Annotated in this window: 90 protein-coding genes and 2 riboswitches (1 of these 92 cut by a window edge); of the genes, 67 read left to right on the top strand and 23 right to left on the bottom strand. The window is 71.5% G+C overall.

Going from position 1 to position 115,343, the window contains the following annotated elements; all coding sequences use genetic code 11:
• Positions 1-145 precede the first annotated feature (145 nt).
• The 4 genes from ACWFR4_RS21670 to ACWFR4_RS21685 all read right to left on the bottom strand — a co-directional run bounded on the left by ACWFR4_RS21670 (position 146) and on the right by ACWFR4_RS21685 (position 8,163).
• Positions 146-1,729 carry a M4 family metallopeptidase gene (locus ACWFR4_RS21670; RefSeq protein ID WP_453654049.1) on the bottom strand — a complete coding sequence of 528 codons (1,584 nt, stop codon included), beginning with the start codon at positions 1,727-1,729 and terminating at the stop codon, positions 146-148.
• A gap of 292 nt (positions 1,730-2,021) precedes the next feature.
• Complete coding sequence (locus tag ACWFR4_RS21675) at positions 2,022-4,079, bottom strand: M4 family metallopeptidase (RefSeq protein ID WP_453462088.1); 2,058 nt, start codon at positions 4,077-4,079, stop codon at positions 2,022-2,024.
• 365 nt (positions 4,080-4,444) lie between these two features.
• Positions 4,445-6,319, bottom strand: coding sequence for an ABC transporter ATP-binding protein (locus ACWFR4_RS21680; RefSeq protein WP_453462091.1), 1,875 nt, complete (start codon positions 6,317-6,319; stop codon positions 4,445-4,447).
• Positions 6,316-8,163: an ABC transporter ATP-binding protein gene (locus ACWFR4_RS21685; RefSeq protein WP_453654051.1), complete on the bottom strand. Its 1,848-nt coding sequence runs from the start codon at positions 8,161-8,163 to the stop codon at positions 6,316-6,318. The genes ACWFR4_RS21680 and ACWFR4_RS21685 overlap by 4 nt, the downstream gene beginning before the upstream one ends.
• 174 nt (positions 8,164-8,337) lie before the next feature.
• Here ACWFR4_RS21685 and ACWFR4_RS21690 point away from each other — a divergent pair, with 174 nt between their 5' ends.
• From ACWFR4_RS21690 to ACWFR4_RS21705, 4 genes are read left to right on the top strand one after another with little or no spacing between them, the layout of a single operon-like run.
• Positions 8,338-9,276 (top strand): ABC transporter ATP-binding protein, encoded by a 939-nt coding sequence (locus tag ACWFR4_RS21690; RefSeq protein ID WP_453462097.1) that lies wholly within the window; start codon positions 8,338-8,340, stop codon positions 9,274-9,276.
• The gene (locus ACWFR4_RS21695; RefSeq protein WP_453654053.1) at positions 9,273-10,037 is read left to right on the top strand and encodes an ABC transporter permease; all 765 of its coding nucleotides are present in this window, start codon (positions 9,273-9,275) and stop codon (positions 10,035-10,037) included. The genes ACWFR4_RS21690 and ACWFR4_RS21695 overlap by 4 nt, the downstream gene beginning before the upstream one ends.
• Before the next feature lie 37 nt (positions 10,038-10,074).
• Positions 10,075-11,361, top strand: coding sequence for a sensor histidine kinase (locus ACWFR4_RS21700; protein ID WP_453462103.1), 1,287 nt, complete (start codon positions 10,075-10,077; stop codon positions 11,359-11,361).
• Positions 11,351-11,995, top strand: coding sequence for a response regulator (locus ACWFR4_RS21705; protein ID WP_453462106.1), 645 nt, complete (start codon positions 11,351-11,353; stop codon positions 11,993-11,995). The genes ACWFR4_RS21700 and ACWFR4_RS21705 overlap by 11 nt, the downstream gene beginning before the upstream one ends.
• Before the next feature lie 4 nt (positions 11,996-11,999).
• On the opposite strand, the gene glgX is transcribed toward ACWFR4_RS21705, so the two are convergent.
• Complete coding sequence (gene glgX, locus ACWFR4_RS21710; RefSeq protein WP_453654055.1) at positions 12,000-14,297, bottom strand: glycogen debranching protein GlgX; 2,298 nt, start codon at positions 14,295-14,297, stop codon at positions 12,000-12,002.
• Between the two features lie 175 nt (positions 14,298-14,472).
• Between glgX and ACWFR4_RS21715 the strand changes: the two genes are divergently transcribed.
• The 6 genes from ACWFR4_RS21715 (at position 14,473) to ACWFR4_RS21740 (ending at position 21,046) form a co-directional block, all read left to right on the top strand.
• Positions 14,473-15,666, top strand: a complete 1,194-nt coding sequence (locus ACWFR4_RS21715) for an Ig-like domain-containing protein (protein ID WP_453462112.1) — start codon at positions 14,473-14,475, stop codon at positions 15,664-15,666.
• 186 nt (positions 15,667-15,852) lie between these two features.
• Entirely contained in the window at positions 15,853-17,055 is a 1,203-nt protein-coding gene (locus ACWFR4_RS21720) for a L,D-transpeptidase (RefSeq protein ID WP_326711089.1), read from the top strand.
• Between the two features lie 88 nt (positions 17,056-17,143).
• The gene (locus ACWFR4_RS21725; protein WP_116509701.1) at positions 17,144-17,911 is read left to right on the top strand and encodes an enoyl-CoA hydratase/isomerase family protein; all 768 of its coding nucleotides are present in this window, start codon (positions 17,144-17,146) and stop codon (positions 17,909-17,911) included.
• Positions 17,912-18,248: 337 nt separating this feature from the next.
• A complete protein-coding gene (locus ACWFR4_RS21730; protein WP_362904523.1) occupies positions 18,249-18,752 on the top strand; it encodes an ATP-binding protein in 504 nt (167 codons plus the stop codon).
• Positions 18,753-19,082: 330 nt separating this feature from the next.
• Complete coding sequence (locus ACWFR4_RS21735) at positions 19,083-19,859, top strand: polysaccharide deacetylase family protein (RefSeq protein WP_453462118.1); 777 nt, start codon at positions 19,083-19,085, stop codon at positions 19,857-19,859.
• Complete coding sequence (locus ACWFR4_RS21740; protein ID WP_453462120.1) at positions 19,856-21,046, top strand: YVTN family beta-propeller repeat protein; 1,191 nt, start codon at positions 19,856-19,858, stop codon at positions 21,044-21,046. The genes ACWFR4_RS21735 and ACWFR4_RS21740 overlap by 4 nt, the downstream gene beginning before the upstream one ends.
• Positions 21,047-21,056: 10 nt before the next feature.
• Here the strand turns inward: ACWFR4_RS21740 and ACWFR4_RS21745 are convergent, their stop codons facing one another.
• Entirely contained in the window at positions 21,057-21,701 is a 645-nt protein-coding gene (locus ACWFR4_RS21745; protein WP_453462123.1) for a GNAT family N-acetyltransferase, read from the bottom strand.
• Between the two features lie 57 nt (positions 21,702-21,758).
• Here ACWFR4_RS21745 and ACWFR4_RS21750 point away from each other — a divergent pair, with 57 nt between their 5' ends.
• The 5 genes from ACWFR4_RS21750 (at position 21,759) to ACWFR4_RS21770 (ending at position 27,717) form a co-directional block, all read left to right on the top strand.
• Entirely contained in the window at positions 21,759-22,676 is a 918-nt protein-coding gene (locus tag ACWFR4_RS21750) for a helix-turn-helix domain-containing protein (RefSeq protein WP_453654057.1), read from the top strand.
• Positions 22,677-22,717: 41 nt separating this feature from the next.
• Complete coding sequence (locus ACWFR4_RS21755; RefSeq protein WP_127831077.1) at positions 22,718-22,933, top strand: EF-hand domain-containing protein; 216 nt, start codon at positions 22,718-22,720, stop codon at positions 22,931-22,933.
• A gap of 60 nt (positions 22,934-22,993) precedes the next feature.
• Positions 22,994-24,019: a hypothetical protein gene (locus ACWFR4_RS21760; protein ID WP_453462129.1), complete on the top strand. Its 1,026-nt coding sequence runs from the start codon at positions 22,994-22,996 to the stop codon at positions 24,017-24,019.
• 134 nt (positions 24,020-24,153) lie between these two features.
• Complete coding sequence (locus ACWFR4_RS21765) at positions 24,154-26,862, top strand: M4 family metallopeptidase (RefSeq protein ID WP_453654059.1); 2,709 nt, start codon at positions 24,154-24,156, stop codon at positions 26,860-26,862.
• A gap of 195 nt (positions 26,863-27,057) precedes the next feature.
• Complete coding sequence (locus tag ACWFR4_RS21770) at positions 27,058-27,717, top strand: NADPH-dependent F420 reductase (RefSeq protein ID WP_453465456.1); 660 nt, start codon at positions 27,058-27,060, stop codon at positions 27,715-27,717.
• Between the two features lie 21 nt (positions 27,718-27,738).
• Here ACWFR4_RS21770 and ACWFR4_RS21775 read toward each other — a convergent pair whose 3' ends face one another.
• Entirely contained in the window at positions 27,739-28,290 is a 552-nt protein-coding gene (locus ACWFR4_RS21775) for a glycoside hydrolase family 25 protein (RefSeq protein WP_266559857.1), read from the bottom strand.
• A 233-nt stretch (positions 28,291-28,523) separates the two neighbouring features.
• Here ACWFR4_RS21775 and ACWFR4_RS21780 point away from each other — a divergent pair, with 233 nt between their 5' ends.
• A complete protein-coding gene (locus tag ACWFR4_RS21780) occupies positions 28,524-29,525 on the top strand; it encodes a L,D-transpeptidase (protein WP_453654061.1) in 1,002 nt (333 codons plus the stop codon).
• 29 nt (positions 29,526-29,554) lie between these two features.
• Here ACWFR4_RS21780 and ACWFR4_RS21785 read toward each other — a convergent pair whose 3' ends face one another.
• From ACWFR4_RS21785 to gcvT, 4 genes are all read right to left on the bottom strand, one after another.
• Positions 29,555-30,940: an L-serine ammonia-lyase gene (locus tag ACWFR4_RS21785; protein ID WP_453465452.1), complete on the bottom strand. Its 1,386-nt coding sequence runs from the start codon at positions 30,938-30,940 to the stop codon at positions 29,555-29,557.
• A gap of 152 nt (positions 30,941-31,092) precedes the next feature.
• Positions 31,093-32,367: a serine hydroxymethyltransferase gene (gene glyA, locus ACWFR4_RS21790; protein ID WP_453465450.1), complete on the bottom strand. Its 1,275-nt coding sequence runs from the start codon at positions 32,365-32,367 to the stop codon at positions 31,093-31,095.
• Between the two features lie 13 nt (positions 32,368-32,380).
• Positions 32,381-32,764: a glycine cleavage system protein GcvH gene (gcvH, locus tag ACWFR4_RS21795; RefSeq protein WP_453465448.1), complete on the bottom strand. Its 384-nt coding sequence runs from the start codon at positions 32,762-32,764 to the stop codon at positions 32,381-32,383.
• 92 nt (positions 32,765-32,856) lie between these two features.
• Positions 32,857-33,996 (bottom strand): glycine cleavage system aminomethyltransferase GcvT, encoded by a 1,140-nt coding sequence (gene gcvT / locus ACWFR4_RS21800; RefSeq protein ID WP_453465446.1) that lies wholly within the window; start codon positions 33,994-33,996, stop codon positions 32,857-32,859.
• A gap of 47 nt (positions 33,997-34,043) precedes the next feature.
• Positions 34,044-34,155: riboswitch (glycine riboswitch) on the bottom strand.
• Positions 34,156-34,259: riboswitch (glycine riboswitch) on the bottom strand. It lies immediately after the preceding riboswitch.
• Between the two features lie 197 nt (positions 34,260-34,456).
• On the opposite strand from gcvT, the gene ACWFR4_RS21805 reads away from it, so the two are divergent.
• The 4 genes from ACWFR4_RS21805 to ACWFR4_RS21820 all read left to right on the top strand — a co-directional run bounded on the left by ACWFR4_RS21805 (position 34,457) and on the right by ACWFR4_RS21820 (position 40,158).
• Positions 34,457-35,074, top strand: coding sequence for an AAA family ATPase (locus ACWFR4_RS21805; RefSeq protein WP_453654199.1), 618 nt, complete (start codon positions 34,457-34,459; stop codon positions 35,072-35,074).
• Between the two features lie 106 nt (positions 35,075-35,180).
• On the top strand, positions 35,181-35,948 hold the full coding sequence (locus ACWFR4_RS21810) for an enhanced serine sensitivity protein SseB (RefSeq protein WP_453465444.1): 768 nt from the start codon (positions 35,181-35,183) through the stop codon (positions 35,946-35,948).
• Between the two features lie 169 nt (positions 35,949-36,117).
• Positions 36,118-36,918 carry an enhanced serine sensitivity protein SseB C-terminal domain-containing protein gene (locus ACWFR4_RS21815; RefSeq protein WP_453465442.1) on the top strand — a complete coding sequence of 267 codons (801 nt, stop codon included), beginning with the start codon at positions 36,118-36,120 and terminating at the stop codon, positions 36,916-36,918.
• Between the two features lie 234 nt (positions 36,919-37,152).
• Positions 37,153-40,158: an AfsR/SARP family transcriptional regulator gene (locus ACWFR4_RS21820; protein WP_453654063.1), complete on the top strand. Its 3,006-nt coding sequence runs from the start codon at positions 37,153-37,155 to the stop codon at positions 40,156-40,158.
• Between the two features lie 13 nt (positions 40,159-40,171).
• Here the strand turns inward: ACWFR4_RS21820 and ACWFR4_RS21825 are convergent, their stop codons facing one another.
• A complete protein-coding gene (locus ACWFR4_RS21825; RefSeq protein WP_375987069.1) occupies positions 40,172-40,375 on the bottom strand; it encodes a hypothetical protein in 204 nt (67 codons plus the stop codon).
• Positions 40,376-40,660: 285 nt separating this feature from the next.
• On the opposite strand from ACWFR4_RS21825, the gene ACWFR4_RS21830 reads away from it, so the two are divergent.
• The 23 genes from ACWFR4_RS21830 (at position 40,661) to ACWFR4_RS21940 (ending at position 73,431) form a co-directional block, all read left to right on the top strand.
• Positions 40,661-42,433 carry an amino acid adenylation domain-containing protein gene (locus ACWFR4_RS21830; RefSeq protein WP_453654065.1) on the top strand — a complete coding sequence of 591 codons (1,773 nt, stop codon included), beginning with the start codon at positions 40,661-40,663 and terminating at the stop codon, positions 42,431-42,433.
• Complete coding sequence (locus ACWFR4_RS21835) at positions 42,430-43,674, top strand: cytochrome P450 (RefSeq protein WP_453654067.1); 1,245 nt, start codon at positions 42,430-42,432, stop codon at positions 43,672-43,674. The genes ACWFR4_RS21830 and ACWFR4_RS21835 overlap by 4 nt, the downstream gene beginning before the upstream one ends.
• Before the next feature lie 55 nt (positions 43,675-43,729).
• Positions 43,730-44,494 (top strand): thioesterase II family protein, encoded by a 765-nt coding sequence (locus ACWFR4_RS21840; protein ID WP_453465435.1) that lies wholly within the window; start codon positions 43,730-43,732, stop codon positions 44,492-44,494.
• Positions 44,478-45,713 (top strand): MFS transporter, encoded by a 1,236-nt coding sequence (locus tag ACWFR4_RS21845; protein ID WP_453465433.1) that lies wholly within the window; start codon positions 44,478-44,480, stop codon positions 45,711-45,713. Before ACWFR4_RS21840 ends, ACWFR4_RS21845 begins: the two co-directional genes overlap by 17 nt.
• A gap of 47 nt (positions 45,714-45,760) precedes the next feature.
• Entirely contained in the window at positions 45,761-51,265 is a 5,505-nt protein-coding gene (locus ACWFR4_RS21850) for a condensation domain-containing protein (RefSeq protein WP_453654069.1), read from the top strand.
• Between the two features lie 74 nt (positions 51,266-51,339).
• Complete coding sequence (locus ACWFR4_RS21855; RefSeq protein WP_453468231.1) at positions 51,340-52,830, top strand: M28 family peptidase; 1,491 nt, start codon at positions 51,340-51,342, stop codon at positions 52,828-52,830.
• A gap of 101 nt (positions 52,831-52,931) precedes the next feature.
• Positions 52,932-53,948: a 3-oxoacyl-ACP synthase III family protein gene (locus ACWFR4_RS21860; protein ID WP_453468230.1), complete on the top strand. Its 1,017-nt coding sequence runs from the start codon at positions 52,932-52,934 to the stop codon at positions 53,946-53,948.
• A 76-nt stretch (positions 53,949-54,024) separates the two neighbouring features.
• Positions 54,025-55,917, top strand: a complete 1,893-nt coding sequence (locus ACWFR4_RS21865; RefSeq protein WP_453654071.1) for an HAD-IIIC family phosphatase — start codon at positions 54,025-54,027, stop codon at positions 55,915-55,917.
• Positions 55,918-55,925: 8 nt separating this feature from the next.
• Complete coding sequence (locus ACWFR4_RS21870) at positions 55,926-56,219, top strand: acyl carrier protein (protein WP_453654073.1); 294 nt, start codon at positions 55,926-55,928, stop codon at positions 56,217-56,219.
• On the top strand, positions 56,216-58,069 hold the full coding sequence (locus tag ACWFR4_RS21875; protein ID WP_453654075.1) for a non-ribosomal peptide synthetase: 1,854 nt from the start codon (positions 56,216-56,218) through the stop codon (positions 58,067-58,069). The genes ACWFR4_RS21870 and ACWFR4_RS21875 overlap by 4 nt, the downstream gene beginning before the upstream one ends.
• A 114-nt stretch (positions 58,070-58,183) precedes the next feature.
• Positions 58,184-58,987, top strand: a complete 804-nt coding sequence (locus ACWFR4_RS21880) for a thioesterase II family protein (protein ID WP_453460921.1) — start codon at positions 58,184-58,186, stop codon at positions 58,985-58,987.
• Positions 58,984-60,288, top strand: coding sequence for an ATP-grasp domain-containing protein (locus ACWFR4_RS21885; RefSeq protein WP_453654077.1), 1,305 nt, complete (start codon positions 58,984-58,986; stop codon positions 60,286-60,288). Before ACWFR4_RS21880 ends, ACWFR4_RS21885 begins: the two co-directional genes overlap by 4 nt.
• A 31-nt stretch (positions 60,289-60,319) precedes the next feature.
• The gene (locus ACWFR4_RS21890) at positions 60,320-61,897 is read left to right on the top strand and encodes a condensation domain-containing protein (RefSeq protein WP_453460926.1); all 1,578 of its coding nucleotides are present in this window, start codon (positions 60,320-60,322) and stop codon (positions 61,895-61,897) included.
• On the top strand, positions 61,894-62,685 hold the full coding sequence (locus ACWFR4_RS21895; RefSeq protein WP_453460929.1) for a 4'-phosphopantetheinyl transferase family protein: 792 nt from the start codon (positions 61,894-61,896) through the stop codon (positions 62,683-62,685). Before ACWFR4_RS21890 ends, ACWFR4_RS21895 begins: the two co-directional genes overlap by 4 nt.
• A 186-nt stretch (positions 62,686-62,871) precedes the next feature.
• Positions 62,872-63,870, top strand: a complete 999-nt coding sequence (locus ACWFR4_RS21900; RefSeq protein ID WP_453460932.1) for an ABC transporter permease — start codon at positions 62,872-62,874, stop codon at positions 63,868-63,870.
• A gap of 58 nt (positions 63,871-63,928) precedes the next feature.
• Positions 63,929-65,680: an ABC transporter substrate-binding protein gene (locus ACWFR4_RS21905; RefSeq protein WP_453460934.1), complete on the top strand. Its 1,752-nt coding sequence runs from the start codon at positions 63,929-63,931 to the stop codon at positions 65,678-65,680.
• 75 nt (positions 65,681-65,755) lie between these two features.
• Complete coding sequence (locus tag ACWFR4_RS21910) at positions 65,756-66,763, top strand: ABC transporter permease (protein ID WP_453460937.1); 1,008 nt, start codon at positions 65,756-65,758, stop codon at positions 66,761-66,763.
• Positions 66,760-67,860, top strand: a complete 1,101-nt coding sequence (locus tag ACWFR4_RS21915) for an ABC transporter ATP-binding protein (RefSeq protein WP_453460940.1) — start codon at positions 66,760-66,762, stop codon at positions 67,858-67,860. The genes ACWFR4_RS21910 and ACWFR4_RS21915 overlap by 4 nt, the downstream gene beginning before the upstream one ends.
• Positions 67,857-69,227, top strand: a complete 1,371-nt coding sequence (locus ACWFR4_RS21920) for an ABC transporter ATP-binding protein (RefSeq protein ID WP_453654079.1) — start codon at positions 67,857-67,859, stop codon at positions 69,225-69,227. The genes ACWFR4_RS21915 and ACWFR4_RS21920 overlap by 4 nt, the downstream gene beginning before the upstream one ends.
• A 95-nt stretch (positions 69,228-69,322) precedes the next feature.
• Positions 69,323-70,717, top strand: coding sequence for a M1 family metallopeptidase (locus ACWFR4_RS21925; protein WP_453460946.1), 1,395 nt, complete (start codon positions 69,323-69,325; stop codon positions 70,715-70,717).
• Positions 70,718-70,771: 54 nt separating this feature from the next.
• The gene (locus ACWFR4_RS21930) at positions 70,772-71,443 is read left to right on the top strand and encodes a trimeric intracellular cation channel family protein (protein ID WP_453460949.1); all 672 of its coding nucleotides are present in this window, start codon (positions 70,772-70,774) and stop codon (positions 71,441-71,443) included.
• A 68-nt stretch (positions 71,444-71,511) separates the two neighbouring features.
• Complete coding sequence (locus tag ACWFR4_RS21935; protein ID WP_405478439.1) at positions 71,512-72,366, top strand: thioesterase family protein; 855 nt, start codon at positions 71,512-71,514, stop codon at positions 72,364-72,366.
• Positions 72,367-72,456: 90 nt separating this feature from the next.
• Entirely contained in the window at positions 72,457-73,431 is a 975-nt protein-coding gene (locus ACWFR4_RS21940; RefSeq protein WP_453460951.1) for a helix-turn-helix transcriptional regulator, read from the top strand.
• On the opposite strand, the gene ACWFR4_RS21945 is transcribed toward ACWFR4_RS21940, so the two are convergent.
• A complete protein-coding gene (locus tag ACWFR4_RS21945; RefSeq protein WP_453654081.1) occupies positions 73,394-74,251 on the bottom strand; it encodes an alpha/beta fold hydrolase in 858 nt (285 codons plus the stop codon). The genes ACWFR4_RS21940 and ACWFR4_RS21945 overlap by 38 nt on opposite strands.
• An 80-nt stretch (positions 74,252-74,331) precedes the next feature.
• The gene (locus ACWFR4_RS21950) at positions 74,332-74,949 is read right to left on the bottom strand and encodes a TetR family transcriptional regulator (RefSeq protein WP_453460956.1); all 618 of its coding nucleotides are present in this window, start codon (positions 74,947-74,949) and stop codon (positions 74,332-74,334) included.
• A 114-nt stretch (positions 74,950-75,063) separates the two neighbouring features.
• On the opposite strand from ACWFR4_RS21950, the gene ACWFR4_RS21955 reads away from it, so the two are divergent.
• The 3 genes from ACWFR4_RS21955 (at position 75,064) to ACWFR4_RS21965 (ending at position 76,895) form a co-directional block, all read left to right on the top strand.
• Positions 75,064-75,225 carry a hypothetical protein gene (locus ACWFR4_RS21955; protein WP_165914619.1) on the top strand — a complete coding sequence of 54 codons (162 nt, stop codon included), beginning with the start codon at positions 75,064-75,066 and terminating at the stop codon, positions 75,223-75,225.
• Between the two features lie 202 nt (positions 75,226-75,427).
• Positions 75,428-75,646 carry a DUF4190 domain-containing protein gene (locus ACWFR4_RS21960; RefSeq protein ID WP_453654200.1) on the top strand — a complete coding sequence of 73 codons (219 nt, stop codon included), beginning with the start codon at positions 75,428-75,430 and terminating at the stop codon, positions 75,644-75,646.
• 79 nt (positions 75,647-75,725) lie between these two features.
• Entirely contained in the window at positions 75,726-76,895 is a 1,170-nt protein-coding gene (locus ACWFR4_RS21965) for a cysteine desulfurase family protein (protein WP_453654083.1), read from the top strand.
• Between the two features lie 43 nt (positions 76,896-76,938).
• Here ACWFR4_RS21965 and ACWFR4_RS21970 read toward each other — a convergent pair whose 3' ends face one another.
• On the bottom strand, positions 76,939-77,643 hold the full coding sequence (locus tag ACWFR4_RS21970) for an N-acetylmuramoyl-L-alanine amidase (protein ID WP_453654085.1): 705 nt from the start codon (positions 77,641-77,643) through the stop codon (positions 76,939-76,941).
• Between the two features lie 84 nt (positions 77,644-77,727).
• Here ACWFR4_RS21970 and mnmA point away from each other — a divergent pair, with 84 nt between their 5' ends.
• Positions 77,728-78,858: a tRNA 2-thiouridine(34) synthase MnmA gene (gene mnmA / locus ACWFR4_RS21975; protein ID WP_453654087.1), complete on the top strand. Its 1,131-nt coding sequence runs from the start codon at positions 77,728-77,730 to the stop codon at positions 78,856-78,858.
• A 39-nt stretch (positions 78,859-78,897) separates the two neighbouring features.
• Here the strand turns inward: mnmA and ACWFR4_RS21980 are convergent, their stop codons facing one another.
• Both ACWFR4_RS21980 and ACWFR4_RS21985 read right to left on the bottom strand, forming a co-directional pair.
• A complete protein-coding gene (locus tag ACWFR4_RS21980) occupies positions 78,898-79,677 on the bottom strand; it encodes an alpha/beta fold hydrolase (RefSeq protein ID WP_453654089.1) in 780 nt (259 codons plus the stop codon).
• Positions 79,678-79,718: 41 nt separating this feature from the next.
• The gene (locus ACWFR4_RS21985; protein WP_453654091.1) at positions 79,719-80,042 is read right to left on the bottom strand and encodes a DUF427 domain-containing protein; all 324 of its coding nucleotides are present in this window, start codon (positions 80,040-80,042) and stop codon (positions 79,719-79,721) included.
• A gap of 52 nt (positions 80,043-80,094) precedes the next feature.
• Here ACWFR4_RS21985 and ACWFR4_RS21990 point away from each other — a divergent pair, with 52 nt between their 5' ends.
• The 12 genes from ACWFR4_RS21990 to ACWFR4_RS22045 all read left to right on the top strand — a co-directional run bounded on the left by ACWFR4_RS21990 (position 80,095) and on the right by ACWFR4_RS22045 (position 95,917).
• On the top strand, positions 80,095-80,658 hold the full coding sequence (locus ACWFR4_RS21990) for an LOG family protein (RefSeq protein ID WP_453654093.1): 564 nt from the start codon (positions 80,095-80,097) through the stop codon (positions 80,656-80,658).
• 7 nt (positions 80,659-80,665) lie between these two features.
• Positions 80,666-81,364 carry an SDR family oxidoreductase gene (locus ACWFR4_RS21995; RefSeq protein ID WP_453461003.1) on the top strand — a complete coding sequence of 233 codons (699 nt, stop codon included), beginning with the start codon at positions 80,666-80,668 and terminating at the stop codon, positions 81,362-81,364.
• Positions 81,365-81,425: 61 nt separating this feature from the next.
• Positions 81,426-82,430 (top strand): methionine synthase, encoded by a 1,005-nt coding sequence (locus tag ACWFR4_RS22000; RefSeq protein WP_453654094.1) that lies wholly within the window; start codon positions 81,426-81,428, stop codon positions 82,428-82,430.
• Positions 82,431-82,471: 41 nt separating this feature from the next.
• Positions 82,472-84,679: an NAD-dependent DNA ligase LigA gene (gene ligA, locus ACWFR4_RS22005; protein WP_453654096.1), complete on the top strand. Its 2,208-nt coding sequence runs from the start codon at positions 82,472-82,474 to the stop codon at positions 84,677-84,679.
• Positions 84,680-85,431: 752 nt separating this feature from the next.
• A complete protein-coding gene (locus ACWFR4_RS22010) occupies positions 85,432-87,687 on the top strand; it encodes a putative bifunctional diguanylate cyclase/phosphodiesterase (RefSeq protein ID WP_453468779.1) in 2,256 nt (751 codons plus the stop codon).
• A 295-nt stretch (positions 87,688-87,982) separates the two neighbouring features.
• The gene (gene gatC, locus ACWFR4_RS22015; RefSeq protein ID WP_016642027.1) at positions 87,983-88,279 is read left to right on the top strand and encodes an Asp-tRNA(Asn)/Glu-tRNA(Gln) amidotransferase subunit GatC; all 297 of its coding nucleotides are present in this window, start codon (positions 87,983-87,985) and stop codon (positions 88,277-88,279) included.
• Positions 88,279-89,784: an Asp-tRNA(Asn)/Glu-tRNA(Gln) amidotransferase subunit GatA gene (gatA, locus tag ACWFR4_RS22020; protein WP_453468780.1), complete on the top strand. Its 1,506-nt coding sequence runs from the start codon at positions 88,279-88,281 to the stop codon at positions 89,782-89,784. The genes gatC and gatA overlap by 1 nt, the downstream gene beginning before the upstream one ends.
• Positions 89,785-89,789: 5 nt before the next feature.
• On the top strand, positions 89,790-90,023 hold the full coding sequence (locus ACWFR4_RS22025; RefSeq protein ID WP_100598271.1) for a hypothetical protein: 234 nt from the start codon (positions 89,790-89,792) through the stop codon (positions 90,021-90,023).
• A gap of 16 nt (positions 90,024-90,039) precedes the next feature.
• The gene (gene gatB, locus ACWFR4_RS22030; RefSeq protein ID WP_453468778.1) at positions 90,040-91,551 is read left to right on the top strand and encodes an Asp-tRNA(Asn)/Glu-tRNA(Gln) amidotransferase subunit GatB; all 1,512 of its coding nucleotides are present in this window, start codon (positions 90,040-90,042) and stop codon (positions 91,549-91,551) included.
• Positions 91,552-91,681: 130 nt separating this feature from the next.
• Positions 91,682-92,935 carry an SLC13 family permease gene (locus ACWFR4_RS22035; protein ID WP_453654098.1) on the top strand — a complete coding sequence of 418 codons (1,254 nt, stop codon included), beginning with the start codon at positions 91,682-91,684 and terminating at the stop codon, positions 92,933-92,935.
• Positions 92,936-93,117: 182 nt separating this feature from the next.
• Positions 93,118-95,391: an MMPL family transporter gene (locus ACWFR4_RS22040; protein WP_453654100.1), complete on the top strand. Its 2,274-nt coding sequence runs from the start codon at positions 93,118-93,120 to the stop codon at positions 95,389-95,391.
• Positions 95,369-95,917, top strand: coding sequence for a GNAT family N-acetyltransferase (locus ACWFR4_RS22045; RefSeq protein WP_453463862.1), 549 nt, complete (start codon positions 95,369-95,371; stop codon positions 95,915-95,917). The genes ACWFR4_RS22040 and ACWFR4_RS22045 overlap by 23 nt, the downstream gene beginning before the upstream one ends.
• 101 nt (positions 95,918-96,018) lie before the next feature.
• Here ACWFR4_RS22045 and ACWFR4_RS22050 read toward each other — a convergent pair whose 3' ends face one another.
• The gene (locus ACWFR4_RS22050) at positions 96,019-97,227 is read right to left on the bottom strand and encodes a DUF6777 domain-containing protein (RefSeq protein ID WP_453654102.1); all 1,209 of its coding nucleotides are present in this window, start codon (positions 97,225-97,227) and stop codon (positions 96,019-96,021) included.
• A 207-nt stretch (positions 97,228-97,434) separates the two neighbouring features.
• Here ACWFR4_RS22050 and ACWFR4_RS22055 point away from each other — a divergent pair, with 207 nt between their 5' ends.
• Entirely contained in the window at positions 97,435-98,730 is a 1,296-nt protein-coding gene (locus tag ACWFR4_RS22055; RefSeq protein ID WP_453654104.1) for a streptophobe family protein, read from the top strand.
• Between the two features lie 34 nt (positions 98,731-98,764).
• On the opposite strand, the gene ACWFR4_RS22060 is transcribed toward ACWFR4_RS22055, so the two are convergent.
• From ACWFR4_RS22060 to ACWFR4_RS22070, 3 genes are read right to left on the bottom strand one after another with little or no spacing between them, the layout of a single operon-like run.
• Positions 98,765-99,766, bottom strand: a complete 1,002-nt coding sequence (locus ACWFR4_RS22060; RefSeq protein ID WP_453463870.1) for a serine/threonine-protein kinase — start codon at positions 99,764-99,766, stop codon at positions 98,765-98,767.
• Complete coding sequence (locus tag ACWFR4_RS22065; protein WP_453654105.1) at positions 99,766-100,452, bottom strand: hypothetical protein; 687 nt, start codon at positions 100,450-100,452, stop codon at positions 99,766-99,768. Before ACWFR4_RS22065 ends, ACWFR4_RS22060 begins: the two co-directional genes overlap by 1 nt.
• Before the next feature lie 13 nt (positions 100,453-100,465).
• Entirely contained in the window at positions 100,466-102,901 is a 2,436-nt protein-coding gene (locus tag ACWFR4_RS22070; protein ID WP_453654107.1) for an FHA domain-containing protein, read from the bottom strand.
• Positions 102,902-103,041: 140 nt separating this feature from the next.
• Here ACWFR4_RS22070 and ACWFR4_RS22075 point away from each other — a divergent pair, with 140 nt between their 5' ends.
• The 4 genes from ACWFR4_RS22075 to ACWFR4_RS22090 all read left to right on the top strand — a co-directional run bounded on the left by ACWFR4_RS22075 (position 103,042) and on the right by ACWFR4_RS22090 (position 107,603).
• Positions 103,042-103,638, top strand: a complete 597-nt coding sequence (locus tag ACWFR4_RS22075; protein ID WP_453463879.1) for a hypothetical protein — start codon at positions 103,042-103,044, stop codon at positions 103,636-103,638.
• Positions 103,639-103,846: 208 nt separating this feature from the next.
• On the top strand, positions 103,847-104,035 hold the full coding sequence (locus ACWFR4_RS22080; protein ID WP_453463882.1) for a hypothetical protein: 189 nt from the start codon (positions 103,847-103,849) through the stop codon (positions 104,033-104,035).
• Positions 104,036-104,193: 158 nt separating this feature from the next.
• Positions 104,194-107,253: a helix-turn-helix transcriptional regulator gene (locus ACWFR4_RS22085; protein ID WP_453463885.1), complete on the top strand. Its 3,060-nt coding sequence runs from the start codon at positions 104,194-104,196 to the stop codon at positions 107,251-107,253.
• Between the two features lie 95 nt (positions 107,254-107,348).
• Complete coding sequence (locus ACWFR4_RS22090) at positions 107,349-107,603, top strand: DUF6191 domain-containing protein (RefSeq protein WP_453654202.1); 255 nt, start codon at positions 107,349-107,351, stop codon at positions 107,601-107,603.
• Between the two features lie 50 nt (positions 107,604-107,653).
• On the opposite strand, the gene ACWFR4_RS22095 is transcribed toward ACWFR4_RS22090, so the two are convergent.
• Both ACWFR4_RS22095 and ACWFR4_RS22100 read right to left on the bottom strand, forming a co-directional pair.
• Positions 107,654-108,829 (bottom strand): PQQ-dependent sugar dehydrogenase, encoded by a 1,176-nt coding sequence (locus ACWFR4_RS22095; protein WP_453654109.1) that lies wholly within the window; start codon positions 108,827-108,829, stop codon positions 107,654-107,656.
• A gap of 266 nt (positions 108,830-109,095) precedes the next feature.
• The gene (locus tag ACWFR4_RS22100) at positions 109,096-110,094 is read right to left on the bottom strand and encodes an aldo/keto reductase (RefSeq protein WP_453654204.1); all 999 of its coding nucleotides are present in this window, start codon (positions 110,092-110,094) and stop codon (positions 109,096-109,098) included.
• A 98-nt stretch (positions 110,095-110,192) separates the two neighbouring features.
• Between ACWFR4_RS22100 and ACWFR4_RS22105 the strand changes: the two genes are divergently transcribed.
• The 3 genes from ACWFR4_RS22105 to ACWFR4_RS22115 all read left to right on the top strand — a co-directional run.
• Complete coding sequence (locus ACWFR4_RS22105) at positions 110,193-111,143, top strand: 2-hydroxyacid dehydrogenase (RefSeq protein WP_453463891.1); 951 nt, start codon at positions 110,193-110,195, stop codon at positions 111,141-111,143.
• A gap of 431 nt (positions 111,144-111,574) precedes the next feature.
• Complete coding sequence (locus tag ACWFR4_RS22110) at positions 111,575-114,403, top strand: putative bifunctional diguanylate cyclase/phosphodiesterase (protein WP_453654111.1); 2,829 nt, start codon at positions 111,575-111,577, stop codon at positions 114,401-114,403.
• A gap of 243 nt (positions 114,404-114,646) precedes the next feature.
• Positions 114,647-115,343 carry the beginning of an acetolactate synthase large subunit gene (locus ACWFR4_RS22115; protein ID WP_453463897.1) on the top strand. Its footprint extends 1,145 nt past the window's final position, so 697 of the gene's 1,842 nt are visible here — the first part of the coding sequence; it begins with the start codon at positions 114,647-114,649; the stop codon falls past the right edge of the window.

Consider the following 115,343-nt stretch of genomic DNA (forward strand, 5'->3'; position numbering starts at 1 on the left):
ATGCCGGCGCCGACGGCACTCATCTTGTGGCGGCTTCGGGACCTTGCCGCGGTGTGCGGGGGGGCTTTTATGGGCGTACTTATCGTTAACTGACATGGGGGGCGGCACCCGACGGCGCCCCCCCACAACTACGGTGCTTCAGGCGTCACTTGACGTTGACCGCGGCCCACGCCCGGTCGACCGCCTTGTACTCCGCCGAGTCGGCGCCGTACAGGTCGGACGCCGCGCTCAGCGTGCCCTTGCGCGCGTTGGCGTAGTCCGTGTTCGTCGTGAAGTACGACGTCAGGGCCTTGAACCAGATCTGCTCGGCCTTGGCGCGGCCGATGCCCGCGGCCGGCTGGCCGTCCGCGGTCGGGGAGTCGTACGAGACCCCGTTGATCTCCTTCTTCCCGCTGCCCTCCGACAGCAGGTAGAAGAAGTGGTTCGCGATGCCCGACGAGTAGTGCACGTCGACGTTGCCCGCGCCGCTCTTCCAGTTGTCCAGGGACGCGCCGTCCTTGCTCGGCTTGTCCATGTAGCGCAGCGGGGAGCCGTCGCCGTTGATGTCGATCTTCTCGCCGATGAGGTAGTCACCGACGTCCTTGGCGTTGTTCGCGTGGAACTCGACCGCGGTGCCGAAGATGTCGGACGTGGCCTCGTTCAGACCGCCGGACTCACCGCTGTAGATGAGGCCAGCGGTCGCCGCGGTGACGCCGTGCGACATCTCGTGGCCCGCCACGTCGATCGACGTCAGGGGCTTCTTGTTGCCCTCGCCGTCGCCGTACGTCATGCAGAAGCAGCTGTCGTCCCAGAACGCGTTGACGTACGCGTTGCCGTAGTGGACCCGCGAGTACGCGCCCTTGCCGTCGCCGTTGATGCCGCTGCGGCCTTGGACGTCCTTGTAGTAGTCCCACGTCACCTGCGCGCCGTAGGCGGCGTCGACCCCGGCCGTGGCCGCGTCGTTGGTGGTGCCGTCGCCCCACTTGTCGTCCGCGTCGGTGAACAGCGTGCCCTTGCCGGACGACCCGTGCTTGAGGTCGTACGTGCTGTGGCCGCCGCGCTCCGCGTCCGTGAGGGCGTACGAGGAGCCGGACTTGGTGGATCCGACCGTCACGCTGCCGCTGTACTGGCTCTCGCCGGCACCGGTGTGGATCGCGTCCCACTCGAAGATCTTCTTGCCGGTCGCGGCGTCCGTGACGACGTGCAGCTTGCGCGGCGTGCCGTCCTTCTGCGTGCCGGTGACGACCTTCTCGTAGGCGAGGCGCGGGGTGCCCGACGCTGCCCAGACCACCTTGCGGGCGCCCTCGGGGGCGGCCTTGAGGGAGGCGGAGGCCGTCGTCACTGCGATTCTCTTCGAGGTCGCGCGGGTGACGCCCTCGGACTTGCCGGCCTTGGACTCGTGGACGACCAGGTCGCCGCCGAGGACCGGGAGTCCGTCGTAGGTGCGCTCGTAGCGGGTGTGCGTCGTGCCGTCGCGGTCCTTGACCACGTCACGGACCGCGAGCTTCTCCTTGGAGCCGAGCTTCAGCTCCTTCGCCGTCTCCGCCTTCTTCGCGTCGGCGTCCTGGAGGAGGCCGGCGCGGGCGGCGCCCGAGAGCTTCATGGGCGCGCCGCCCGGCGTCGCGTCGGCCACGGGCTGCGCGGACGCGCCGGTGGTCATTCCGGCGGTCAGCAGGGCTCCGGCGGCAACGGCGGTGGCTATGGCCAGAGTCGAACGCTTCTTGGCGAAGCGCGATATGTGGGGGGTCACGCAAGCTCCTTGTGTGTGGGGTAAGAGAGCTGTGTGGTGCTGAACTGAATGGTGCTTAGCTGTGTGGTGCGTGTGGTGCGTGGGGGAAGCGTGCCAGTTGAGGCTTGTACATGTCAGGAGGGCGATCACAGGTTGGCCGGAAATCGTCCGTTGAGCGATGTCTCTTGTACGTATTGCGAACGGAACATGAACGGGCGCGCCGTCCCGGGGAGTTCACTCACCCGGGGCGACGCGCCCAGACCGTGCGGGCCGAACAGCTCTCGATCGGCCTTGGGTTACCGCTGCGTGCGGTTTACGGGAAGGTGAGCTTCCAGCTGTTGATGTAGCCGGTGTCCTGCGCGGCCACGTCCTGGACCTTCAGCTTCCAGGTGCCGTTGGCCACCTCGGAGGACGCGTTGACCGTGTAGGTCGCGTTGACGTTGTCCGCCGAGTCGCTGCCGCTGGAGTTCTTCAGGCGGTACGTGGACCCGTCCGGGGCCACCAGGTCGACGACCAGGTCACCGCGCCAGGTGTGCACGATGTCCACGGCGACCGAGAGGTTGCTCGGCGCGTTGCCCGTACGGCCGGTCACGGCGATCGACGAGGTGACCGCAGCGCCGGCGTCCGGTATCGCGACGTCGGTCGTGTTCTCGAACGACGTACCGCCACCGCCGCCACCGGAGCGCGAGCCGACGGCTATGCCGGCCCAGGCGTCCTGCACGGCCTTGTACTCGGTGCTCGTGGTGCCGTAGAGCTCACCGGCGACCGCGAGCGTGCCGGTGCGCGCGGCCGCGTAGTTCGTGGTCGAGGTGAACTTCGTGGTGAGCGCCTTGAACCAGATCAGCTCGGCCTTGGCGCGGCCTATGCCGGTGACTGGAAGACCGTCCGCCGTCGGCGAGTTGTAGCTGACGCCGTTGATGACCTTGGCGCCGCTGCCCTCGCTGAGCAGGTAGAAGAAGTGGTTGGCCGGACCTGACGAGTAGTGCACGTCGAGGCCGCCGAGACCGGAGTACCAGTTGTCCGCGGACCCGCCGTCCTTGCTCGGCTTGTCCATGTAGCGCAGCGGGGTGCCGTCGCCGTTGATGTCGATCTTCTCGCCGATGAGGTAGTCGCCGACGTCGGAGGAGTTGTTGGCGTAGAACTCGACCGCGGTACCGAAGATGTCGGAGGTGGCCTCGTTGAGACCGCCCGACTCGCCGCTGTAGTTGAGACCGGCCGTCGCGGCGGTGACGCCGTGCGTCATCTCGTGGCCCGCCACGTCGATCGACGTCAGCGGGTGCAGGTTGCTGCTGCCGTCGCCGTACGTCATGCAGAAGCAGCTGTCGTCCCAGAACGCGTTGACGTACGCGTTGCCGTAGTGGACCCGCGAGTACGCGGCGACACCGTCGCCGTTGATGCCGGTGCGGCCCTGCACGTTCTTGTAGTAGTCCCAGGTCTCCGCCGCGCCGTAGTGCGCGTCCGCGGCCGCGGTCTCGGTGTTCGAGGCGCTGCCGTTGCCCCACACGTCGTCCGCGCCCGAGTAGAGCGTCCCGGTGCCGGACGAGCCGTGGTTCAGGTTGTACGTCTTGTGCCCGCCGCGCCCGGTGTCGTTGAGCGTGTACGACGATCCGGACAGGGCCGTGCCGAGCGTCACGCTGCCGCTGTACTGCGTGTTGCCCGTGCCGTTCTCGATGCCCTGCCACTCGTACAGCTTCTTGCCGGTCGCAGCGTCGGTGACGACGTGCAGCTGGTTCGGCGTGCCGTCTTCCTGAAGACCGCCGACCACGGTCTCGTACGCGAGGGTCGGCTTGCCCTGCGCCATCCACACGACCTTGCGCGGCGCGCGGTCCGCCCCGGTCTTCTTCGACCCGTCGGCCGCCGCGGCCTTGACCGCCTGCCGCTCCGCGGTGGCCGGCTTGACCGCCGCGGTGGTGGCGACGCCCTTGAGGGCCGACTTCGCGGCGCGCGTCACGCCCTCGGTCTTCCCGGACTTGGCGGTGTCGACGACCATGTCGCCGCCGAGGACGGGCAGTCCGTCGTAGGTGCGCTCGTAGCGGGTGTGCGTCGTGCCGTCACGGTCCTGGAGGACGTCCCGTACGACGAGCTTCTCCTTGGCGCCGAGGCCGAGGTCCTTGGCGGTGTCCGCCTTGGTGGAGTTGGCCTCGCGCAGCAGCTCCGCGCGCTTGGCGGGGGAGAGCTTCACGGGGAGGGCGCCGGGGTCGGCGCCCTTCGCGACGGCCTTGGCGGCCGCCGCGGCCGGCTGGACGTCCGCCGAGGCCGTGGCGCCCGCCTGGACGGCGCCGGCGAGCAGGGCGGTGGCTGCCGCGAGCGCGCCGTAGGCGGTCGCTCGCTTGCGGGAGGCGGATCTGTGGGAGGTGTCGGACGATCTCAAGGCTGACTCCTTCTGCGGGCCGCGGATCGCACGGCCGGGGAAGACCGGACGGCGAATGACCGTCCGGGCAGAACAAGGCAGAACAAGGCAGAGCAGCGCTGTGCAGGGCGGTGCGAGGTGGAACTGCGAAGCCGGGCACAACTGGGCACATCTGGGCACAACAGGTCGTGCTGCAGTTCACGAACGGGACTCGCCAGTTCGGCTGTGGGACAGCTGAGCGAGGCCGAGGGAAGAGTGGCAGCAGAGAGCGTTGTCTGTCAGGAGCGCGTCATTATGTTGGCCGGAAATGGTTCGTTGCCCGGATGTTCACGTTCGATATACGGAGCTGTCGCCCGGGCGCGGAGGGGTCGCGTCCGGGCCGCGGCTCAGCCGACCACGCTCTCCCGCCAGGCACGATGCAGATCGGCGAACGCTCCTGTACCGCAGATCAGTTGGTCCGGTGTGCCGTCCTCGGCGATCCGCCCGTGTTCCATGACCAGAACGCGGTCGGCGATCTCCACCGTCGACAGCCGGTGCGCGATGACGACCGCGGTACGGCCGCGCAGCACCGTGTGCATCGCGCGCTGCACCGCCCGCTCGCCGGGGATGTCCAGAGAGCTCGTCGCCTCGTCGAGGATCAGGACCGCCGGGTCGGCGAGCAGCGCGCGTGCGAACGCGACCAGCTGTCGTTGCCCGGCCGAAATTCGACCCCCGCGTTTGCGCACATCCGTGTCGTAGCCGTCGGGGAGTGCCGTGATGAAGTCATGCGCGCCGATCGCCTTCGCCGCGCGCTCGATCTCCTCGCGGCTCGCCTCGGGCCGGCCGATCGCGATGTTCTCGGCGACCGTGCCGGAGAACAGGAACGCCTCCTGCGTCACCATCACCACACCCCGCCGCAGCTCGGCCGTGCCCAGGTCGCGCAGGTCGACGCCGTCGAGCAGGACCCGGCCCGCCGAGGGGTCGTAGAAGCGGGCCAGGAGCTTGGCCAGCGTCGACTTCCCGGCGCCCGTGGAGCCGACCACGGCGACCGTCTGTCCCGCGGGCAGCGTGAGGTCGAAGCGGGGGAGCACCTCGCCGCCTGTGCGGTAGCCGAAGGAGACCTGGTCGAAGACGACCTCGCGGCCGGGACGGTCGTCGGCGAGCTCGGGCAGATCGCGCGGCGACGACGGCTCCGGCACGGTCGGCGTCTGGTGCAGCAGCCCCGCGATCTTCCGTAGTGAAGCAGCCGCGGACTCATAGGAGTTGAGGAACATCGCGAGCCGGTCGATGGGGTCGTACAGACGGCGGATGAACAGCACGGCGGCCGCCAGGACGCCCAGTTCGAGTGTGCCGTCGGCGACACGGTAGGCGCCCCACAGGACCATTCCGGCCACCGCGGTGTTCGCGAGGAGGCGGGAGCCGACGACGTAGCGCGCCATCTCGAGCATCGCGTCACCGTTGACCCGCTCGTGACGGTGGTTCAGCCCGGCGAAGTCCGCGTCGTTGGCGCGCTCGCGGCGGAAGGCGCGCACCGGCCTGATCCCGTTCATCGTCTCGGCGAACTTCACGATGACGCGCGCGATCGCCGACGACCGCTCCGCGTACACCCGGGCCGCGCGCCGCCGGTACAGCTGGATGAGGACGGCGAGCGGCAGGAACGACAGGGCGGCCACGGCGCCGATGCCGACGTCGAGCCAGAGCAGCATCGCCGTGATGTACACGGAGGCCAGGATGATGTTGATGAGTTCCTGGAGCCCCTCGGCGAGCAGCTCGCGCAGGGACTCGACGTCCGTCGTCGCGCGGGAGATGAGCCGCCCGGACGTGTAACGGTCGTGGAAGTCGACGCTGAGTGCCTGCGCGTGCCGGAAGATCCGGCCGCGCAGATCGAGCAGCACGTTCTGGTTCACCCGCGCCGACACCTGCACGAACGCGAACTGGAAGAGGCTGGAGCAGGACGCCGCCAGGAGATAGCCGACCGCCACCGCGATCAGCGGACCGTGGTCACTCGCGCGGAAGGCGGGCACCGCGCTGTCGATGGCGTACGCGACGAGCAGCGGCCCCGCCTGCACGGCGGCCTGCTGGAGCAGCAGACACAGCACGGCCAGCCACACCGTGCGCCGGCTCGGCGCGAGCAGGGAGCGCAGCAACGCGCCGGTCGCGCCCTTGGGGGTGGGCAGGTCGTCCTGGTCGAAGGGGTCGCCGGGGGAGGGGGGCCGCAGTTCCTCGCCGTCCTCGGCGGCCGGATCCTGCGGCGTACGGTCCGGCTTGGTCGTCGTGGTCATCGCGTGCCCTTCCCCTCCGGCCCGTGTGGCCCGTCGTCTTCCTTCTCCAGGTCCGCACCGGACATGAGATGCCGGTACTCGGCGTTCGCGCGCAGCAGTTCCTGGTGCGTGCCCACGGCGGTGATCCGCCCGCCCGACAGGAGGGCGACGCGGTCGGCGAGCAGCACCGTCGACGGCCGGTGCGCGACGACGAGCGCCGTGCTCGCGGCGAGCACCTCCCGCAGGGCCGCCTCCACCAGGGCCTCCGTGTGCACGTCGAGCGCGGACAGCGGATCGTCGAGCACGAGGAAGCGCGGGCTCCCCACGACCGCGCGGGCGAGCGCGAGCCGCTGCCGCTGCCCGCCGGAGAGACTGAGCCCCTGCTCGCCGACCTGCGTACCGGCCGCGTCCGGCAGCGCCTTCACGAACCCGGCCTGCGCGACGCCGAGCGCCCGGTCGAGCTGCGCGGCGTCCGCTTCGACCGCACCCATCAGCACGTTCTCCGCGACGGAGGCCGAGAACAGCGTCGGCTCCTCGAAGGCCACGGAGACGAGGGTGCGCAACTCCTCGCGCTCCATGGATCCGATGTCCCGCCCGTCGAGCGTGATCCGCCCGCCGGTGAGCTCGTGCAGCCGGGGCACGAGCGCGGTCAGGGTCGTCTTGCCGCTGCCGGTCGCCCCGACGAGCGCCATGGTCTCCCCGGACCGCACATGCAGATCGATCCGCTCCAGGACGGGCTCGGACGCGTCGGGTGCGTCCGGGTACCGGAAGCGGACCCCTTCGAACCGCAGCCCGCCCGCACCGTCTTCCGCCGCGGGGGCGCCTGCTGCCGGGACCCCCTCGCTCTCCTCCGGCTCGTCCATGACCTCGAAGAACCGCCGGGTCGCCGTCGCCGCCTCCTGGCTCATGGCGAGCAGGAACCCGATCGAGTCGATCGGCCAGCGCAGGGCGAGGGCCGTGGACAGGAAGGCCACCAGCGTCCCCGCGGACAGCTTCCCGTCCGCGACCTGCACGGACCCGAGCACCAGCGCGGCCCCGAGCGCCATCTCCGGCAGCAACGTGATGACGCCGAGGATCCCCGCGAGCAGCCGGGCCTTGGTGAGCTCGGTCCCGCGCAGCGTGCCCGACAGGTCGCGGAAGGCCCGCGCCTGGCTGCGGTGCCGCCCGAACCCCTTGATGATCCGGATCCCGAGCACGGACTCCTCGACCACCGTGGTCAGATCCCCGACCTGGTCCTGGGCGCGGCGCGCGGCCGACGCGTACCTCGACTCGAAGCGGTAGCAGAGCACCATCAGCGGCAGCGCGGGCGCCAGCAGGACAAGGCCGAGCCCCCAGTCCTGCGCGATGAGCAGCACGAACCCGGCGACGATCGTCACGCCGTTGACGATCAGGAACGTCAGCGGAAAGGCCAGGAACATGCGTACGACCATGAGGTCGGTCGTCCCGCGTGACAGCAACTGGCCCGAGGCCCACCGGTCGTGGAACGCGACGGGCAGCCGCTGGAGATGCCGGTACAGATCCCCCCGCATGGCCGCCTCGACGCTCGCCAGCGGCCGCGCCACCAGCCACCGTCTCAGCCCGAAGAGCAGCGCCTCGGTGACCCCGAGCGCCAGCAGCATGCCCGCGCCCAGCCACACCCCGCCCGGGTCGTGGTCCGTGACCGGCCCGTCCACGAGCCACTTCAGGACGATGGGGAAGACGAGTGACAGACAGGAGGCGAGCACGGCGACCGTCGCCGCCCCGGCCCAGCGCGCCCGCACCGGCCTTACGTACGGCCACAGGCGCAGCAGCGTGCGCACGGCGGACCGGTCTGCCGCCGGGACGAGTCGGTCGGGGTCCGTGGCCGGTGCATGTGTAGTGGGCATCAGGAGTGAGACTACGGATCGGCACTGACAACGCCCACCGGGTTTCCGGCGAATCCGCCCCCGCGCCATGGCCCGCCCCGCAGGGGCCGTAGCGCCGTATCAACCGATCGGCTGATGCCCTTTCGAGCGCGATGGGCGATGCCGCCAAGGGGCCCGCGCGGGGATTCTCGGAGCATGACGACGACACACAGCGCAGCACGGGGCGGCAGGCCCCTGATCGAGGTCGCCGGGCTCCGCAAGGTCTACGCCGGGCGGGCCGTCGTCGACGACCTCTCGTTCACCGTCGGGGAGGGCGAGATCTTCGGCATCCTCGGCCCGAACGGTGCAGGCAAGACGACCGCGGTCGAATGCGTCGAGGGGCTGCGCGTCCCCGACGCCGGCCGCGTCCGCGTCGCGGGCCTCGACCCCGTCGCCGACCACGACCGCGTCACCGAAATCCTCGGCGCCCAGCTCCAGGAGAGCGAACTCCAGCCGAAACTCACCGTCCGCGAGGCGCTCGAACTGTACGCGGCGTTCTACCCGAACCCGGCCGACTGGCGGCCCCTGGCCGAGCGCCTGCGCCTCACGGACAAGCTCGGCACCCGGTTCGCGAAGCTCAGCGGCGGCCAGAAGCAGCGCCTGTTCATCGCGCTCGCGCTGATCGGGAACCCGCGGGTCGTCGTCCTCGACGAGCTGACCACCGGCCTCGACCCGCGCGCGCGCCGCGACACCTGGCAACTCATCGAGGACGTCCGCGACAGTGGCGTCACCGTCCTGCTCGTCACGCACTTCATGGAGGAGGCACAGCGCCTCTGCGACCGGATCGCCGTGATCGACAAGGGCCGGATCGCCGCGCTCGACACCCCGGCGGGCCTCATCAGCAGGTCCTCGGCGTCCACCGTCATGTCGTTCACCCCGTCCGCGCCCCTCGACGAAGAGGCGCTGCGGGGCCTGCCCGCGCTCGTGTCCGTGGAACACCGGGACGGCCGCGTCACCCTGGGCGGCACCGACGAGACGGTCAACGCCGTCATCACGCTGCTCGCCCGCCACCACATCACGGCCCACCAACTCCGCGTGTCCGACGCCACGTTGGACGACGCGTTCCTGGACCTGACGGGAGCCACCCAGTCATGAGCACCGCGACCCCGACCCGTACGTCGCCCAACCGCGCCGTCCTGCGCACCGAGGCCCGGCTCTTCGGACGCGAGCCCGCCGGCCTCTTCTGGATCGTCGTCTTCCCGACGATCCTGCTCGTCATCCTCGGCTCCATCCCCTCCTTCCGCGAGGCCGACAAGTCCCTCGGCGGCATCCGCCTCGTCGACGCGTACGTCCCCGTGACCGTGCTGCTCTCCATGATCATGTCGGGCCTGCAGTCCATGCCTCCCGTCATCACCGGCTACCGCGAGCGCGGAATCCTGCGCCGCATGTCGACGACGCCGGTACGCCCCGCGGCGCTGCTCGGCGCGCAGATGGGCATTCACGGCGTCGCCGCGCTCTGCTCGGCGGTCCTCTCGCTCGCGGTGGGCCGCATCGCCTACGACGTACCGCTGCCGAGGCAGGCCGCCGGCTATCTGCTGGCCCTCGTGCTCGCGGTCCTCGTCGCGCTGGCGCTCGGCGCGCTCGTGTCGGCCCTGTCGCGCACGACGAAGATCTCCAACGCGATCGGCTCGGTCGTCTTCTTCCCGATGATGTTCTGCGCGGGCGTCTGGCTGCCGGTGCAGGCGATGCCCGACGCGCTCGCGCACATCGTCGAGTACACGCCCTTCGGCGCCGCCGCCCAGGCGCTCGGCCAGGCCGCGGCGGGCGACTGGCCGGCCTGGTCCCACCTGGGTGTCCTCGCCCTGTGGACCGTGCTCCTGTCGGCGGGCGCGTCCCGCTGGTTCCGCTGGGAGTGACGCGATGAGTGTGGCGGCAGCCGTGCAGACTGGGTGCATGACGACGGAGACGGACCGCAGCAGCGCCGCGGCGGAGGCGGCCCTGACGGTCGAGGAGCGCTGGGCGAACTTCCACCGCTACGGCCCCTTCGGCCTGCTCGGTATCGGCCTCGTGATGTCCGTCGCCACATCCGACGTCGTCGGCATGGACCGGTCCGACTGGTACGTGGTCGGATCGCTGTCCTTCGCCGCGTTCCTCCTTCAGCTGTGGTGGGTCCGGGCGATGCGCACCCGGCCGGGCCCCTCCGGCGCCGGCATCTTCAACTACTGGGTCCGCTGGGCGATCAGCTTCGTCGTCGCCTGGATCAATCCGTTCTTCGCGTTCTACGGGGCCTGCGGCTACTTCGACGTCGAGCGGCTCCTGCCGCGCCGCATGGTCAGGCCGGGAGTGTTCGCGGCGGTCGTCGTCGTGGCGGGTTCCCAGTCAGGCGGCCTGCCGCCGAAGGGCCCGCTCGGCTGGATCGTGTTCGGCGGGCTCCTGGCCGTCAACGTGGTCCTGGCCGGGATCATGGGCCACCTGAACGCCAAGGAGAACGAGCGGGCCCGCGTCCAGGCCGCGACCATCGCCGAACTGGAGAACACGAACAAGGCCCTCCAGGACGCCATGGACGAGAACGCCGCCCTGCACACCCAACTCCTCCTCCAGGCAAGGGAAGCCGGTGTCGCCGACGAGCGCCGCCGCCTCGCCGCCGAGATCCACGACACCATCGCGCAGGGCCTGACCGGGATCATCGCCCAGCTCCAGGTCGTCGCGGGCACCGCCGACCCGGCGCAGGCCCGCCAGCACCTCGACCGGGCCGCCGACCTCGCCCGGCACAGCCTCGGCGAGGCCCGCCGCTCCGTGCACAACCTCTCCCCGGCGGCCCTGGAGAACGCCTCCCTGTCCGAGGCGCTGAAGAAGACCGTCACCGAGTGGTCCCGGCGCACCGGCGTACGCGCCGAGTTCACCGTCACCGGCACCACCGAGCAGCTGCACGACGAGATCGAGGCGACCCTCCTGCGCATCGCCGAGGAGGCGCTGTCGAACGCGGCCCGGCACGCCCACGCCGGACGGCTCGGCGTCACGCTCTCCTACATGGCGGGCGAGGTCACCCTCGACGTACGCGACGACGGCCGCGGCTTCGACCCTCTGGAGCTGCCCGCCCGCACCGGCACCGGCGGGTTCGGCCTCGACGGGATGCGGGCCAGGGCCGAACGCATCGCGGGCGCACTGACGGTGGAGTCGGAGCCCGGCGGCGGCACGGCCGTCTCGGCTCGCGTACCGTTGGTCCGCCATGACCAGTGACTCCCTCATCTCCCTGCTGATCGTCGACGACCACCCCGTCGTACGGGACGGCCTGCGCGGCATGTTCGAGTCGGCCGGTGACTTCACGGTCCTCGGCGAGGCGTCGAACGGCGTCGAGGCCGTCGAACTGGCCGCCCGCCTCGACCCGGACGTCGTCCTCATGGACCTGCGCATGCCGGGCGGGAACGGCGTCGACGCCATCAAGGAACTCACCCGCCGAGGCGCCCGCTCCCGCGTCCTCGTCCTGACCACGTACGACACGGACTCGGACACGCTGCCCGCGATCGAGGCGGGCGCCACCGGCTACCTCCTCAAGGACGCCCCGCGCGAGGAGCTGTTCACGGCCGTACGCGCCGCCGCCGACGGCCGCACCGTGCTGTCCCCGGCGGTCGCCTCCCGCCTGGTCACCGCGGTCCGCACCCCGGCCGCCCCCGCCGACGAACCCCTCTCGGCCCGGGAGCGCGAGGTCCTCGCCCTGGTCGCCAAGGGCACGTCGAACAAGGAGATCGCCCGCGTCCTGTTCATCAGCGAGGCGACGGTGAAGACCCATCTCACCCATGTCTACGGCAAGTTGGGCGTGAAGGATCGCGCGGCGGCGGTCGCCGTGGCGTACGACCGGAAGATCCTCGGCTAGAGGTTCAGCCCTCCCTGTTGTCCGAGGGGAGCACCCGCAGCAGCAGGACCGTCCGGCCCGGCACGGTGATGACCGCCCCCGCCGCGTGCGTCACCGCCGGTGCGTCCTGCTGCTCCTCCAGCGATGTGTCCACCACGACCTCGTACGCCCGTGCCCACGGTCCGCCGGGCAGGACACAGCTCTCCGGCCGGTCCCCCGCGTGCAGGACCGCGAGGAAGCTGTCGTCCGTCACGGGCGCGCCCAGGGCGTCGCGGCCCGGGATGTCGCGCCCGGAGAGGTACATCCCGAGCGTGGCCGCGGGCGCGTACCAGTCCCGCTCCGTCATCTCCGTGCCGCCGGCCGTGAACCACGCCAGGTCCCGCAGCCCGTCCGCCGAGTGCGCGCGCCCCGAGAAGAACGCGCGCCGCCGCAGCACCGGATGTGCGTGCCGCAGTGCGATCAGCCGCGACGTGAGGTCGAACAGGGCCCGCCAGCCCGGCTCTTCGAGGAGCGACCAGTCCACCCAGCTGATCTCGTTGTCCTGGCAGTACGCGTTGTTGTTGCCGCGCTGCGTGCGCCCCAGCTCGTCACCGGCGACGAGCATGGGCACCCCGGTGGACAGCAGCAGCGTCGTCACCAGATTTCTCAACTGCCGCCTGCGCAGGGCGAGTACGCCCTCGTCCGCCGTCTCGCCCTCCGCGCCGCAGTTCCAGGCCCGGTTGTCGTCGGTGCCGTCGCGGTTGCCCTCGCCGTTGGCCTCGTTGTGCTTGCGGCCGTACGACACCAGGTCGCGCAGCGTGAACCCGTCGTGGGCGGTGACGAAGTTGACCGACGCGTACGGGCGGCGCCCGCCCCACGCGTACAGGTCACTCGACCCGGACAGGCGGTAGCCCAGGTCCCGTACATCGGGCAGGGCGCCGCGCCAGAAGTCCCGTACGGCATTGCGGTAGCGGTCGTTCCACTCGGTCCACAGGGGCGGGAAGGCGCCGACCTGATAGCCGCCCGAGCCCACGTCCCAGGGCTCCGCGATCAGCTTCACCCGCCGCAGGACCGGGTCCTGCGCTATCACCGCGAGGAACGGCGACAGCATGTCCACGTCGTGCATCGAGCGGGCGAGCGCCGCCGCCAGGTCGAAGCGGAAGCCGTCCACTCCCATCTCCGTCACCCAGTAGCGCAGGGAGTCGGTGAGCAGACGCAGCACGTGCGGCTGCACGACATGCAGGGTGTTGCCGCAGCCCGTGTAGTCCGCGTACCGGCGCGCGTCGTCCTGGAGGCGGTAGTAGCCGCGGTTGTCGATGCCCTTCAGGGACAGCGTCGGGCCGAACTCGCCCGCCTCCGCCGTGTGGTTGTAGACCACGTCGAGGATGACCTCGATGCCGGCCTCGTGCAGCGCCCGCACCATCCGCTTGAACTCGCCGACCTGGTGCCCGCCCGTCCCCGACGCCGCGTACGCCGCGTGCGGGGCGAAGTAGCCGATGGAGTTGTAACCCCAGTAGTTGCGCAGGCCCCGCCTGAGCAGGTGGTCCTCGTGGGCGAACTGGTGCACGGGAAGCAGCTCGACCGCCGTCACGCCCAGCTTCACCAGATGCTCCACGGCCGCGGGATGCGCGAGCCCCGCGTACGTCCCCCGCAGTTCCTCGGGGATCCCCGGGTGCCGCTGGGTGAACCCCTTCACATGCAGTTCGTAGATCACCGAGTCCGCCCACGGCGTCTTCGGCCGCCGGTCGTCCGCCCACTCGTCGTCGGGTGCGTCGTCGTGCACGACCACCCCCTTGGGGACGTACGGGGCCGAGTCCCGGTCGTCGCGCACGGTGTCGGCCACATGCTGCTCGGGCCAGTCGCGCACATGGCCGTAGACCTCGGGCGGCAGCACGAAGTCCCCGTCCACGGCCCGCGCGTACGGATCGAGGAGCAGCTTCGCCGGGTTCCAGCGTGCGCCCGTCCACGGGTCCCAGCGGCCGTGCACCCGGAACCCGTACCGCTGCCCCGGCAGCACATCCGGTACGAAGCCGTGCCAGATCTCGTGCGTCAGCTCGGTCAGCGGGGCGCGCCGCTCACGGCCCGCGTCGTCGAAGAGGCAGAGGTCGACCGACTCCGCGCCGCCCGCCCAGAGCGCGAAGTTGGTGCCCGCCGTGCCGTCCGGCCCGACCCGGAAGCGCGCGCCCAGCGGGGTCGGCGCGCCCGGCCACACCGGCTCGACGGGCGGCGGCCTCTCTCTCGTTCGGCGGCCCTTCCGTCCGGTCGCGGAGCGCGCCTGCGGAAGCCCCGCGGGCCGTTCCACCAGGGCATCCTGTGGTGCCTCCTGCTCGGGTGCGCTCGCCACCTGTCATGCCTCCCGCGGCTCGGTCGGGCCGGCGCCACCGGCAGGGGAAGGGCGTGCGGCGTCCCGGCCGCGGCTCCCCGTCGCGTCGTCCTCCCCAGTGTTCTGCCCAGAGCTTGGGTCGCACTCACGTTTCCCCGGCGGGGTGACGGTCGTTGATCAGGGTGTGAGAACACCTGTGAGAAACGCAGGGGCCACGCTGGCCGCCGTACTGACCTGGGCGGTGGTGCTGACCGGAGTCACCGGATGCACCGCCGCGGAAGATCTGTTCGGCAAGCCGCGATCCCCCGAGGAAGCGATCAAGGTCGTCCCGGCCGACGGGACCAAGAACGTACCGGCCGACCGGCCGATCGAGGTGAAGGTGCCGGACGGGCGCCTGCAATCGGTCAAGGTCGTGAAGCTCCAGGACGGACAGGAGGTCCCGGTCCGCGGCCGGATCGACGACGACGGCACGCGATGGCGGCCGACCGGCGAACGGCGGCTCTCCCTCGCCGCCAAGTACACCGTGGACGTGATCGCGCGCGACGGGGACGGTCACCGCTCCGCCCGCCACACCACCTTCACGACGTCCGTCCCCCCAAAGCGGTTCGTCGGCTACGTCACGCCGGAGGACCGGTCCACCGTCGGCACCGGAATGATCGTTTCACTCCAGTTCAACAGGAACATCGAGAACCGGGCCGGCGTCGAACGCGCCATCCACATCACGACGAAGCCCGCCGTGGACGTCGCCCCGCACTGGTTCGGCAAGACCCGCCTCGACTTCCGGCCGCGCGAGTACTGGAAGCCGGGCACGGAGGTCACCGTCGACCTGGGGCTGCGCGACGTGCAGTCGACCCCCGGTGTGTACGGCGTGCAGAACAAGAAGATCGCCTTCACCATCGGTCGCAGCCAGGTCAGCCTGGTGGACGCGGCCGAACACACCATGGAGGTACGCCGCGACGGCGAACTCGTCGACACCATCCCCATCACCGCCGGGGCGGCCAAGACCCCCACGTACAACGGGAAGATGGTCGTCAGCGAGATGCTCGAGATGACCCGGATGGACAGCCGCACCGTCGGGTTCGGCGGTGAGTACAACGTCCCCGACGTGCCGCACGCCATCCGGCTGACGTCGTCCGGAACGTTCCTGCACGGCAACTACTGGACATCGGACGCCTTCGGAGACCGCAACATCAGCCACGGCTGCATCGGGCTGGCCGATGCCAGGGGCGGCAGCTCGGATTCGCCCGCGGGTTGGTTCTTCGACCGCACCCTCGTCGGCGACGTCATCGATGTGGTCAACAGCAAGGACAAGGTAGTCGCACCCGACAACGGCCTCAGCGGCTGGAACATGACCTGGAAGGACTGGAAGGCGGGCGCTGCCAAGCACTGACCCCCGCGGCCGGCCGGCCCGGCCCATGCCTCACCCCACGCCCCGTCAAAGCCGGACCAGTTGGGACTGAACGGTGACATACCTGGGGATCCATAACCGCAGGTCGTGTGGTTATCTGTCGCAGTGCGCGCTAGGACAGCGCTGGGGTGCGGGCCTGACCGGCCTTGCGCGAGGGGAGACAAGATCGTGAACGGGCGACGACCGATATCGGGGGCTCTGCTGGGGGCCGCTCTGCTGCTGGCCACGGCTTGCGGCGGAGGGGGCGGCGGCTCCGGTGCGGGGAGTGACGGCAAGGGCGGCGACTCGGGGAAGGCGGACACCAACAAGCCGTCCCAGGCCGTCGTCACCATCGCCCCGAAGGACGGCGCGGACGGCGTGGCCACCAGCGGAGACCTCCGGATCACCGCCGACAAGGGCAAGTTGACCGAGGTGAAGGTCGCCGACACCAAGGGCAACCCGGTCGAGGGAAAGATCGTGGACGGCGGTGCCGGCTGGACGCCCGCTCACCACCTGGCCGCCTCCACCAAGTACAAGGTGCACGCGGTCGCCAAGGACTCCGAGGGCCGCGCGTCCGCGAAGGACGTCGCGTTCACGACGCTGGTCCCGAAGAACACGTTCGTCGGCCAGTTCACGCCGGAGGACGGCTCGAAGGTCGGCGTCGGCATGCCGTTCTCGGTCCACTTCACGCGGGGCATCACGCACCCGGAGGACGTGGAAAAGGCCATCGAGATCAAGACGGAGCCGTCCGTGCCGGTCGAGGGCCACTGGTTCGGCAACGACCGCCTCGACTTCCGCCCCGAGAAGTACTGGGCCGCGGGCACCAAGGTGACCGTCAAGCTCAACCTCGACGGCGTCGAGGGCCGGCCCGGCGTCTACGGCAAGCAGGCCAAGACCGTGAAGTTCACGATCGGCCGCAGCCAGGTCTCCACGGTCGACGCCAAGACGCACATGATGACCGTGAAGCGCGACGGCAAGACCATCAAGAAGGTCCCGATCACCACGGGCAAGCCGGGCTACTCCACGTGGAACGGCCAGATGGTCATCAGCGAGAAGCTCACCGTGACCCGTATGAACGGCGAAACGGTGGGCTACGGCGGCGAGTACGACATCAAGGACGTGCCGCACGCGATGCGCCTGACGACGTCCGGCACGTTCATCCACGGCAACTACTGGGGCGGCGGCGCCTTCGGCAACTACAACGCCAGCCACGGCTGCGTGGGCCTGCGCGACGTGCGCGGCGGCTACGACAGCAAGGTGCCCGCGGCCTGGTTCTTCAACAGCTCGATGATCGGTGACGTCGTCGAGGTGAAGAACTCGCAGGACCGGACGGTGGCCCCGGACAACGGCTTCAACGGCTGGAACATGTCCTGGGAGAAGTGGAAGGCCTGACCCCCTTCCGTCCCTGAGCGAAGAGGCCCGGCGCACTGTGACCAAGTGCACCGGGCCTCTCCCGTTAACGCGCACTAACCTGCTGTCCATGACTGCCTACCTCGAAGTCGCCGAAGGCGTCGGCACGATCCGGCTCGACCGGCCGCCGATGAACGCTCTGGACATCGCCACCCAGGACCGCATCAAGGAGCTCGCCGAGGAGGCCTCGCGCCGCGACGACGTGCGCGCCGTGGTCGTCCGCGGCAGCGACAAGGCGTTCGCCGCGGGCGCGGACATCAAAGAGATGCAGGCCATGGACCACGCGGCCATGATCGTGCGCTCCCGCGCCCTGCAGGACTCGTTCACGGCCGTCGCGCGCATCCCCAAGCCGGTCGTCGCCGCGGTCACCGGCTACGCGCTCGGTGGCGGCTGCGAGCTCGCGCTGTGCGCCGACTTCCGCATCGCCGCCGACGACGCCCGGCTCGGCCAGCCCGAGATCCTGCTCGGCCTGATCCCCGGCGCGGGCGGCACGCAGCGCCTCGCGCGCCTGGTCGGCCCCTCCAAGGCGAAGGACCTCATCTTCACCGGCCGCCATGTGAAGGCCGAAGAGGCCCTCGCCATCGGCCTGGTGGACCGGGTCGTGCCCGCCGCAGAGGTCTACGAGCAGGCGCACGCCTGGGCCGCGAAGCTGGCGCAGGGGCCGGCGCTCGCGCTGCGCGCCGCGAAGGAGTCCATCGACGTGGGCCTGGAGACGGACATCGACACCGGTCTCGCGGTCGAGCGGAACTGGTTCGCGGGCCTGTTCGCCACCGAGGACCGCGAGCGCGGCATGCGGAGCTTCGTCGAAGAGGGCCCGGGCAAGGCCAAGTTCCTCTAGCCGGTTCGCCGGTGCGCCCGGCGCCGGCACGCGAGCTTGCGGACCGCGCGAGGAGCCCGTATCAACTTCCCCTGATCCGCTTGCAGTTGACGGGATGTCTCACCGCTGTCCCTCGTTGGGGCGGTTTATCGCAGCCTTAAGAGAACCTTAAGGCCGTTCGGGTCGCCGAGGTCGGTGATCGGGTCGAATCGCGCGATCGTCGCAGCTCAGCAGGTACGCGGCAAGGGTCTAACTGCCAGCGTCATATGCCAAACCAGCCCCCCGGAACGGAAGGTTCCGGGGGGCTTATTCGGCAGGAACGGCCCCGGAGCATGCTCTGGGCAGCCATGATGGGGGCATGGCGGGGCTGGAGGGTATCGAACAGCCGCGGAGGCACGGGAGTGCGACCGCGGCGCGCTGGTCGCCTGCGGTCGAGGACGAACGGGCTCTGAAAGCACTGGAGTTGTTCGGGAATCCGGCCGAGGCGGAGGTGCCGCTGCCGTCGCGGCCCGAGTCGGCGGCGACCGCGCGCAGGCTCGCCCAGGTGGTCGTCCTGCGGCACTGGGGGCTCTCCCCGAAGGTGACCGAGGATGTCGTACTGCTCGTCTCCGAGCTCGTCGGCAACGCGGTGCGGCACACGGGGGCCAGGATCTTCGGGTTACGGATGGTCCGCAGGCGTGGCTGGATCAGGGTCGAGGTGCGGGATCCCTCGCGCGGCCTCCCCTGTCTGATGCCCGTCCATGAGCTCGACATCAGCGGGCGCGGACTCTGTCTGGTCGACAAGCTCTCCGACCGTTGGGGCGTGGATCTGCTGCCGCGCGGCAAGACCACCTGGTTCGAGATGCGGGTCGCCGACCGCTGAGTGCGGGACCCGGCGGCAGCGGAGGTGTCGGGGGCGCTCGGGGGTACACGAAAGCCCCCGTTTTCGCCTTGTGGGGCGCCGCGGGGGCTTTCGTGGAGCGCCGTGGATGGTGGGGGTGTTATCCACGGCCGCTGTCGACGACCGAGCCCGGGTCAATGGGGGTCGTGCTTCCGACTATGACAGACCCCGGCCCGTGAGATCAAATGAATCCTCGGTGACATGGGCCACGAGCCTGGCAAATGAAGATTTATTAATGACCCCGTCCAGTATTTGTTAAGACCCTCGGGTCGGTAAGTCCCTTTTGTGCCATATTGGCCTTTAATGTGACGGGTGACCACGACCGACCGCCGCGGGGCCCTCCGCTTCGGCGCCGGACTCACCGCCGCCGCCCTCACCACCGGCTGCTCCACCACGGCCCGCGACCCGGTGGCCGCCGGGCACTCCGCGAGCCCGGCCCACCCCGCGCGCGCCGCCCCGGCGGCCCCGGGCCCCCGCCGCTTCCCCGGGCAGCCCGCCCAGATCGACCACGGCCCCCGCAACCGCCCCCGCGTCGCCCTCACCTTTCACGGCCAGGGCGACCCGGCCATCGCGTACGCGCTCCTCAAGGAGGCCGAGCGTGCGCACGCCAGGGTGACCGTCCTGGCCGTGGGAACCTGGCTCGACGAGCACCCCGCCGTGGCCCGGCGCATCCTCGACGGCGGCCACGACCTGGGCAACCACACCCTCAACCACCGTGACATCAACGCGATGTCCGAGGCCGAGGCACGCGCGGAGATCACCGGCTGCGCCGACCGCATCCGCCGGCTCACCGGCTCCATCGGCACCTGGTTCCGGCCCTCGCGCACCCAGCGGGCGACCCCGCTCGTCGAGAGCCTGGCCGCCGCCGTCGGTTACCCGCACGTCCTGTCGTACGACGTCGACTCCCTCGACTTCACCTCGCCGGGCGCCGCCGAGGTGACCCGCAAGGTCACCTCGGAGATCCGCGAAGGCTCGGTGGTGAGCCTGCACTTCGGATACGCGGACACGGTCGCCGCGCTGCCCGCCCTTCTGGAAGACCTCGACCGCCGCGGCCTGGCCGCGGTGACCACCACGGAGCTGTTGACATGACACCGCGCCGCACCCGCACCACCGCAGTACTGATCGCCGCCGCCACCGTCCTCGCGGCCCTCGCGGGCTGCAGCGGCGAGCCCAAGGCGCACCGGGCCACCGAGGCGCTCGGTACACACGGCGTGAAGGTCGAGCCGAAGCCGAAGCCGGTCGAACAGGGCCTGCCCGGCATGCCGCCCGTCCTCGACCCCAAGGACCTCTACGCCGCCGACCGCCCGAACAAGCTGTCGCCGGTCGTCAAGGACTTCCCGTCCCGCGTCTACGTGCCCAACACCGAGTCCGACACCGTCTCCGTCATCGACCCCAAGACGTACAAGGTCATCGAGACGATCGACGTCGGCAACCAGCCGCAGCACGTCGTGCCGTCCTGGGACATGAAGACGCTGTGGGTCAACAACGACAAGGGCAACACGCTCACGCCCATCGACCCGAAGACCGGCAAGGCCGGCAAGACGGTGGACGTGCACGACCCGTACAACCTCTACTTCACGCCCGACGGCAAGTACTCCATCGTGATGGCCTCGCTCGACCGTGAACTCGTCTTCCGCGACGCGCACACCATGAAGCAGGTCAAGACCGTGCCCGTCAGCTGCTACGGCGTCAACCACGCCGACTTCTCGGCCGACGGCCGGTACTTCATCGTCTCCTGCGAGTTCAGCGGCGAACTCCTCAAGGTCGACACCGCGAAGATGAAGGTCGTCGGCCAGGAGCGGCTGCCGTTCGCGGGTGCGATGCCGCAGGACGTCAAGATCTCCCCGGACGGCAAGACGTTCTACATCGCCGACATGGTGGCCAACGGCATGTGGGTCCTGGACGGCAAGAAGTTCACCACCCCCAAGCTCCTGCCCACCGGCAAGGGCGCCCACGGGCTCTACGTCAGCCGGGACTCCCGCGAGATGTACATCTCCAACCGCGGCGAGGGCACCATCTCCATCTTCGACTTCGCGAAGAACAAGCTGACCAAGAAGTGGACGCTGCCCGGCGGCGGCAGCCCCGACATGGGCGGCGTCTCCTCCGACGGCAAGATCCTCTGGCTGTCCGGCCGTTACGACTCCGAGGTGTACGCCATCGACACGCGTACGGGGAAGCAGATCGCCCGCATCCCCGTCGGGGACGGCCCGCACGGCCTGGCCGTGTACCCGCAGCCCGGCCGCTACTCGCTCGGCCACACCGGCATCTTCCGCTAGGGCCTCTCCGCTACCGGGGCGCGGTGAACAGCGCCTCCGCGCCGACGGGACGGTAACCGGCCGCCTGGAACGCCCGCACACTGCGGGCGTTCCCGGGGGACTGCTGGGACCACACCGGCCCGCCGTCCGGGACCAGATGCCGGGCGGACACCGCGAGGAGGCGGCCGAGGCCCCGGTGGCGCGCCTCCTCGTCGACCTCGATCGCCGTCTCCCAGCGGCCCGCGACGCCGCGCCCGAGGACCAGCACCCCGCCGTCCGCCGCCCACATCCGCACGTCGTCGCGGCGCAGCCGCGCCCGCACCACCCGCGGATGGTCCGGGTCCGCGATCTCTCTCAGGGCCACCGGCGGTCCGCCCGGCAGTGCCGGAGCCACCGTGAGCAGGTCCGTCGTGTCATGACGGCGCCCGGTCCGCTCCATGAGCGCGCCGAGGAACCGCGGATTCATCGTCGCGGCCAGCGGATCGCAGTCCAGGCCGCGCAACGTCTCGTGCACCCACCCCGGGTCCTCGTCCGTGAACACCACCGAGTGGGCGGTGAAGGACAGCACGCCCGCGTCCCGGTGATCCGCCTGCGGCACCACCGTCGTGCCCCCGTCCGGCGGGGGGAAGACCCCTCGCGCCGCGGCGTCCAGAATGTTCCGCACAGTGCCCGGCATGGCGTTCCCCTCGGCTCGCTTGAGTCTCCACCCACTGGAAGGCCCAGACTCCTCAACATGATCGACGACGGCTCGCGGCTGCTCACCATCGGGCAGCTGTCCCGGCGCACCGGCCTGTCGGTGCGCACCATCCGCTACTGGTCCGACGTGGGCGCCCTGCCGCCCGTCGGACGCAGCTCGGGCGGCTACCGCCTGTACGACGCGCGGTCCCTCGCCCGGCTCGAACTCATCCGCACCCTGCGGGAGTTGGGCCTTGGCCTGGACGACGTACGCAGCGTGGTGGACGGGGAGTCGGACATCGCGTCCGTGGCCGCCGCGCACGTGGCGGCACTGGATGCGCAGATCCGCTCGCTGCGGCTGAACCGGGCCGTCCTTTCGACCGTCGCGAAGAGGAACTCGAGCGCAGAGGAGATGGCCCTGATGAACAAGCTGGCGCGGCTGAGCGCCGCCGAGCGCAAGCACATCATCGACGACTTCATGGAGCAGACCTTCGGCGGCCTGGACGCCGCCGACCCGGACATCCGCACCCGGATGCGGGTCATGGTTCCCGACCTGCCGGAGGACCCGACGACCGAGCAGGTCGATGCGTGGGTGGAGCTGGCCGAGCTGATGCAGGACCCGGACTTCCGGGCGCACATGCGCAGCATGATCGAGTTCAACGCCGCCGACCGGGGGCCCGACGTGCCGCCGGGCAGCTCGCTGTGGTTCATGAGCCGCCTGGTGCAGCTCGCCGGGGAGGCACGGGAGCGCGGCGTCGCGCCCGAGTCGCCCGAGGCGGAGGAGGTGCTGCGGGGGCTGCTCGGCGCCGGCGCCGACCTGGCCGCCGTACTGGAGCGCATGGAGGCCGCGGCCAACGACGACGTGGCCCGCTTCCGTGACCTGGTGTCCCTGGTGCGGGGCCTGGAGACGCTGCCCCGGCACAACGAGGAGTTCGCGTGGGTGGTCGCCGCACTGCGCGCTCGTACAGCCGGTTAATCTGACCTCCGTCAGTGTTACAGCAAGAAGGGGTGGACCCGGTGGCGGACATCGAGGAAGCACGCAAGGCGTTCCAGCGGTTCGACGCGGACGGCGACGGCTTCATCACGGCGGCCGAGTACAAGAGCGCGATGGCTCAGATGGGCGACTTCAACGTCACCGAGTCGGTCGCCGAGGCGCTCATCGCCCGGCAGGACGCCAACGGGGACAAGGTCCTCTCGTTCGACGAGTTCTGGGCGAACCTGAACAAGGCCTGAGCGCTGAGACCCCAGCCACGTCCGCGAGGCCCGGCGCCCGAGGTGCCGGGCCTCGCTGACGTGTCGCTGCTCACCCTCCTCGGACTCGGCCCCGAGGAGGACGCCGTCTACCGGCTTCTCGTGGACCGGCCCGACAGCGACCCGGCCGCACTGGCCGGCCCGGGGGCCGCGCCGGACGACATCGTCCGCGCCCTCGGTCTCCTCGTGGAACGGGGACTCGCCAGCGCCGAACACCGCGACGGCACCGTCCGCTACCGCGCCGCCCCACCCGTCCTCGCCCTCGGGCCGCTCCTCGAATCCCGCCGTGCCGCGCTGCACCGGGTCGAGTCGCTCGTCGGCGACCTGGCGGAACGGCACCGCTCCGCCCAGTCGTACGTGCCGGTGGAGGTGCTCTCCGGCACGGTCGCGATCCGGCGCAGGCTCCTCGCCATGCAGCGCCAGGCGCGCCACGAGGTGTGCTCCTTCGTGCCGGCGATGCCGGTACCCCAGGTGCTCACTTTCCAGGACAACCTCGAAGAGGCCGAGCGCGAGGCGATGGATCGCGGCGTCACCCTGCGCGCCGTCGTGGAGCGGGGCTGCCTCGAACAGCCGGACACCGCGCGCACCCTGGCCGACGTCGTCGCGCACGGCCAGCAGATCTCCGTCGTCGAGGACCTGCCGATCAAGATGGTTCTCGTGGATCGAAGGGCTGCCCTGCTGCCGCTCGACCCCGAGCGTGACGAGGTCGAACCCGTCGCTCTCGTCGTGCACCGCAGCGGCCTGCTCACCGGCCTGCAGTCGCTCTTCGAACAGCACTTCGCCAAGGGCCGGCGGCTGGGCGCGCACGGCGCCGAGGGGCCGGGTGACGGCGGCGGACGTGAACTCGACGCCACCGACCGGCAGATCGTCGGGCTGCTGCACACCGGCCTCACCGACGCGGCCATCGCCCGCCAGCTCGGCATGGGCCACCGCACCGTGCAGCGGCGGCTGCACGCCCTCATGGACGAGGTCGGCGCCGTGACCCGCTTCCAGCTCGGCTGGCACGCGGCGCGCGCGGGCTGGCTCGACGAGGAGAACGCCAACTCCGTCCCACCGCAAGCCTCCTGAGGCGCATTTGCGCCACGGCACGTTCACGCCAGCACCATCCCCTGTTCGCGGCACCCGCCATACCGAAGCATCGACCCCGTCAACCGCGTGGGGCGCAGGCGCCCCACTTACAGGTGTGTGATGGGGAGGGCTCTGTGAGACGAACGAGGATCCGGCGGATGCTGGCGACCGGTGTGGTCGTCGCCGCCACGGGATCGGCGCTGCTGGCCGCGCCGGCGTGGGCGGACGACGACACCACCGCGCCCCCGGCCACCACGGCGGCGGACCCGGTGCCGGTCGCCCCCGCGATGACACAGGGCCTGGACGACGCGGTGCGCGGGGGCACGCCCGCCGAGGCCGCCCGCGCCCATCTGAAGGCCCACAGGGGTACGTACAAGGTTCCGGTCTCCGATCTGAAGACGCTCGGGACCACCAAGTCCGGCAAACAGTCCTCCGTCCGCTTCCGCCAGCAGCACGACGGCGTACCGGTGTTCGGCGCCGAGTACGCGGTGCAGAGCGAGGCGGCCGACGGCGGCCGGCGCGTCACCTCCGCGACCGGCACGCTCTACACCCACCTCACGGTCTCCACCACGCCGACGGTGTCGCAGGCGGCCGCCGAGCGGCGGATGTTCACGCTCGACGGTGACCTGTCCCGCGTCGAGGGCGCGAAGACCGCCCAGCACGGTCTGACGGTCCTGCCCGACGCCGCCGGCGGCAAGCTGGCCTGGCACTTCACCGTCACCGGCGCCCGGTCCGACGGCAGCCCCGTGCGCCAGGAGGTGTACGTCGACGCGCGCGTGGGCGGCATCGCGCTCTCGTACAACAACATCGACGCCGCCGACGCGTCGCCCGCGGAAGGGACGGGCATACGCGTCGACGGCAGCGAGGCGAAGCTCGACATCAACAAGGAGGCCGACGGCTCGTACACGCTCGTCGACTCGACGCGCGCCATGTACGCGCGGACCGGCGGGCAGATCCGCACCTACGACGCGCAGCGCAAGAGCTACACGGACGTCGCGGGAGGCCCCGTCACGGACGACATCCCGCTGGTGAAGTCCGCCGGTGACCGCTTCGACGGTGCCAACACGTCGTCGGGCGCGGTCGACGCCCACCTCAACGCCGCCAAGGTCTACGAGTACTACAAGGACAAGCTCGGCCGTGACGGCATCGACGGCAAGGGCGGCAGCGTCTACTCCGTCGTCAACGTCGCCTCCAACGGCAAGGACTACGCCAACGCGTTCTGGGACGGCGACAAGATGGTCTACGGCCACATGGGCGGCGTGCCGCTCTCCGTGGGTCTCGACGTCGTCGGACACGAGATGACGCACGGCGTCACCGAACACTCCGCCGGGCTCGTCTACCTCAACCAGTCGGGTGCCCTCAACGAGGCGATATCCGACTACTTCGGCAACGCCATGGAGACCGCCGACAAGGGCGTCGCGATGAGCGACCCGACGTCCGGCCTCATCGGCGAGTACCTCTGCAACGGCACCAAGCCGCTCGACGAGTGCGCCCTGCGCGACCTCAACGACGGGCGCAACGCGCAGAGCGACTACGACCCCATGACGCTCGACTTCGACAACGGCGGTGTGCACTCCAACTCCACCATCGTCGGTGGCGCGCTGTGGGACATGCGCAAGAGCCTCGGTGCCGACCTCGCCGACCGGATCACCTACCGGGCGGCCCAGAACTACCTCACCCCGCTCTCGGGCTTCACCGACATGCGCAACGCGGTCACCCTCGCTGCGAAGTCCCTGAAGGTCTCCAGGGGCGACCTCGCCGTCATCGCCAAGGCCTTCGACGACCACGGCATCGAGCAGGGCTGGGAGCAGAAGGCCGGCACCCACGACGGCACCACCATCGGCGCCGACGTCCTGCCCGCCTACGAGGTCTACGCCGGCATCGACGAGCAGGCCGCACAGATCAGCGGCGACGTCTACGCCATCGGCCATGGCGACGCGATCGCCTGGGGCGAGGGCGGCGCCGACTTCGGCATCACGGTGGGCCGCTTCGGCAAGCATCACCAGCACGAGCTGGCGCAGCGGGACGCCTACCTGATGGACCCGTCCCTCGACGACGAGCGCGTCGTCTTCACCCGGATCTCCGCCGACGGCATCGGCATCTACCAGTCCGGTGACAAGGGCCAGGGCGCGATCAGGAAGCTGGTCGACACCCCCGACGCCGACGAGACCGAGCCGGTCACCGAGAACGGCGCGCTCGCCTACATCCGCACCACCGCCGACGGCGAGCAGGACGTCATGCTCCGCAAGGCCGACGGCACCACGGTCAACGTGACGCCCGAGGCCGGCACCAAGGCGGGCCGACTGGCGATGAAGCACGGGCAGATCGCGTGGGCCGGCGGCGCCGACCACACCTACGTACGCCTCTACGACATCGCCACCGGCACCACCCAGAGCAAGCGGATCGGCGGCTTCATCTTCAACTCCATCGGTGATGTCCAGCTCACCGCGGACCGCATCTTCTGGCGGGAGAACAGCAGCCTGTTCGGAAGCACCGGCTTCCAGTCCGCGCCCGTCGACGACCTGACCAAGGCGGCGAAGCTGCGCCTGCCGACGGGCACCTACTTCGCCCAGTTCTCCGTCACCGACGACTACTTCGCGTACTCCACGTACGACGCCTGGAGCGGCCTCGGTGGCTGGAGCGGCCCGGAGAAGGTGAAGGTCCTGGCCGCCGGCACGGCCGACGTGGTCGCGGGGACCGGCGCCTTCAGCCGGGTCTCCTGCTCCTCCGGCGCCCAGCTGGCCCCGTCCCTCGGTGACGGCCGGCGCGCCGTGTGGCTGGACACGAGCGCCGCGGCGACCGATGTCGTGACCCGGGAGACGTTCGCGGGCACCTGCGAGTAGCCCGGCCCGACCGTCCTCGCGGGGGCGCCCACCGGAAGTCCCGGTGGGCGCCCCCTATTTCCTAGCGCGCCACCACCGCCCGGTTCGGCAGGTGCGCCCCCGTTCGTGTGGCACCCGCGCGAGACCGGCATAGCCCGGCCGGCCCGGAGGTACGTGACCACGCGCGTACCGCACGCTCCTCCAGAAGGGCTCCACATGAAGATCGGCATCATCGGCGCCGGCAACATCGGCGGCAATCTCACCCGCCGTTTCACCGCGGCCGGCCACGACGTGTCCGTGGCCAACTCGCGCGGCCCCGAGACCCTGCGCGACCTCGCCGGGGAGACGGGTGCCACGCCGGTGACCGTCGCCGAGGCGGCCCGCGGCGCCGACGTCGTCGTGGTCACCGTCCCCATGAAGGCCGTCCCGGGTCTGCCCGGTGACCTTCTCGACGACGCGCCGGAAGGCGTCACCGTCATCGACACCGGCAACTACTACCCGCAGCAGCGCGACGGCCGGATCGCCGCCATCGAGGAGGGCATGCCCGAGAGTCGCTGGACCGAGCTCCAGCTCGGCCACCCGGTCGTCAAGGTCTTCAACGGCACCTACGCCCACGAACTCCTCGACAAGCCGCGCCCCAAGGGCGACCCCGAGCGCATCGCCCTGCCCGTCGCCGGCGACGACGACGCGGCCAAGACGGTCGTACGCGACCTGCTCGACGGGATCGGCTTCGACTCCGTGGACACGGGCGGCCTCGACGAGTCCTGGCGCCAGCAGCCCGGCACCCCCGTCTACGGCCTCGCGGCGGACGCGGACACCGTCCGCAAGGCCCTCGCGGAGGCGTCCCCGGAACGCACGGCGGAGTGGCGCGCCTGAGTCACCCGGTGCGAGGGCGCGTCACGGGGTGGCCCAGTCCCGCAGCGCGCCCTTGCTGGTGAACTGGGCGACGTCCTTGTCGAGCGGACTGTCCGTGTACTGATGGAACTTCCAGGCCGCCTTGATGCGCGGTTTGCCGGCCGTCGTGTAGTCGGCGATCCAGAGCCCGTCACCGGCGTAGGACGTCGTGTCGACGGTCAGCCAGAAGTTGCGGTTCGTGTAGAGCAGCACCCGGTGATGGGGGCGCAGGCGCTTCACCTCGCGGATGAAGCGGTCCTTCTCCGCGTTGCTCGCGCGGGTGCCCTCCCCGGTCGTCTCCCAGTCCACGGCGAGCAAGTCCCCCGCCTTCTCCGGGGCCTTGCTCACGAAGTACTCGGCCTGGGCCGTGAGGTTGCCCGGCCACAGGAAGTGGTAGAAGCCGACGACGCAGCCGCCGTCGCGGGCCAGTTTCGTCTGCGCCGTGAGCCGCGGATTGACGTACGAACGCCCCTCCGTCGCCTTGATGAAGACGAACGACTGACCCTCCGTGTCGAAGGTGGACTGGTACGAGCTGACGTCGATACCGCGCAGCATGCTGGCCTCCCGGTCGGTGGGGCGACGAGGTCGAACATCCATCGTCCCCGATCCGGTCCCGTCGGGGTACCTCTTTCCGCACGTTGATCCGCTGGACGGTGCGGCGCCGCACCAGGACGTTTCGATGGCCGCAGTCTTGGAACACGCTTTACACGGCTTCGTGCAACTGCCGGAGCCGTGTCGATGTCTGACAGGGAGTTGGGCCCGTTGGGGGGCATGGGGTGACTCGGAGAGTGGGGCAGGTCGTGGGACGGCGCAAGGGCGGAATAGGGATCGCGCTCGTGACGGTCGCGGTGCTGGTGGGCGCGAGCGCCTGCGGCGGCGGCAGTGGCGACAAGAAAGCGGGCGGGGACGACGGGAAGGCGGCGGGGAAGCCGGGCGCGAGCGCCTCGCCCACACCGGCGAAGCCCAAGGGTCCGCCGATGCTCCTGGAGACGATCACTCCGCTGAACGACGCCAAGGTCGGTGTGGCGATGCCGATTTCGGTGGTCTTCACCAATCCGGTGGCCGCCAAGGCGCGCGCCTCCGTCGAGAAGCACCTGAAGGTCAGCACCTCGCAGCCGGTGGCCGGTGCCTGGCACTGGTTCGGCGACAAGCGCGCGGACTGGCGCCCGAAGACGTACTGGCCCTCCGGTACGAAGGTGAAGATCGACGCCGACATGAAGGGCGTCAGCAACGGCAACGGCCGCTACGGCGTGCACGGTTACACGCACACCTTCACGGTGGGCGACGACGTCCGGGCCGACGTCTCCGTCACCGGTCACACCATGAAGGTCAGCAAGAACGGCCAGGCCGTGCGCACGCTGTCGATCAACGCGGGCAGCGCCGAGTACCCGACCTGGAACGGCACGATGGCCGTCATCGACAAGCAGGAGAAGGTCCACATGACCTCCTGCAGCGTCGGCATCAGCTGCAACAAGGGCAGCGCCAACTACTACGACCTGACGCTGCCCTGGGACGTCCACCTCACCCAGTCCGGCACGTACGTCCACTACTCGACCGGTGACCCGAACCCGGGCAGCGGCTCCGCCCGTGGCTCGCACGGCTGCGTCCACCTGTCGCTGGCCGACGCCAAGTGGTTCTACGGTCAGGTCAAGCAGGGCGACCCCGTCACGATCACGGGCTCGCCGCGCGCCAAGGCTCCGGCCGACAACGGCTACGCGGCCTTCAACCTGAGCTGGGACCAGTGGCTCGCGGGGAGCGGGGCGGGGGAGGGCGCGACGGCGACCCTGTGACCGCCGCCGCCCTCAGCGCCTGCTGATCATCAGCACTCGATGATGTTCACCGCGAGCCCGCCGCGGGCCGTCTCCTTGTACTTGACGGACATGTCGGCGCCGGTCTCCTTCATGGTCTTGATGACCTTGTCGAGGGAGACCTTGTGGCTGCCGTCGCCGCGCATGGCCATGCGGGCCGCGGTGACGGCCTTCACGGCGGCCATGCCGTTGCGCTCGATGCAGGGGATCTGGACGAGGCCACCGACGGGGTCGCAGGTCAGGCCGAGGTTGTGCTCCATGCCGATCTCGGCGGCGTTCTCGACCTGCTCGGGGGTTCCGCCGAGGACCTCGGCGAGGGCACCCGCGGCCATCGAGCAGGCGGAGCCGACCTCGCCCTGGCAGCCGACCTCGGCGCCGGAGATGGAGGCGTTCTCCTTGAAGAGCATGCCGATGGCGCCCGCGGAGAGCATGAAGCGGACGACGCCTTCCTCATCGGCGCCGGGCACGAAGTTGATGTAGTAGTGCAGGACCGCGGGGATGATGCCCGCGGCGCCGTTGGTGGGCGCGGTCACGACGCGGCCGCCCGCGGCGTTCTCCTCGTTGACGGCCATCGCGTAGAGGGTGATCCACTCCATGGCGCGGGCCATCGGGTCGCCCTCGGCGCGCAGCTGGCGGGCCGAGTTCGCGGCGCGGCGGCGGACCTTGAGGCCGCCGGGCAGGATGCCCTCGCGGGACATGCCGCGCGAGACGCAGGCCTGCATGACGCGCCAGATGTCGAGGAGGCCGGAGCGGATCTCGTCCTCGGTGCGCCAGGCCTTCTCGTTCTCCAGCATCAGCGCGGAGATGGACAGGCCGGTCTCCTGGGCGAGGCGGAGCAGGTCGTCGCCGGTGCGGAAGGGGTACTTGAGGACCGTGTCGTCGGGCACGATCGGGTTCTCGCCGGCCGCCCCCTCCTGCGCGAGCACGGACTCGTCGACGACGAAGCCGCCGCCCACCGAGTAGTACGTCTTCTCCAGGACGAGCGCGCCCTCGTGGTCGTAGGCGAAGATCGTCATGCCGTTGGCGTGGTACGGCAGTGCCTTGCGGCGGTGCAGGACCAGATCGTCGTCGAAGCTGAACGGGATCTCGTGGACGCCGAGCAGGCTGATCTTCCCGGAGGTCTTGATCGCCTCTACGCGGTCGTCGGCCTTCTCCACGTCGACCGTGCGGGGGGAGTCGCCCTCCAGACCCAGCAGGACCGCCTTGGGGGTGCCGTGGCCGTGTCCGGTGGCGCCGAGGGAGCCGTAGAGCTCCGCCCGTATCGAGGCGGTGTGGGCGAGCAGGCCCTCGTTCTTCAGGCGGCGAGCGAACATGCGGGCCGCCCGCATCGGGCCGACCGTGTGGGAGCTGGACGGGCCGATGCCGATCGAGAACAGGTCGAAGACCGAGATGGCCACGGGGGAACTCCTAGGTGGGGTTTCGGCGGACGCCGTTGTCCGCCGGGTGGTGCGCAAGCTGATACGGAGGGCGGTGCATGGGGCGGGGCACCGCTCTCACTGTCCAGTGTGCGCGGTGCCCCGAAATTTCATACGTACAAATGCGTACGAAACTACTTCAGGCCGGGGTACAGGGGGTACTTGCCGGCGAGGGCGGTGACGCGGGCCTTGAGGGACGCCGCGTCAGTGCCCCCGAAGGGAGCGGGCGCCTTCAGCGCTTCGGCGATGATGTCGGCGACCTCGGTGAAGTCCTCGGCCTGGAAGCCGCGGGTGGCCAGCGCCGGGGTGCCGATCCGCAGGCCCGAGGTGACCATCGGCGGGCGCGGGTCGTTCGGGACCGCATTGCGGTTGACGGTGATGCCGACCTCGTGGAGACGGTCCTCGGCCTGCTGACCGTCGAGCTCGGACTCGCGCAGGTCGACCAGGACCAGGTGCACATCCGTGCCGCCGGACAGCACGTTCACGCCCGCGGCGCGCGCGTCGTCCGAGGTCAGACGGGCGGCGAGGATCTGGGCGCCCTCGATGGTGCGCTGCTGGCGCTCCTTGAAGTCCTCGCTCGCGGCGACCTTGAAGGAGACGGCCTTGGCGGCGATCACGTGCTCCAGGGGGCCGCCCTGGAAGCCGGGGAAGACGGAGGAGTTCAGCTTCTTCGCGAAGTCCTTCTTCGCGAGGATGATCCCGCCGCGCGGCCCGCCGAGGGTCTTGTGCGTGGTGGAGGTGACCACGTCGGCGTACTCGACCGGGTTGGGGTGCAGCCCGGCCGCGACGAGGCCGGCGAAGTGGGCCATGTCGACCCACAGGAAGGCGCCGGTCTCGTCCGCGATGCGGCGGAACGCGGCGAAGTCCAGCTGACGCGGGTAGGCGGACCAGCCCGCGATGATGACCTTGGGGCGGTGCTCCTTGGCGAGGCGCTCGACCTCGGCCATGTCCACCAGGCCGGCCTCGTCGACGTGGTAGGCCACGACGTCGAACTGCTTGCCGGAGAAGTTCAGGCGCATGCCGTGGGTGAGGTGGCCGCCGTGGGCGAGGTCCAGGCCCAGGATGGTGTCGCCGGGCTTGGCGAGCGCGAAGAGGGCGGCCTGGTTGGCGGAGGCGCCGGAGTGGGGCTGGACGTTGGCGTACTCGGCGCCGAAGAGGTCCTTGACCCGGTCGATGGCGATCTGCTCGGTGACGTCGACGTGCTCGCAGCCGCCGTAGTAGCGCCGGCCGGGGTAGCCCTCGGCGTACTTGTTGGTCAGGACCGAGCCCTGCGCCTCCATGACCGCGACCGGAGCGAAGTTCTCCGACGCGATCATCTCGAGGGTGGACTGCTGACGGTGCAGCTCGGCGTCGACCGCGGCGGCGACGTCCGGGTCGAGCTCGTGCAGGGGGGTGTTCATGAGCGACATGGTCGTGGTGTCCCTAGTTGCCGGAGCCGGAGAACGCGTCGTACTCGTCCGCGGAGAGCAGGTCCTTCGGCTCATCCGAGATGCGGACCTTGAACAGCCAGCCGCCCTCGAACGGGGCGGAGTTCACCAGCGCCGGGTCCTCCACGACGTCCTGGTTCGCCTCGACGACCTCGCCGGTGACCGGGGAGTACAGGTCGCTGACGGACTTGGTCGACTCGAGTTCGCCGCAGGTCTCGCCCGCGGTCACCGTGTCACCGACCTCGGGGAGCTGGGCGTAGACGACATCGCCGAGCGCGTTGGCCGCGAACTCGGTGATGCCGACCGTCGAGACGCCGTCCTCGGCGCCCGACAGCCACTCGTGCTCCTTGCTGTAGCGCAGCTGCTGGGGGTTGCTCATGATCTGAATTCTCCTGTACGCGAATGGGTGCTGCGGAACGAGAGGGGTGTGCGCTGGGTTACTTCCGGCGGCCCCCGTGAGGACTGGTCGGGCTACTTCTGGCGCTTGTAGAACGGCAGCGCCACGACCTCGTACGGCTCGTGGGCGCCACGGATGTCCACGCCGACGCCCTCGGTGCCGGGGGCGGCGTGCGCCGCGTCCACGTAGGCGATGGCGATCGGCTTGCCGAGCGTGGGGGAGGGGGCGCCCGAGGTGACCTCGCCGATCACCTGGCCGCCGACGACCACGGACATCCCGGCGCGCGGCACGCGGCGGCCCTCGGCGATCAGGCCGACGAGCTTGCGCGGCGGGGCGGTCTCGGCGCGCTCGGCGGCGGCCTCGAGCGCCTCGCGGCCCACGAAGCGGCCCTCGTTGCCCGTCTTCTCGAACTTCACGACGCGGCCGAGACCGGCGTCGAACGGCGTCAGCGCCGTCGTCAGCTCGTGCCCGTACAGCGGCATGCCGGCCTCCAGGCGGAGCGTGTCGCGGCAGGAGAGACCGGCGGGGACGAGCCCGACCGGCGCGCCCGCGTCGGTCAGCGCCTGCCACAGCTTCTCGGCGTGCTCCGGGGCGACGAACAGCTCGAAGCCGTCCTCGCCGGTGTAGCCGGTGCGGGCGATGAGGGCCGGGACGCCGGCGACGGTGCCGGGCAGACCCGCGTAGTACTTGAGGCCGTCCAGGTCGGCGTCCGTGAGGGACTTCAGGATGCCGGGGGACTCGGGGCCCTGGACGGCGATCAGCGCGTAGGCGTCGCGGTCGTCGCGGACCTCGGCGTCGAAGCCCTCGGCGCGCTCGGTGAGCGCGTCGAGGACGATCTGCGCGTTGCCCGCGTTGGCGACGACCAGGTACTGAGGAAGACCGGCCTCCTGCTCGCCCAGGCGGTAGACGATCAGGTCGTCGACGATCCCACCGTCCTCCCGGCAGATCATCGTGTAGCGGGCGCGGCCGGGGCCGATCGTGGACATGTTGCCGACGAGGGCGTAGTCGAGGAGGTCGACGGCCTGCGGCCCGGTGACGGTGATCTCGCCCATGTGCGACAGGTCGAAGAGGCCCGCCTTGGTGCGGACCGCGATGTGCTCGTCGCGCTCGCTGCCGTACCGAAGCGGCATGTCCCAGCCCGCGAAGTCGGTCATCGTCGCGCCCAGCGAGCGGTGCAGGGCGTCGAGGGCGGTCTTACGGGGGGTGTTGCTCATGAGTGGTGCTCCAGGATCCCAGGCATGACAGACGAGGGCGATGGTCTTCCTCCCCATCTGTCATCGGAACCTGAGAGGTTCGCCGGCGCCACACGTACAGGTGGTCGCGGCTTGCACCTTGGGTGGAGCGGCCGAGGGCCGCCCGCTTTTCAGATATGCCTCGCCCGCGCGGTACGGGGCCTGAGAGATTCAAGGGAGGAACTTGCTCCTTCGGCGCTCCCTGGGACACGTAGGCGTCCGGGGAGCTCTCCCGCGCGGATTCAAGCGGCCGGTATGCAGTTGGTTGTGCTCTTGGCGCGCACATCATTGCATGCCGACCGTACGGGGAAACCACTTGTACGGCATTACCGTCTCTTTACACTTGACGGGCAAGGGTGGCGTGACCGGAACGGGGAGGACGATCACGGTGCACAAGGCAGCGGCGGGCGCGTACGTGGCGGCAGGGGTCGGACAGCGTGCGATGCCCCGCCCGAGGTCGGTGACGGGGCGCGGTCCGGTCGTCAGGGACCTGCGCGGCAGAGGCGGCCGCACGCCGAGGCGCCTCGGCTTCGCGCGGGGTGACCTGATCGTGGTCTCGGGGCTCCCGGGCAGCGGCAAGTCCACGCTGATGCGTCGCGCGGTCGGCGCCGGGGGAGCCGTGCGCATCGACTCGCAGGACGCCCGTGACCGCTGGGCGGCCCGGCTGCCCCGGCTCCTCCCGTACGGCGTGTACCGCCCGCTCGTGCGGCTCGCGCACTTCGCCGGGCTGCGGCGGGCCCTGCGCTCGGGAGGCAGCGTCGTCCTGCACGACTGCGGCACGCAGGCCTGGGTGCGGCGCTGGCTGGCCAGGGAGGCCGGGCGGCGCGGCGCGGACCTGCATCTGATGCTGCTCGACGTCGACGCGGACACGGCGCTGGCGGGCCAGCGGGACCGTGGTCGCGGGGTCTCGCGCTACGCGTTCGCCCGGCACCGCCGCGCGGTCACGGGTCTCGTGGAGTCGGCCGAGCGCGGTGACCTGCCGTGGGGCTGCGCGTCCGCGGTGCTGCTCGACCGGGACGCGACGGATGTGCTGAACGGGATCGCGTTCGAGGGCGGCTGACGTCCCGCGACCGCCTGTGAGTGTGCCGATACGGAGGGTGTCGTGTCACCCGTACGCGCTAGGGTTCGGCCGCAGACAGAGCGGTTCCAGAGCGGGTGGTAGGCACATGGACATTCCGGCGCAGGCACATGCACATCCGTACGGCGGGTGGCCGGCCAACGAGCTGGAGGAGGTGCTCGCCGCCTCCCTCGGGGTCGACTCGGCGGGCGGCCGGATCGTCGAGGTCCTCGGACGCAGTCAGGTGTGGATACCGCTGCCCCAGGGCGGCGGGCCCGGCAGCCCGAACCTCGACCTGCCGACGCTGGAGATCGAGGGCCAGGCCTATGTGCCCGTCTTCAGCTCGGAGGAGCAGTTCCTCGCGGTCGTCGGCGACCGGATGGGCTGCACGGTCGCGCCGGCCGTCGAGTTCGCGCGCGGGCTGCCCCCGCAGGTCGGCATCGCGGTGAACCCCGACGGCGCCGTCGGCGTCCCGCTGCCCCCGCCCGCCGTCGCCGAGCTGTGCAGGTCCGGCCGTACGCCGCTGGACGGGCCCGCCTCGGGCGGCCGGGTCAGCCTCTACGAGCCCGACTGGCAGAACGACCCGGTCGACTTCCTGGCCGCCGTGCGCGAGGAGTTCGAGGCGTCCGGCGTCGTCCTCACCGCCCGCCGCTGCCTCGCCAGCGTCGAGGGCGGCGACCCCGTCCTCTTCGTCGGTGTCGAGCTGTCGCAGTGGGAGGGCCCCGCGCGCAACCTGCCCATGGACGCCCTGGGCCGCGCTCTGGGCCGGGTCCAGGCGCCCTGGCCGGTGAACCTCGTCCTGCTCGACATCACCCAGGACCCGGTCGGTGACTGGATGCGCGCCACGCTGCGGCCGTTCTACACGCAGGGTCACTGAAAGCCCGGCGCCGGTCCCCGTTCGGGAGGACACGGGAAAGCGGTCGACCGCGCGTACGTCAAGTCGGTGTCAGGATCGCCGCTTAAGCTGGTTTCATGACCTGTCTGGGCGGTCCCGCCGCGGGGAGCGGGTCGAAATCGTCGGGTACGTCGCGAAGGGGCGGTTACGGGTGAGTGCGTCGGGCACGGCCGCGGCCGGTCAGGTCGAGCACATGCTGCGCCAGGTGACGCCGGGGCGTTACGACGCCTACGAGGCGCTGCTCAACGCGCTCGCGGACCCCGGCGCCGGCCAGGTGTGGATGCTGCTCTGGCACGGCCAGGCCGGATCCCCCGACGCGCAGTACGGGAACATGGACGTCGACGGCACCGCGTACGCCCCCTGCGTCACCTCGGCCCAGGAGTTGTCCGCCTCCGGCTGGAGCCGTGCGTACGAGGTCGTCAGCGGGGTCGACGCGGCCCGCACGCTCTACCCCGACCACTACGGCCTCTGGCTCAACCCGCACGCGCCCGGCGGCGGCGTCGGCATCCCGTGGCTCGACCTGCGCCGGATCGCGGGCGGCCTCGACCGCCAGCCCGCCGGGCCCCTGCGGCTGAGCGACCCCGCCATCGAAATCCCCCAGTTCTACGCCCTGCTGACGCAGAACGCGCACCGCACCACCGCGATCCGCTCGCTGCGCCGCGCCTGGGTCCAGCCGACGCTCGGCGCGCCCTATCTGGCGATCGGCCTCGATGTGTACGACACGTCGCCGGTGTCCGTGGACGCGGTGCGCGCGATGATGCAGCAGTCGGTCGTCGCCGTGCCCGACGGGCTGCCCGTCTCCACGGTCGCGATGTCCGACGAGCACGACCCCGTCGCCATGTGGCTGCGCGCCAACGCCCGCCCGTTCTACGACCGCGAGGCCCACGCGGCCCCGCCCGCGCCCGCCCCCGTCGCGGGGTACGGGTATCCGCCGCCGCACGGGACGTACTGAACTGTTCGGTCTTCAAGTGACATTACGGAACGGTTGGTTGAACGTAATTGAACCGCCCTGCCAAAGTTCACGTGAGGACCAGGTGAGGGTGCTCAAGTAATGGCCTGACCAGGTGTCGAGCGCACTGGTGGAGACTCGCAACTCGAGATCATCGCTGTATAGTCACATCGATTCGGTGGCCGGCGGGGGCGGATGGGACGCCCGTGTCCGGTCCACTCCTCAGGGGGAGCCGTCGTGACAGCAGAAACAACAGCGAGTTACCGAATTCTCGGCCCACTCGAAGTCATCGGCGGCGATCTGCGGGAATGCCGCATCGCGCGTGGCAGGCAGCAGGTGATCCTGGGCATGCTGCTCCTGGAGGCCAACCGTGTCGTGAGCGCGGAGAGCCTGATCACGGCCGTGTGGGGCGATTTTCCGCCATCCACGGCGCGTACCCAGATACAGGCCTGCATCTCTTCGCTGCGCAGCGCTCTCGGGGAAATCGGTGAAGGCGACGCGATCGTGACCAGGGATCCCGGATATGTGATCCAGGTCGGCGATCAGCAGATCGACAGTCAAGTTTTCGCTAAGAAAGTCTCCGAGGCCAACTCCCTGATTGCCGAAGGGGCCTCGGGTGCCGCCGAATTGCTCGACGAAGCGCTCGGCCTGTGGCGCGGACGTGCCCTGAGTGGAGTTGTCAGCAGCAAATTGCTGTCGAAGGCGTCCGAGCTCGACGAAAACCGGCTGGTCGCCCTGGAGACATACACGGACCTCGAGTTGGAGTCGGGGCGGGCGGGCCGGCTGGTGGGCTCGCTGCGCGCGCTCGTCGCCGAGCACCCGCTGCGCGAACGCGTGCGCGGCCAGCTGATGCTGGCCCTCTACCGCTCCGGCCGGCAGGCGGAGGCACTGGAGACGTACCGCGCCGGACGTCTCCTCGCGATCGAGGAGCTCGGCCTCGAACCGAGCGACGAACTCAAGCGGCTGGAACTCGCCGTCCTGTCGGGTGAGGCGGCGCTGCACCCCGCCCCCGAGCCCGTCACCGCGCCGCGGGAGGCGGAGCCCGGGGCCGCACCCGGACCCGAGCGCGTCGCCGACCCCGGGGCGCCGGTGTCCGTCTCGCCGCTCGTGCCGTTCCAACTGCCTTCCGACACGGCCGGGTTCACCGGTCGGGCCGCCCTGATCGAGGGGATCGACCAGGCCCTGCGCGACGACGGCAACCAGGCCACCCGCATCGTGACGCTGACCGGGCCGCCGGGCGCGGGCAAGAGCACCCTCGCCGTCCACGTCGCCCACCGTGTCGCCGCCCGCTTCCCGCACGGCCAGCTGTACTGCGACGTCGGCGGCACCCGCGCCCAGCCGCTGACCCCCGCCGCCGTACTCGGCCGCTTCCTGCGCGCTCTCGGGGTGCCCGGCGCCGCGCTGCCGGACGACGTGGACGAGCGCGCGGAGATGTTCCGGCATCTGCTCGCCGACCGGCGGGTCCTCGTCGTCCTTGACAACGTTCGCAGCGAACGCCAGCTGCGCATGCTGCTGCCCGGCAGCGCCAGTTGCGCCGTACTGATCACGGGAGGCCCGCGGATCACCGGGCTCGCCGGGGCCCGCGCGTTCAACGTCGACGTGTTCGAGAACGCCGAGGTCCTCGAAATGCTCGAAGGGGTCATCGGGGCACAGCGCGTCCGCGACGAGGCGGCCGCGGCGGAGACCCTCGGGCACATGGTCGGGCGGCTGCCGCTGGCACTGCGGATCGTCGCCGCCCGCCTCGCCGCCCGCCCGCACTGGTCCCTCGCCTGGATGGTGGAGCGACTCTCCGACCAGCACCGCACCCTGGACGAACTGGCGCACGGCGACCTGGCGATCAGGACCAGCCTCGCCCTGATGTACAACGGGCTCGACGAGGAGGCGCGCCGTCTGCTGCGGCTCCTCAGCCTCCTCGACGGCACGTCGATCCCGGCCTGGACGGCCGCCGCCCTGCTCGACACGGGCCTGCCCCGCGCCGCCGACCTGCTGGAGCTCCTCGTCGACGCGCAGATCCTGCACGTCGAGGGGACCGACCCGACGGGGTCGCCCCGCTACAAACTCAACGGGCTCATACGCCTGTTCGCCCGCGAGGAGCTGGACCGGAACGAGGGGCCCGAGGGGCAGCGCGCGGCGGTCGCCCGCGTCGTCGGCGGCTGGCTGGCCGCGGTGGAGGAGGCCCATCGCCGCATCTACGGCGGCCACTTCACGGTCCTGCACGGCACGGCGCCGCGCCTGCGGTTCCCCGCCGGGTACTTCGACCGGGTGCTCGCCGATCCGCTCGGCTGGCTGGAGTCCGAGCGCGCCAACGCCTGCGCGGCGATCCGGCTCGCGGCCGACGCCGGTGAGGCCGAGGCCTGCTGGGACCTGGCAGTCAGCCTCGTCTCGCTCTTCGAGGCCCGCTGCTACTTCGAGGACTGGGAGCAGACCCATCTGTGGGCCCTCGACTGCGTGCGCGAGGCGGGGGCGCGGCGCGGGTACGGCGCCCTCATGTGCTCGCTGGGCTCCCTGCACATCAGCCGCTCGCAGCTGACCGCGGCCGGGCAGCGGCTCGGCGTGGCCCGCGACGTCTTCGCCGAACTCGGCGACGTGCACGGGCAGGCCATGACCCGGCGCAACCTCGCCCTGCTCGACCAGCGGCGGGGCAACAACGAGGCGGCCCTCGCGCAGTACCGGCCCGCGCTCGAGGAGTTCCGCTCGGCCGGTGACTCGGTCGGCGCCGCTAGCGTCCTCGTGCACATGGCGAGCATGGAGATCGACCGCGACAACTTCGACGCCGCTGGCGCCCATCTCTCCGAGGCCTTGACGATCTGCCGTGCCACCGGCAGTCAGCGGGTGGAGGTGCAGGTCCGCTACGTGCTCAGCGTGCTGCGCCAGCGCCAGGGCCGCTACACGGAGGCCGAGGAGATCCTCACGGGCATCCTGCGGCAGGTCCGCGAGCGCCGGGACATGGCGGGGGAGTCGCGCATCCTGCACCGTCTCGGACTGGTCAACGCCCGGCTCGGCCGCACCGGGGTCGCCCAGGGCCGGCTGCGTGAGGCCATCGCGATCCGCGAGCGGATCATGGACCGGGTCGGCGCGGCCGAAGCGCGCCTGGAACTCGCTCAGTTGGAGGTCGCCATTGAGGACCGGATGCTCCTCGGCGACCACGGCAGTGTCGTCTGCCGCACCGGTGGACCGGCCGGTCCGACGAACACCGCCGGCCCGGGCCGGCCCCGGGGCGACGGTCTGCCGGACAGGCCCTAGGGCCTGCGGAGTACTAGGCGGCGCCCTCGGCCGAGTTGGAGCCCGGGCCAGGCCACGGAGTGTCGAACGGTGTGACGGTGCTGTGCGCGGCAGCGGTGGTGCCGGCCTGTGGGCCGGGCCACGGAGTGTCGTCGGTGGCCGCCCCCAGGCCCAGGGTGAGGGGCAGGACGGCCGCTGCGACGAGTGCTGCCAGGGTGAACGTGGTGGTCCTACGCACGTGTTCCCGCTTTCCCTTGTGAACGGGCCCGGACCTCTGCCCGGACCCAGCCCGTGGATCGTAGGTGACCCCGCTATCACTCAGCTATCGCTTCGCCACCGGCAACGGCCCCGGCGGCGACGGCCGGCCGAGTCCGCGGCAGCAGCGGACCAGTAGGGCTCATGGTGATGATGCGTGACGGCGGCCGGAGCAGCGTCGGCCGACAGATCCTCGAACTCCCCGGCGCCCACCCAGGCGCCGTCATCCGACGAGGTCCGGGCGACCCCCGGGCATGGAGGCTGGTCCGTGGACGCGCCGTACCCTTCGCACTCCCTGCCGATCGGGGCGACCTTCGCCCGGCAGGCCCGCCGGACGCCCGACAGGACCGCGGTCCGCGGTGACGACGGCGAACTGACCTACGGCGAACTGGACGACCGCTCCGACCGTCTCGCCCGGCACCTCCAGGACCTCGGGGTGGCCGTCGGCGACGTCGTCGCCCTGGACGCCGGGCGCTCCGTCGCCGCCGTCGTGGGCCTGCTCGGCATCCTCAAGGCGGGCGCCGCCTATCTCGCGCTCGAACGCCGCTATCCGCCGGAGCGGCGCCGGCTGATCCTCGAGGACGCGGGCGCCCGGTTCGTCCTCACCGCGCCCGGCGCATCAGGGGAGTTGTCTCCCGGGTGCACGCCCCTGCCGCTCGAAGCGGAGCTGCCCGCGCTGGCGCCCGCCGATTCCGGCGTGACCCCCGCCGACTCCGCGTACCTCGCCTACACCTCGGGATCGACCGGCGCGCCGAAGGGCGTCTGCGTCCCGCACCGCGCCGTGTCGCGCCTCGTGCTCGGCGCCGACTTCCTCGCCACCACCGCCGACGACGTGTTCCTGCAGTACGCGCCGATGGCCTTCGACGCGTCCACCCTGGAGATCTGGGCGCCGCTCCTCAACGGCGCGCGCCTGGACCTCGCCCCCGACCGCGACCTGTCCGTCAGTGAACTCACCAAGCTGGTACGGCACTCGGGCGCGACCGTGCTCTGGCTGACCGCCGGCCTCTTCCAGCAGGTCGTCGAGTCCGGCCTCGACGACCTGTGCGGGCTGCGCGTCCTCCTCGCCGGAGGGGACGTCCTGTCGCCGCCGCACGTGAACCGCGCCGTCGCCGCGCTGCCCGGCACCACACTCGTCAACGGCTACGGCCCCACCGAGAACACCACCTTCACCTGCTGCCACATCATCACCGGGCCAGTGACGGGAGCCGTGCCGATCGGCCGGCCGATCCGCGGAACCGGCGTCCACGTGCTCGACGCGGACCTGCGTCCCGTCCCCGACGGGGAGACCGGCGAGCTCTTCGCGACGGGCGAGGGACTGGCCCACGGCTACCTCGGCAGTCCGGAGCTGACCGCCGAGCGCTTCCTGCCAGACCCGTACGCGACCCGGCCGGGCGCCCGGATGTACCGCACCGGCGACCTGGTGCGCAGGCGCCCCGACGGCGTCCTCGAGTACCACGGACGCGCCGACCAGCAGGTGAAGATCCGCGGCTTCCGCATCGAACCCGGCGAGGTAGAGTCCGCCCTCGCGGCCCTGCCCGGTGTGGCCGAGGCGGCCGTCGTGGCCCAGACGCAGCCGGCCGGCGGCAAGATCCTCGTCGCATTCGTCACGGGCCGTCCCGGCGACGAGCTGTCCACCCTCGACCTGCGCAGGCGCCTCGCCGACGTGCTGCCGGAGTACACGATCCCGTCCCGGGTCAGGATCGTCGACGCGCTGCCCCTGACGCCGAACGGGAAGGTCGACCGCGCCGCGCTCACCGCCGAGCGGTCGCCCGGCAGGCCCGAACTCGCGGCGGCTTACCGGGAACCGGCGCCCGGGACCGAGACGGCCGTCGCCCGCCTGTGGAGCGACCGCCTCGGCATCGACGGCGTCGGCGCCGACGACGACTTCTTCGAACTCGGCGGCCACTCCCTGATCGGCGTCCGCATCACCGCGGACCTCCAGCGCGAGTACGGCGTGGAGATATCCCCGGTCGCCTTCTACCTCGACCCGACCCCGGCGGGCCTCGCCGCGGCCGTCGAGAAGGCGCGGGACGCCGCGTGAGGATCACCGCCGGATGTGTTCCCGTCCCGGCCGCGGACCTCACGAAGGCCGATCTCTTCGACCCCGGGTTCCACGCGGACGGTGACCTCCATGCCGTGTGGGCGCGCATGCGGACCGATGCGCCGCTGCACCGCCAAGTGCTGCCCGACGGGCGCGCGTTCACATCGGTCACCCGTTACGCGGACGCCTGTCGCGTCCTCGGCGACCACCGTGCCTTCACCTCCGAACGCGGCAGCATCCTCACCCAGCTCGGCCACGACGACACCTCCGCCGGCCAGATGCTGGTCTCCACCGACCCGCCGCGCCACGGCGAACTGCGCCGTCCCCTCAACGGGAAGCTCACCGCCCGCGCGCTCGCCGACTGGGAGGACAGGATCCGGCAGGCCGTCACCCACTTCCTCGCCCCCGCGCGTGACGGCGGCGTCTGGGACGTGGCGCGGCGCGCCTACGACCTGCCGATGACCGTGGCCGGCGCGCTGATGGGCGTACCGGAGTCCGACTGGGACGACCTGGTGCGGTGGACCGCGATGGCGGCGGCGCCGGAGGACGAGACCTTCCGCGTCGGTACCAGCGGGGCGGCGACGCTGGCCATCGCGCACCACCAGCTCTTCGAGTACTTCGCGCAGACGCTGCGCACACGTCGCTCCGAGGGGCCGGGCGAGAACCTCGTCGGCCACCTGATGACCATGGACGCCGGCGGCGCGAAGCTGAGCGACGCGGAGGTCATCTACAACTGCTACAGCCTCCTCCTGGGTGCCAACGCCACGACACCGCACACCGTCTCGGGCACGCTGCTCGCCCTCTCCGAGCACGAGGACCAGCTGCGCAAGGTCGCCGACGACGCCGCGCTGATTTCCGGCCTGGTGGAGGAGGGGCTGCGCTGGACGTCCCCGGCGAGCAGCTTCCTGCGGTACGCGGTCGAGGACACCGAACTCAGCGGGGGGCGGGTGCCCGCGGGCGAGGCCGTCGCCGTGTGGATCGGCTCGGCCAACCGCGACGAGAGCGTGTTCACCGACCCGTACCGGTTCGACGTGCTGCGCGCCGACAACCGGCACATCGCCTTCGGGCACGGCCCGCACTACTGCCTGGGCGCCACGCTCGCCCGCGTCACCTTCCGGATCCTGTTCGAGGAGTTCCTCGCCGGGTTCCGGTCCGTCGAACCCGCCGGGCCGCCGCAGCACCTGAAGTCGGTCTTCATCGCCGGGATGACCAGCCTTCCCGTCGTGACCGCGCCGCGCTGACGCCCGCGGGAACCGGCCGCCTCAAGCCCCCGAAGCACACCGAGACAGGTGGAGTATGTCTGTGAATCCCGTGTCCGCCGGCGTCAGGGCCACCACGCCCTGGCTGCTGAGGAAACCGTCGCAGGACGCCGCGGCGCGCGTCTTCTGCTTCCCCTACTCCGGGGTCGGCGCGTCGATGTTCAACGCATGGCCCGCCCGCTTCGGCGCCGACGACGGCGTCGAGGTGTGCGCGGTCCAGCTGCCCGGCCGCGAGAACCGTATGCGCGAGCCGCACTACGGCACGTACGAGGAGCTCGCCGGGCACCTCGTCGAGGCTCTGACGCCCTACCTCGACCGGCCCTTCGCGTTCTTCGGGCACTGCGCGGGATCGCTGCCGGCGTTCGAGACGGCGCGGCTGCTCGCGGCGCGTGAACTGCCCCTGCCCGAAACGGTGTTCGTGTCGGCGCAGGTCGCGCCGCACGACTGCCCGCACGACCGCTTCCTCGGCATGACGGACGACGAACTGAAGGCCGAGCTGGAGTTCCTCGCCGTCTCCCGCGGCGGCACCGCCCACCCCGCGCTCATCGAGCTCGGCCTCGCCGTGCTGCGCGAGGACCTCGGCGCGAACCGGGTGTACGCAATGGAGCGGCCCGTACGGGTGCCGTTCGGCATCACCGTCCTGCACTGGTCCGACGACCCCGAGGTCACCCACGACGAGCTCAAGGGCTGGGACGCGTACGCCGACGGCGTCGCCTTCCCCGTACTCGACGGCGGGCACTACGACTTCCTTAAGGCCCCCGACGCTCTGATGGAACGGCTGGCCGATGCGTTCACAGCATGACGTGGACGTGTTCCGCGTGCCCGGCTTCCGGCGCCTCCTCGTCGGGCGCACCCTGTCCTTCCTGGCCACGGCGCTCGTGCCGACGGCGCTCACCCTCGCGGTGATCAGGGCGACGGGCAGCGCCGGTGACCTGGGGATCGTGCTGGCCGCCGAACTCGTGCCCCAGCTCGTGCTGCTGCCCGTCGGCGGCGTGCTCGCCGACCGCTTCCCCGCCCAGCGGGTGGCGTTCGCCGCCGACCTGGTGCGCGGCATCGCCCAACTCGCCATCGGCGCCGAGCTGTTGCTCGGTGCCGTGCGGATCGGCGACCTCGCGGCGCTCTCCGCAGTCACCGGCGCCGCCATCGCCTTCGGTACGCCGACCATGTCCCCGCTGGTCGCCGCCACCGTTCCGCAGGAGGCACGACTGCGCGCCAACGCCCACCTCGGCGTGGCCCGCGGCTTCGCCCTCGTGGCGGGGCCCGGCATCGCGGGTGTCCTGGTCGTCGCCGTCGGCGCGGGCTGGGCCTTCGTGTTCACCGCGCTGGTCTTCGGCGTCGGCGCCGTCACCCTGGGCGGCCTGCGGACCGAGCCCAGGGAGGCGAAGGCGCACACCCCGACGTTCTTCAGGGAACTCGCCGAAGGCTGGCAGGAGGTGCGCAGCCGCCCCTGGTTCTGGACCAACCTCGTCGGGCACGGGGTCTCCAACCTCGCGGCCGGGGTGCTCATGACGCTCGGACCACTCATCGCCATCGAGCGGCTCGGCGGAGAGATCTCCTGGGTCGTCGTCTACCAGGCGGGTATGGCTGGCATGCTGGCGGGCGCGTTCGTCGCCCCGCGCCTGAAGGCCACGCGCCCCCTGGTCGTCACCTCGGTGTGCGGCGCGCTGTTCGCCCTCCCGATGATCACGTTCGCGGTGCCGCTGGCCGTGTGGGTGAACGCGGTCGCCTACGGGATCGCCATGCTCGGCATCGGTGTCCTCAACACGCTGTGGCAGACCACCATGCAGCGCCACTTCCCGCCGCACGCGCTGGCCAGGGCCGACTCGTACGACGCCCTGCTGTCCTTCGCGGCCAGACCGCTCGGGCTCGCCGTCGCCGCGCCGGTCGCCGCCCTCACCGGGTCCGCCGCGCCGCTCCTCGTCACCGCGGCACTCGTCGCCGTGGCCAACCTGGCGTGCCTCGCGCTGCCCGACGCCCGCGCCATCACGAACCGCGCCGAGCCCGACGTGCGCGTCGCCTGAATCCGTCCGGACCGCTCGACCTTCCACACTCACAGGGGGCAGGACCCATGGGCACGATCGAAGAGGGAGCGGCGCTCGCCGTCGTCGGCGCGGCTTTCGAATTCCCCCAGTGCGCCGACTGGGACACGCTGACCGCGCTGCTGCGCGAGGGCCGCGACACGATGCGCGGGCTCCCGCAGAAGCGCGCGGAGTCCACCGGCGTCGTGCGCACCGCGAGCGACCGCGAAGGCGGCTGGATCGACGACGTCACCGGCTTCGACCACCGTTACTTCGGCATCTCCAAGGCCGACGCCGAGCTGACCGACCCGCGCCAGCGCCGCATGCTCCAACTCGCCGTGCGCGCACTCGGAGAGGCCGGATACGCGCCCGACGAGCTGGCGGGCAGCGGCACGGCGGTCCTCGTGGCCGGCTACGGCGCCCCGCATCCGAGCCTGTACAACCTCCTGCCCACCGGGCAGCAGGGTGCCGGGCCCGCGATGACGGGCAGTCTGCACGCGTACGCGGCGGGCCGGGTCGCCTACCACCTCGACCTGCGCGGCCCCGCCGAGGTCATCGACACGTCCTGCTCGTCCTTCCTCGTCGCGCTGCACGAGGCGCGCTGGAAGCTGGCGCGCGGCGAGTGCGACCTCGCCCTCGTCGGCGGCTTCGAACTCGTCCTCGGCCCGCTGCCGCGCCGCACCACCGGCACGGACGGCCTCGGCGTCCTGTCGGCGGACGACCGCTGCCGTCCCTTCGACAGCGCGGCCGACGGCACGACCTACGGGGAAGGAGGCGGATTCGTCCTGGTCAAGCGCTACGAGGACGCTGTGCGCGACGGCGACACCATCTGCGCGGTCGTCCGCGGCAGCGCCGTCAACCAGGACGCCGGACGCAGCACCGGCCTCACCGCCCCCAGCCCCGCGGCGCAGAGCGAGGTCATCACCGCCGCCTGGCAGGACGCGGGCGTCGACCCGGCGACCATCGGCTACGTCGAGGCGCACGGCACGGCCACGAAGATCGGCGACCCCATCGAGATCCAGGGCCTCGCCGGCGCGTTCGCCGCAGCGCGGGACGCCACCGGCGTACGGCCCGTGTCCTCGGTCAAGGGAAACCTCGGGCACCTCGGCTCCATGGCCTCGTTCGCCGGACTGATGCGCGTCATCGCCCAGTTCAGGGCCGGCGAGATCTTCCCCACCGCGCACTTCCGCGAGGCGAACCCGCTGCTCGCCCTGCCCGAGGACACCCTGCGGATCGCCGCCGCAGCCGAGCCGTGGCCCACCGGCCGTGGCCCCCGCCGCGCGGGCATCAGCAGCTTCGGCCTCAGCGGCACCAACGCCCACCTGGTCGTCGAGGAGGGGCCGGCCGCCCCGCCGCCACCCCCGTACACGAACGTCGAGCGCCCCTTCGTGCTCTCCGCGCGCGACCTGTCGGGCCTCGACCGCCAGGTGCGCCGGCTGCGTGACCTGATCGCCGCCGACCTCACCGGCTTCGATCTGGCCGCGGCCGGCGAGGTCCTCACGGCGGCGCGCGAACACTTCCCGCTGCGGCACGCCTGGACGGCGCGCGACACCACCGAACTCCTCGGCCATCTGGACGCCGTACTCCACGGGCCCGCCCAGGCGCGCGTGCCCGGCACGACGCCGCCCCTCGTCGTGGCACTCGGCGACACGGTCGCCACCACGGTCGCGGACCTGCGTGCCTGCGCCGCCGGACACCCCGCGTTCGCCGACGTCCACGAGGAGGCCGGGCGGGCGCTGCCCGCGGGCGAGTGGAACGCGGCGCAGCGCACGCTGGTGCGGCAGGTCGGCGGGCACGCGATGCTCGCGCGGGCCGGTCTCGCACCCGCCCTGGTACTCGCCCACGGCGTCGGCGCCCACGCGGCCCGCGTACTGCGGGAGGAGACGGATCTGGCCACGGCCATGGGCGCGCTCGGCGACCCGCCCGCGGAGCCCGCGCCGCCCAACCCCGAGGCCCTGCGCGGCGCCCTGTCCGGGCTCACGGAGCACCCCCTGATCGTCGACCTGGCACCCGGCAGCGCCCTGTCCGGGCTCCTCGCCGGACAGCCCGTCACGGCCGTCGCCACCACCCCCGTACAGGCCCTGGCCCTGGCCTTCGCGCACGGGCACACCGTGGACTGGCGGGCCGCGCTCGGGCGGCCGCCCGAGCGCCGCGTCCCGCTGCCCGTCGCGGCCCTGGCGGAGGAGCACTGCTGGCCCGCCATGGCGGCGGTCCCGGACGCGCCGGACGCACCCGAGCCGGAGACGGCCGAGCCGGCGACGGCCGCCGGGGGCAGTGTCACGGACATCGTGCTCGGCTTCGCCCGGGACGTCCTCAAGGAGCCGGGGCTCGGCGAGGACGACGACTTCTTCGACGCGGGCGGGAACTCGCTGAACGGCACCCAGCTCGTGGCCAGGATCAACACACACTTCGGCACCGACTTCGAGGTCCTCGACCTGTTCGACCTGCCCGACCTGCGCTCCCTCGCGGACGCCGTGGCCGGGGCCGCCCCGCAGGCGGCGACGCCCCGGCCGGACGACGGACAGGAAGAAGGCACGGCACGGGGAGCGGGGGGCGGCGATGTGCGCGAAGGCCCCCTGTGCGGGCAGCAGACCGCCATCTGGGCCGCGCAGCAGCTCGACCCCGAGTCGGGCGCGTACAACGTGCCGGCCGCGCTGCTCCTCGACGGGGAGCCCGACCCCCGGGCGCTCGCGGCCCGGCTCACCACGCTGGTGCGCCGGCACCCGATGCTGCGGGCCTTTCTGCGGGACACGCCGGACGGTCCCGTGCAGTGCGTCGCGCCGGCCGACGGCGCCGAAGCCGTCCTGGAACACGTCGAGTCGGACCTCTCGGACCACACCCTGTCCAGCGGTGAGGGCGCCCTGCTCGAACGGCTGCGCGCCCTCGTCGCGGCACCCCTCTCGCCGTACGGCCGGCCCGCGGCCCGCCACCAGCTGATCCGCGCGCGCTTCGCCGACGGCGAGCGGCACGTCCTGCTGCTCACGTACCACCACCTCTTCGTGGACGGCTGGTCGTGGCGGCTCCTGTTCGAGGACCTGGCCGGTACGGCCCCGGAGGCCCCCGAGCCCGGCCGCCACTACCTCGACCACGTGACCGAACAGCGCGAACGCCTCGGGCAGGAGACCGGGCGCACCCTGGAGGCGTTCTGGTCCGGCTATCTCAGCGGTTCCCGCCCCGTGCCGCTGCCCGAGGACCCGGTGGACGCGGCCGCCCCCGGCGCCGCCGTCCGCGAACTGCCCGTCGCGCCCCGGCTCGCCGAGCGGCTGCGCGAGCTCGCCCGGCGCGAACGCGCCACGTCCAACATGGTGTTCCTCGCGGCCTGGGCGGCCTTGCTGTGGCGCATCACCGGAGAGACGGACGTGACGGTGGCCGTGCCGGCGGCGGGGCGCGCGCCGGTGGACGAACCGGTGGTCGGCAACTACGCCAACACCCTGGTGCTGCGCGTGCGGGTGCGGCCCGACGAGCCGTTCTCCGCGCTGCTCGCCGCGGTGCGCGACGCCTCGCTGGCCACGCTCGCCCACCAGGACCTGCCCACCGACCGCATCCGCCGCACCGCGCGTCCCGGCTCGGCCGAGCCGCTCGCCGCCACGATGTTCGGCTTCAACAGCGGTGTCGAGCCACTGCGGCGCCTCGGGCCCGACGGGCCGGCCGTCGAACTCCTCGACGTGGGCCAGGGCGCCCCGGCCTTCCCCGTGAGCGTCGCCGTCCTCGAATACGGCGAGGAGACGCGGGCCGGTGTCCAGTACACGCCCGACCGCTTCCGCGCCACGACGATCGAGGGCTGGCTCGACGCCTACCGGTCGCTGCTCGAGGCCGTCGCCGAACAGGGGACGAGTGCCCGGACGGCGGACCTGGCGGGCGGCCCCGCGCCGGTGCGGGCGATCGACGTCACCGGCGCCCGCGAAAGAGAAGCCGGAGAGGGAGCGGACGAAGCCGGCGGCGCGGGACACGTGGCCCCGCGCACGCACGTCGAACGCGAACTCGCCGCACTCTGGGCCCAGTTCCTCAAACGGGACCGGGTCGGGGTCACCGACGACTTCTTCGACCTCGGCGGCGACTCGATCACCGCCATCGCGATCGCCTCGGAGGCAGGACGCCGCGGCCTTGCCCTGCGGCCGAGGACCGTCCTGGAGCTGCGTACGGTCGCGGCGGCCGCGGCCCGCACGACGCGCGCCGAACCCGCTCCCGGACTTCCGGACCACGTGGCCGCCGACACCGCGGCCGACGCCCCGGACGAGAGCGAGCCCGTCGAACTCACGCCGCCGCAGCTGGAGTTCCTCGCGCGGGGTGCCGCCAGGCCCGATTACTGGAACCACGGTGTGCTCTACCGCGCCCGCCGCCCCCTGGACGCGGCCGAAGTGGGGCGCGCCCTGGAGACGCTCGCGCGGCGGCACCCGGTGCTGCGCGCCAGACTGCGCGAGGACGGGGGCCTGTGGCGCCAGTCGGCCGGGCCCGAGGCCCCGCCCGTGACCGAGTTCGACCTGCGCGGCGCGGACGCCGGACGCATCGCCGAGACCGTCGACGCGCGCGCCACCGAACTGCACGAGTCCCTGGACCTGCGGGAGGGACCCGTCTGCCGGGCGGGCCTGTTCCGCCTCCCGGCCGGGCTGCCCGACGAACTCGTCCTCGTCGTCCACCACGTCGTGGTCGACCTCTACTCGTGGAACATCCTCACCGAGGAACTGTCGGCGCTCCTGCGTGACGGCGACGACCGGGCGCTCGCCCCGGCGGGTCCCTCCTACTTCCACTGGGCGCGCCGCCTGGCCCGCCACGTCACCGACCGCCTCGACGCCCTGGACGGCTCGTACTGGCTGGACCGCACCTGGGGCGAGGGCGCGCAGCGGGCGACCGTCCCACCGGGCCCGCGGGGCGTCGAGGGCAACACCCAGGAGCTGGTCACCGACCTTCCCGTGCCCGACACCGCGGGTCAGGGCGTCACCCTTTACGAACGTCTGCTCGCGGCGCTCGGCGCCGCCTTCCAGGACTGGCTGGGCGTACGCGGCGGAGAGGTCGCCGTGCAGCTCGTCGCGCACGGGCGGGAGGACCTGTTCCCCGAGGGAGCCCCGGCCGGCGCGGACGCGGGAGTCGACCTCGGCCGCACCGTGGGCTACTTCAACACGACCTACCCCTTCGCGCTCGCCCTGCCCGGACGCCGCGCCGCCGCCGACCACACCGCGTACGTCGCACGGGAGCTGCGGTCCGTGCCACGGGCCGGCTTCGGCTTCGAGGCGCTGCGCCACCACCACCCGGACCCGGGAGCGCGGCGCGCGCTCGGCGCCGTCGGGGTGCCCGGGGTGCTCTTCTCCTTCTGGGGCCGCCCGGCCTTCCTGGACGCCGGACAGGCAGGCGACGAGGACGGCGTCCTCACCGGCGTACGCACCGAACTCGTCGGAAGGGACCGGCCGTTCGACATGGAACGGCCCTGCCCCGTCGAGGTCTACCCCAGCCTCGCCGACGGCCGCCTGGCCGTGCGCTGGCGCTTCAGCGGCGAGTTGTTCACCGCCGCGCGGATCCAGGACCTGGCGGACGCGTTCGGCGCGGCCCTCGGCACCTGACCGCCCTCATCCGTCCGGTACGGGATCAGGCCCGTACAGGGACTCTTGCCCATCCAGCTAGGAGTAGCGATCCCATGACCGCGACACCCCGGAAGAGACTCTTCCGGCTCAGGCCCCTGGCCGCCCTCGCCCTCGGCGCGGCCCTGCTCCCCCTCGGAGTGAACGGCCCCGCGCACGCGGCGGACGCCGACAGCATGCCCGCGGACGTCCTCGCCCGGAAGATGGCCGACGAGGTCACCGGGCCTGGCGCCTGGCGCCACCTCGAGGCGATCAACAAGGCGACCCTCGACAACGGCGGCACCCGCGTCTCGGGTACCCCCGGCTACGACGCGAGCGCCGCCTACATCACGCGTGAGCTCACCAAGGCCGGATACCAGGTCAAGAAGCAGGAGTTCGAGTTCCTCGACTACGACATCCTGTCCGAGCAGGGCTCCGTCGTGGCGCCCGAGGCCAGGACCCTGCACCCGACCATCGCCCGGTTCTCCGTGTCCACGCCGGACGGCGGCCTGACCGCCGACCTCGCGCAGCCGTCCGGCAAGAGCACCGGCTGCAGCGCCGACGACTACGCGGGCACCGACGTCAAGGGCAAGATCGTCCTGGTCGACGTGGGCACCGACTGCTTCATCACGCAGAAGCAGCTGGTCCTATCGGAGCTGGGCGCCTCGGCGATGCTCATGAACGTCAACTCGCCCAACCCCGACCTCAACCTGCGCTACCGGATGGTCCCGCCGACCGACGCCCGGATCCCCACGGGCACCCTGTCGCGGGCCGAGTCCGAGGCGCTGCGCGCCGACGCCGCCAAGGGTCCCGTCTCGCTCCGCCTCGACCTGCGCGGCAACAACAAGATGACCAAGACGTACAACCTGCTGGCCGACACCCCGACCGGCCGGGCCGACAACACCGTGGTCATGGGCGCGCACCTCGACACCGTGGACACCACGGCGGGCGCGAACGACAACGGCGCCGCGTCCGCGATGGTCCTGGAGACCGCGCTCAAGCTCGCCCCGCACCGCAATCACGTCAAGAACCGCGTGCGGTTCGCCTGGTGGTCCGCGGAGGAGAAGGGCCTGTCCGGCTCGCAGTTCTACGTCGACCAGCTCACGCCCGAGCAGCGCCGGCAGACCGCGCTGTACCTGAATCTGGAGATGATCGGTTCGCCGAACTTCGCCCGCCAGGTCTACAACGGCCAGACCGCGACCGGACCCGCCCCGGCCGGCTCGGAGCAGATCTCCAAGCTCGTCAACGGCTTTTTCGCGGACCGTCACCTGCCGACCGTGCCGCTCGTCCTGGACGGCCGCTCCGACCACTCGCCGTTCATCACGGCCGGCATAGCCGCGGGCGGCGTCAACGCCGGCGCGGACACCGTGAAGTCGCAGGAGTGGGCGGACCTGTTCGGCGGCACGGCCGGGCAGATGCTCGACCCCTGTTACCACCAGGCCTGCGACGCGCTCGCCAACGTCAACAAGACGATCTTCGACCAGAACGGCCGCTCGATGGCCTGGGCCGTCGGCCGGTTCGCCGTCGACACCTCGGACATCAACGGCGCGGCGGCGTCACAGCAGTAACACCCGCCGTACGAGCAGCAGTTCACCGCGCACACCGGACCGGGGCCGCCCGAGCGGAGTCTTCGGACAGGCCCCGGTCCGCTTCCCGGGAGGAACGACGGATGTCATTTGGGATCGTGGCCTCGGGCCACGCGCTGGGCGCCCCGGTCACCGTGGACGAGCTGGTGGCCCACGAGGGCGCCGACGCCCGCAAGCTCGCGGCGTGGGGCTACCGCCGCTTCCACCGTGCCGACGACGGCGTGGGCCTCACCGACCTGGCGGCCCGCGCCGCGGCTGCCGCGCTGCGCCGGGCCGGCGTCGCCGCCGACGAGGTCGACCTGGTCGTCCTCGCCATCCCCGACATCGCCGAGTACCTGTACTGGGACCCCGCCGCGGCCCTCCAGGGGCGGCTCGGGGCGCACCGCGCGGAGGCCGTGCTCCTGAGCCAGGCCTGCGGCGGCGGGGTCACCGCGTTCGACACGGTGGCCGGCCGGTTCGCCACCCATCCCGGCCATCGCACGGCCCTCGTCGTCGCCGCGAGCCGGGTGGCGGAGCCGTACTGGGACCGCACCGGCAGCGGTACCTCCCTGACCTCGGACGGCGCTGCGGCCGTCGTGCTGCGCCGCGGGCACGACGCGTGCACATGGCTCGCCACCGAGACCCTCACCGACGGCCGGTACGCCGACTTCATGCGTATGGAGACCGGGGGAGCGGCCCGTCCCTTCACGCCCGGGAGCCCCGCGAGCCCGGCCGTGGCGAGCGTCGTCGACCGGATGGACACCTTCTTCGAGGGTGACGGCAGGGCCACGTACGAGTTCGCCACCCTCGTGAACACGCGCAACCGCGAGGTCCTCGAACGGGTCTGCGCGCGCACCGGGACGCCCGTCGGGTCCGTCGAACGCGTCCTCTACCTGCACGACAACCGCAAGGCCTTCGAGGGACTCGCCAAGGAACTCGGCATCCCCCTCGACCGCACCAACGCCGATGTCGCCATGGAGCTCGGCCACTTCGGCCCCGCCGACCAACTCATCAGCCTGGAAAGGCTGCTGGCTGCCGGAGAGCTCGTCACCGGCGACACGGTGGCCCTCCTGAGCATGGGCAGCGGCATGCACTGGACCTGCACCCTGCTGCGCGTCTGACCGACACGGGCCACCGGCCTGGACCACCGACGTTGATCACCGACGTAGATCACCGACCCGGAAGGAAACGCTGGCTGTGGACGACCTGCTCCAGCGGGTGCGGCGCCTCGCCGGACCCGAAGCGGCCCCTGACCCCGCCCTCCTCGCCGAGCTGGCCCGCAGCCAGGACATCACCCTCGTACGAGAGGCGGGACGGCACCTCGCCGCGCTCGACCCCAGGCTCGTGACGCCGCCGGGCCGCACCCCGCGCCCCCTGCGCGTCGCCGTCGTCCCCTCGTTCACGGCCGACAACGTGCTGCCGCTGCTGCGTGTCGGCCTGCTCGCCGCCGGCATCGCCCCCGAGTTCCATCTCACGGCGCCCGACCAGCAGTTGATGGCCCTGGGGCGGCCCGGCTCGCCGCTCGACGACTTCGCCCCCGACCTCACGCTCTGCCTCGCCCACGAGGACGTCTTCCTGCCGCGGGACTGGGACCCCATGGACCTCGCGGGCCTCGCGGCCGCCGTCGACGAGCGCGCGGAGCGGTACACCGCCGCCGTCGCCGCCTTCGCCGGACGGACCGCCGGCAGCGTCCTCCTGCACACCGTCCCGCTCCCGTCCGCCTGGCCCCGCACGGTCACCTCCCACCGGTCCCGGGCCGGGATCGGCAGGCTGTGGCGCGAGCTGAACCTGCGCCTCCTCGACCTCGCCGAGCGCACCGCGTCCGTCGACGCGCTCGACCTGGAGACCCTGCTCGCCGACTGCCCCTCACCCCTGCGCGACGAGCGGCTCTTCCGCTTCGCGAGCATGGCGTGGGCCCCGGCCGTGGAGCGGCTGTACGCCCAGGAAGCCGCCGGATACGGGCGCGCGCTGGCCGGGCTCGGCAAGAAGTGCCTGGTCCTCGACCTCGACAACACCCTGTGGGGCGGGGTGCTCGGCGACGACGGGCCGGAGAACATCGAGATCGGACCCATGTACCCCGGCAACGCCTACGCGGCGGTCCAGCGCACCGCCCTCGCCCTGCGCCGCCAGGGCGTCCTGCTCGCGGTCGCCAGCAAGAACGACCCCGGCCTCGTGACGCGCGTTCTCACAGAACACCCCGAACTCGTCCTGCGCCGCGACGACTTCGTCTCCGTGCACGCGAACTGGGACGCCAAGGACGGCAGCATCAGGGCCATCGCCGCCGAGCTCAACATCGGCCTCGACAGCATGGTCTTCCTCGACGACTCGCCCTTCGAATGCGACCTCGTGCGCAGCACGCTGCCCCAGGTCGAGGTCGTCCGGGCGGCCGGGGACCCCGCGCAGCACGTCAACACCCTTCTGGCCGGCGGGTACTTCGACGTCCTCGACACCACCGTCACCGACGCGCGGCGCACCGACCTCTACCGCGCCAGGGTGGAGCGCCGGGAGTGGACCGAACGCCAGGGCCAGGCCTCACCGGCCGACTATCTGGAGGGCCTCGGCCTGGAGGTCACGGTCCGTGCGGCCGACGCCTACCTGCTGCCTCGGGTCATCCAACTGGGCGGTCGCACCAACCAGTTCAACCTCACGGGAAGCGCACACGCCGAGGCCGAGACGCGGCGCATGGCCGGGTCCGACGACCACGAGGTGCTCGGCTTCGCGGTCCGCGACCGGTTCGGCGACGAGGGGGTCGTCGGCGCGCTCTGGATCGCCCGGCACCCTGACCACTGGATCGTCCAGAACGCGGTGATGAGCTGCCGGGTCTTCTCCCGCGGCATCGAGTTCGCGGTCCTGGCCGCCGTCGCCGACGCGGCCCGCGCCGCCGGAGCCACCCGCATCGAGGCCGACTTCCGCGACAGCGGGCGCAACGGACCCGCCGCCCGCTTCCTCGCCGACGCCGGATTCACCCCGCGGGACGCGCCCGCGGCCGACGGCACGGTCCGGCACGTACTCCCGCTCGAACCCGCCCCGGCGCTCGCCCCCGCGTGGATCTCCGTACGCGACGAACGCCCCGTACCCACCGAAGGATGACGCACGCGATGACCGACCCGACCACCGGCGCCACCGACACCCCCGCCACGGCCACCGCCCCTCGCACGGACGAACTGGTGCGGGTCGTCTCGGCCGTCACCGACGCCCCCGCCGGCACCCTCACCGGCGCCTCCCGGTTCGACGAGCTGGACAACTGGAGCAGCCTCGCCGCCCTGCGCCTGCTCACCGCCGTCGAGGACGCGTTCGGGGTGCGGCTGAACCTGCGCGCCTACCTCGCCACCGAGACCGTGGACGGCCTCGCCCGGATGATCGCGACCGGCCCCACGGGAGGCCGGTCATGACCGCAGACATGCTCAGGGAGGAACGCACCATGACGCCCGAGACCGCACCGCGGACACCGTCCGGCACGGCGGCCCACCGGTTCCTCGACATCGCCGCCCGCTGCGGGGAGCGCCCCGCGCTCCGCCAGGGCGATGTGACGTACACCTATGAGGAGTTGGCCCGGTCGGCTGGCGGCGTGGCCCGCTGGCTGCGGGAACAGGGCGTCGGACGGGGCGACGTCGTGGCCACGCTCATGGACCGCTCGCCCCGCTGCATGGCCGCCGTCCTCGGCGCCTGGGCCGTCGGCGCCGCCTACGTCCACCTGGAGGCCACCGACCCGGACCCGCGCGTCGCCACGCTCCTCACGACGACCGGGGCCCGCGCCGTCCTCACCGACGAACGCAACGCGCCACGCGCCCGGGACCGGCACGGGCGTCCCTCCCGCACCGTCCCCGACGCGGCGCAGGGCGCCCCGTACGAGACCGGCCCGGACCTGGACCCCGCCGACGTCGCCTATCTGGTGTGCACCTCGGGCTCGACCGGCACACCGAAGGCGGTCGTCGTCCAGCACAGCGCCCTCCTGAACTACTGCGACGCGTTCTGGGAGCGGGTCACCCCCGACGCCCTCGACAGCTTCGGCCTCGCCACGACGTTCGCCGCCGACCTCGGCAAGGTGTCGGTGTACGGGGCGCTCCTGTCCGGCGCCCGCCTCGACGTGTACCCGCGCGACACCACGCTCGATCCGGCCGCGCTCGCCGCCGATCTCAAGGCGCACCCGGCGGATTGCCTCACCTACACGCCGTCGCAGCTCGAGGCCCTCGGCGCCGAGGGGGACCTCGCGGCGCTGCTGCCCGAGCGGGTGCTCGTGGTCGCGGGGGAGGCGTTCCCGCCCCGGCTCGCGGAAGCGGTCCTGCGTGTGCGGCCCGACCTGGAGGTCCACAACGGCTACGGACCCTCCGAGGCCACCATCCTCGCCACCACGCACCGCGTGGACCTCGCCGACGGCGGGCGGGCCCGCGTCCCCGTGGGCACCCCGCTCGCCGGGGTCCGCGCCCGGGTGCTCGGCGTGGACGGCCGCCCCGTGCCCGACGGCACCCCGGGGGTCCTGTACCTCGGCGGTTCCTGCGCGGCCGCCGGGTACCTGGGCGAGCCCGAGCTCACCGCGGCCAAGTTCGTGGCGCTGGACGGGCCGGAGGGGGGAGTCTTCTACTGCACCGACGACCTCGTCGTCAGGGAGCCCGGCGGCGTCCTCGACTACCTGGGGCGCGCCGACCGGCAGCTCAAGGTCAGGGGCAACCGCGTCGAGCCCGGCGAGGTGGAGAGCGCGCTGCTCGCGCTGCCCGGCGTCCGGCAGGCCGTCGTCACGGGTGAACGGCCCTCACCCGAGGCCCCGTTGGAGCTCGTCGCCTATCTCGTGGGCGAGGCGGACCCGAGGGAGCTGACCCGGGAGCTGCGCGCCACCCTGTCCGCCGCGCTCGTCCCCAGCCGGCTCCACGTGGTGCCCGCCATCCCCGTGAACCTCAACGGCAAGGCCGACTTCGCCGCGCTGCGGGCCGCCGTGGAAGCAGCCGCCCGCACCTTTGCGGGCGGCGCGCCCGCCGAGCCGCCGCGCCCCGGCACCGAGCAACTGATCGCGGACATCTGGGCGCAGGCGCTCGGCCGCGACGCGCTCGGCCGCAACGAGCGGTTCCTGGAGATCGGCGGCGACTCCTTCAAGGCGCTGACCGTCTTCGCGCGCCTGCGCAAGCACCACCCGAAGCTCGTCATCGCACAGCTCTACGCGCACGCGACGATCGCGGCGCTCGCCGCGGAACTCGACGGCACCGGCGCGACGGACGCGACGCCCGCACCGGCCGTCGTCGAGCTGTGACCGCCACCGCCACCACCCCAGGAAGGGTGACCGCCCCATGACCCACGCCGTCGTGGTCAACGACGAGGGATCCCACTGCCTCCGGCCGCCGCGCCGCACCCCGGGCGAGGCGGCATGAAACGCCGTCGGCTCACCCCGCTCCTCTGGCAGTTCGGTGAGCACTCGCCGTCCCCGGCACGGACGTTCGTCCTCGCGCCCTTCGGCGGCGGCAGCGCCTACGCCCTCGCGGAGTGGCTGCCCGGGCTCCTGGCCGAGGACGAGAGCGCGCTCGCCCTCCAGTACCCCGGCCGCGGCCCCAGAGCCGGCGAGCCGCCCGCCGAACGCCTCACAGAACTCGCCGCCCAGGCCGCCCGCGAGATCGACGCCCACACGGAGGGGCCCCTCGTCCTGGTCGGCCACAGCCTGGGCGCCGTCCTCTCGTACGAGATCGCGCACCGCCTGGAGGCCGCGGGCCGAGACCTCGAACTCCTCGCCGTCTCGGCGGCCAGGCCCCCGGACCTCCAACGCCTCGACCCGGCCGCCGTGCTCGCGATGACCCGGGACGACTGGCTGACGGAGCTGGCCACCGGCGGCAACGCCGACATCGGCGAGAGCGCGCTCGCCGACATCGTCGACCTGATGATCCCGGTCCTGCGCGCCGACTACCTCCTGCTCGCCCGCTACGCGCCCGGCCCCCGCAGGCCGGTGGCGTGCCCGCTGCTCGCCACCGGGGGAGCGGACGACCCGTGGGTCGCCCGCGACTACCTGGACGCCTGGCAGGCGTGGACGACCGGCGCGTTCACCGGCCGGCTGCTGCCCGGCGGCCACTTCTACTACCGGGACCGCACCGCCGACTTCTGCCGGACGGTCAGGGACTGCCTGCGCCCCGCCGCCGACCGGGTACCGGCGACCGGCCCGCGCCACGGACAGGAGGCATGATGCGCAAGACCCTCGTCGTGGTGTACGCGGACGGCGCGGCCCACCCCGGCGACATCGCCGTCGGCCTCGCCGACTGGGCCCGCTGCGTCTTCGTCACCGCCCCCGACGACCACACCCGGGCCATGGAGCCCCTGCTAGCCGGGTTCGGGCCCGTCGTGACGGCCGGGTCCCCGGCACAGGCCGCCGCGAACGTGCGGGCGTACGAGCCCGAGGGCATCGTCACGTACAGCGAGCGGGCGCTGGCGTACACGGGCGAGCTGGCCGAGGCGCTCGGGCTGCCGTTCCACGACCGGCGCACCGTCGGTCTGCTGACCGACAAGTGGCAGCAGCGGGACGCGCTGCGGGCCGCAGGGGTCGACGCGGTGCGGTGCCGTCGGATCGACACCGTCGAGGACTGGGCGGACGCGGTCGCCGAGACGGGCCTGCCCGCCGTCCTCAAGCCCGCGCACGGGGGCGGCAGCCGCAACACGTTCTTCGTGGAGGACGCCGGGGCGGGCCTCGCGCTCGCCCGCACCCTCCTCGCCGATGACCGGCCCGGACTCGTCGCCGGCGGCACTCTGGTCCTCGAGGAGTACCTGCCGGGCCGGGACACCGGCGCGTTCGGCGACTACGTGTCGGTCGAGAGCGTCGTACGCGACGGCACAGTCGTCGACATCGCTGTGACCGGCAAGTTCCCCATGGTGCCGCCCTTCCGGGAGACCGGCCGCTTCTGGCCCTCGCCCCTGGAACCGGCCGAGGAGGAGCAGGCGCGGGACCTGGCGCGGCGCTCCGTCGAGGCGCTCGGGATCCGTGAGGGCCTCACCCACACCGAGATCAAACTGACCCCCGACGGGCCCCGGCTCATCGAGGTCAACGGCCGGCTGGGGGGCGGCATCAACGAGCTGTCCGTCCGCTCCCAGGGCCTCGACCTCATCGAACTCGCCGGCCGTACCGCCCTCGGCGAGCACCCGCCGCTGCCGGCCCTCTACGCCGGCCGCGCCTGCTTCCAGCTCTTCCACCCGGCACCACGCCGCCCCGGCACCCTCCTCGGCATCGAGGGCACCGACGAGGTCAAGGGGATCCCGGGCGTCACCCTGCACCGCCCCTACGCCAGGCCCGGCACCCGCTTCCCCGGCGGGGTGCAGACCCTGGAACTCGACATCGTGATGGGGGAGGCCCGCGACCTGGCCGAACTCGCGGTGGTCGCCAAGGACATCGAGTCGACGCTGCGCTACCGCTTCGCGTTCGAAGGCGACGACGACGCCCCGGACACCCGCCCCACGACAACCGAGGTCACCGGCGCGGAACTGGGCGCCCTGTGACCACGCCCCAGCACAGCGAATGGAGAAACCCGTGAACGACAGCACGACGGCCGTGGCGCCCGAGGCCCTGCTCGCGGACATCTGGAAGGAGATCCTCGGCGTCGGCGAGGTCGGTCCCGACGACGACTTCTTCTCCCTCGGCGGGGACTCGCTCCTGGCCCTGAAGGTCATCGGCGCCGCCCAGGAGCAGGGCCTGTCCCTCTCCCTCCTCGACCTGTTCAAGAACCCGACGCCGCGCGGCGCGTGCCGGTCCCTGACCCGGGCCACGGACCGCCCGGCCCACGGCGCCCTCGACCAGCTCTCCGTCCTGGACCGGGCCCGGGTGCCCGCCGACGCCGAGGACGCGTACCCGGCGGCCAGGCTCCAGCTCGGCCTGATCTACGAGAGCCTGGTCAGTGACGGCGCCTTCTACCTCGACGTCATCTCCCGCACGGTCCTGCGCCCCCTCGACCCGGCGGCCCTGCGTGCGGCCCTCGACCTGCTGTCCGCCCGGCACCCCCTCCTGCGTACCCGCTTCGACCTGGGCACCTTCAGCGAGCCGATGCAGCTCGTGCAGAAGGAGGCGCCGATCCCGCTGGTCACCGCGGACCACGGGGACCTGACCGGGGAGGCGGCCACGGAGGCGTACGAGCGGGTGATGACGGAGCTCGCCGAGCCCTACGACGCGGAGAGCGCCCCGCTGCTGCGCGTCCACGCGGCCACAGCGGCACCGGGGTCCGGCTCCTTCCGGCTCTCCTACTCCTTCCACCACGCGATCCTGGACGGCTGGAGCGAGTCGGTCTTCTTCAACGAGCTGGTCGTCGCCTACGCGGCCCTCCTCGACGGCACCCGGCCCGAGTTCGCCGACCCCGTCCCCTACGCGGAGTTCGTGCGCCTGGAGCGCGAGGCGCTGCGCGACGAGCAGTCCGTACGGCACTTCCGTGACCTCCAGGCGCAGCTGCCTCCGCAGCGGGAGGCGTCGTCGGCGGAGCCCGAGCACCGCAAGGCGAGCGCCGACGTGCCCGCCGAGGACGCCCGCCGCCTCGGTGAGATGTCCGCGCGCTGGGGGCTGCCGGTCAAGAGCCTGCTGCTCGCCGCCAACTGCGTGGCGGTGGGCGCCGCCTGGGAGACCGAGACCCCGGCCGTCGGCCTCCTCCTCAACGGGCGGCCCGAGCGCACGGGCGCGGACGTCACCCTCGGTCTGTTCCTCAACCAGCTGCCCATGCGCCTCGACCTGCGGGGCGCCGACTGGCGCACCGCGGCCCGCCGTGCCCTCGACGCGGAGAACGCCCTGCTGCCGCACCGCCGCTTCCCGCACTCGGAGCTGCGCCGGCTGCTCGGCCGCAACCCGTTCGAAGTGACCTTCAACTACGTCCACTTCCACCCGCGCGACGAACTCCTCGCCGCCGGCCTCCTGGCCGCCGACGAGGACATGCGCGACCACACGAGCCTGCCCGTGCGGATCGAGGCGCTCGACGACCCAGAGGGCGGCGGACTGAGCCTGCACGTCACCGCGGACGTGCACCGCTTCGGCGAGGAGCTGCCGGGCCGGCTCGTCGAGGGCCTGCTCGCCGCGATCCACGCCCTGGTCACCGACGAGGAGGCGGCCGCGCGACTGCCCTGGTCATGACCTGGGACGACGGGCCCGTCCGGGGTGTTCTACCCGCCTTCGTCGCGGTGGCGGGCGCGTTCGGGGAGGCGGCGGGCGCGGTCCTGTTTCCCGAGGAGCGCGCGTACGTCGCGGGCGCGGCCGCGTCGCGGCGCCGGGAGTTCGGCGAGGTGCGCCACTGCGCCCGACGCGCCCTCGGCGCTCTCGGGATCCGCCCGCTGCCGCTGGTGCCGGGCGCGGACCGGGCGCCGGCCTGGCCGGGCGGGGTGGTGGGGAGCATGACCCACTGCCCCGGCTACCGCGCGGCCGCCGTCGCGTCCCGTACGCGCCTGCTCTCCCTCGGTATCGACGCGGAACCGCACGAGCCGCTGCCGGCGGGCGTCCTCGATCTGGTCGCCGACCCGGTCGAGCGCGCGGCGCTGGCCCGTCTCGCGCGCACGCATCCCCGGATCCACTGGGACACCCTCCTCTTCTCCGCGAAGGAGAGTGTGTTCAAGGCGTGGTTCCCCCTCATGGGGAGCTGGCTCGACTTCACGGACGCCCGGCTCCACTTCCGCCCCTGGGACGCGGCCTTCGACGTCCGCGTCCGGGTGCCCGCCCCGCCGTTTCCGGGACAAAGCACCATTACGCCCTGTTTCACGGGTAGTTGGCGCATCGCGCGGGGCATTCTCGTCACATCGGTCACGGCGTCGCATTCCGGACCCGCCGTCGCGGGCGGCGACGGGAGCGAATTGTCCGCTCAGCCGGTTCCCACGTCCGCATACTGCACGCCTGTCGCCTCATCACGGTTGCGCAACCTTTCACGGTGAGGACTGGCGGCTGGTCACAGACGCATTGAAGACTCCCTGCAGACACGGGGTTTCGACTCTGTGTACGAGCTGAACGGTCAACTACGAGGCCATGCCCCCGGACTGTCCAGCGTGTGAAACAGGATCAAGCCGCTACAGCGGCGGGCGTGGGCCGGCCACCGTCGGCCGAGAGGGGTCAACCACACCGTGACCGCACCGATCGAGACCACTGGGGCCCAGGCCGAGGTGCAGCCCGAGGCTGTCCTCGCCGGCACCAAGGGGCAGCAGATCGAGGGGCGCTCCCTCGGGCGCATCGCCTGGAATCGTTTCAAGAGGGACAAGGTCGCCGTCGCCGGCGGCGTCATCGTCATCCTCCTGATTCTCGTGGCCGCCCTGTCGCGCCCGATCCAGTCCCTCCTCGGCCTTGACCCGAACGCCTTCCACCAGGACCTGATCGACGCCAGCACCTCACTGCCCAAGGGTGAGTGGGGCGGCATGAGCGCCGATCATCCCCTGGGCGTCGAGCCGAAGTTCGGCCGGGACATCCTGGCCCGAATCCTCGAGGGCTCCTGGGTCTCCCTGGTGGTGGCCTTCGGCGCCACCGTGCTGTCGAACGTCATCGGCGCGGTCCTCGGTGTGGTCGCCGGCTACTACGGCGGCCGGGTCGACGCGGTCATCAGCCGCCTCATGGACACGTTCCTGGCCTTCCCGCTGCTCCTGTTCGCCATCGCGATCTCCGCGACCCTGCAGGGCGGCGCGTTCGGGCTCGACGGACTTCCGCTGCACATCTGCGTGCTGATCTTCGTCATCGGATTCTTCAACTGGCCCTATCTGGGCCGGATCGTGCGCGGGCAGACCCTTGCCCTGCGCGAGCGCGAGTTCGTGGACGCATCCCGCGGCATGGGCGCCCGCGGTCCGTACATCCTCTTCCGCGAACTGCTGCCCAACCTGGTCGGCCCGATCATCGTCTACTCGACGCTGCTCATCCCGACCAACATCATCTTCGAGGCTTCGCTGAGCTTCCTGGGTGTCGGCATCCAGCCGCCGCAGGCCTCCTGGGGCGGCATGCTCGACCAGGCCAAGGACTACTTCCAGGTCGATCCGCAGTACATGATCGTCCCCGGCCTCGCCATCTTCGTCACCGTGCTCGCGTTCAACCTGCTCGGTGACGGTCTCCGCGACGCTCTCGACCCGCGCAGTCGCTGAAATCCGGCCGCACAGAGAGCTCCACAAGTTTCCGACAATGGAGGGGATTCCGACCATTATGCGAAGGTCATCACTTGCCGCTGTTGCGGCCATCGGCAGCGTGAGCCTGCTGCTCGCCGGCTGCAGCAAGGCCGACGACGGCAACGGCGACGGCAAAACGAAGTCGGCCGGCGCGGACGCCGCGACGAAGAGCATGGTCAACGCGTCCACGAAGAAGGGCGGCACGGTCACCTACGCGATGTCGGACGTCCCCGACTCGTTCGACCCGGGCAACACGTACTACGCGTACATGTACAACTTCAGCCGGCTCTACGCGCGCCCGCTGATGACCTTCAAGCCGGACGCCGGCGAGAAGGGCAACACGCTCGTGCCCGACCTGGCCTCCGAGCCGGGCAAGCAGAGCGACGGCGGCAAGACGTGGACGTACAAGCTGCGCGCGGGCCTCAAGTACGAGGACGGCTCGCCCATCACGTCCAAGGACGTCAAGTACGCCGTCGAGCGGTCCAACTTCGCACGTGACGTACTCTCGCTCGGCCCGAACTACTTCCAGCAGTTCCTCAAGGGCGGCGACAAGTACAAGGGCCCGTACAAGGACAAGAGCGCCGAGGGCCTCAAGTCCATCGAGACGCCGGACGACACCACCATCGTCTTCCACCTCGACGAGCCCTTCCAGGAGTTCGACTACCTGGTCGCCACGCCGCAGACGGCTCCGGTCCCGCAGGCCAAGGACACCGGCGTCGACTACGTCAAGAAGATCGTGTCCTCGGGCTCGTACAAGTTCCAGAGCTACACCGAGGGCAAGCAGGCCGTCCTCGTGCGCAACAAGAACTGGGACGCCAAGACCGACCCGCTGCGCAAGCAGTACCCGAACAAGATCGTCGTCAACCTGAAGGTCAACCAGTCGACGATCGACAAGGACCTGCAGTCGGGCGACACCCTGATCGACCTCCAGGGCAAGGGCGTCGAGACCCAGACCCAGGCACAGCTGATCACCGACCCGGCGAAGAAGGCGAACACCGACAACGCTTACGGTGGCCGTCTCGTCTACGCGGCGATCAACTCCAAGCTGAAGCCGTTCACGAACGTCGACTGCCGCAAGGCCGTCCAGTACGCCATCGACAAGGTCTCCGTGCAGACCGCCGAGGGCGGCGACATCCGCGGTGACATCGCCACCACGGTCCTGCCGCCGGACATCACCGGCTACGAGAAGGCCGACACGTACCAGTCCGCCGGTAACAAGGGCGACGCGGCCAAGGCCAAGGACGCGCTGAAGGCCTGCGGCAAGAAGACGATCTCGACCACCATCACCGCGCGCAGCGACCGTCAGGAAGAGGTCGACGCGGCCACGGCGATCATCGCGTCGCTGAAGAAGGTCGGCATCAACGCCTCCCTGAAGCAGTACCCGTCGGGCAAGTACTTCACCGACTACGCGGGCGTCCCGAAGTTCAACCAGAAGAACAACGTCGGCATCATGATGATGCAGTGGGGTGCCGACTGGCCCTCCGGCTACGGCTTCCTGCAGCAGATCCTGAACAGCAAGGCGATCGGCGCCTCCGGCAACACGAACCTGTCGGAGTTCACCAACAAGGCAGTCGACGCGAAGCTGGCCCAGGCCATCGCCGCGCCCGATGAGGCCACCCGCAACAAGCTCTACGCGGAGATCGACAAGCAGACCATGGATGAGGCGGTCCTCGTTCCGCTGACCTACTTCAAGGTCCTGCTCTACCGCTCGCCGTACGCCACCAACCTGGTGTCCACGTCGGCCTTCAGCGGCGAGTACGACTACCTCAACATCGGCACCACGAAGTAGCAGCGGCCCCGGAAGGCAGGTGAAGGCATTGGTGCCCGCAGGCCCAGCGGTCTGCGGGCACCAGCGCCGGTCCCCGTGATCTCGTACATCTTCCGCCGGACGATCGCGGCAGTGATCCTGCTGCTGGTCGTCACCGCGGTCACCTTTGGCATCTTCTTCCTGCTGCCACGTCTCGCCGGTCAGACCCCTGACCAGCTGGCGCAGCAGTACATAGGCAAGAGCCCCACGGCCGCGGACATCGCGGCGGTCAAGCACAACCTCGGTCTGGATCAGCCCGTCTACGTCCAGTACTGGCACTTCATCAAGGGGATCGTCACCGGCGCCACCTACGACCTCGGCCCCACCACGGCACACTGCAACGCGCCGTGCTTCGGCTACTCCTTCAAGAACCACGTCCCGGTGTGGCCCGAACTGACCTCGCGGCTCCCGGTGACGCTGTCGCTCGCCGCGGGCGCGGCGGTGATCTGGCTGCTCTCCGGCGTCACGGTCGGGGTGATCTCGGCCCTCAAGCCGGGCTCGTTCTTCGACCGCGCCTTCATGGGAGTCGCCCTCGCCGGTGTCTCGCTGCCCATCTTCTTCACGGGTCAGCTGGCGCTGCTGCTCTTCACCTATCAATGGCCGATCTTCGGCAGAACCTACGTCCCGCTCACCGAGAACCCGGCGCAGTGGGCCAACACCCTCTTCCCGGCCTGGTGTTCACTGGCGCTCCTCTACTCCGCCATCTACGCGCGGCTCACCCGCTCCGGGATGCTGGAGACGATGAATGAGGACTTCATCCGCACGGCACGCGCCAAGGGCCTGCCCGAACGCACCGTGGTCGGCCGGCACGGCCTGCGCGCCGCGCTCACGCCGATCATCACCGTCTTCGGCATGGACCTCGGTCTGCTGCTCGGCGGCGCCGTGATCACCGAGCAGGTCTTCTCACTGCACGGCATCGGCGAGTACGCGGTGCAGGGAATCACCGACAACGACCTGCCGAAGGTGCTCGGTGTGACGTTGCTCGCCGCGTTCTTCGTCGTCCTGTGCAACCTCGTGGTGGACCTTCTCTACGCCGCCGCCGACCCGCGGGTGAGGCTCTCGTGACCGAACTGTCCAAAACCGGTGCCGCCGTGGGCGAGCCGGTGGCCGCGGGCCCGGCCAAGCCCCCGACCGCCTTCCTCGAAGTGCGCGACCTCAAGGTGCACTTCCCGACCGACGACGGCCTCGTCAAGTCCGTCGACGGGCTCAGCTTCAAGCTGGAGAAGGGCCAGACCCTGTCCATCGTGGGCGAGTCCGGGTCCGGCAAGTCCGTGACATCGCTGGCGATCATGGGCCTGCACCGGCTCGGCGCGCGCGGCAAGAACGTGAAGATGTCCGGCGAGATCTGGCTCGACGGCAAGGAGCTGATCGAGGCCGCCCCGGACGACGTGCGCCGGCTCCGCGGCCGCGAGATGGCGATGATCTTCCAGGATCCGCTGTCCGCGATGCACCCGTACTACACGGTCGGCACCCAGATCGTGGAGGCGTACCGCGTCCACAACGACGTGAACAAGAAGGTCGCGCGCAAGCGGGCCGTCGAACTGCTCGACCGCGTGGGCATCCCCGAGCCGGCCAAGCGCGTCGACAGCTACCCGCACGAGTTCTCCGGCGGTATGCGCCAGCGCGCGATGATCGCGATGTCGCTGGCGAACAACCCGCAGCTGCTCATCGCGGACGAGCCGACCACCGCCCTCGACGTCACCGTCCAGGCGCAGATCCTCGACCTGATCAGGGATCTGCAGAAGGAGTTCGAGTCCGCGGTCGTCCTCATCACCCACGACCTGGGTGTCGTCGCCGAGATCGCCGACCAGGTCCTGGTCATGTACGGCGGTCGCTGCGTGGAGCGCGGTCCCGTCGACAAGATCTTCGCCGAGCCGCAGCACCCGTACACCTGGGGCCTGCTCGGATCGATGCCGCGCATCGACCGTGAGCAGACCGAGCGGCTCATCCCCGTCAAGGGCCAGCCGCCGTCGCTCATCAACGTCCCCTCGGGCTGCGCCTTCCACCCGCGCTGCCCGTACGCGGACCTGCCCAAGGGCGGCATCACCCGCACCCAGCGGCCCGAGCTGCACGAGGTCGGCAGCGACCACTTCTCCGCCTGCCACCTCTCGCCGGAGGACCGTACGCGGATCTGGACCGAAGAGATTGCGCCGAAGCTGTGAGTGAGACGAAGAAGGAAGACGCAGGGGACACTGCGGCGGCCACGGTTCCCGCGCAGGCGGCGTCCCCCGAGGACCGGGAGGTGCTGCTCAAGGTCGAGGGCCTGGTCAAGCACTTCCCGATCAAGAAGGGGATCCTCCAGCGGCAGGTCGCCGCGGTGAAGGCCGTCGACGGGATCGACTTCGAGGTCCGCAAGGGCGAGACCCTGGGCGTCGTCGGCGAGTCCGGCTGCGGCAAGTCGACCATGGGCCGGGTCATCACGAAGCTGATCGAACCCACCGGCGGCAAGATCGAGTTCGAGGGCCAGGACATCACCCGCCTCGGCACGCGGGGCATGCGCCCGCTGCGCCGGGACATCCAGATGATCTTCCAGGACCCGTACGGCTCCCTGAACCCCCGGCACACCATCGGCTCGATCGTCTCGGCGCCGTTCCGGCTCCAGAGCGTGGAGCCCGAGGGCGGGGTGAAGAAGGAGGTCCAGCGCCTCCTGGAGCTGGTGGGCCTCAGCCCCGAGCACTTCAACCGCTACCCGCACGAGTTCTCCGGCGGCCAGCGCCAGCGCATCGGCATCGCCCGCGCGCTCGCGCTCAAGCCGAAGCTGGTCGTGGCGGACGAGCCGGTCTCCGCGCTCGACGTGTCGATCCAGGCGCAGGTCGTCAACCTCATGGACGACCTGCAGTCCGAGCTCGGCCTGACGTACGTGATCATCGCGCACGACCTCTCCGTCGTCCGCCATGTCTCGGACCGCATCGCGGTGATGTACCTCGGCAAGGTCGTCGAACTCGCCGACCGCACCTCGCTGTACGAGGCGCCGATGCACCCGTACACCAAGGCCCTGATGTCGGCAGTGCCGGTGCCGGACCCCAAGCGCAGGGGCGCCAAGAGCGAGCGGATCCTGCTCAAGGGAGACGTGCCCTCGCCGATCTCGCCGCCGAGCGGCTGCCGCTTCCACACGCGGTGCTGGAAGGCGACGGAGATCTGCAGGACGGCCGAACCCCCGCTGCTCCAGCTCGCCCCCGGACGCCAAGTCGCCTGCCACCACCCGGAGAACGCCGAGGACCAGGCGCCGGGTGACACCAAGCTGCTCGCGGTCGCCAAGGAGGCGATCGAGGTGGTGACGCTGGCGCGGACGGACGCGGACGACGCTCCTGAAGAGCCGGCCGCGGAGCCGGCCGAGGCATCGGCCAAGGAGCCGGTTGAGGCCCCGGTTGAGGCCCCGGTTGAGGAGCCGGCCAAGGCGTCGGCCAAGGAGCCTGCTGAGGCTCCCGGGGCGGCCGTCGACGCCGGTGACGACAGTGACGTACAGCCGTCGGACGACGCGGGTGACGCGGACGGGACGGATGACGTACAGGAGTCGTCCGGCAGTTAGCGGGGATTTGACCGAGCAGGTCATGTACACGCCCTGACGGGAGAGTGCAGAGTCTGCGTGTCCGTTACATCGGAACACGCGCGAAGGGACGACTCATGGCACTCTCCCGTTCGGCACGTCTGGCAGCGGTCGCGACAGCGGCCGCCTCGTTCTGTCTGATCGCTGCGGCCCCGGCCCCCACCCCCGGCTCGGACGGCATCGGCGACCCGTACTTCCCGCAGCTCGGCAACGGCGGCTTCGACGCCACCCACTACGACCTGAACGTGGCCTACGACCCCGCGACCGACCGCCTCGACGGCGTCACCACCGTCACCGCGCGCGCCACCCAGAACCTCTCCTCCTTCGACCTGGACCTCCAGAAGCTGACCGTCACCTCCGTCGAAGTGAACGGCAGACGCGCCCAGTTCACGCGCTCCGGCGACGAGATACGCGTCACCCCGCGCGACGCGATCCGCGACCACCGCACGTTCTCCGTCACGGTCACCTACGGCGGCGTCCCCGAGGCGCTCAACGGCCCCATCGTCTTCGGCTCCGACTACGGCTGGATGAAGACCGACGACGGCGTCTTCGTCGCCTGCGAACCCAACGCCGCCTCCACCTGGTTCCCCTCCAGCGACCACCCCTCGGACAAGGCGACGTACGACATCCGCATCAAGGCGCCCAAGGGCCTCACCGGGGTCTCCAACGGCCGCCTCGTCGACACGTACGACGTCCGGGGCGGGCAGACCGTGCACCACTGGCGCGAGTCACGGCCGATGGCGACCTACCTCGCGACCGCCTCCATAGGGAAGTTCGACGTCAAGACCGGCAGGACCCCTTCGGGCATTCCGATCTACGTAGCCATCGACCCGGTCCTGAAGAACAGCAACAACGTCGACGTCTACGGCGTCACGGCCGAGGTCACCGACTACTGGTCGAAGGTGTTCGGCCCCTACCCGTTCGAGGAGACCGGCGCGGTCGTCGACGACATGCCGCAGGCCGGCTTCTCCCTGGAGACGCAGTCCAAGCCGAGCTACTCCGCCGTCCGCTCCGAAGGCACGATCGTGCACGAGCTGGCCCACCAGTGGTTCGGCGACTCCGTCTCGGTGCGGCAGTGGAAGGACATCTGGCTCAACGAGGGCTTCGCCAGCTACGGGCCCTGGCTGTGGAACGAGCACAAGGGCCGCTCCAGCGCCCATGACTCCTTCCTCGCCGCCTACAACTCCGTCCCCGCCTCCTCGTCCTTCTGGCAGAGCGTCATCGCCGACCCGCAGCGCGACACCATGTTCAACAGCGCCGTCTACAACCGCGGCGCGATGACACTCCAGGTCCTTCGCGAACGGATCGGCGACAAGGACTTCTTCAAGCTGCTGCGTACCTGGACCGCCACACACCGCTACGGCAACGCGCAGACCGCCGACTTCATCCGCCTCGCCGAGAAGGTCTCCGGGCAGGATCTCGACGGGCTCTTCCGGACATGGCTCTACACGAAGGGCAAGCCCGCGCTGTAGGCCACGCTCGACACCTGGCTCGGGGGGGCACCCGGCAGTGCGTAACAATGTCGGGTGCTTCTGGAACTCTTCACCCCCTCCGTCCAGCATTGGCTGGACCTCGTCGGGATCTTCGTCTTCGCGATCTCCGGCGCTCTCCTCGCGGTCCGCAAGAACTTCGATGTCTTCGGCATCGCCGTTCTCGCCGAGGTCACCGCGCTGGGCGGAGGGCTGTTCCGCGACGTGATCATCGGCGCCGTCCCGCCGGCCGCGTTCACCGACCTCGGGTACTTCCTGACCCCGCTGGTCGCCGCCGGCCTCGTGTTCTTCCTGCACCCCGAGGTGGAGCGCACCCAGGTCGCGGTGAACATCTTCGACGCGGCGGGTCTCGGCCTGTTCTGCGTCACCGGCACGGTCAAGGCGTACGACTACGGGCTGGGGCTCACGGCCTCCGCGGCGCTCGGCCTCACGACTGCCGTGGGCGGCGGCGTGCTGCGCGACATCATCGCCAACGAGGTCCCGTCCCTGGTCCGCTGGGACCGCGATCTGTACGCGGTGCCGGCGATCGTCGGGTCGACGATCATCGTCCTGTGCATCCGCTTCGACGTGCTGTCCGCGTTCAGCAGCGGCGCCGCGGTCATCACGGCGTTCGTGCTGCGGCTGCTCGCGATGCGCTACCACTGGCGGGCGCCGCGGGCCTGGCACCGCAGGTCGTCGGCGACGGAGGTGCCGGAGGAGACGCCCTGACCGGGGTCCCGGAGCTAGGCCTGCAATAAAAGCTACCGCTTAGTAGTTTCCTGTTGTACCGTACCTGCATGGCACAGGTATCGTCCGCCGCGCAGGCGGTCATCGGCGACAGCGAGTTCGACCGCGACACCGCGGTCACCCGGCGCGAGCCCGGTGTGTACGACATCGACCTCTCGGCCGGCTGGACGATCATCAGCGCCGTCAACGGCGGCTATCTGCTCGCCGTGCTCGGCCGCGCACTCGGCGACGCACTGCCGCACAGCGACCCGTTCACGATCTCCGCGCACTACCTGACCGCGTCCCGTCCCGGCCCGGCCGTGATCAGGACCGACGTCGTACGCACCGGCCGCACCCTCTCCACCGGCCAGGCCTCCCTCTTCCAGTACGACGACGAGGGCGCCGAGGTCGAGCGGATCCGCGTCCTCGCCTCCTACGGCGACCTCGACGCGCTCCCGGACGACGTCCGCACCACCGCGAAGCCCCCTCACCTCCCCCCGGCCGAGCAGTGCTTCGGCGCGCAGGACGGCCCCACGCCGATCAAGGGCAGCTCCGCCATCACCGAGCGGCTCGCCCTCAAGCTCGACCCGGCCACGCTCGGCTGGGCGATCGGTTCGCCCTCCGGCAAGGGCGAGATGCGGGCCTGGTTCGGCCTCGCGGACGGGCGCGACGCGGACCCGCTCTCCCTGCTCCTCGCCGTGGACGCGCTGCCCCCGACCGCGTTCGAGATGGGCCTGACCGGCTGGGTCCCGACCGTCGAACTGACCGTCCACGTGCGCTGCCGCCCCGCCCCCGGCCCCCTGCGCGTCTCCATCACCACCCGCAACCTCGCGGGCGGCTTCCTGGAGGAGGACGCCGAGGTCTGGGACAGCGAGGACCGCCTGGTGGCCCAGTCCCGGCAGCTTGCGCGGGCGAAGCTGAGCTGACCGGGGCTCGGCCGCACGGCGTGCGGCGGATCGGGGTGTGAGATGAGCCCGGCGCCCTCGGACGCCGCGCGCCGCGAGATCCTCTGACGTGTGAAATCCGACCGGCTGCTCTCGATCCTGCTGCTGCTCCAGACCCGTGGGCGGGTCGCCGCCCCCGAGCTCGCCGAGCGGCTCGAAGTGTCCGTACGCACCATCTACCGCGACATCGAGGCGCTCTCCGCCAGCGGCGTCCCGGTGTACGCCGAGCGCGGCCGGCACGGAGGCATCGCCCTGCTGCCCGGCTATCGCACAGACGTCACCGGACTCACCGCCGACGAGTCGCGCGCCCTGTTCATCCTGGCCGCCCAGGGTGCCCACAGCGCGCTCGGTCTCGACTCCGCGTTCCGCTCGGCCCTGCGCAAGGTGATGGCCGCGCTGCCCGAGCCGCACCGCCCCGCCGCCGAGCTGACCAGCCGCCGCATCCTCGTCGAGGCGTCACGCTGGAGGGGCGGGCCCATGCCCGCCGTGGACCTGGGCGTGCTCCAGGAGGCGGTGCTCGCCGAGCGGCGTCTGCGCCTGCGCTACCGGCACAGCGGCACCGACACACCCCGCACCTACATCGTCGACCCGTACGGACTCGTCTCCAAGGCCGGGGTCTGGTACCTCGTCGCCGACCGGCGTGCCGAGCCCCAGCTGTTCCGGGCGGACCGGGTGCGCGAGGCGACCCTCACGGACGCGTCTGTACGGCGGCGCCCCGGGGTCCAACTGGCCGACGCCTGGGACGTGTTGAAGCGTCAGGTCGAGGACAGGCCGGGCGCCGTCGAGGCCACCGCGCGCGTGCGGCGCACCCACCTCGACCTGTTCCTGCGGCTGTGCGGCAACGCGCTGACGGCGCCGCCCGACGACGACGGCCGCAGCGAGTGGGTCATCGTGCGTCTCGGCTACGGGGAGGTGCGTGAGGCGCGCTCGCTCCTGTCGTTCGCCGACAACGTCGAGGTCGTCGGCCCGCCCGAGATCCGTGACGAACTCGCCCGCTGCGCCGCCGCGATCACCGGCGTGTACGGTCCGCCCACAGGAACTCCGTGACGACGCCGGTCAGTTCGGCCGGCGCGTCCTCCTGTACGAGATGCCCCGCGCCCTCGATCAGCCGCAGCTCCGCGCCGGGGATCAACTTCGCCAGCTCGTGCCCCCGCGCGACCGGGATCCAGGTGTCATCGATGCCCCAGCAGATCAGTGCAGGCAGGTCCAACTCCCCGTACCGGCCCTGGATCTCGTCGGTGAAACGCTGGTCGTTCTGCTCGATCTGACGGTAGAACGCGGGCTGTCCCTCGGGTGTGCACCAGGGTGCGACCAGTCGGTCGAGTGTCGCCGGGTGCAGGCCCCGGTGGCTCGCCGACCTGATGTACTCGCGCACGAGCGCCTCGTGCAGGGCCGGGGGGAGCTCGGCGAACACGTCGGTGTGCGCGCCGAGATGGCGGTACGTGGGGGAGCCCCATGGAGCGAGCGCCACCGGGTCGACAAGCGCGAGCCGCTCGTAGCGCGCGCCGTGCAGCAGCCGGGCGCGCAGGGCGACACAGCCGCCGAAGTCATGGGCGACGACGGCGGGTTCGGCGCCGGGCCGGTCCAGGCCCCAGTGCCCGAGCAGCTCGGTCAGGACGCGGGCGTGGGCGGCGAGGGTGACGTCCTGCCCGTCGTGCTTGGCCGAGGCGCCGTACCCGGGCAGATCCCACACGTACACGCGGTGCCGGGCGGCGAGCGCGCGGGCCGGGCCGCGCCAGACGTACGAGGAGAAGGGCGTGCCGTGGACGAGGACGACCGGCGGCGCGTCCGCAGGGCCGAGCGCGGCCCAGGCGACGTCACCGGACGAACTGGCGTAGGAGCGGTCGAGATTCCAGTCGGCGGTCATGCCCTTCAGGCTAGGGCGTGTTCCGGCTGGGGGCGCGGGGACTTGGGCGCCGGTGGGCGGTGGCCTGCGGCCGGCGGCGTTCAGTCCAGCCAGTGCGCCCTGCCGAGGTTGACGAGGCGCAACTGCCGTGTGGCGATGTCGATCGCCGCGTCCATGCGCTCCGGCGGGGTCTCCAGGAAGACGGACGCGGTCATCACCATGTGCTCGACGTAGTGCCACGCCAGCATCCGCAGGTCGTCCTGGCTCCAGCCGGCGGACACCGGGTCCGCGGCAAGACCCTCGGCCACCTCCTCGGCGAACCGCGCGAGCTGCCCGCCGATGGCGTCCCGCACGCGCTGGACGCCACCGTGCCGCTCACGCGCGATGAAGCGCACGTGGGAGGGGTGCGTGCGGACCAGACGGGCGATCAACTCGACTGTCTGACCCAGACGTTCCTCGTTGCTGCCCGTCGTGGTCAGCATGGTGGTGATCGTCTCGTGCAGGCTGCCGAGCGCCTCCTCGACGAGCGCGACGCCGAGCTCGGCCGTCGAGTCGAAGTGCCGGTAGAACGCGGTAGGCGCGACCCCGACGGCCCGGGTGACCTCGCGCAGCCCCAGGCTCGACAGGCTCTGGTCCTCGAGCAGCTCCAACGCCGCGTCGAGCAGCGCCTGTCGGGTCTTCTGCTTCTGGGCCTGCCGGATGCCGAGGGTGTGACTCATGCCATGCAGTTAACACTTGTTCTCTGTAATTCGGAAGCCGTGCGCGCGCTAGACTCGGGAGTCAGTGAACGGTTGTAATCCCAACTGTCGCCGACCCGACCATGAGAGGCACTCATGCTGTTCCTCGTAGCCGCCCTGCTTCTGCTCGGCGTCGCGCTGGGCTCCGTGGCCCACGCGCCTCTTCCCGTCACCCTCGTCGCCGCCGCCGTCATCGGCATCTGGCTGGTCGTCTTCGCCGTGCGCGAGCGGACCGCCCGGCGACGCCACCAGCACTGAGCCATCAGCACTGAGCCATCAGCACTGATCCATCAGCGCTGAACCATCAGCCTGATCTCGCCTGATCACGCCTGAACCAAGAGGGGGTACCACCATGAACATCACCGCTGACACCACTACCGGCACCAGCACCCACACGGACGCCGTGGCCGGGACGGCCCCTGCGGAGCAGCCCCGCACCGGTGCGCGCGACGCCGACGGAATGGCCGTCGCCTCGTTCGTCCTCGGGCTGCTCGGACTGCTCGTCCTCAACCTCTTCCTCGGCCCGATCGCCATCGTGCTCGCCGGCCTCGCCCTCATGCGCGGCACCGCCCGCCGTGGCCGTGCGCTGCTCGGACTGGGGCTCGGAATCGCCGACCTGGCGGTCCTCGCGGCGTTCGTCGCGACCGACCACACGCTGTCCTGGAGCCTCACGGGCTGACCCCTTCAACGCTCTGCGTGGGACGGGACCCCACGCGGCGCGAAGCACCGGGACCGGGGCTCGTAGAATCGAGCCCACCATGGCCTACCTCGACCACGCCGCGACCACTCCGATGCTCCCGGAGGCCGTCGAGGTGATGACCGCCCAGCTTGCCGTCACCGGCAACGCGTCCTCGCTGCACGCAGCGGGCCGGCGCGCCCGACGCACCGTCGAGGAGTCCCGCGAGACCCTCGCCGAATCCCTCGGCGCCCGCCCCAGTGAGGTCGTCCTCACCTCAGGCGGCACCGAGGCCGACAACCTCGCGGTGAAGGGCCTGTACTGGTCCCGCCGCGACGCGGACCCCGCCCGCACCCGCGTCCTCTCCAGCCCCGTCGAACACCACGCGGTCCTCGACGCCGTGCACTGGCTCGGCGAACACGAGGGCGCCACCGTCGAGTACCTGCCCGTCGACGCGTACGGGCGCGTGCACCCGGACGCACTGCGCGAGGCGATCTCCCGCAACCCCGACGACGTGGCCCTCGCCACCGTCATGTGGGCGAACAACGAGATCGGCACGATCCAGCCCGTCCGTGAACTCGCCGACGTGGCCGCCGAGTTCGGTGTCCCGCTGCATGCCGACGCCGTCCAGGCCTACGGTCAGCTTCCCATCGACTTCGCCGCGTCCGGCCTCGCCGCGATGACCGTCTCCGGCCACAAGATCGGCGGCCCGTACGGCATCGGGGCGCTGCTCCTGGGCCGCGAGTACACCCCCGTACCCGTGCTCCACGGCGGGGGTCAGGAGCGGCATGTGCGCTCCGGGACGCTCGACGTGCCCGCCGTCGCCGCCTTCGCCGTCGCCGGGCGGCTCGCCGCCGAACAGCGCGAGTGGTTCGCCCGCGAGATCGGCGGCCTGCGCGACGACCTGGTCGACGCCGTGCGCGCGGCCGTCCCCGCGGCGATCCTCGGCGGCGACCCGGCCCCCGGCGGCCGGCTGCCCGCCAACGCCCACTTCACCTTCCCCGGCTGCGAGGGCGACTCCCTTCTGCTGCTCCTGGACGCGCAGGGCATCGAGTGCTCCACCGGCTCCGCGTGCACGGCCGGTGTGGCGCAGCCCAGCCACGTGCTGCTGGCCACCGGCACGGACCCGGACCTGGCCCGCGGCACCCTGCGCTTCTCCCTCGGCCACACGTCGACCGAGGCGGACGTAGCAGCGGTGGCGGACGCGATCGGACCGGCGGTGGAGCGGGCCAGGACGGCCGGGCTGAGCTAGGGCCTTGGGGGCTCTCGGCTGGATCATGCCGGGCGCCCCGGACCTACGCCTTGGCCGTACGCCCCTCCTCATGGGCGCGCTTCACCAGGCGCATGTACCGGTCCCAGTCCCAGTGCGGACCCGGATCGGTGTGGTCCGTGCCCGGCACCTCGACGTGCCCGATGATGTGCTTCCGGTCGACGGGTATCCCGTAACGCCTGCATATCCCGGCGGTGAGCCGCGCGGAGGACGCGTACATGGCGTCCGTGAAGTCGGCCGGGCGGTCCACGAACCCCTCGTGCTCGATCCCCACACTGCGCTCGTTGAAGTCCTTGTTCCCCGCGTGGAACGCCACGTCCAGCTCGCGGATCATCTGCGCTATGTGCCCGTCCTTGCGCACCACGTAGTGCGCGGCCGCCCCGTGCCACGGGTCCTTGAAGACCTTCAGCGTGCCTTGGTAGCTGCCCTGTGTGACATGGATGATCACGCGGTCGATCGTGTAGTCCGCCGGGCGGTCCGCCCGCCGCCAGTTCGCCGCCGCCGCGGCCACCCACTCCGCGCCCCTGAAGTCGACCTCGCCGGCCTTGCGCGGCTTGTCGATGCCGGGCATCTGCCACCACATGTGCGCCAGGTCGCTGCGGGCGAGCAGGCCCACACCGACGGCCGTCGCCGCGCCTCCGATCAGCAGCGTCCGCCGGCTGACCCCCCGGTCACCGTCGCGCTTCGCGCGGCCCCCGGACTTCCGCCGGGACTTTCCCTGTGCTCCCACGACCCGCCCCCGTTCACGTCGTACGAGATCCACAACGGATACTCGCGGGATTCGGTTCCCGCGGCCCCGTACCCTGTTAGAGCTATGACTTCGCAGACCCCGCAGAGCACCCGCCCCCTTCGCGTCCTCGCCGCCATGTCGGGCGGCGTGGACTCCGCCGTCGCCGCCGCCCGCGCGGCGGAAGCGGGCCACGACGTGACGGGCGTCCACCTCGCCCTCTCCGCGAACCCGCAGTCGTTCCGCACCGGAGCCCGCGGCTGTTGCACCATCGAGGACTCCCGCGACGCCCGCAGGGCCGCCGATGTCATCGGCATCCCCTTCTACGTCTGGGACCTCGCCGAGCGGTTCCGTGAGGACGTCGTCGACGACTTCGTCGCCGAGTACGAGGCCGGGCGCACCCCGAACCCGTGCCTGCGCTGCAACGAGAAGATCAAGTTCGCCGCGCTCCTCGACAAGGCCCTCGCCCTCGGCTTCGACGCCGTCGCCACCGGCCACTACGCGAAGGTGGTCGAGCACCCGGACGGCACCCGCGAACTGCACCGCGCCTCCGACATGGCCAAGGACCAGTCGTACGTCCTCGGAGTGCTCGACGACCGCCAGCTCGCGCACGCCCTGTTCCCCCTCGGCGACACGGTCACGACGAAGGGCGAGATCCGCGCGGAGGCCGAGCGGCGCGGCCTCGCCGTCGCCAAGAAGCCCGACTCGCACGACATCTGTTTCATCGCGGACGGCGACACCCAGGGCTTCCTGGCGTCGCGCCTGGGCAAGGCCGAGGGCGACATCGTCGACGAGACGGGTAGCAAGATCGGCACGCACGAGGGCGCGTACGGCTTCACGATCGGCCAGCGCAAGGGCCTGCGCATCGGCACCCCGGCCCCCGACGGCAAGCCGCGCTACGTCCTCGACATCTCGCCGGTGAACAACACGGTGACGGTCGGCCCCGTGGATTCCCTCGACGTCACGGCCCTCACAGCCATCAAGCCCCGCTGGTGCGGCACGGCCCCCTCGGGACCGGGCACGTACACCGCGCAGCTGCGCGCCCACGGCGACGAGACGCCGGTGACGGCGGAGCTGGTCGACGGCACCCTGGCTGTCACCTTCGACGAGCCCGCACGCGGCGTCGCCCCAGGCCAGGCCATCGTGCTCTACGACGGCACGCGTGTGGTCGGCTCGGCGACGATCGCGACGACCACGCGCGCGAAGGCCATGGCCTAGTCCGCCCAGTCCCGTCCGTCGCTTCCGGGGTGCGCGGGCCTACGCCGAGAAGAATTCGGTGAGCAGCGGACCGAGCGCGTCCGGATCCACCGCGTGGGTCTGGCCGTCCAGCGTGCGGTACGTCCCGTCGGGCACCGCCTCCGCCACCGTCCGCGCCGCCTCGCGCATCCACGCGGGGCTCGCCCCGCCCGCCACGGCGAGCACCGGCACGGTGATCGAGGCCAGCCGCTCCCGCGGCACCAGACCGTCGCCCATCGCGGCGTCGTCGTAGGCGAGGGTCGGCGCGACCGCCTCCATGTCCGGCCACCAGGGTGACCGCCGGGCGCCCGAGATCATCTCGGCGGGCGTGCCGGTGAGCGACATGAACAGCTCCACCGCGTCCCCGTTGCGGCCGTCGGCCAGCAGCCCGGACAGCTGCCGCGTGTACTCCGCGCGCTCCTTGTCGCCCCCTTCGTCGACCGCGAACGGGGGTTCGTACACGGCGACTCGGGTCACCGCAAGCCCGCTCGCCGCGGCCTCCAGGGCCAGCGCCGCGCCCGATGACATGCCGTACAGCGCCGCGCTGCCGCCCACCGCGTCGATGAGTGCCGCGATGTCCTCCACCTCGCGGGCGACCGCGTACGGGGCCGTGTCACCGCTCGCGCCCCGGCCCCTGCGGTCATACGGGACGGCGCCGAGTCCGCCGCTCAGCCGGGCGGCCAGCGGCTCCATCGACGAGCCCGCCGACAGGGCGCCGCTCACCAGGATGACCGCCGGACCCGCGCCGGTGCACTCGTACGCGATGGCCGTGCCGTCGGAGGAGTTCGTCTTCTTGTCCATGAACGTGAAGACTCCCCCGCCCGGCGGAACTCATCACGCGGTCAGGCGATTTCCACCTCGTAGAAGCACAGGTGGTCCTTGATCTCGGCCACGTCCGGCTTCGGGTCCGGGTACGACCACACCACGTCGGGGGCGTCCGGCAGGGACCAATAGGACGCCGTTCCCTTGAAGGGGCAGTACGTCTGCGTGTCGGACGGGGTCAGCAGATCCACGCGGACGTCCGCCGGCGGGATGTAGTAGCGCACGGGACAGCCCGTCTCGCGCAGCAGCAGCGGACGCGTGCTCTGCGCGAGCACCACCCCGCCGTGGACGACGCGTACGGAACCGGTGCCCTGCTCGATCGTGATCGTGTGTCCATCAGCCATACCTGGGACAGCGCCGGCAGGGGCGCCGTTCTTCCCCCGTACCGTAGGACGAATGAACATCTGTGTCTTTCTCTCCGCCGCCGACCTCGCCGACCGCTACACCCGACCCGCCCATGAGTTCGCCGAGCTGCTCGGCAAGGGCGGGCACACGCTCGTGTGGGGCGGTTCGGAGAGCGGGCTCATGAAGGTGGTGGCGGACGGCGTGCAGGAGGCCGGAGGGCGCCTCGTGGGCGTCTCCGTGGACTTCCTGGCCGCCAAGGCGCGGACGAACGCCGACGAGATGGTGATCGCCCGTGACCTCGCCGAACGCAAGGCACTGCTCCTGGAGAAGGCCGACGCCGTCGTGATCATGGTGGGCGGCACGGGCACGCTCGACGAGGCCACCGAGATCCTTGAGCTGAAGAAGCACGGCAAGCACACCAAGCCGGTCGTCCTGCTGAACACGGCGGGCTTCTACGACGGCCTCAAGGAGCAGTTCCGCCGCATGGACGAGGAAGGGTTCCTGCCGCTGCCGCTCACCGAACTCGTCTTCTTCGCCGATGAGCCCGCCGGCGCGCTGGCCTACCTGGAGACGCACCCGTCAGCGGCTGCCGCCGCGGAAGTCGGCACGCTCTAATGCGAGCATGGCCCGTATGGCAACACATGTGATCACCGGGGCCGGATCAGGTATCGGGGCGGCAGTGGCGCGCCGTCTGCACGCACGCGGGGACGAACTCGTCCTCCACGCGCGCGACGCGGCCCGCGCGAAGGAACTCGCGGCCCAGTTCCCCGGCGCGGGCACGCTCGTCGGCGACCTCGCCGACCCGGACAAGCTCTCCTGGGCGTTCTCGCACCAGTCGCTGCCCGACCGGGTGGACTCGCTGCTGCACATCGCGGGTGTCGTCGACCTCGGCCCGGTCGGCGAGCTCACCCCCAAGTCGTGGCGCCACCAGCTGAACGTGAACCTGATCGCCCCCGCCGAGCTGACCCGCCATTTCCTGCCCCAGCTCCGCGTCGCCCACGGCCACGTGATCTTCGTCAACTCCGGTGCGGGCCTCAGCGCGCATGCGGACTGGTCCGCGTACGCCGCCTCCAAGCACGGCTTGAAGGCGCTCGCCGACTCCCTGCGCCAGGAGGAGCACGGCAACGGTGTGCGGGTCACGTCGGTCTACCCGGGCCGCACGGCCAGCGCCATGCAGGTCAAGGTGCACCAGCAGGAGGGCAAGCCGTACGACGCCGCCCGCTGGATCGACCCCGAGTCGGTCGCCACGACGATCGTCATGGCCCTCGACCTGCCGCGCGACGCCGAGGTCAACGACCTCACGGTGCGCCCCGGCCGCTGACGGATCGCCTCGGTCCACCTGCGCTTGAGCCGGCCCCGGCCCCGTTACGTACGCTTCGCGGGTGAGCGAAAACAGCAAGTTCAGGCCGGGGCCGGCCACCGGTGTCGGATCGATGCCCGGTGGCGACGCGCGCGAGGCGGCCAAGACGGTCACCGGCAGTGTCGAGGAGTTTCCGTATCTGGCGGAGCTGCCCGCACGCGGACCCGGCGCCGACATGATCGGCCGGACCGCCGGACTGCTCGTCGAGCTCTACGCGCGCGTGGAGCCCAGCGGCTGGCGGCTCGGGGACCGGCCGGGCCGCGACACCCGGCGCGCCCGGTCCTGGATGGGCGAGGACCTGGACGCCCTCGAGGAGTTCACGCAGGGCTACCTGGGGCCGTTGAAGGTGCAGGCGGTCGGCCCCTGGACGCTCGCCGCCGCCCTGGAACTGCGCAACGGCGAGGTCGCCCTCTCCGACGAGGGCGCCGGCCGCGACCTCGCCGGCTCGCTCGCCGAGGGACTGCGCCTCCACCTCGACGACGTGCGCCGCCGCGTCCCCGGCGCCGAGATCGTGCTCCAGCTCGACGAACCGTCACTCATCGCAGTGCTGCGGGGCCAGGTCAAGAGCGCCAGCGGATACCGCACCCACCGCGCCGTCGACCGCCAGCTCGTGGAGAGCACGCTCCGCGAGGTCGTCTCGGTCCACGACGGGCCCGTCGTCGTGCACTCCTGCGCCCCCGACGTCCCGTTCGCCCTCCTGCGCCGCGCGGGCGCCGACGCCATCTCCTTCGACCTCTCGCTGCTCACCGAACGTGACGACGACGCGATCGGTGAGGCTGTCGAGGCCGGCACGCGGCTCTTCGCCGGTGTTGTGCCGGGCACGGACGGCCCATTGTCAGACCCTGCCGGTAGCGTCATGGGAGTCAGGACGCTGTGGCGCAGGCTGGGGCTGAATCCCGGCTCCCTCGCGGAGTCGGTCACGGTCACTCCGTCGTGCGGTCTCGCGGGGGCCTCTCCCGCGTATGCGCGCGCCGCGCTCGCCCACTGCGTCCGGGCGGCGAGATCACTCGCGGACAACCCAGAGTGACGGGGCGTGGTCCGCACAGGGACAAACGGGAGGACGAGACGGTGGCCGGCGAACAGCAGCACGCACAGCCCGCAGAGGTGCCCGCGACGGCACGGGAGCAGCACGCGCAGCTCGCCGAGCAGATCGAGGAGCACCGCTTCAGGTACTACGTGAAGGACCAGCCGGTCGTCAGCGACGGCGAGTTCGACAAGCTCCTGCGCTCCCTGGAGGCGCTGGAGGAGCAGTACCCCGAGCTGCGTACGCCCGACTCACCGACGCAGAAGGTCGCGGGTTCGTACGCGGCGGTGTCCACGTCGTTCGCCGCCGTCGAGCACCGCGAGCGCATGCTCTCCCTCGACAATGCCTTCGACGAAGCCGAGTTGGCCGCCTGGGCCGACCGCATCGCCCGGGACGTCGGCACGCCCGACTACCACTTCCTGTGCGAACTCAAGATCGACGGTCTCGCGGTCAACCTCACATACGAGGACGGCAGGCTCATCCGCGCCGCCACCCGCGGAGACGGCCGCACCGGCGAGGACATCACTCCCAACGTGCGCACGATCGCGGAGATCCCCCACCGCCTCAAGGGCGACCGCGTCCCGGCACTCGTCGAGATCCGCGGCGAAGTCTTCTTCCCCATGGCGCGCTTCGAGGAGCTCAACGCGCGGCTGGTCGAGGCCGGCGACAAGCCCTTCGCCAACCCGCGCAACGCGGCAGCGGGTTCGCTGCGCCAGAAGGACCCCCGCGTCACCGCGACCCGCCCGCTCCACATGGTCGTGCACGGCATCGGCGCCCGCGAGGGCTTCGACATCGACCGCCTCTCCCAGGCCTACGAGCTGCTGCACGAATGGGGCCTGCCCACCGCCCGGCACAACAGGGTGGTCGACAGCATCGAGGACGTACGGGAGTTCATCGCCTACTTCGGGGAGAACCGCCACTCCATCGTCGAGCACGAGATCGACGGCGCCGTCGTCAAGCTCGACGAGATCCCCCTCCAGGGCCGCCTCGGCTCCACGTCGCGCGCGCCGCGCTGGGCCATCGCCTGGAAGTACCCGCCGGAGGAGGTCAACACCAAGCTGGTCAACATCCGCGTGGGCGTCGGCCGCACCGGCCGCGTCACGCCGTACGCACAGGTCGAGCCGGTCACCGTGGCCGGTTCCGAGGTCGAGTTCGCGACCCTGCACAACCAGGACGTCGTCAAGAAGAAGGGTGTCCTCATCGGGGACACCGTCGTCCTGCGCAAGGCGGGCGACGTCATCCCGGAGATCCTCGGCCCGGTCGCCGACCTGCGCGACGGCAGCGAGCGGGAGTTCGTGATGCCCGCCGAGTGCCCCGAGTGCGGCACCCCGCTGCGGCCCATGAAGGAGGGCGACATCGACCTCCGCTGCCCGAACGCCCGCTCCTGCCCGGCCCAGTTGCGCGAGCGCCTCTTCTACCTCGCGGGCCGCAAGTCCCTCGACATCGAGAACTTCGGTTACGTGGCGGCCGCCGCCCTCACCAAGCCCCTGGAGCCGGCCGAGCCGGCGCTCGCCGACGAGGGCGACCTGTTCGACCTCACCATCGAGCAGCTGCTGCCGATCCGGGCGTACGTCCTCGACCAGGACAGCGGCCTGCCCAAGCGGGACCCGAAGACCGGTGAGGAGAAGATCGCCACGGTCTTCGCCAACCAGCAGGGCGAGCCCCGGAAGAATGCCCTGTCCATGCTGGAGAACATCGCGGCGGCCAAGGAGCGGCCGCTCGCCCGCGTCATCACCGGTCTGTCCGTGCGCCATGTGGGGCCCGTCGCCGCGGAGGCGCTGGCCCGCGAGTTCCGCTCCATCGACCGCATCGAGCAGGCCACCGAAGAGGAGCTCGCCGCCACCGACGGCGTCGGGCCGATCATCGCCGCCTCGCTCAAGCAGTGGTTCGCGGAGGACTGGCACCGCGAGATCCTGCGCAAGTGGCGGACCGCCCGGGTGCGGATGGAGGAGGAGGGTGCCGGTGAGGACCAGGGACCGCGTCCCCTCGAAGGCCTCACCGTCGTCGTCACCGGCACCCTCGAGCACCACACCCGAGATGGCGCGAAAGAGGCCCTGCAGAGCAGAGGCGCCAAGGTGACGGGCTCCGTTTCCAAGAAGACCTCCTTCGTCGTAGTGGGGGACAACCCGGGCTCCAAGTACGACAAGGCGATGCAGCTGAAGGTTCCGGTTCTGAACGAGGACGGGTTCGCCGTCCTGCTCGAACAGGGGCCGGACGCGGCGGCGGACGCGGCGCTTCCGACCGAGGAGTAGCGGTTGAAGGCCACCCGTTCAGCGCATACCAGATGCATACGGGTGGCCGGGGCGCATTCGGGCAACCGTGGGCGACCGCTGCCCCTGGAAGCCTTCTGCGGCCTACTGTTGAGGGGTGCGCCTGCCGTGCCCGGCTGCGGATGGGGCACCCCATGCCCACGACGGGCACGGGGCAGTGAACGAGGACGCGGTACCGCTGACGGAAGTCGTCCGCGGCGGATCGCGTGGCGTGGGCACCGCCGGCTGTGAGAGGGACGGGAATGGAACCGACCGAGAGCGCCGCTCCGGACTCACGGCTGCGCACACGCTGGCGCGTGTGGCGAGGCACCGCGAGCCCGGCGCCGGCCGCGCGCAGCGTGCCGGGACAGGACGAGACCGGCGAGAAGGACGAGACCGGTGAGACGGACCAGGGGGACTGGCGCTCCGCGGACGACGCCGCCCCGGCGGCGCGCTCCGCGGACGACGGTCCGGGCGGGAGCGAGCGCGGTGATTCGGTGAGCAGGCGCGGTGCGTGGCGCGCAGCGTTCGGGATCCGCGGCGCAGGGCGTACGCGCCGTCGCGCGGGCTCCGGTGCGCAGGGCGAGAGCGGACGGAGCGGCTCCGCAGGCGCATCGGCCGGATCCGCGGCGCCCGCACCCGGCTGGCCCGCGTCCGGTTCGAACGGCGGAGCCGGGATCGGCGCCTACGGCGTCCCCGGATCCGGTGCGGCGGCGCCCGGTTGGCCCGCCCCGGGTTCGAACGGCGGGGCGGGCATCGGTGCCATCGGCGGTACCGGCTCCGGAGCGGCGGTGAGCGGCGGGACCGGCTGGACCGGGGCCGCCGCTGACGGTGGTTCCGGGTGGACGGGCACCGAAGCGGGGGACGCGGGCGGCTGGCCGCGTGCGTACGGCACCTTCGGCGGGGCGTTCGGCGAGGCCTTCGGTGAGGAGGGGGACGGCCGGGAGCGCTCTTGGCTGGGCGCGCTGCCCATGCTGCCCCTATCGATCGTCGCCCTCGCCTCCGCCGTCCTCGGCACCGGCTTCTACCGTGCCTTCACCGGCAGCCACGCGCTCTTCCCGTCCGGCGCCGCCGGCTGGTCCCTGGCCGTACTGACCGGCATCATCGTCGGCCACCTCGTCGCGCTCGGCCGCGACCGCTGGTGGGGCGGCACCGGCTCGGGCGCGGCCTTGACGCTCGCGGTCCTGCTGCTCTACGGCTGGGTGCCCGCCGGCATGGTCAGCCTCACCGTCGTCGTCCTCGTCGGCATCGCCCGACGGCACCGCTGGCGCCAGGGCGTCCTGCACGGCGCGGTCGACATCATCGGCATCGGCACGGCCGGCCTCGTGCTCGCCGTGTTCGGCCAGGTTCCGTCCGTGGAGTCCCCGTGGCAGCCGGAGACCTGGACGGTCCTCAACGTCCCCGAGGTGGCGCTCGTCGCGGCCGCCTACCTCACGGTCACCCGCAGCCTGCTCTGGTACGCCCACGCGCCGCGCACTTCCGGCCTGCCCACCGTCGCCCGCACGGCCCTCGTCCGGCAGGGCCTCGTCGGCGTCGCGCTGCTCGGCATCGCCCCGCTGATCTGCGTGGTCGCGATCGCGCTGCCCGTGCTGCTGCCGCTGTTCGCCGTCCCGCTCATCGCGCTCGACTCGACGCTGTGGATCGCCCGGGCCCGCGCCGAGGAGCAGCTGCGCGACCCGCTCACCGGGCTGCCCAACCGGCAGTGGCTCCTGGAGCGGACCTGGACCGCGCTCGACGACGCCGAGCGGATCGGCGCGCGCAGCGCCCTCATGCTGATCGACATGGACCGCTTCCGGTCGGTCAACGACACCCTCGGCCACCTCGCGGGGGACCGGCTCCTGCTCCAGATAGCCGACCGGCTCCGGATGGCCCTGCCTCGCGGGGCGGAGGCCGCACGCCTCGGCGGCGACGAGTTCGCCGTACTCCTGCCCGTGGCCGACTCCACGACCTCCGCCACCCGAGTGGCGCGCACCCTGGTCGCCGCCCTCGGCTCCCCGCTGGACCTGGACGGACTCACCCTGGTCCTGGAGGCCAGCGCCGGGCTCGCCGTCTTCCCCGACCACGCGCTCGACGCCGAAGGGCTCCTGCGCCGCGCGGACGTCGCCATGTACCAGGCGAAGCGCGACCGTACGGGCGTGGAGGTCTACGAGTCGAAGCGGGACTCCAACACCCCCGACCGCCTCGGCCTGCTCGGCGATCTGCGCCGCGCGCTCGACGCGGGCGACGTGGAGCTGCACTACCAGCCGAAGGTCCGCTTCGACGGACAGGTCGCCGGTCTCGAGGCGCTGGTGCGCTGGGTGCACCCCGAACGGGGGAAGGTCCCGCCGGACGAGTTCATCGCCATCGCCGAGTCGTCCGGACTCATGCCCCATCTGACCGAGTACGTCCTGGAGACGGCGCTCGCGCAGGTTGCCCGCTGGCGGGCACAGGGCCTGCGCGTGCCGGTCGCGGTGAACGTGTCGCCGAGGGACGTGCACACCCCGGGATTCGCCGGCGCGGTCGCCGCGCGGCTCGCCCGGCACGGCGTCCCCCCGGGCGCCCTCCAACTGGAGATAACCGAGCACGTCCTGCTGGAGGACCCCCAGCGCGCCGCCGACACCCTCGCCGGGCTCACCGGGCACGGCGTGAAGATGTCCCTCGACGACTTCGGCACCGGCTACTCCTCCCTCGTCCACCTGCGCCGTCTCCCGGTCAGCGAGCTGAAGATCGACCGCTCGTTCGTGGCCCGCCTGGCCGTGGACAACGAGGACGCGGAGATCGTCCGCTGCACCGTCGACCTGGCGCACTCGCTCGGCCTGCTCGTCGTCGCCGAGGGCGTCGAGGACGACGAGACCTGGGAGCGCCTGCGCGACCTCGGGTGCGACGCCGTCCAGGGCTGGCTGGTCGCCGCCGCGATGCCGCCGGACGAGACGACGGCGTGGCTGCGGGCACGCGGCTCCCGCGGATGGCAGCGGCCCTCCGTCCTCGCCGCCGAGGCCGAGGACCAGTCGTCGGGACAGACGGTCAACTGAGCCGTACAGGGGTGACCTGAGGCGCCAGGACCTCCGAACGGGAAACCGTTTAGGGGGCACGGCACCGCGCCCCATAGGATTGGGGCCAGTCGTCCCATTCCCGTCTGTCGTGCGACGCCCGGCACGCACGCTCGCCGCGTTGCCGAAGCGTCCACGTGGCTCCGCCACGAGGACGCTCCGGCGCCTTGCGATCGCACGCACCGGACGACGCACGACCCGCCCTTCGGGCGGACGACGGGAATGGGACGACCGACCCCGGCCCGAACCACACTCACTCACCCCAGAGGATCGCTGCATGCCTGGCATCACGCGCGAGGAGGTCGCACACCTCGCACGGCTGGCGCGTCTGGAGCTGAAGGACGAAGAGCTCGACCACTTCGCCGGACAGCTCGACGACATCATCGGCGCGGTCGCCCGCGTCTCGGAGGTCGCCGACCAAGACGTACCGCCGACCTCCCACCCGCTCCCGCTGACGAACGTCATGCGGGCGGACGAGGTTCGTCCGTCGCTCACCCCCGAGCAGGCGCTCTCCGGCGCCCCGGCCCAGGAGCAGCAGCGTTTCAAGGTGCCGCAGATCCTGGGGGAGGACTAATCACCATGACGGACAGCAACATCATCAAGCTCACCGCCGCCGAGATCGCCTCGAAGATCGCCGCCGGCGAGCTCACGGCCGTCGAGGTCACCGAGGCCCACCTGGCCCGGATCGAGGCCGTCGACGAGAAGGTGCACGCCTTCCTGCACGTCGACCGTGAGGGCGCGCTCGCGCAGGCCCGCGCCGTCGACGCCAAGCGCGCCGCGGGCGAGAAGCTCGGCCCGCTGGCCGGCGTACCGCTCGCGCTGAAGGACATCTTCACCACCGAGGGCATCCCGACCACGGTCGGTTCGAAGATCCTCGAAGGCTGGATCCCGCCGTACGACGCCACCCTGACGCGCAAGCTCAAGGAGGCCGACGTCGTCATCCTCGGCAAGACCAACATGGACGAGTTCGCCATGGGGTCCTCCACCGAGAACAGCGCGTACGGCCCGACCGGCAACCCGTGGGACCTCACCCGCATCCCCGGCGGCTCCGGCGGCGGTTCCTCCGCGGCCCTCGCCGCCTACGAGGCCCCGCTCGCCATCGGCACGGACACCGGCGGTTCGATCCGCCAGCCCGCGGCCGTCACCGGCACCGTCGGCGTCAAGCCGACCTACGGCGGCGTCTCGCGCTACGGCATGGTGGCGTTCTCCAGCTCCCTCGACCAGGGCGGCCCCTGCGCCCGTACGGTCCTGGACGCGGCGCTCCTGCACGAGGTCATCGCCGGCCACGACCCGCTCGACTCGACGTCCATCGACGCGCCGGTCCCGCCGGTCGTCGAGGCGGCGCGCAACGGCTCGGTCCAGGGCATGCGCGTCGGCGTCGTCAAGCAGTTCTCCGGCGAGGGCTACCAGGCCGGCGTCGTCCAGCGCTTCAACGAGTCGGTCGAGCTGCTCAAGTCGCTCGGCGCCGAGATCGTCGAGCTGGACTGCCCGACCTTCGACCTGGCCCTGTCGGCGTACTACCTGATCGCGCCGTCCGAGTGCTCGTCCAACCTGGCCCGCTTCGACGCCATGCGCTACGGCCTGCGGGTCGGCGACGACGGCACGAAGTCCGCCGAGGACGTCACCGCCCTCACCCGTGAGGCCGGCTTCGGCGACGAGGTCAAGCGCCGCGTCATCCTCGGCACGTACGCGCTCAGCTCCGGCTACTACGACGCGTACTACGGCAGCGCCCAGAAGGTCCGCACCCTGATCACCCAGGAGTTCGAGCGGGCCTTCGAGCAGGTCGACGTGATCGTCTCGCCGACGACGCCCACCACCGCCTTCCCGATCGGCGAGCGCGCCGACGACCCGATGGCGATGTACCTGGCCGACGTGTGCACGATCCCGACCAACATGGCGGGCAACGCCGCCATGTCCCTGCCGTGCGGCCTCGCGCCGGAGGACGGCCTTCCGGTCGGGCTGCAGATCATCGCCCCCGCCATGAAGGACGACCGCCTGTACAAGGTCGGCGCTGCCGTCGAGGCCGCCTTCGTGGAAAAGTGGGGGCACCCGCTGCTCGAGGAGGCTCCGTCGCTGTGAGTGCCATGGCAAAGAAGGCCAAGAACTTCAAGAAGTCCAAGACCGGCGCATACGTGTCGATCGCGACCACTGCATTCGGCGCGATCAGTGTCGCGAAGCAGGCGAAGCTGGCCCGCAACGATCACGACACCCTGCGGCTCATCGACGCCGCGGTGTCCGCCGCCGCCATCGTTACCGGCCTGGCGATCCTCTACCGGGAGCTGAAGCGCCTGGGCGACGACGACGTCCTGCTGGGCTGAGAGGGAAAGTCTCACCGTGACCGTCACTGAACTGATGTCGTACGACGCGGCACTCGCGACGTACGACCCCGTCATGGGCCTCGAGGTCCATGTCGAGCTGGGTACGAAGACCAAGATGTTCTGCGGGTGCTCCACCGAGCTGGGCGCCGAGCCCAACTCGCAGACCTGCCCCACCTGTCTCGGTCTGCCCGGCTCACTCCCGGTCGTCAACGCGATCGGCATCGAGTCGGCCATCAAGATCGGCCTCGCGCTCAACTGCGAGATCGCCGACTGGTGCCGCTTCGCCCGGAAGAACTACTTCTATCCGGACATGCCGAAGAACTTCCAGACCTCCCAGTACGACGAGCCCATCGCCTTCAACGGCTACCTCGACGTACAGCTGGAGGACGGCGAGATCTTCCGCGTGGAGATCGAGCGCGCCCACATGGAGGAGGACACCGGCAAGTCGCTGCACGTCGGTGGCGCGACGGGCCGTATCCACGGCGCCTCGCACTCCCTGCTCGACTACAACCGCGCCGGCATCCCCCTCATCGAGATCGTCACCAAGCCGATCGAGGGCGCCGGGGAGCGTGCGCCGGAGGTGGCGAAGGCGTACGTCGCCGAGCTGCGTGAGGTCATCAAGGCGCTCGACGTCTCCGAGGCCCGCATGGACAAGGGCCAGATGCGCTGCGACGTGAACCTGTCGCTGCGCACCGGCCCCGAGGCGCCCTTCGGCACCCGCTCGGAGACGAAGAACGTCAACTCGCTGCGTTCCGTCGAGCGCGCCGCCCGTTACGAGATCCAGCGCCACGCCGCTGTGCTGTCGTCCGGCGGCACGATCGTGCAGGAGACCCGTCACTTCCACGAGGAGGACGGCTCCACCACGGCGGGCCGCATCAAGGACAACGCCGAGGACTACCGCTACTTCCCCGAGCCGGACCTGGTGCCGGTGGCGCCCGCCCGCGCCTGGGTGGAGGAGCTGCGCTCGGAGCTGCCCGAGATGCCGCGCGTGCGCCGTAACCGGCTGCGCGAGGAGTGGGGCGTCTCCGAGCACGACATGCAGTCGATCCTCAACGCGGGCGCGGTCGACCCGATCGTCGCCACGATCGAGGCCGGCGCGGACTCCGTCTCCGCCCGCAAGTGGTGGATGGGCGAGCTCGCCCGTAACGCCAACGAGTCGGGCACCGCCCTCGACGAGCTGCCCATCACCCCGGCCCAGGTGGCCCGGGTGGCGGCGCTCGTCTCCGCCGGTGACCTCAACGACAAGCTGGCGCGCCAGGTCATCGAGGGTGTCCTCGCGGGCGAGGGCGACCCGGACACGGTCGTCGAGAAGCGCGGCCTGAAGGTCGTCTCGGACGAGGGCGCGCTCGGCGCGGCCGTCGACGAGGCCATCGCGGGCAACGCCGGGATCGCCGACAAGATCCGTGGCGGCAAGGTCGCCGCCGTCGGCGCGCTCGTGGGTGCCGTCATGAAGGCGACCCGGGGCCAGGCCGACGCGGCGCGCGTCAAGGAGCTGATCCTGGAGAAGCTGGGCGTCTCCGAGGGCTGAGGTTCTGTGTCCTCAACCGCCGGACGGGCTCGGAGATCCAGCCCGTCCGGCGGTTTGAGGACCGGGGTCCCGGGCAGAGCCCCTGGACTTCGGAGGGGGGCAGGGGGAGTACGAATCCTGGAGTCGCACGTTGAGCACCATCCCCGCCGAACTCCTCTCCGTCACTCTCCTCCTGCTCATCCTCGGCTTCGCCGTGGTCCGTCCCCGGCAGCTGCCGGAGGCCGTCGTCGCCGTACCCGCCGCGGTGATCGTCGTGGCCGTCGGCGCCGTGTCGCCCGCGCACGCGTGGGCCGAGACGCGGGACCTGCTCCCGGTCGTCGGATTCCTCGCCGCCGTCCTGGTGCTTGCTCAGCTCTGCGCCGACGAAGGCCTGTTCAAGGCCGCGGGCGACGCCATCGCGCGGGCCTGCAAGGGCAGTCCGCGCCGCATGCTCGGCGGGGTCTTCGCCGCGGCCGCCGTGATCACGGCCGTACTGAGCCTGGACGCCACGGTCGTGCTGCTCACGCCGGTCGTCCTCGCCACCGCCCGCCGGATCGGCGCGAGGCCGCGCCCGCACGTCTACGCGAGCGCCCACCTCGCCAACTCCGCCTCGCTGCTCCTGCCGGTCTCGAACCTCACCAATCTGCTCGCCTTCACCGCGAGCGGACTCACCTTCGCGCGGTTCGCGGGGCTCATGACCCTGCCGTGGCTGGGCGCGATCGCCGTCGAGTACGCGGTGTTCCGGCGGTACTTCGCCGACGACCTGGCGGCGCCCGCGCACGAGCCGGACGCCGAGGAGCCGCCCGGCTTGCCGGTGTTCACCCTCACCGTCCTCGCCCTGACGCTCGTGGGCTTCGTGGTCACCTCGTTCGCCGGGATCGACCCGTTGTGGGCGGCGATCGTCGGCACGGCCGTCCTGGCGGTGCGGGCCCTCGGGCAGCGGCGCACGACCCCGCTCGCGCTGGTGAAGTCGGCGCACCCGTACTTCTGCCTCTTCGTCCTCGCGCTCGGGATCGTGGTCAAGGCGGTCGTCGACAACGGGCTCGGGGACGGCATCGACCGGCTGCTGCCCGAGGGCTCGTCGCTGCCCGCGCTGCTCGCCGTCGCCGGGGTGGCGGCCCTGCTCGCCAACCTGATCAACAACCTTCCGGCCGTTCTCGCGCTGCTCCCCGTGGCGGGGCCCGCGGGTCCGGGTCCGGTCCTCGCCGTCCTCATCGGCGTCAACCTCGGCCCCAACCTCACGTATGTAGGCTCGCTGGCCACGCTCCTGTGGCGCCGCATCGTCCACGCCCACGACGTGTATCCCGAGCTCGGTGACTTCACACGGCTCGGCGTGCTCACGGTCCCCGCGACGCTGGTCGTGTCAACGGTGGCGCTCTGGGCGGGACTTCAGATCCTCGGCTGACGGGTCACAGAAGGCGAGCAGCGTCATCGGACCGGAAGGCGACCGTGAACTCCGTGCACTCTTGTGACTAAGGCCACGAAAGCGACAAAGGATCACTTCTTGCTGTAAGAGTGGCTTGCCATTGCTCATGTGTCTTTGCGGGCTGTTCCCGGTGAAGATCCACAAACCCTGGGAGCACGTCCGTGGCAGCACTCGCACGATGGTGTGCACGGCACCGCCTCGTAGTCGTCCTGCTGTGGCTTCTCGCCCTCGGCGGCACGAGCGCGGCAGCGGCCGTCGCGGGCTCCTCCTACTCGAACGACTACGAGGCACCGGGCACCGAGTCGGGGCGCGCCACCCAGCTCCTCAACGACGGATTCCCCGGCCTCGGCGGCGACAGCGACACCGTCGTCTGGCACACGGACGGCAGCATGGTCCGCGCCGCCGACGTGAAAGAGCGCATGACCCGCACGCTCGACAGGATCGAGCACCTTCCCGGCATCGCCGCGGTCACCGGCCCGTACGAGCAACAGAGCACCGGCCAGATAAGCGCCGACGGCCGCACCGCCTACGCCACGGTCACCTTCGACAAGCAGTCCGGCGACATCGCCGAAGCGGACGCGCAACGTCTCGTCGACACCGCCAAGGCCGCCGAGCGCAACGCCCCCGACGGGCTGCGGGTCGAACTCGGCGGCAGCGCCGTCGCCCTGACCGAGTCTGCCCAGGGACATGTCGCCGAGATCGTCGGCGTCGTGGTCGCCGCCGTCGTCCTGCTGCTCGCCTTCGGCTCTCTCGCGGCCAGCGCCCTGCCGATCGCCACGGCCCTGGTCAGCGTGGGCACCGCAGCCTCCGGCATCGTGCTCCTCGGCCATGTGATGACCGTCGCCGACTTCGCCCCGATGCTCGGCATGCTCGTCGGCCTCGGCGTCGGCATCGACTACGCGCTGTTCATCGTGACCCGGCACCGGCGTGGCCTGAAACAGGGCCTGCCCGTGAACGAGGCGGCAGAGCGCGCCGTCGCCACCACCGGACGCGCGGTCGTCTTCGCCGGCGCCACCGTCTGTATCGCGCTCCTCGGCATGCTGATCCTGCGCCTCAGCTTCCTCAACGGCGTCGCGATCGCCGCCTCCCTGACCGTGCTCCTCACCGTCGCCGCGTCCGTCACGCTGCTGCCCGCGCTCCTTTCGTTCATCGGCATGCGTGCGCTCAGCAGGCGGCAGCGGCGCAGACTCGCCGCGCACGGGCCCGAGCCCGAGCTGCCGACCGGGCTCGCCGCCCGCTGGGCCGCCTTCGTGGAGCGCCATCCCCGGCTCCTCGCCGGCCTCGCCCTCGGCGTGATCTCGGTGCTCTCGGTACCCACGCTCTTCCTGCACCTGGGCACGTCCGACCAGGGCAACAACGCGTCGTCGTCCACGACCAGGCAGGCGTACGACCTTCTGGCCGACGGATTCGGGCCCGGCGTGAACGGGCCGCTGACCCTCGTCACGCCCATAGACGGCGCCGGCGACCAGGTGGCCGTGAGCCGTCTGGAGTCCATGATCGGCTCGGCTGAGGGCGTCTCCTCCGTGACCCCGGCGACGTACAACGACAGCGGCACCGCCGCCTTCCTGACCGTCGTGCCGAAGTCCGCGCCCCAGTCCCAGAAGACCAGCGAGCTCGTCGACCGGCTGCGCACCGACGTCATCCCCGCGGCCGAGAAGGGCACCTCCCTCGATGTGCAGCTCGGCGGCGTCACAGCCAGCTACGACGACTTCGCCGACGTCATCATCGGCAAACTGCCGCTCTTCGTGGGCGTCGTCATCGGACTCGGCTGCGTCCTGCTGCTCCTCGCCTTCCGCTCGATCGGCATCCCCCTCAAGGCCGCCGCGATGAACGTCGCGGCCGTCGCCTCCGCCTTCGGCGTCGTCGTCGCGATCTTCCAGTGGGGCTGGGGCAGCGAGATGCTCGGCCTCGGCAGAGCGGGCCCGATCGAGCCCTTCCTCCCCGTGATCATGGTGTCGGTCCTGTTCGGGCTCTCGATGGACTACCAGGTGTTCCTGGTCAGCCGTATGTACGAGGAGTGGCTGGAGACCCGCGACAACCGTCGGGCCGTCCGGGTCGGGCTCGCCGAGACCAGCCGCGTCATCAACTCCGCGGCCGTGATCATGATTTCGGTCTTCCTGGCCTTCGTCCTCAGCGGCGACCGCGTCATCGCGATGTTCGGCATCGCCCTGGCCGCCGCCGTCGCCCTCGACGCGTTCGTCCTGCGCACGCTCCTGGTGCCCGCCCTAATGCACATGCTCGGTGGCGCCAACTGGTGGCTTCCCAAGTGGCTCGACCGCCGGCTGCCCCGCATCAGCATCGAGCCGTCCGAGTGCCGCGAGCCGCATGCGACTATTCCTGGACAGCACCCGGCCGCGGACGGCGCCCTGCTGGACACACTGGTGAAGGCAGAAGCCGAGGAGCGGAAGCGCGATGTACACGATCTCCCTGGGTGACGACGGCGCGGAACTGCGGCCCCTTGAGACGTGGCACGCCGAGCAGTTCCTCGCCCATCTGGAGCGCGGCCGCGAGTTCATCGGGCAGCACATCTCGTTCGGCTCGAACATCAAGGACGTCGCCTCGGCCCGTGACCTGCTCAGGTCCTACGCCGACAAACGCGCCGCCGACAGCGGAAGCCTGCACGGGATCTGGCTGGACGGGACGCTCGTCGGCGGCCTGCTCTTCCGGATCTTCGACGCGGACGGCGGCAACTGCGAGATCGGCTGCTGGCTCGAGCCCGCCGTGGCCGGACGCGGCCTCGTCACGCGCGGCGCGCGCGTCCTCATCGACTGGGCGGTCCTCGAACGCGGCATCCACCGCGTGGAGTGGGTCGCCTCCTCCGAGAACGGGCCCAGCCTGAACGTGGCGCGGCGGCTCGGCATGAAGCGGGAGGGCGTCCTGCGCGAGGCAAGCACGCACAAGGGCGTCAAGCAGGATCTTGAGGTGTGGTCGGTGCTCGCGCCGGAGTGGCGCGCGCGTTGATCCGCCGGGCCGTTCCGGTTGCCCGTGACCTCGTAGGCCGGGGCCAGGGTCTTTCGTTCGGGGCATGCCGGGCTCACGGGGCCCGATCCAAACGAAAGGCCCTAGCTCGCCGGTTGTGAGGCGGGTGACTCGGGGGCGGGGGACTCTGCGCTCGACGGCGGGGCCGACGACGCTCCGGGTGCCTCGGACGACGGCGGCTGCGACGACTCGGATGACTGGGACGAGGACGACTGTGACGTCTCGGACGACGAGGCTGTCGAGGCGTTGGAGGGGGAGACCCCGGGCGGGGTTCGCGGCGTGGTCTTCTGGTCGCTGCCGCCCACGGTCCCCGCGGTTCGGGTGAACCAGCCCCCGGTCTCCGGGTCGTACATCACGAACTTGTTCACCGGCTGCGGCGCCGGCGACACGACCACCACGTTCGACGACTTGTACCCCGACCAGGCCTTGCCCTGACGCCTCACCGACCCCTGCACAGGCACCGGCGCGAGCAGTGGATTCCCGCACGAGCACCGCACGCGCGGCTCCCCGCGGTCGTTCACGAGCACGGCCGTGCCGGACTGCAGCACGGACTGGAAAGTCGTCGCCGCGCCGTCGCGGAAGCCGTGGTTCGTGACCCGGGTGTCGAGGCGGAGCTGGACCGGCGTCAGCGACCGCAGATAGGCGGGGACGCGGGACGGGTCGAGACCGAGGACCGAGGCGAACGCCTTGTTCTTGTCCGGCTCCGCGCCCAGCGTGCGGATCTGCTTCTCCACGTCGCAGCTGGAGACGTTGCGGGTGCCGCCGTACAGACCGGGGGCGGAGCCCTCGACGCCCCGGACGATGTTCGCGTTCTCCGACGGGCCGGTCCCCGAGGCGTTCGGCAGCGCGGTCGGCGTCGTCGCGGTGGCGCCCTTCCGGGTGCTCGACTCGGTGTACGGGTCGGGGCCGGACGAATCGGCGCTCTGGAGGAAGAGCTCGTCGCCGGCCGCGGTTCCGCCGCCACCGCCGGATCTGGTGAGGACGACGGTGAGGACCACTGCGGCGACGATCAGGACGCCGAGTGCCACGAGCTTCTTGGGCGTGAACCGCCACCAGGGGCGATCGGGGTGCGGGCCGCCCGGGGGGGTGTCGCCCGGGGGTGGCGTGCCGCCGGGGCCGCCGCCCGTACTGCCGGAGCCTGAACCGGCGCCCGAGCCGGAGCCTTCGCCGGGCGGTGGTTCTGAGGGGTGCCCGGGCGGCGGTGGGGGTACGGACGCGGGCTGGGTCGGGCCCGAGAGTGGGCCGGATGGGGGGCCGGTGGGGCGGCCGGGCTCCGTCGGTCGGTCACTCACGGGCGCTTCTTCTCACCGTAGGAGGCATGGGGCGGGACGGGGGAGGACCCGCCTCGTGGTCCGGCGGCAGTCCCCTATACCCCGTTACCTCCACATTGTGTGCTCCGTACTCGTACGGCCCGCAAGCCGAACTCGTACGGTCCGTGACGCGACGCGGTCGGCCCTCCCGAGGGGCGGACCGCCCGGCGCCTGCCTAGCGTGGCCTCCGTGAGCGAACAGGCATCCGACGGCCGGACCGGCACCAGGCGCAGCGCGAAACACGGCTGGGTCGCGGCCCTCGTGGCCGTGCTCGCCGGGCTCGTGGCCATGGTGGTCACGGCCGCCCTCGGTCTGTGGGCCGCGGGCGCGGCCGGGCTTCCCGGGAACTCCTTCCCCCGAGTGGTCGCCGCCGTCGTGGTGATGGCGGCCGGCGGCTCCGTCGAACTGGCCGGAAACGCCGGAGAACTCGCCCAGACACACGCCGACATCTCGGTTCTGCCCCTGTCCGTCACCCTCGCCGGAGCACTGGTGATCGCCGCCGGCTTCCTGCGGCCCCTGCGCCACCGGGCCATCGCGAGCGGCGGCGAACTCCTCGGCTGGGCCGGGCGGGTGGCCGTGCCGTGGGTGGTGGCGCTCATCGTCCTCTCGCTCCTGGCCAGGCAGGACTTCGCCATCCCCGTCACGGACCCGACCGGCGGCATCATCGAGGACGTCCTGGACGGCGCACCCAAGGTCGGATTCCGGACGAACCTGCCCCTCACGCTGCTCTTCGGCCTGCTGTGGCTCGCGGGCGTCATGATCCTCGCCGTCCTCGTGTCGCGCGGCGCCCCGCTCCCCGCCCGCCTCGTCCGCTTCCAGGAGTCGGTGCGCCCGGCCGCGTACGCGATGGTGGCGCTGCTGCTCGTGTACGTGGCCCTGGGCGTCGTCATCGGTCTCGTCGTCGCCGCGACGCGCGGCCACGCGTCCGAGACGTTCGCCGTGATCCTCCTCGGCCTGCCCAACCTCGTCTGGTTCTGCTACACCATCGGCCTCGGAGCGTCCTGGGAAGGCAAGGTCGAGGGTCCGTTCGGCCTGCCCGTGCCGCACATCCTCGACGCCGTACTCCGCACGCCCGACGTCTCCACCGTCGACGTCAGGACGCTCGCCGAGCAGGACGGCCGTATCTGGTGGTCGGTCGCGGTGGCCGCGATCCTGACGCTGGCGGCCGCGTTCGGCATGGCGCTGCGGTCACCCGCCCGGATGCGGGCCTGGCAGCACGCCCTCCACATGGCGGTGGCCCTCGTCCTGACCGTGCTCGCCATCTGCCTCCTCGCCCGTGTCTCCGCGCACTACGGCCTGTCGCTCCTCGGCATCGGCGACATGGGCGGCGGGCTCGGGGGCGAGGTGTCGCTCCGCCCGAAAGTGTGGAGCGCCCTCGGCCTCGCGGTCCTGTGGGGCCTGGTCACCGGGTTCCTCGGCGGCCTGCTCGCGTCCCGGCGCCACCGGCGCGGAGAGGTGGAGACGGCGCAACCGGACCGGAGTTGACCGGAGCTGAGCTGAGCTGAAGGGAGGGGACGGGCTAGCGCACGAGGCCCGTGAAGACCGGCAGCGCCCATCGCGGGGGTGCGGGCGGGGGCTCGGCCCTGGGGGACCACGTACTGATCCGGCCGTTCACCTGCGTCGGGGGATGGTCGTCCCGGGCGCCGCCACGGGCCGCCGCGCGCAGGGCCGCCACGAACTGGAGGCACGAGTCGTAGCGGTCGTCGGGGCTCTTCGCCAGCGCCTTGGCGAGTACGTCGTTCATCGCCGCCGGGAGATCCGGACGCGGCCCGGTCACGGGCGGCGGCGGGTCGAACTGGTGGGCCCACAGCAGCGCCATGTCGTCGTCGCGCTGGAACGGCGGCAGACCGGTCAGGGTCTCCTGGACGACGCAGGCGAGGCTGTAGACGTCGCACCGGCCGTCGACCGGGCGGCCGGAGATCTGCTCGGGCGCCACATAGTCGAGCGTGCCGACGAACTGGCCCACGGACGTGAACCCCGTCAGCGACAGCGACTTCTTCGTCAGGCCGAAGTCGGTGAGGTACACGTGCTCGGGGTGGTCGCTGTCCGTTCCCGCGGCGACCAGGATGTTGCCTGGTTTCACGTCCCGGTGCACCAGGTCGTGGTCGTGGGCGGCGTCGAGCGCGGACGCGACCTGCGCGGCGATCCGTACTGCCGTCCCCACGGGCAGCGGACCCTGGCGGTCGATGAGCGCGCGCAGGTCCTGGCCCGCGACGAAGCGCATGGCGATGTAGAGGATGCCCTCGGTCTCGCCGGCCTCGAAGACCGGCACGATGTGCGGATGGTCGATCGCGGCGGCGACGCGCGACTCGTGCGTGAACCGCTTACGGAAGGTGTCGTTACGGGCGAGTTCGGGGGCGAGCAGCTTGAGCGCGACGGTGCGATCGAGGCGCAGGTCCATGGCCCGGTAGACGACCGCCATGCCGCCCCGGCCGATCTCGCTCTCCACGCGGTACCCGGCGATCTGCCGCCCGAGCAGATCGGACGGTCGGCCGACGGGCAACTGCGGATCGTCCGTCATCACCGGTCACCTGGTGCCTGGGTGCTGCGCTCGCGCTCGGCCGGGTCGATGCCGGTCATCTGCTCGGGGTCGACGACGCGTGTGGGCTCGGGGGCGTTGGGGGCCGGGGCCTGGTCCGGGGCGGGGGGTGCCTCGGACGGGCCGGTGTACGGGTCCGCGGCCCGCGTGGGCGTGGGCGCCGGTGGCGCCGCGCTCGGCCGTCCCGGTCCCGCCCCCACCGCGTACGTACTCAGCTGTGTGCCGTCGCAGTACACCCACCGCTCGTGCTCGGCGTCGTACAGCCACACCGCCTCGCCGTCGACGACCATCCCCACCCGCAGCCCCTGCGTGCGGCGCTGGAACGTCTCCCCGTCGATGCGCTCCTCGGCCAGTTCCTGCGCGGCCCGCCGGTACTGGCCCGCAGCCTCCTCGACGCGCGCCATCAGCGGGCGCGGATCCGCCGTGCGGGCCATGGGCTTTCCGGCCTCCGGCGGGTCGCGCGGCACGGCGACGAGCAGGCGACCGTCGACCCACGCCGACCAGCCGTTGGCGCACACGATCCGGCCCCAGTCCGCGCGCCGGTCGACCAGTTCGACGGGGAGCAGCGGGTCGAGCGGCTGCGTGGGCCGGGACACGTCCGGCTCCTCCCAGGCGGGCATCCCGTCCGGGGGCACGACATGGGTGGGGCGGAACTCCGGTGTCGCCATGGGCGCCTCTCCGCTACTTCCGCATGATGGCGGGCTCGTGCCGGCGCAGCAGGCGCGCGACGGCGAATCCGAAGACGACCGAGAGCACGACCAGCATCCCCATGTTGAGCAGCCACACCCCGGCGGAGTGTTCGAACAGGGGGTCGCTCGTCAGCTTCCCCGGCACGATCCGGGACAGACCGACCGTGCCCGCCATCGCGCTGAGCGCCCACCGCGACGGGACCAGCCACGACAACTGCTCGATTCCGGGCACCCCGTGCAGTTTGAGCAGCGCACCGCAGAACACGACCTGGATGATCGCGAGGAGTACCAGGAGCGGCATGGTGACCTCCTCCTTGCGCACCAGCGCGGACACGAGCAGACCGAGCATCATCGCCGTGAACGACAGGAGGGCCACGGTCAGCGTGATCTCCACCAGCGGAGGCATCAACACTCCCTTGCCACCTGGCGCGTTGAGGTCGACACCGACGAGCCCGACGAGCGTCAGCACGATGGCCTGAAGCACCGTGATCGTGCCGAGGACGACGACCTTGGACATCAGATACGCGGATCTGGACAGCCCGACGGCACGTTCCCGCTGGTAGATCACCCGTTCCTTCACCAGCTCGCGCACGGCGTTGGCGGCGCCCGTGAGCACACCGCCCACACACAGGAGGAGCAGCGCGTTCATCGCCGACTCCTGGGTGAGACGGCTGCCGGCCAGCGCACGCACCATCGCACCCATGACGAAAGGCAGCGCGATCATGATGACGAGGAAGGTCCGGTCGGCGCTCAGCGCGGCCGCGTACCGGCGTACGAGCGTCCTCAGCTGCGCTCCCCAGCTCCGGGTCCTCGGCGGCGGCGCCACCTCCGCCGAGGGGGCGGTCGGCAGCCGGGGCTGCGCCGTGGAGTTCACGATGTACTGACGGTGGAACAGGGACGCGTTGTAGTCCTCCGCCCAGCCGCGGTCGCTGTCGTTCTCGAAGGCCTCGAACGCCTCCGGCCACTCCTCGAAGCCGAAGAACCCGAGCGCGTCCCCCGGCGGGCCGTAGAACGCGATCTTCCCTCCGGGGGCGAGGACCAGCAGCCGGTCGCACACCTCCAGGCTGAGGACGCTGTGCGTGACGACGATGACGGTCCGCCCGTCGTCCGCGAGGCCGCGCAGCATGTGCATCACCGAACGGTCCATGCCCGGGTCGAGCCCGGACGTCGGCTCGTCGAGGAAGAGCAGTGACGGCTTCGTGAGCAGTTCGAGGGCGACGCTGACGCGCTTGCGCTGACCGCCGGACAGGCTGTGGATCGGCTGCGTTGCCCGCTGTTCGAGGCCCAGCTCGCGGACGACCTCATCGACGCGGTCGCGCCGTTCCGACTTCTCGGTGTCCTGCGGGAAGCGGAGTTCGGCCGCGTAGCCGAGGGCCCGGTGCACGGTCAGCTGGGAGTGCAGGATGTCGTCCTGCGGCACGAGCCCGATGCGCTGGCGCAGTTCGGCGTAGTCGCGGTACAGGTCACGGCCGTCGTACAGGACCGTGCCCTGATCGGCGGGGCGCAGCCCGGTCAGCGCGTTGAGCAGTGTGGACTTGCCCGCGCCGCTCGGGCCCACGACAGCGAGCAGGCACTTCTCGCCGACCGGGAACGAGACGTGATCGAGGAGCGTCTTGCGGCCCCGGTCCACGGTGACCGCCAGGCCCTGGACGTCGAGCGAGACGTCGCCGGTGTCGACGAACTCCTGCAGCGTGTCGCCGACCAGGCAGAACGCGGAGTGGCCGATGCCCACGATGTCCCCGGGCGAGACCCGGGCGCGGGAGACCGGTGTGCCGTTGAGGTAGGTGCCGTTGTGCGAACCGAGGTCGACGATCTCGTATGTGCCGTCGGGCTGCGCCCGCAGCTCCGCGTGGCGGCGGGAGACGATCAGGTCGTCGACCACGAGGTCGTTGTCGGCGCTGCGGCCGATGCGCACGGTGCGGGCGGGCAGCGGCCGCACGGTCGTCGGCTGCCGGAACGTGCCGGTCGCGCCGGGCATGGAGACGGAGGAGGGCCGTTCGGGGGCGCGGGGTGTAGCTGACACCTGATCAAGTACGTGATCAGGAATGCGGTCCGGTACTTGATCCGCCAGGTGATCCGTCACGGGTTTGGGTGGCGGTGGCGATGGCTCATGGCCGACCAGTACGGCGCGCGGCCCGTCCGCGGGGTGACCGAACCTGATGACCGTCCCGGGTCCCACCCCGGACTCGTGGATGCGCCGGCCCCCGGTGTACGTGCCGTTCGTACTGTCCTCGTCCTCCAGAGACCAGTGGTCGGCGACGGGCCGGAGCACCGCGTGGTGCCACGAGACGCGGACGTCGTCGATGACGATGTCACTCAGGGGGTCGCGACCGACGTGGTAGTCCCTGCTCGGGCTCATCACCGTGGGTCCGGCATCGGTTTCGAGCACAAGCTCGGGCGCAGTCGACGCGACGGGCCGCTCTGCCATGTCCGAATTCTATCGACGTGTACTGGTACGCGCCTGATCGGACGAGTGCCCCGGCCGCACACAGGCCCGGCACAGGCCGGTCTCAGCCAGGACTCAGCTCGTTAAGAGAGCTCTCAGACTCCGTCCGTACGGTGCGGGGCATGGTTACGAAGACTGATGACGAGACGACCGAGACCCCTGAGTCCACCACCGCCGAGGCCGCTGAGACTGCTGACGAGAGTCCTGAGGTCATCGAGGTCACCAAGGAGGCCGAAGGCACCGACGCCGCCGACGCCGCCGAGGGCACGGACGCGGACCTCGACGACGAGCCGTTCGCGACCGCCGCGCCCGTGGAGGACTCCTCCGGTGCGGGGCAGGGCGCCGGCGCCGTCGTCTCCGCGGCACTCGGCGTCGTCGCACTCAGCGGCAGCTGGGTCGCGACCGTCGCCTCGGCCCGCGAGTCCCTGATCGGCCAGCTCCAGACCTCGCAGAGCGCGAGCGTCGCCAAGCAGGTCTCCGAGGTCTACGGCGACTCGTGGCACGCCACCGCCCTGGTCGGCGGCATCTTCGCGCTCCTCGCGCTGATCGTCGGCGCGGTCGTCCTGGCCAGGCCCGCGTTCGGCGCCCCGGGCAGGCCGCAGGCCGTGTGGATCAAGTCGGTCGCGTGGGCGGGTGTCTCCCTCGGCATCCTCGGTCTGCTTCTCGCCGTGGCGAAGTACACCGACATCCTTATGGCGCTTCCCTCGACCTCTTCCTGATTCCTGCTTCCTGAGACGTGCGGCGGGGGTGCCTCAGACCGGGTCGGGGGTGCCTCAGGCCGGTCTGAGGCACCCCTGAGGTACATCTAAGGCACCCCGTACCCGGGACATGCGGCACTCTCCCGATGTGGCGGACCCCCCTGGGAGACGAGTGTTGAGGCATCGCAGAAAGCGAAGCCGAAACCCACTCGCCACCAGGGAGCACCAGATGTACGAGTACGAGATCCACCAGGTCCGCGCCGCCGAACTGGTCCGCCAGGCCGAGCACAGCCGCCTGGTCCGCGAGGCCCGGCGCAGCCGGCGCGCGGAGCGCCGCGCCGCTTCTGCCGGCCAGGACGCGGAGGGGCGGGTGAACAGTCCGCGCTCACGCCGTTCGCGTTTCGCACGTGCGGCCTGACGATGAGGGCAGAGCCGGGGGAGGGCCACACGGGTGTGGTCCTCCCTTTCAACTTCAGCTCCAACTCCGGCGCAGCCGACAGGCATATCGAGGTCGCTGACCCGCGCCCGACTCTGCCCTCGGCGATAACGGGTGCCGCTGCGTCGGACCCCTGTGCGATGCTCGCCCCTGTGGAGACCAGGTGCGTCAGCCCGGTGTTCGTCGGCCGCGCCGGCGAGCTGGGAGTACTCAACAAGGCGCTCGCCCGTGCCACCACGGGGGAGCCGCAGGCCATGCTGCTCGGCGGGGAGGCGGGGGTCGGAAAGACCCGTCTCGTCGAGGAGTTCGCGCTCGCCGCACGACGCGAGGGCGCCGTCGTCGCGCTCGGCGGATGCGTCGAGATCGGTGCGGACGGGCTTCCGTTCGCCCCCTTCTCGACCGCTCTGCGCGCCCTGCGCCGACTGCTGCCCGAGGAGTTCGTCGCGGCGGCCGCCGGACAGGAGACCGAACTCGCACGGCTCCTGCCCGAACTCTCCCCGGCGCCGACCGGACGCGACGGACGCCACGACGAGGAGAGCATGGCCCGGCTCTTCGAGCTGACGGCCCGTCTGCTGGAACGCGTCGCCGCGGACCGCACCGTCCTCGTCGTCCTGGAAGACCTCCACTGGGCGGACGCCTCCACGCGCCACCTTCTCTCCTACCTCTTCCGTACGCTGCGCAGCGGCCGCCTCGTCATCGTGGCCACGTACCGCGCCGACGACGTCCACCGCCGCCACCCTCTGCGCCCGCTCCTCGCCGAACTCGACCGCCTGCGCACCGTCACCCGCCTCGAACTCGACCGCTTCAGCCGCGACGAGGTGGCCCGCCAGGTCGCCGGGATCTTCGCCGCCGAGCCCGAACAGGCCCAGGTCGACGACATCTTCGAGCGCTCCGACGGCAACGCGTTCTTCGTCGAGGAACTGGCCGTCGCCACCAGCGAGGGCAGCTGCACCGGCCTGTCCGAAACGCTGCGCGACGTGCTCCTCGTCCGCGTCGAGAGCCTTCCCGACGGCGCCCAGCGCGTGGCCAGGATCGTCGCCGAGGGCGGCTCCACCGTCGAGTACGCGCTGCTCGCCGCCGTCGCCCGGCTCGGCGAGGACGAACTGATCGAGGCCCTGCGCGCCGCCGTCGGCGCCAACATCCTGCTCGCCACCCCCGACGGGGACGGCTACCGCTTCCGCCACTCCCTGGTCCGCGAGGCCGTCGGCGACGACCTCCTGCCCGGCGAACGCTCCCGCCTCAGCCGCCGCTACGCCGAGGCACTCGAGGCCGACCCCTCCCTCGTCCGCGCCGACGAACGCGTCACGCGCCTCGCGAGCTACTGGTACCACGCCCACGACCCGGCCAAGGCCCTGCCCGCCGTCCTCGACGCATCCGTCGAGGCCCGCCGGCGGCACGCCTACTCCGAGCAACTGCGGCTCCTGGAAAGGGCGATGAACCTCTGGGACGAGACCCCCGAGGACATCCGCGCCGAACTGCGCCCCGTCGACTACACCGAGGTCTACCCGCCCTGCGGCTGCGACCCCGCCACCACCCCCCTGCGCTATCTCGACCTGATGGCCGAGGCCGCCGTCGCCGGCCGCCTGTGCGGCGAACGCGAACGCTCCCTCAAGATCACCAAGCGCGCCCTGCGCCTCATCGACGACGCCGACGACGAGAAGGACCCCCTGCGCGCCGCCTGGTTCTGGATCCAGCGCTCCCGCCTCGTCCCGTCCCTCGGCCGCGGCGACGGCTGGGCCGAGATCGCCACGGCTCAGGAACTCGTACGCGGACTGCCGCCGTCCGAGGTGCACGCCGAGGTCCTCACCAACGTCGCCTCCTGGGGCATGCTCCACAACCCCGGCGAGGAGACCCTGGCCGCCGCCGAACGGGCCGTCGAATACGCCCGCATGGTCAAAGCCGAGGACATCGAACTGAACGCGAGACTCACCCTCGGCAGCCTCCTCGTCGACGCGGGCGAGGCCGACCGGGGCTTGGCCGAGATGTACGCCGTCCGCGACCGGGTCGTCGAGATCGGCCTCGTCCCGCAGGTCGGCCGCGTCCACATCAATCTCGCCTCCGCTCTGGAGAGCGCGGGCCGCTCCCTCGAGTCCGTGACCGTCGCCGAGTCGGGCATGGACCTGTGCCGTCGGTACGGTCTCCTCGACTCGGAGGGCTGGGTCCTGACCAACATGGCCGAGTCCCTCACCTCCCTGGGCCGCTGGACCGAGGCCGACGCCGTCGTCGACACAGCGCTGCGGTCTTCCGCCCTGAGCGCCAAGCCCCGCGGCACGGCCGCCCTCCGCCGCGCGGCTGTCGCCCTCGGCCGCGGCGACCATGCCGAGGCGGGCGCCCAGCTCACCGCTGCCCGCGCCACCTACGGCACCCACGACACCATGCCCCAGTACGCGCTGCCCCTGTCCGCCCTCGCCGTAGGCATCGCGGCCGCCGCCGGTGGCACCCAGGGACTCCTCGACGCCCGCGCCGAACTTGCCCGCGTCGTCGGCGAGGGCATCCCGCCCAGCAACCAGCGCTACGCCTGGCCCCTCCTCGTCGCGGCCGCCGTCGCCGAGGCCGACGCGCGGGGCCTGCCGACCGCGGAGCCCGGCCGCGCCGGAGCCGTCGACCGCATCCGCACCGCCGCCAAGCGCCTGGCCACACCCATGCCCGTGTGGCTCGCCCACGAACAGTGGGTCCGCGCCGAACTCCTGCGCGCCGAAGGCCGCGACACGCCTGACGACTGGTCCCATCCCCTCACCTCCTTCGAGTCGCTCGACCGCCCCCACGACCTCGCCCGAGTCCGCTTCCGCGCGGCGGAATCACTCCTCGCGGCAGCCGCCACGTTCGAGGACGAGAGGGAGCGGGCCACGGAACTGCTGCGGCTCGCCGGAGCCGTCGCCGACCACCTCGGAGCGCGCCCGCTCACCGAAGCGGTCGCCCTCCTCGCCCAGCGCGCCCGTCTCACCCTGAACCCCGCCGCGCCACGCCCCCAGATCCCTGCCGACCCCGCCGAGGAACTCGGCCTGACCAGCCGCGAACGCGACGTCCTGCGCCTCGTCGCCGCCGGACGCAGCAACCGCCAGATCGCCGGGGAGCTCTTCATCTCCCCGAAGACGGCGAGCGTCCACGTCTCCAACATCCTCGCCAAGCTGGGCGTCGCCGGCCGCGGCGAGGCAGCCGCCCTGGCCCACCGCCTGAGACTGTTCGCGCCGACGGGCTGAGCCCCAGGGCGCGACGGGATCGTCACGATGGGTGAAATTTCGCGCTGTCGTACGCTGGACTGAGGTCTCGGCCACCCGGAGGCGCCGTGTTCAACATGTTCGAGGAGCTGTTCTCGCCCGGCCGCAAGCACACCAACGAGGAGCGCAAACGGCTGGAGCTGACCCGCGTCGACCTCAACGACGGCGACCCGGGGCGCGGCCCCATAGACCTCACCTCCGGCAAGGTGGTGGTCCGCATCCCCGCCCAGACCCCACCGGACCCGACGGACGAAGCGGAGTCCGGGGAGCCGGCCCCCGAGGCGGACGCGCCCGGCCTCGCCCCCACGGCCCCCTCCGACGGCGAGACCTGAGCCCCTGGTTCCGCTCCCGCCCCGCCCGGGACCGGGGCCTGCCCCGCCGTTCAGGACACCTCGAGCTCCAGGATCCGGTCGTCGCCCTTCCGGGGCGTGCCTCTCGAGTCCGTGTTGCTCGTCGTCAGCCACAGCTTGTTCGTGCCCGCGGCGACCACCGTGCGCAACCTCCCGTACTTGCCCTGCTCGGTCGCCTCGTCGATGAGGAAGGACTGGGGCTCCGCCGCCACCTCAGCCCCCTTCAGGGGGATCCGCCACAGCCGCTCGCCTCTCAGGCCCGCCATCCAGACCGAGCCCTCCGCGTAGGCGATGCCGCTCGGTGACGCCTCGGACGTGTGCCACACGGCCACCGGGTCGTGGAAGCCGGACTTGCCGCTCTTGCCCTCCACGTCGGGCCAGCCGTAGTTGTCACCCGGCACGATCAGGTTGAGCTCGTCCCACGTGTCCTGGCCGAACTCCGAGGCCCACAGCCGCTTGTCCTTGTCCCAGGCGAGCCCCTGCACATTGCGGTGACCGTACGTATAGACCACGGAGTCGCCGAAGGGGTTTCCGGGCGCCGGTCTGCCGTCCGGGGTCATCCGGAGGATCTTGCCGCCCGGGGACTTCTTGTCCTGGGCGTACTTCGTCACGTACGTCTCGCCCGTGCCCGCGTAGAGCAGCTTGTCCGGGCCGAACGCGATGCGTCCACCGTCGTGGTTCGTGCCCTTCGGGATGCCCTTGAACACCGTCTCGGGCGCGCCCAGCTGATCGCCCGGCGGCTTCTTCGCGTCGTACCGCATCCGCACGATGCGGTTGTCCGACTTCGCGGTGAAGTACGCGTAGAGCCAGTGGTCGGAGGCGAACGACGGGGAGAGAGCCAGGCCGAGCAGTCCGCCCTCGCCGCCAGGGACCACCCCGGGCACGGTGCCGACCTCGGTCTTCCTGCCCGTCTTCGTGTCGACCCGCGTGATCGTCGCCTTGTCTCGCGAGGACACCAGCAGGCCGCCGCCCGGCAGCGGAGCCAGGCCCCAGGGGGAATTCAGGCCTTCGGCGACCGTGCGCACCACCTTCACCGAACCCTTCACCGGACCGGTGTCGCCCCCTGCGCGCCCGGAAGCGGACGTTCCTGGTTCGGACGAGCCGGGGGAGGCGCTGTGCCGGCTGCCCGACGGGCCGTCGTCACCCGAGGAACACCCCGCCGTGAACAGGATCGAGGCGCAGGCCAACACGGCCAAGACGGGCTGCACACCTGGACGTTGCACGATCGGATCCCCTCGACGCTGCGGACTGGGCTGCTCTTCTGTGCTGCGGTTCTACTGTTCATACACCGCAGCCACCCCGCAGGTTCCCGATCAACCCCGACGCGTTCGGACCAACCCACTCCCGCCCGCCGCTCTCACAGCCCCAGCCGTCAAAACTCCCCCAGTCCTCAGAATTCCCCCCCCTCAGCCCCCAGAACTTCCGTCCTCGGCCCCCAGTCCAAGAGCTCCCCCTCAGTCCCAAGACCCCCGAGTCAGTCCCAAGACCCCCGAGCCCGCGGCAGCTCCCCGATCTCCGCCAGATCACGGTCCGTGAGCCGCAGCTCCGCAGCCGCAGCGTTCTCCGCCGCCCACCGCTCCCGCTTGGCACCCGGCACCGGGACCACGTGCTGTCCGCGGCTCAGTACCCACGCCAACGCCACCTGCGCCGGAGTCACCTCGTCCCCGTGCCGCGCGGCAATCCGGCGCAGGCCCGCCACGATCGGCTGGTTGGCCGCCATCATCTCCGCGGTGAACCGGGGATGCCGGGCCCGCAGATCGTCCGGTTCGAAGCCCTGCCCAGGCGTCAGCGTGCCCGTGAGGAAGCCGTTGCCCAGCGGCATCGCCGCGAGGAACCCCACGCCCCGCGCCTCGCACCACGGCAGAAGCGTCTTCAGGGCCTCCGGCGACCACACCGAGAGCTCGGCCTCCACCGCGCTCACCGGGAACACCTGCTGCACCCGCTCCAGCTGCCGGATCGTTCCCGCATGCAGCCCGGCCCCGCCCCGCCGTGTCGCCCGCGCCCCCACCGCGCACAGCCCGAGCGCCCTCACCTTCCCCGCGCCCACCAGTTCCGCCATGGCGCCCCACGTCTCCTCGACGGGCACCTCGGGGTCGGCCCGGTGCAGCTGGTACAGATCGATCGTGTCGGTCTGGAGCCGCCGCAGCGACGCGTCGCAGGCCCGCTTCACATACCCGGGCCGGCCGTTGGCGACGATGTGCTGCTCCCCGACGAGCAGCCCGCACTTGGTCGACACGAAGGCGTCGCCCCGGCGCTCCTTCAGGACCCGTCCGAGCAGCAGCTCGTTCGTGAACGGCCCGTACATGTCCGCCGTGTCCAGCAGGGTCGACCCCCGGTCCAGCGCGGCATGCACCGTGCGCACGGACTCGTCCCCCCGTTGCCGCGAGCCGGTGTAGGCCCAGCTCATCGGCATGCACCCGAGCCCGATCGCGCCCACCTCGAGCGCTGCCGCCCCGATCGTCCTGCGCTCCACCTGGAAGTAGCCTCCCCCTGCGTGTTCGAGAGGCACCCAAACTAACCTCTGGGACCCGGCCCGCCGCGCACAGCCCACCTCCCATTAGCCTCCTGACCATGAGTGCTGAGGTATCCGCCGACGTTTGGCTCCCGTTCCGTGAAGACGAGGTCCCCGGGCTTCCCGAGGGGCTCAACTACCGCTTCTGGGACGGCGGCCCCGACTTTCCCGCCGACCCGGCCGACTGCGCCTTCTACGTGGTCCCCTACATGAAGGGCGCGGACGTCGGCGTACGCCCCATGGCGGAGATGACGTCCGTACGGGCCGTGCAGACGCTCTCCGCCGGCGTCGACCACGTTCAGGGAGGCCTCAAGGCGCTCCCGTCGGGCGTGCGGCTGTGCAACGCGCGCGGTGTGCACGAGGCGAGCACCGCCGAGCTCACCCTCGCCCTGATCCTGGCGTCTCTGAGGGGCATCCCCGGGTTCGTGCGGGGACAGGAGAGCGAGGAGTGGCGCTCCGGTTTCTATCCGGCGCTCGCCGACAAGAACGTACTGATCATCGGGTACGGGTCGATCGGCTCCGCCATCGAGGACCGGCTCGCTCCCTTCGAGTGCGCGCGGGTGGTGCGCGTCGCACGCTCCGCCCGCACCACCGCACGCGGCCCCGTGCACCCGCTCACCGAGCTATCGGCGCTGCTCCCCGACGCGGACGTGGTGATCCTTTCGACGCCGCTCAACGAGGCGACGCGTGGTCTCGCGAACGCGGCCTTCCTGGCACGACTCAAGGACGGCGCCCTCCTCGTGAACGTCGCGCGCGGGGCCGTCGTCGACACCGAGGCGCTCCTGGCCGAACTGGAGAGCGGCCGGATCACCGCCGCTCTCGACGTCACCGATCCCGAACCCCTGCCCCAGGGGCACCCGTTGTGGCACGCTCCGGGAGTACTCGTCAGCCCGCACGTCGGCGGCTCCACATCCGCCTTCTGGCCGCGGGCCAAGCGACTGCTCGCCGCGCAGCTGACCCGGTTCGCGGCGGGAGAACCGCTCGAGAACGTCGTCCTGACGACGGACTGAGGGCGGGCTCCGGAGAGGCCCATCCACCGCCTCCCGGCCCGACCTCGCGCGCCCCCGCACACGCTCCGCGCCCGCCCGGATGCGCCCCGTACGCGCATCTCCCCTGGTCGTCACGGAGAGTAGAGAGACTATGTCCCTGAGTGACGAGTCTGGTGTATCGTCCCGACTGGGGCAGCGCCGTGGAGAGTTCGGCGCCGGGGACGGACAACCGGACTGTGAGGGGGGCGACGGGCGATGCATGGCCTATGGGCGAACGATCCGACGCGGCGGGGCCGCCGGCGACGACCCGCGCGCGCACGGGTCCGCACAAGCCGGCCCAGCCGCCACGGCAGCCGCAGGGGCGTACGCCACAGGAGCGGCGGACGCAGAAGGCCTCAGCGAGCAGCACACGGAAACCGGGACACGGGGGCGGCGCGGACCGGAGTGACCCCGTGAGCGCCCCCGGAACCGTGATCACCGGCCGCCGCCTGTTCCAGGGCGGAGGGTCCGGCCTCGCCTCGCAGCTCGTGTTCGCCCTCCTGTGCGGCGGGTACGCCACGGGGTCCGTGTTCGGCTGGGGATCCGACCGACTCGCCCTGTTCATGGGCGACTTCGGACTCAGCGCCGCCGCCGCGGTCGCCGCCGTGTCGAACTTCGCGTACGCACGCAGCCGGCGCAGCTGCTTTCGACCGGCCTGGATCCTGTTCGCGGTCTCCTCCGCCATGGCGTCCCTGGGGAACGGGGTGTGGGGCTGGTACGAGGTCGTACTCCAGCGCCCCGTGCCGACGCCGAGCCTCGCCGACGTCTTCTTCCTGTGCTTCGCGCCGCCCGCCATCGTCGGGCTGCTCGTCCTTGCCAAGCGCCCCTTCACCAAGGCCGGTTGGGTCTGTCTCGCGCTCGACTCCTGGCTCATCGCCGGCTCGCTGATCACGCTGTCCTGGAGCCTCGCCCTCGCGCACACCGCGCGGTTCGAAGGGCAGAGCGTCACCCGTACCGCGCTCTCCCTCGCCTACCCGCTCCTCGACATCGTGCTGGTCAGCATGGTGCTGGCGCTGCACTTCCGCCGCTCGCCCGGCAACCGCACGGCGGTGAACACCGCGATCGGCGCGCTCGCCCTGACCGTCATGTGCGACGCCCTGTTCACCTCGCCCCTGCTCCACGCGAGTTACCACTCGGGGGAGATCCTCGACGCCGGCTGGTTCGCCGGATCGCTGCTGCTCGCGTGCGCGCCCTGGGTAGGGCCGCGGCGCGGGGAGCACGACGGGGGCCCCGCGTTCGCTCGGTATCAGGTCACCCGCCCCATCTCCGGATCGCTCGCGGCGCTCACGCCCTATCTGGCCGCCGCCGTCTGCACGTTGGGGATTCTCTACAACGTCCTCAACGGCCACAGCGTGGACCGCGTGGTCCTCTTCACGGCCTGCACGGTCGTCCTGGCGCTCGTCGTGCGCCAGGGCATCATGCTCCTCGACAACATCACCCTCACCCAGGAGCTGGCGCAGAAGGAGAACCACTTCCGCTCCCTGGTGCAGGGCTCCAGCGACGTCATCATGATCGCCGCTCCGAACGGCATCCTCAGATACGTCAGCCCGGCCGCCGTCGGGGTCTACGGGCGTGACGCCGAGGAGCTCGTCGGGTCCGAGCTCGCCTCGATCATCCATCCCGAGGACCTCGGGCGCGTGGTCCACGAGGTGCGCCGCTTCCTCGCGGCGAGTCAGATCGAGGAGCCCACGACCCGGATCGAGTGCCGCTTCCGCTCCGGCACCGGCGCCTGGCTGAACGTGGAGTCGACGGTCAACCGCCACCACGGCGGCCTCATCCTCAACAGCCGGGACGTCACCGAACGGGTGCGCCTCCAGGCGCAGTTGCAGCACAACGCCGAGCACGATCCGCTCACCGACCTGCCCAACCGCGCCCTGTTCACCAAGCGGGTCGGCCACGCGCTGGGAGGCCGCCGCGCCACCGACCGCGGCACGGCCGTCCTCTTCATCGACCTCGACGGTTTCAAACAGGTCAACGACACCATCGGCCACCAGGCGGGCGACGAACTCCTCGTCCAGGCCGCCCGGCGGCTGGCCGAATCCGTGCGCTCCGGGGACACCGCCGCCCGCCTGGGAGGCGACGAGTTCGCGGCGCTGATCGTCGGCGACGGCAGCCGGGACGACACCGCGCGTGAGCAGCACATCTACGAGCTCGCGGACCGCCTCAGGGTCACCCTCTCGCAGCCCTACGCCATCGACGGCAACGATGTCCGGGTGGCCGCCTCCATCGGCGCCGCCTTCGCCGAACCCGACGTGTCCGCAGGCGAGTTGCTGCGGAACGCGGACCTGGCGATGTACCGGGCGAAGGCCGCCGGCAAGGGCCGGGTGGAGCTGTACGCGCCCCAGATGCAGGCCGACGTCGTCCGCAAGGCGGAGCTCGCCACGCGGCTGCGCACCGCCCTGCACGAGGGCGAGTTCGCCCTGCTGCACCAGCCGGTCGTCTCCCTCGCCACCGGCCGGATCACGTCGGTCGCCGCGCAGGCGCGCTGGCGCTCCACCCAGGGCATCCTGTTCACGCCCGCCGAGTTCCTGCGTACCGCCGAGGAGGGCGAGCGCACCGCCGAGCTCGGCCGCTGGATGCTGGAGGAGGCCGTCGAGCAGGCCGCCGAGCGGGGCCGCAGAGGTCATGCCGTGCCCGTGGCCGTCCGGATCGGCGCCCGCAGGCTCCTCGACCGGTCGCTGCCCCTCGGCTCCATCGAGGCGCTCCTGACCCGGCACGGGCTGCCCTCCGGCGCGCTGGTCATCGAGCTGGCCGACAGTGACCCCAGGGTTCCCCTGGACGAACTGGAGCGCCGTCTGACCGCGCTGCGCAGACTCGGCGCCCGGATCGCCCTGGACGGCTTCGGCAGCGGATATGCGGCCATCACGGCGCTGCGCAGGCTCCCTGTCGATGTACTGAAACTCGACCGCAGTCTCGTAGAAGGAGTGGTGGAATCCGCCCGCCTGCACAAGATCACCAGTGGTCTGCTGCGCATCGCCGGCGACCTCGGCCTGAATTCCGTGGCCGACGGCGTCGACCTGCCCGAGCAGGTCGTCGCACTGCGCGCCATGGGGTGCACACATGGACAGGGGATGGCCTTCTCCGGGCCGCTCGACGAGTACCGGCTGCGCCGCGCGCTGGCTTCGGGGAACTACCCGGTGCCCAGTGGTCCGGCCGAGCCGGTGTTCGCGGGCGTACCGTCGCCGTCCGGCCGGACGTCCCTGCTCCGCTCACATAATGAGACTCCCGTCCCACCTACTTGACACGCACTGTGTGCCGGGGGGAGGGTCAATGCCATGCGCACCCGAATTCTCGTACTTGGAAAGCGCGTCGGCTGAAGCTGGGACCCACCGGTCGGAACACCGGATCCCAGCGACCGCACCCGGCGCGCTCCCCTCGCTTGCCTCACGGCACGAGGGGTTTTTTGTTGCACCAGCGCGTGTAGTCCAGTAACAGAACACCGTACAAACCTCGCAAAAACCCTCAGCATCGAGAAGAGAATGCCGATGACCGAGCAGGCCACCGGGGCCCACCATCCGCAGCCGCGGCCCCGAGGACAGCAGTCCGCCCCCGTCGAGCACGTCACGGGTGCGAAGTCCCTCATCCGTTCGCTCGAGGAGGTCGGGGCCGACACGGTATTCGGGATTCCTGGCGGTGCGATCCTTCCCGCGTACGACCCGATGATGGACTCCACCCGCGTCCGTCACGTGCTCGTCCGGCACGAGCAGGGCGCCGGCCACGCGGCGACCGGCTACGCGCAGGCCACCGGCAAGGTCGGGGTGTGCATGGCCACTTCGGGCCCCGGCGCCACCAACCTCGTCACCCCGATCGCCGACGCGCACATGGACTCCGTGCCGCTCGTCGCGATCACCGGCCAGGTCGCCTCCAAGGCCATCGGCACGGACGCCTTCCAGGAGGCGGACATCGTCGGCATCACCATGCCGATCACCAAGCACAACTTCCTGGTGACCAAGGCCGAGGACATCCCGAAGACGATCGCCGAGGCGTTCCACATCGCGTCCACCGGCCGTCCCGGCCCCGTCCTCGTCGACATCGCCAAGGACGCCCTCCAGGCGCAGACCACCTTCAGCTGGCCGCCGCAGACCGACCTGCCCGGCTACCGCCCGGTGACCAAGCCGCACGCCAAGCAGATCCGCGAGGCCGCGAAGCTGATCACCGCCGCGAAGCGGCCGGTCCTCTACG

The sequence above is a fragment of the Streptomyces sp. NPDC055140 genome (assembly GCF_053607285.1).

Bases quoted from the DNA above. Each gene is read 5' to 3' on its own strand.
- ACWFR4_RS21680 (WP_453462091.1), bottom strand. From the start codon at position 6,319: ATGACCACGACGACCAAGCCGGACCGTACGCCGCAGGATCCGGCCGCC.
- ACWFR4_RS21685 (WP_453654051.1), bottom strand. From the start codon at position 8,163: ATGCCCACTACACATGCACCGGCCACGGACCCCGACCGACTCGTCCCG.
- ACWFR4_RS21690 (WP_453462097.1), top strand. From the start codon at position 8,338: ATGACGACGACACACAGCGCAGCACGGGGCGGCAGGCCCCTGATCGAG.
- ACWFR4_RS21695 (WP_453654053.1), top strand. From the start codon at position 9,273: ATGAGCACCGCGACCCCGACCCGTACGTCGCCCAACCGCGCCGTCCTG.
- ACWFR4_RS21700 (WP_453462103.1), top strand. From the start codon at position 10,075: ATGACGACGGAGACGGACCGCAGCAGCGCCGCGGCGGAGGCGGCCCTG.
- ACWFR4_RS21705 (WP_453462106.1), top strand. From the start codon at position 11,351: ATGACCAGTGACTCCCTCATCTCCCTGCTGATCGTCGACGACCACCCC.
- ACWFR4_RS21725 (WP_116509701.1), top strand. From the start codon at position 17,144: ATGACTGCCTACCTCGAAGTCGCCGAAGGCGTCGGCACGATCCGGCTC.
- ACWFR4_RS21730 (WP_362904523.1), top strand. From the start codon at position 18,249: ATGGCGGGGCTGGAGGGTATCGAACAGCCGCGGAGGCACGGGAGTGCG.
- ACWFR4_RS21740 (WP_453462120.1), top strand. From the start codon at position 19,856: ATGACACCGCGCCGCACCCGCACCACCGCAGTACTGATCGCCGCCGCC.
- ACWFR4_RS21745 (WP_453462123.1), bottom strand. From the start codon at position 21,701: ATGCCGGGCACTGTGCGGAACATTCTGGACGCCGCGGCGCGAGGGGTC.
- ACWFR4_RS21750 (WP_453654057.1), top strand. From the start codon at position 21,759: ATGATCGACGACGGCTCGCGGCTGCTCACCATCGGGCAGCTGTCCCGG.
- ACWFR4_RS21770 (WP_453465456.1), top strand. From the start codon at position 27,058: ATGAAGATCGGCATCATCGGCGCCGGCAACATCGGCGGCAATCTCACC.
- ACWFR4_RS21775 (WP_266559857.1), bottom strand. From the start codon at position 28,290: ATGCTGCGCGGTATCGACGTCAGCTCGTACCAGTCCACCTTCGACACG.
- glyA (WP_453465450.1), bottom strand. From the start codon at position 32,367: ATGTCGCTCATGAACACCCCCCTGCACGAGCTCGACCCGGACGTCGCC.
- gcvH (WP_453465448.1), bottom strand. From the start codon at position 32,764: ATGAGCAACCCCCAGCAGCTGCGCTACAGCAAGGAGCACGAGTGGCTG.
- gcvT (WP_453465446.1), bottom strand. From the start codon at position 33,996: ATGAGCAACACCCCCCGTAAGACCGCCCTCGACGCCCTGCACCGCTCG.
- ACWFR4_RS21805 (WP_453654199.1), top strand. From the start codon at position 34,457: ATGCCCCGCCCGAGGTCGGTGACGGGGCGCGGTCCGGTCGTCAGGGAC.
- ACWFR4_RS21810 (WP_453465444.1), top strand. From the start codon at position 35,181: ATGGACATTCCGGCGCAGGCACATGCACATCCGTACGGCGGGTGGCCG.
- ACWFR4_RS21840 (WP_453465435.1), top strand. From the start codon at position 43,730: ATGTCTGTGAATCCCGTGTCCGCCGGCGTCAGGGCCACCACGCCCTGG.
- ACWFR4_RS21845 (WP_453465433.1), top strand. From the start codon at position 44,478: ATGCGTTCACAGCATGACGTGGACGTGTTCCGCGTGCCCGGCTTCCGG.
- ACWFR4_RS21850 (WP_453654069.1), top strand. From the start codon at position 45,761: ATGGGCACGATCGAAGAGGGAGCGGCGCTCGCCGTCGTCGGCGCGGCT.
- ACWFR4_RS21855 (WP_453468231.1), top strand. From the start codon at position 51,340: ATGACCGCGACACCCCGGAAGAGACTCTTCCGGCTCAGGCCCCTGGCC.
- ACWFR4_RS21860 (WP_453468230.1), top strand. From the start codon at position 52,932: ATGTCATTTGGGATCGTGGCCTCGGGCCACGCGCTGGGCGCCCCGGTC.
- ACWFR4_RS21870 (WP_453654073.1), top strand. From the start codon at position 55,926: ATGACCGACCCGACCACCGGCGCCACCGACACCCCCGCCACGGCCACC.
- ACWFR4_RS21875 (WP_453654075.1), top strand. From the start codon at position 56,216: ATGACCGCAGACATGCTCAGGGAGGAACGCACCATGACGCCCGAGACC.
- ACWFR4_RS21880 (WP_453460921.1), top strand. From the start codon at position 58,184: ATGAAACGCCGTCGGCTCACCCCGCTCCTCTGGCAGTTCGGTGAGCAC.
- ACWFR4_RS21885 (WP_453654077.1), top strand. From the start codon at position 58,984: ATGATGCGCAAGACCCTCGTCGTGGTGTACGCGGACGGCGCGGCCCAC.
- ACWFR4_RS21895 (WP_453460929.1), top strand. From the start codon at position 61,894: ATGACCTGGGACGACGGGCCCGTCCGGGGTGTTCTACCCGCCTTCGTC.
- ACWFR4_RS21905 (WP_453460934.1), top strand. From the start codon at position 63,929: ATGCGAAGGTCATCACTTGCCGCTGTTGCGGCCATCGGCAGCGTGAGC.
- ACWFR4_RS21925 (WP_453460946.1), top strand. From the start codon at position 69,323: ATGGCACTCTCCCGTTCGGCACGTCTGGCAGCGGTCGCGACAGCGGCC.
- ACWFR4_RS21935 (WP_405478439.1), top strand. From the start codon at position 71,512: ATGGCACAGGTATCGTCCGCCGCGCAGGCGGTCATCGGCGACAGCGAG.
- ACWFR4_RS21945 (WP_453654081.1), bottom strand. From the start codon at position 74,251: ATGACCGCCGACTGGAATCTCGACCGCTCCTACGCCAGTTCGTCCGGT.
- ACWFR4_RS21950 (WP_453460956.1), bottom strand. From the start codon at position 74,949: ATGAGTCACACCCTCGGCATCCGGCAGGCCCAGAAGCAGAAGACCCGA.
- ACWFR4_RS21955 (WP_165914619.1), top strand. From the start codon at position 75,064: ATGCTGTTCCTCGTAGCCGCCCTGCTTCTGCTCGGCGTCGCGCTGGGC.
- ACWFR4_RS21960 (WP_453654200.1), top strand. From the start codon at position 75,428: ATGGCCGTCGCCTCGTTCGTCCTCGGGCTGCTCGGACTGCTCGTCCTC.
- ACWFR4_RS21965 (WP_453654083.1), top strand. From the start codon at position 75,726: ATGGCCTACCTCGACCACGCCGCGACCACTCCGATGCTCCCGGAGGCC.
- mnmA (WP_453654087.1), top strand. From the start codon at position 77,728: ATGACTTCGCAGACCCCGCAGAGCACCCGCCCCCTTCGCGTCCTCGCC.
- ACWFR4_RS21980 (WP_453654089.1), bottom strand. From the start codon at position 79,677: ATGGACAAGAAGACGAACTCCTCCGACGGCACGGCCATCGCGTACGAG.
- ACWFR4_RS21985 (WP_453654091.1), bottom strand. From the start codon at position 80,042: ATGGCTGATGGACACACGATCACGATCGAGCAGGGCACCGGTTCCGTA.
- ACWFR4_RS21990 (WP_453654093.1), top strand. From the start codon at position 80,095: ATGAACATCTGTGTCTTTCTCTCCGCCGCCGACCTCGCCGACCGCTAC.
- ACWFR4_RS21995 (WP_453461003.1), top strand. From the start codon at position 80,666: ATGGCCCGTATGGCAACACATGTGATCACCGGGGCCGGATCAGGTATC.
- gatC (WP_016642027.1), top strand. From the start codon at position 87,983: ATGCCTGGCATCACGCGCGAGGAGGTCGCACACCTCGCACGGCTGGCG.
- ACWFR4_RS22025 (WP_100598271.1), top strand. From the start codon at position 89,790: ATGGCAAAGAAGGCCAAGAACTTCAAGAAGTCCAAGACCGGCGCATAC.
- ACWFR4_RS22045 (WP_453463862.1), top strand. From the start codon at position 95,369: ATGTACACGATCTCCCTGGGTGACGACGGCGCGGAACTGCGGCCCCTT.
- ACWFR4_RS22060 (WP_453463870.1), bottom strand. From the start codon at position 99,766: ATGACGGACGATCCGCAGTTGCCCGTCGGCCGACCGTCCGATCTGCTC.
- ACWFR4_RS22065 (WP_453654105.1), bottom strand. From the start codon at position 100,452: ATGGCGACACCGGAGTTCCGCCCCACCCATGTCGTGCCCCCGGACGGG.
- ACWFR4_RS22070 (WP_453654107.1), bottom strand. From the start codon at position 102,901: ATGGCAGAGCGGCCCGTCGCGTCGACTGCGCCCGAGCTTGTGCTCGAA.
- ACWFR4_RS22075 (WP_453463879.1), top strand. From the start codon at position 103,042: ATGGTTACGAAGACTGATGACGAGACGACCGAGACCCCTGAGTCCACC.
- ACWFR4_RS22080 (WP_453463882.1), top strand. From the start codon at position 103,847: ATGTACGAGTACGAGATCCACCAGGTCCGCGCCGCCGAACTGGTCCGC.
- ACWFR4_RS22085 (WP_453463885.1), top strand. From the start codon at position 104,194: ATGCTCGCCCCTGTGGAGACCAGGTGCGTCAGCCCGGTGTTCGTCGGC.
- ACWFR4_RS22090 (WP_453654202.1), top strand. From the start codon at position 107,349: ATGTTCGAGGAGCTGTTCTCGCCCGGCCGCAAGCACACCAACGAGGAG.
- ACWFR4_RS22105 (WP_453463891.1), top strand. From the start codon at position 110,193: ATGAGTGCTGAGGTATCCGCCGACGTTTGGCTCCCGTTCCGTGAAGAC.